The sequence below is a fragment of the Pseudomonas sp. NPDC087612 genome (assembly GCF_044743505.1).
Classification (GTDB): domain Bacteria; phylum Pseudomonadota; class Gammaproteobacteria; order Pseudomonadales; family Pseudomonadaceae; genus Aquipseudomonas.
Window position 1 is genome coordinate 178,115 of record NZ_JBIUWO010000007.1, and the last position, 111,207, is coordinate 289,321.

Below are 111,207 nucleotides of genomic sequence, written 5' to 3' on the forward strand. Positions count from 1 at the left end.
CGGCGGGTGGGGGCGGGGGGGGTTGCCTTTTTGGTGTAGCTGTGTTTTTTCTAACACCCCGGGGGGGGGGGGGGGGCGGCCCCCCCCCCCCCCCCCCCCGGGGGGGGGGGGGGGGCGGCCCCCCCGCCTCGACTTGACCCGCGATGGCGTCACCGCCCAACCCGAAACCTGTCCACTTCCTGCCGCAACTGCCCCGCCAACCCCTCAAGCTCACGCGCGGTAGCCGCCAGGTTAGTCGCCACCTCATGCTGCTCGCTGTTGGCCAGGGCAATGCTCTGCAGGTTGCGGCTGAGCACGTTCGCCGTGCTGCTCTGCTCCTGGGTAGCGGTGGTAATGGCGGCAAACTGCTCCCCCGCCGAGCGGCTGCGCTCATCGATCTGCGCCAGCGCTGCGGCAACCTTGGCATTGCGCTCCAGGCCTTCCTGCATCAGGCGGTTGCCCTGCTCCATGGTGCTGATGGCATTGCCGGTTTCCTGCTGGATGCTGCCGATCATCGCCGAGATTTCATCGGTGGCCTGACGGGTGCGCGAGGCCAGGTTGCGTACCTCGTCGGCAACCACGGCAAAGCCCCGGCCCTGCTCACCGGCCCGCGCCGCTTCGATGGCAGCGTTCAAGGCCAGCAGGTTGGTCTGCTCGGCAATCGAGGTGATCACGCCGACGATGCCGCCAATTTCTTCGGAGCGCAGGCCCAGGGTGTCGATCACCGTGGCGGTGCCGGCCAGGGCGCTGGCGATCTGCTCCAGGGACGATGACGCCTGGTCCATCGAGGCACGGCCAATGCGGGTTTGCTGGACGTTGTCCTGGGCCATGCGTTCGGTGCTGCCCATGTTCTCGGCGATGTTCATCGAGGTGGCGCTGAACTGCTCGACAGCGCCGGCCATGCTGGTGATTTCGCCAGACTGCTGCTCCATGCCCTCACAGGCCCCGGAGGACATGCCCGACAAGGCCTGGGCGCGGCTGCTGACTTGCTCCGCTGCTGCGCGAATGTGCTCGACCATGCTCGCCAGGGCTTCGCCCATCTGGTTGAAACTGTGCGCCAACTGGCCGATTTCGTCATCGCTCGATACCCGCAAGCGCGCCTGCAGGTCACCGGCGCCAAGGGCCTGCGCCTGCTGCAAGAGGTCAGCCAAGGGGCGCAGACGGCGGCGCAACAGCCACAGGGTGGCGGCGACCGCCAGCAACATCGCCAGCAAACTGCCGATGGCCAGGCGCGTGCCGACGCTCCAGGTCACTGCGCGGATTTCCGCCTTCGGCATGCTTGCCACCACCGTCCACGGCCCGCCGGCAAACGCCACGGTCACGCTGAACAGCTCTTCGACGCCGTCATGCCAGAAACGCCCTTCGCCTGCAGTGAACCCGGCAAGCGCCTGCGCCGCCTGACTGTCCGCACGCACACCTGCTGGCGGCACCAACCAGTGCTGCTTGTCGTCGAGCAAGGCCAGTGAACCGGTCTGGCCGATACGAAAACGTCCGAGGTTGGCAAACTGAGCCTTCTGCGCGTCGGTGTAGTCGAAACCGACAAACAGCACCGCAATCACCCGCCCGCTGCCGTCACGCACCGGGGTGTACTGGGTCATGTAGTCGCGCTCGAACAGGTTGGCCCGGCCAACGTAGGCTTGACCGGCTAGCAAGCGCGCGTAGGCCGGATGCTGGCGATCCAGCAGGGTGCCAATGGCGCGGCTGCCGTCCTGCTTGGTCAGCGAGGTGCTGATGCGAATGAAGTCGTCGCCGCTGCGCACGAACAAGGTGGCAACGCCTGCGGTCATCTGGCGAAAATCATCCACCTGGCGAAAGTCGTTGTTGAGCAGTTGCTCGCCCAGGTACAGCGCGGGCGTGGAAACCCCGGCAACCGTCACCGACTCCCCTGGATGCAGCTGCAAACCGGCAGCAAAGCGCTTCTCGAACAGCCCGCTGAGGCGCTGGGTGCTTTCGCGCAGGGTACTGTGGAAAGTGTCGAGCTGATCGGCGAGCAGGCGCGCTTCACTGGCCAGGTGTTCCTGGCGGGTATTCAGGTTGGCGTTGTCCAGCGAACGCAGGGCAAACAGGGTGCTACCGGTAATCACCACAGCCAGCACGATGGCAAGGGCGATACCGAGTTGCGAGGCAATCCGGGCACGGGGTTGAGACATGGAAGCTCCTGGCAAGAGGGGCCGGGATCGTCCTGATCACGCTGACCGTCCGCATCGATACGGGAATCGAACCATCTAGGCGTGGCTCTGATGCCTCTGCTTCGGCGGCCTGACGCAATACTTGAGCGTGCAACAGGGTTATCCTGCGCAAACGGTCAACTCGCTCCGATTGCCGCTGATGTCCCCAGAATTTGAACCTTGGGCAAGTCCATCGAATCCGCCTCGCCCTGCAGGAAGTCGCTCAGACGCCGCAGCCGCTCGCCACCGGGGCGGGTTCGCGGCCAGACCAGGTAGTAATCCAGGCCGCTGGCAACCGCTGTCGGCCACGGCAGGCTCAGGCGGCCCTGGGCGACGTCTTCGGCAACCATCAGCAGGTCGCCCATGGACACTCCATAACCGCGAGCGGCGGCGATCATGCCCAGCTCCAGGGTATCGAATACCTGGCCGCCCTTGAGCGACACCTTGTCGGTGAGGTCCATGCGCGCCAGCCAGCTGCGCCAGTCGCGCTTGTCGGGGGTTGGATGCAGCAGCTCGACACCGGCCAGGCGCCGCTCGTCCCACGGCCCTTCCTTGAGCAGCTCGGGCGCGCCTACCGGGATCAGCAGCTCGGAAAACAGCCGCTTGACCTCCCAGTCCGGCGGAAAGTGACCGTCGCTGAGCAACACCGCGCAGTCGAAAGGCTCATGGTTGAAATCGACATGATCGACATCCATCCAGGCGCTGGTCAGTTGCACTTCGTTGCCCGGCTGCAGGTGGCGAAAGCGACTGAGGCGCGCCAGCAGCCAGCGCATGGTCAGGGTCGAAGGGGCTTTCATGCGCAGGATGTCGTCTTCACTGCGCAGGGTGTTGCAGGCCCGCTCCAGCGCGGCAAAGCCTTCGCGCACCCCTGGCAACAGCAAACGCGCCGCTTCGCTGAGTTGCAAGCTGCGGCCATTGCGCACGAACAAACGGCAGGCAAAGTGCTCTTCAAGGGTGCGGATGTGCCGGCTGACGGCACTCTGGGTTATCGATAACTCATCTGCGGCGCGGGTGAACGAGCTATGCCGGGCCGCCGCTTCGAAGGCCCGCAGTGCATACAGAGGCGGTAAACGGCGAGACATGGCGGCGGGCTCCGGGTTATCCACAGGCAATCGACTGGATCATACTCCCATGAGTTTTAATCATGCCAACCATCGCTATTATCCTTTTGTGGATAACCGCACCAAGCCTCAGACTTTCACGCTTTGAATCTATCGCGTAAGAAAAGGACGACTCCATGCAGGCTGCGCCTACCCAAGAACTCAAGGCTTTGCTGCGCCTGGCCGGGCCGCTGATTGCCTCGCAGTTGGCGCACATGCTGATGGTGCTCACCGACACACTGATGATGGCCCGCATCAGCCCGCAGGCCCTGGCCGGTGGCGGCCTGGGCGCGGCGAGCTATTCGTTCGTGTCGATCTTTTGCCTGGGCGTGATCGCCGCCGTCGGTACCCTGGTGGCGATTCGCAAGGGTGCTGGCGACATCGCCGGCGCCACCCGCCTGACCCAGGCCGGGTTGTGGCTGGCCTGGGTCATGGCCCTGGTGGCGGCTTTGGCGCTGTGGAACCTGGAGCCGGTACTGCTATTGCTCGGCCAGAGCCCGAACAACGTCGAGGCGGCCGCGCAGTTCCTGCTGCTGCTGCCCTTCGCCCTGCCCGGCTACCTGAGTTTCATGGCCCTGCGCGGCTTTACCAGCGCCATTGGCCGCTCGACGCCGGTGATGGTCATCAGCCTGATCGGCACGGTGGCCAACTTCCTGCTCAACTATGCGCTGATCGAAGGCATGTTCGGCCTGCCGAAGCTGGGCCTGGTGGGCATCGGCCTGGTGACCGCAATCGTTGCCAACTGCATGGCCGTGGCCATGGCGCTGTATATCCGCTGGCACCCGGCCTATGCACCCTACCCGATTCGCCAGGGCCTGAGCCGCCCGTCGTGGCCAGCCCTGTGTGAGCTGTGGCGCCTGGGCCTGCCGATTGGCGGCACCTACACCGTCGAGGTCGGCCTGTTCGCCTTCGCCGCGCTGTGCATGGGCGTGCTCGGCAGCACCGAGCTTGCCGCGCACCAGATCGCCCTGCAGATCGTCTCTACCGCATTCATGATTCCGGCCGGCCTGTCGTACGCCGTGACCATGCGTGTAGGGCTCTATTACGGCGCCGACAACCTGTTGGGGGCACGCCATGCCGGCCGCGTGGGTATCGGTTTTGGCGCGGCGATGATGCTGATGTTCGCCATCCTCTTCTGGCTGCTGCCAGACCCGCTGGTGGGGCTGTTCCTCGACCACGGTGACCCGGCCTTTGCCGACATCATCCAGCTGGCGGTAAGCCTGTTGATGGTCGCCGCCTGGTTCGAGCTGTTCGACGGCGTGCAGACCATTGCCATGGGCTCGATCCGAGGCCTCAAGGATGCCAAGACCACCTTCCTGGTCGGGCTGTTCTGTTACTGGGTGATCGGTGCGCCGGCGGCCTGGCTGCTGGCCTTCAACCTCGGCCTGGGCGCGGTAGGCGTGTGGTGGGGGCTGGCGCTGGGCCTGGCGTGTGCGGCGGTGAGCCTGACCCTGGCATTCGAATGGCGGATGAAGCGCTTGCTGGGCAGTGCCGCTGGGGTGAACAAGGTGACTGCTTCAGTGGTTTGAAGGGCCCTGTGGGAGCTGGACTTGCCAGCGATGGGCTGCAAAGCAGCCCCGGAATCTACAACGCCACCGCCTGCTGCGCCGGCCCGCGCAGCAAATACTCCATCAACTCATCAATCGGCAACGGCCGGCTGATCAGAAACCCCTGCACCTGATCGCAATCGAAACTGCGCAGCAGGTCCATTTGCTCCGGGGTTTCCACGCCCTCGGCCACCACCTCGAGGTTGAGGTTGTGCGCCAGGTTGATCATCGCGTGCACCAGCTTGCGGTTTTCTTCACGCTGCTCCATGCCGCCGACAAAGCTGCGATCGACCTTGAGCAAGGTGATCGGCAGGCTGTTGAGGTGCACGAACGACGAAAAGCCGGTGCCGAAATCGTCCAGCGAGAAGCGCACGCCCAGGCGCCCAAGGGCGTCCATGGTCTGTTTGACCAGGTCGTTGCGGCGCATCACGGCGGTTTCGGTCAGCTCGAACTCCAGCCAGCGGGCATCGACGCCGTGTTCGATGATCAGCCGGCTCAGGGTCGCCAACAGCTGGCTGTCCTGGAACTGGCGAAACGACAGGTTCACCGCCATGTGCAACGGCGCCAGGCCCTGCTCGCGCAGCGCCTGCATGTCGCGCAGGGCCCGGGAGATGACCCAGTAGCCCAAAGGCACGATCAGCCCACTCTGCTCGGCCAGCGGTACGAACTCGCTGGGCGGCAGCAGCCCGCGTTCGGCATGGCGCCAGCGCACCAGGGCTTCGAGGCCGACAATGCGCCCGTCGGCCAGGTTCAGTCGCGGCTGGTAATGCAGCTCCAGCTCGTCGCGGCGCAGCGCCCGGCGCAGCTCGCTTTCCAGGTCGGCAAGGCTGCGGGCGTTGCGGTTGATGCGTTCGTTGAAGACGTGAAAGGTACAGCCCTGGGTGCTCTTGGCCTGCTGCATGGCGATGTGCGCATGCCACATCAGCGGGTCGGCGCCACCCTGGGCGCGGGCGTGGGCAACCCCCAGGCTACAGCCGAGCAACAGGCTTTCGCCGTCGATCCAGTAAGGTTCGGCCAGGGCTTCGGTGATGCGTTCGGCCATCCATTCGGCGCGCTGCGGCTCGCGGCGGGTATCGATCAACAGGGCGAATTCGTCGCTGCCCAGACGTGCAACCTGGTCGCCGGCTTCAAGCTGGCTCTTCAGCCGGCCCACCACCTGCAGGATCAACCGGTCGCCGGCCTGGTGGCCGAGGGCGTCGTTGGCATGGCGAAAGTTGTCCAGGTCCAGGTGCCCGAGGGCGACGCCGCGCCCTTCGTTGTCGGCCAGGCGCGCAGCCAGCAGGGTCTGGAAACCCTGGCGGTTGGCGATGCCAGTCAGCGGGTCCTGTTCGGCCAGGCGTTGCAGGGTCGCTTCGAGGACGCCGCGCTCGCGGACGTGGCGCAGGCTGCGGCGCAGGATATTGCTGGTCAGCTGGTCGCGAATCAGCCAGTCGCTGACACCCGGCGGCGGCACCTGCGGTTCGTGCTCGAGCAGCAGCACCATCGGCAGCACGCAACGCCCGGGCGCCGGCTGCAGTTGCGGGGTCGCCAGCACCAGCGCATTGCGGTCATTGGCAAACAGGCTGTCGACCGCCTCCCAGTTCGGAGCGGTCAGCAATACCGCCTGGCCCGCCATCGGCAGCAGACACTCGCGCAACACAATGGCCCATTCCGGCTCATCGGCCAGCAGGAGCAAACGCAAGGGTTCGACGGGCGTAGACAAGCTGGCTCCTTAGGACGTAGACACAGTCAAATGACGATGGGCAGCGAGAATGCGTATCCTAAACCATTAATGAAAATGATTTTCACTTAAAGTCATGCCATTCCATTGCCGACATCCCGCAGGTTTCGCCACGCATCCTGCGGGAAAGTATCAAATGCGGCAAATTTAGATCGCGTGGTACGTCACACTGTCAGACGGTCGCGGCAGAAACTTTCTACCCCTGCTAAAATGCCCGGCTATTTTTCTAGCGTCCCCGGTTTTCGTCATGTCCCGACTCAACCCCCGGCAACAAGAAGCCGTGAACTACGTCGGCGGCCCTCTTTTGGTGCTCGCCGGTGCAGGCTCCGGCAAAACCAGCGTGATCACCCGCAAGATCGCGCACCTGATCCAGAACTGCGGCATCCGTGCCCAGTACATCGTGGCCATGACCTTCACCAACAAGGCCGCGCGGGAGATGAAAGAGCGGGTCGGCACCCTGCTGCGCAAGGGCGAAGGCCGCGGCCTGACCGTGTCGACCTTCCACAACCTGGGCCTGAACATCATCCGCAAGGAGCATGAACGGCTGGGCTTCAAACCGGGCTTCTCGATTTTCGACGAGACCGATGTCAAAGCCCTGATGACCGACATCATGCAGAAGGAATACTCGGGCGACGACGGTGTCGACGAGATCAAGAACATGATCGGCGCCTGGAAGAACGACCTGATCCTGCCACCCGAAGCCCTGGAAAACGCCCGCAACCCCAAGGAGCAGACCGCCGCGGTGGTCTATGCGCACTACCAGCGCACCCTGCGGGCGTTCAACGCGGTGGACTTCGACGACCTGATCCTGCTGCCGGTCAAGCTGTTCCAGGACAACCCCGATGTCCTCGAAAAGTGGCAGAACAAGGTCCGTTACCTGCTGGTCGACGAATACCAGGACACCAACGCCAGCCAGTACCTGCTGGTGAAGATGCTGATCGGCACGCGCAACCAGTTCACCGTGGTTGGCGACGACGACCAGTCGATCTACGCCTGGCGCGGCGCGCGGCCCGAGAACCTGATGCTGCTCAAGGACGACTACCCGTCGCTGAAAGTGGTGATGCTCGAGCAGAACTACCGCTCCACCAGCCGCATTTTGCGCTGCGCCAACGTGCTCATCTCGAACAACCCGCATGCCTTCGAAAAGCAGCTGTGGAGCGAGATGGGCCACGGCGACGAGATCCGCGTGATCCGCTGCAAGAACGAGGAAGCCGAGGCCGAACGGGTAGCCATGGAAATCCTCAGCCTGCACCTGCGCACCGACCGGCCCTACAGTGACTTCGCCATTCTTTACCGGGGCAACTACCAGGCCAAGCTGATCGAGCTGAAGCTGCAGCACCACCAGGTGCCGTATCGCCTGTCCGGCGGCAACAGCTTCTTCGGACGCCAGGAAGTTAAAGACCTGATGGCCTACTTCCGCCTGCTGGTGAATCCGGACGATGACAACGCCTACCTGCGGGTGATCAACGTACCGCGCCGGGAAATCGGCTCGACCACCCTGGAAAAACTCGGTAACTACGCCACCGAGCGCAAGGTTTCGATGTATGCCGCCAGCGAGGAGCTGGGCCTTGGCGAGCACCTGGACAGCCGTTATACCGACCGCCTGCAGCGCTTCAAGCGCTGGATGGACAAGGTCCGCGAACAGGTTGCCCTGGAAGACCCGATCGCAGCCCTGCGCAGCATGATCATGGACATCGACTACGAAAACTGGATTCGCACCAACAGCTCCAGCGACAAGGCTGCGGATTTTCGCATGAGCAACGTCTGGTTCCTGATCGAGGCGCTGAAGAACACCCTCGAGAAAGACGAAGACGGCGGCATGACCATCGAAGAGGCCATCGGCAAGCTGGTTTTGCGCGACATGCTCGAGCGCCAGCAAGAAGAGGAAGACGGCGCCGAAGGCGTGCAGATGATGACCCTGCACGCCTCCAAGGGCCTGGAGTTCCCCTACGTGTTCATTATGGGCATGGAGGAGGAAATCCTCCCGCACCGTTCCAGCATCGAAGCCGACACCATCGAAGAAGAACGGCGCCTGGCCTACGTCGGGATTACCCGCGCACGTCAGACCCTGGCCTTCACCTTTGCTGCCAAGCGCAAGCAGTACGGCGAAATCATCGATTGCTCGCCGAGCCGCTTCCTGGACGAGTTGCCCGACGACGACCTGGCCTGGGAGGGCCTGGACGACGCGCCAACCGAAGTGAAGGCCGCTCGCGGCAACAACGCACTGGCCGATATCCGTGCCATGCTCAAACGTTAGATAATCAACCTTTGCTGCGGCGTATTGCCGTGGCCACTCTTGCTACATCGAGGAAATACCACAGTGGAAGCACTGCACCAGAAGATTCGCGAAGAAGGCATCGTGCTTTCCGATCAGGTTCTCAAAGTCGATGCGTTTCTCAACCATCAGATCGACCCTGCGCTGATGCAACTGATTGGCGACGAGTTCGCCCGCCGGTTTGCCGATTCGGGCATCACCAAGATCGTCACCATCGAAGCCTCGGGCATTGCCCCGGCGGTGATGACCGGCCTGAAACTGGGCGTCCCGGTGATTTTCGCGCGCAAGCACCAGTCGCTGACCCTGACCGAAAACCTGCTGGTGGCTTCGGTGTATTCCTTCACCAAGCAGACTGAGAACACCGTGGCGATCTCCCCGCGCCACCTCAACAGCAGCGACCGCGTGCTGGTAATCGACGACTTCCTGGCCAACGGCAAAGCCTCCCAGGCGCTGATCTCGATCATCAAGCAAGCCGGCGCCACTGTTGCCGGCCTGGGTATCGTCATCGAGAAATCGTTCCAGGGCGGTCGCGCCGAGCTGGACAGCCAGGGCTACCGCGTTGAATCGCTGGCCCGGGTCAAGTCGCTGAAAGATGGCGTGGTTACTTTCATCGAGTAATTTGCGCTGGCCTCATCGCTGGCAAGCCAGCTCCCACAGGTACTGCATACCGCGGACCTTGTGGGAGCTGGCTTGCCAGCGACAGCGTCCTCAACGGAACGCTGTTGCCTGCAACCCCGCCAGCACCAAGCGCTGATACAAGTCCTCCTTCAGCCCCTGGGGCTGCGCCAACCCCATCCGCGCCAACTGCGCAGGAAACGCCTCGGGCGCCGGTGCATCCAGCGCCGCCTTGCCCAGCTCCAGCACCTCGCTCAACTTGAACTTGCTCTTGAGCCAGTTCAGCGCCCGCAGCAAATCGCGCTCCTCGGCGGTGAAATCACTGCCCAGCGGATACTCGGGGAACAACCGTGCGTGGCGGTCACGCAGCGCCTGCAAACGCTGCGGGGTGTTGTCGCTGAAGCGCGGGGCCAGGCAAAAGTCCTTGGGCAACTTGCCAGCTTTCTGCGCCCGCTCGATCAGTTCGGGCTGAAAGCGCGAGTCCGTGATCGCCAGCAAACGGGCAATCACCTCAGCATCGGTCTGCCCGCGCAAGTCGGCGATTCCGTATTCGGTGACGACGATATCGCGCAGGTGGCGGGGAATGGTGCAATGACCGTATTCCCAGACCAGGTTGGAACTGACCTCCCCGCCTGACTCACGCCAGCTGCGCAGCAGCAGGATCGAACGCGCGCCTTCCAGGGCATGGCCCTGGGCAACGAAGTTGTACTGCCCGCCGACCCCGCTGAGCACCCGGCCGTCTTCCAGCTGGTCGGCGACCCCGGCGCCCATCAAGGTCATGGTGAACACTGTATTGATAAAGCGCGCATCCCGGCGCTGCAGGCGCTTGAGCGACTCCTGGCCATACAGCTCGTTGATGTAGCTAATGGCGCTCATGGCGAAGCGTTTGCGCTGGCTTGGCGGCATTTCCCGCAGGCGCTGGTAAAACGCCTGAGGGCCAAGAAAGAAGCCGCCATGCACCAGCACACCCTGGTCATCCAGCTCGCCGTTGTTGGCCGCCTGCTGGCGCGACTCGTCCGGGTACACCGGGCGGCGGATGATTCCAGCTTCGACCAGTGCCAGCAGGCCGTTGACGAACATTTCGCTGCAGCCGTACAGGCCGCGGGAAAAGGGCTGGAGGCCGCCTTCGCGTTCGATCAGGCTATGCCAGGGCGTCAGGTTGATATCTGCCAGCAATGCCTGGTACGCCTCGCTGTCAGCCTGTCGCGCCAGCAACCCTGCGGTCAGCGCATCGCCCATGGCACCAATGCCGATCTGCAGGGTGCCGCCATCGCGTACCAGGGTGCTGGCATGCAGGCCGATGAAATGGTCCTGGGTGGTCACCGGCATGTTCGGCGTGGAGAACAACCGGGTGTTTTCCGGGCGGTCGATCAGCAGGTCGAAGTCATTGCGGGGCAGCTCGGACGCGCCCGGCATGTACGGCAGTTCGGCATGCACCTGGCCGAGCATGAGGATGGTTTCGCCGGCTGCCCGGCGGCGGGCAATCATTGGCAGCAGGTCGAGGGTGATGTCCGGGTTGCAGCTCAGGCTCAACTGGCCGGGATGTGCCGGATCTTCGGCTACCAGCTGCGCCACCAGGTTCAAGCCCTTGGCGTTGATATCGCGGGCGGCGTGGCTGTAGTTGCTGCTGACGTAGTCCTGCTGGGCCATGGAGCTGTGCAACAGGCTGCCGGGTTGCATGAAGAACTGCTCGACACGGATGTTGGCCGGCAACTGGTCGCGGCGCAGGTCGTGCAGGTAGTCCAGCTCAAGGTAGTCGGCGAACACCCGCTCGATGAAGGGCTCAAGAAAGCGCCGCTGCAAGCCGTCGCCCAGGTCCGGGCGGCCCAGGCTCAAAGCGGTGTAAATGGTCAGTTGCCGCTCGGGCAACTGGCGGATTTGCGCATACAGGGCGTTGACGAAGCGGTTGGGCTTGCCCAGCCCCAGCGGCAGGCCCATGTGGATATGCGCGGGCAGGCGCGCCAGCACCTGGTCTACGGCATCGTCGATCGAACAGCTGTACGCCATCGCGGCCTCCTGTGGCATTCCTTGAACAGGTTGCACCGAGCATGCCGCCAGATTGCTGCGCTGGCCAGCGCTAAAAAGCACAAAGCCCGCACGTGGCGGGCTTTGTTGGGCAAGCGCTGGGCTTACAGGCCGGACATCTTCTTGATGGCGCCCATCAGGTCGTCATCCGAGCAGTCGGCGCAGGTGCCTTTCGGCGGCATGGCGTTGATGCCGGTAATGGCCTTGGCGAGGATGCCGTCCAGACCACCCTGGTGGTCGGAGCGCTCTTTCCAGGCGGCGGTATCGCCGATTTTCGGCGCGCCGAGCAGGCCACTGCCATGGCAAGCATTGCAGTGCTTGGCGATGATTTCATCCGGGGTCTTGGCACCGCCGCCAGCAGCAGAGGCTGCGACTTCCATTCCCTTGCATTCCTGCCCCTGAACACACACCTGGCCGACCGGTTCCAGTCGCTTGGCGATGTCGTCGTTGGTCGCAGCTTGAGCGCTGACTGCCCAAAGGGCCAATACGGCAGCTGGTACGGCCAGCATTTTCTTGATTAGATTCACGCGTACACCCTCATGGTGGCTAGTCACGCCCGCGGCCACGGTTTCGCAGGCGGCGCAAGTATAACGGGAACCCTGCCTCACCGAAACAACCCTAGTGTCCAAAGGGTCTTAGCCGCGACAATCCGCCGCGCAATACCCGCTAGAAGTTGGCCGGAGTCGCCGCGCTGATCAGCCGGGCCGGCTCATCGTAAGGATTGCGGAAACGGTGCGGCTTGGTACTTTCAAAATAGTAGCTGTCGCCCGCTTCGAGGATGAAAGTTTCCAGGCCTACTACCAGTTCGAGACGACCTTCAAGAAGGATGCCGGTCTCTTCGCCGTCGTGGGTGAGCATTTCTTCGCCGGTGTCGGCACCCGGTGGGTAAACCTCGTTGAGAAAGGCAATGGCCCGGCTCGGGTGCGCCTTGCCGACCAGTTTCATGGTCACCGCGCCGTCCGAAATGTCGATCAGCTCGTGAGCCTTGTAGACGATCTGGGTGGGGTTTTCCGGTTGCAGCTCTTCGGAAAAGAACTCGACCATGGACATCGGAATACCGCTCAACACCTTGCGCAACGAGCTGATGGAAGGGCTGACGCTGTTCTTCTCGATCATCGAGATGGTGCTGTTGGTGACGCCCGCACGTTTGGCGAGTTCACGCTGTGACAGGCCCTTGAGCTTGCGTATGGCTTGCAGTCGTTCACCGACGTCCAAAGCTGGAGCCCTCCTAAACGAACGAGTGGGGTCGAAATTGAACGTTATCATCGCAACAGCGTTCAGTATTTACAACACTTCGACCCGCAGCCTGTCCGCTTTGGCGCCTTAATCGCCGCTGTAGTCCAGCGGTACGCGCTTGAGGTTGCAGAAAATCTGGTAAGGGATGTTGCCAGCGTGCATGGCCACTTCGCTGGCCAGCACGTTTTTGCCCCACAGTTCCACCGGGCTGCCGAGGCCCGCTTCAGGCACGTCGGTGAGATCAATGCAGAGCATGTCCATCGATACCCGGCCAATCAGCTGGGTACGTTTGCCGGCCACCAGCACCGGCGTACCGTTTGGCGCCTGGCGCGGGTAGCCATCGGCGTAACCCATGGCCACCACACCAACCCGAGTCGGCCGCGGGCTGACAAACTTGGCACCGTAGCCTACCGGCTCGCCGGCTGGCAGCTCACGCACGCTGATCACCCGTGATTGCACGGTCATCACCGGCTGCAGGCGCGCCGCTTGAGCCTGGGGCACTTCGAACGGCGTGGCGCCGTACAGCATCAGGCCCGGGCGCACCCAGTCGCTGGGCATGTTCGGCCAACCGAGCACGGCCGGCGAGTTGCGCAGGCTGACCTCGGCGCTCAAGCCCTGGCGTGCGGCCTGGAACACCGCCAGTTGTTCGTTGCTGGCCTCGCTGTCGAGCTCATCGGCACGGGCGAAGTGGCTCATCAGCACGATGCGCGCAACCTTGCCGCTGGCCAGCAGGCGCTGGTACGCGGCCTGGTAGTCCTTGGCATGCAGGCCAACCCGGTGCATGCCCGAGTCGAGCTTGAGCCAGACTGTAATCGGCTTGCTCAGGTGCGCTTGTTCGATAGCCTCCAGTTGCCACAGCGAATGCACCACGCACCACAGGTCATGCTCGGCGATCAGTTGCAGTTCGCTGGCTTCAAAGAAGCCTTCGAGCAACAGCACCGGCGGCTTGATCCCGGCTGCGCGCAGCTCCAGCGCCTCTTCGATGCAGGCCACGGCAAAACCATCGGCGTGCTGCTCCAGGGCCAGGGCGCAACGCACGGCACCGTGACCATAGGCATCGGCCTTGATCACGGCCAGGGCTTTGGCTCCGGTCAGTTCGCGGGCAAGTTGATAGTTGTGACGCAGGGCTTGAAGATCGATCAGGGCACGGGCGGGACGCATGACGGCAGCCTTCTGGGCAGTCTGGTTAGAAGTAAAAAGCCCGGTGCTCGAAGGCAGCTGGTCGGCCGCCGGCGGCACCGGGTGAGGGATCGGGTATTACGGCAGTGCGGCGACCACCGACAGCTCGATAAGGATTTCCGGCTCGCACAGCTTGGCTTCAACGGTGGCACGGGCCGGGGCGACGCCTTTTGGCAGCCACTTGTCCCACACCGCGTTCATGCCCTGAAAATGCGCGTCGATGTCCTTGAGATAGATGGTCACCGAAAGCAGGCGGCTCTTGTCGGTGCCGGCCAGGTCCAGCAGGCGCTCGATGTTGGCCAGGGTCTCGCGGGTTTGCTGCTCGATCCCGGCGTTCATGTCGTCACCGACCTGGCCCGCGAGGTACACGGTGCCGTTGTGGGTAACGATCTGGCTCATGCGCTCATTGGTGAGCTGGCGCTGGACTGACATGCTTGGCAGGCTCCTGGTGTTTTCCGTAGCGAGAGATATCGAGGCCTTCAGCGCTGATTTGCGGCTTCTTGCGCGCAATCAGGTCGGCCAGCAGGCGACCGGAACCGCAGGCCATGGTCCAACCCAGGGTACCGTGACCGGTGTTGAGGAACAGGTTACGGAACGGGGTAGCACCGACGATCGGCGTACCGTCCGGGGTGGTCGGGCGCAGGCCGGTCCAGAAACTGGCCTGGCTCAGGTCGCCGCCACGAGGATAAAGGTCGTTGACGATCATCTCCAGGGTTTCGCGCCGACGCGGGTTCAGCGACAGGTCGAAACCGGCGATTTCAGCCATGCCGCCGACGCGGATGCGGTTGTCGAAACGGGTGATCGCGACCTTGTAGGTTTCGTCGAGAATGGTCGAGGTCGGGGCCATGGCCGGATCGGTGATCGGCACGGTCAGCGAGTAGCCTTTGAGCGGGTAGACCGGGGCCTTGATGCCCAACGGCTTGAGCAACTGCGGCGAGTAGCTGCCCAGGGCCAGCACGTAGCGGTCGGCGGTTTCCAGCTTGCCGTCGATCCATACACCGTTGATGCGGTCACCGGCGTAGTCCAGGCGCTGAATGTCCTGGCCGAAGCGGAACTCGACACCCAGTTTGATCGCCATTTCCGCCAGGCGGGTGGTGAACAGCTGGCAGTCGCCGGTCTGGTCGTTGGGCAGGCGCAGGGCACCGGCAAGGATATCGGTCACGTTGGCCAGGGCCGGCTCGACGCGGGCAATGCCTTCGCGGTCGAGGACTTCGTACGGCACGCCGGACTGCTCGAGGACGGCGATGTCCTTGGCGGCGTTATCCAGTTGCGCCTGGGTGCGGAACAGCTGGGTAGTACCCAGGGTGCGGCCTTCGTAGGCAATGCCGGTTTCAGCGCGCAGCTCGTCGAGGCAGTCACGGCTGTATTCGGACAGGCGCACCATGCGCTCCTTGTTCACCGCGTAACGGTTGGCGGTGCAGTTGCGCAGCATTTGCGCCATCCACAGGTACTGGTCGATGTCGGCGGTGGCCTTGATGGCCAGGGGCGCGTGGCGCTCCAGCAGCCACTTGATGGCCTTGAGCGGCACGCCCGGGGCAGCCCAGGGCGAAGCGTAACCAGGCGAGACCTGGCCGGCGTTGGCAAAGCTGGTTTCCATGGCGACTGCCGGTTGACGGTCGACCACGACGACTTCGAACCCTTGCCGTGCCAGATAGTAGGCACTGGCGGTTCCAATCACACCGCTACCAAGTACCAGAACTCGCATGTTTATTACCCTCGACGCAGCGTACCGCTGACATTTGTTGTTAATGGCGTAGATGCGCGCAGTATAGGAAGGTATGACCAGTGCTTTTCACTATATAAAAGCCTATATTTGGCGAGAATTCTCGGCAAGGTTGGCTTTTACGGAGGGGCATCCACTATGAGAACCCAGCACCAAAGCAAGCGTGAACTGGACAAGATCGACCGCAATATCCTGCGCATCCTGCAGGCCGATGGACGCATCTCGTTTACTGAACTGGGCGAAAAGGTCGGCCTGTCGACCACCCCCTGCACCGAGCGGGTCCGGCGCCTGGAGCGCGAAGGGATCATCATGGGCTACAACGCCCGGCTCAATCCGCAGCATTTGAAGGGCAGCCTGCTGGTGTTCGTCGAGATCAGCCTCGACTACAAGTCGGGCGACACTTTCGAAGAGTTCCGACGTGCCGTGCTGAAGTTGCCGCACGTGCTCGAGTGCCACCTGGTCTCGGGCGATTTCGATTACCTGGTCAAGGCGCGGATTTCCGAGATGGCCTCGTACCGCAAGCTGCTTGGCGACATCCTGCTCAAGCTGCCGCATGTGCGCGAGTCGAAGAGCTACATCGTCATGGAAGAGGTGAAGGAAAGCCTCAACCTGCCGATTCCGGACTGAGGTTCAGACCAGCACCTGGCGGGTGCTGGCGATGTACTGGTGGACCAGCTTCTCGGCCTGCGGATCGATCATCTCGGCCGGGCCGCGGCCATTGGGGCATGGCAGCTTCGGCGTGGTACCGAACAGGCGGCAGATCAGCGGCCGCTCTTCGTACACGGTGCAACCGTTGGGGCCCAGGTGCACGCAGTTCAGTTCCGCCAGCGCGGCTTCCTGCTCGGCGGCGCTCTTACGCGGCAGGCGGGCCATTTCTTCTGACGAAGTGGTGACCGGCCCGCAACAGTCGTGACAGCCCGGCACACATTCAAACGACGGGATCTGCTCGCGCAGGAAGCGGATCTTGTGGCTGTTGCAACTCATGGCGGCCTGCGGCAAAGAAGTCTGGCGCTCTATTTTGCCCTACGGTTGCCCACCCCTGAAAGCGCAGCTTATCCTGCGTAAAATTTTCCAAACACTCAGAACCAGGACATCGCCATGAACGCCGGCGTTCAGCAGCCCGCCTCGCACACCGCTTCCTACTACGCTGCCAGCAGCGCCCCACAAGCGGATTATCCACAGCTGCAGGGCGAACTGAGTTGCGACGTCTGTATTGTCGGCGGTGGTTTTTCGGGGCTGAACACGGCGATCGAACTGGCCGAGCGCGGCCTCAATGTGATCCTGCTGGAAGCGCGCAAAATCGGCTGGGGCGCCAGTGGGCGTAACGGCGGGCAGCTTATTCGTGGCGTCGGCCACGGCCTTGAGCAGTTCACGTCGATCCTTGGTTGCGACGGCGTGCGCGAGCTCAAGCTGATGGGCCTGGAAGCGGTAGACATCGTCCGCGAGCGTATCGAGCGGCACAGCATAGAGTGCGGCCTGACCTGGGGTTACTGCGACCTGGCCAACAAACCGCGCGACCTGCAAGGTTTCGCCGAGGATGCCGAAGAACTGCGCAACCTCGGTTACCGCCACGAGCTACGCCTGGTAGCGCCGGAGCAGATGCACAGCGTGGTCGGCTCGGACCGCTACGTTGGCGGCTTGATCGACATGGGCTCCGGGCATTTGCACCCGCTCAACCTGGCCCTGGGCGAGGCCGTGGTGGCTGGCAAGCTGGGCGTACGCCTGTTCGAGCAGTCTGCGGTGACGCGCATCGACTATGGCCAACAGGTGCGCGTGCACACCGCGCAAGGTTCGGTATTGGCCAGCACCCTGGTGCTCGGTTGCAACGCCTACCTTAACGACCTGAACCCCGAACTCGGTGGCAAGGTGCTGCCCGCCGGCAGCTACATCATCGCCACCGAGCCTCTGAGCGAAGCCCAGGCCAGCCAGTTGCTGCCGCAAAACATGGCCGTCTGCGACCAGCGCGTGGCCCTCGATTACTACCGTCTGTCGGCCGATCGCCGGCTGCTGTTTGGCGGTGCCTGTCATTACTCCGGACGCGATCCGCACGACATCGCCGCCTACATGCGGCCGAAAATGCTCAAGGTGTTCCCGCAGCTCGCCGATGTGCGCATCGACTATCAATGGGGCGGAATGATCGGTATTGGTGCCAATCGCCTGCCACAGATCGGCCGCCTGCCCAACCAACCCAACGTGTACTTCGCCCAGGCGTATTCCGGCCACGGCCTGAATGCCACGCACCTGGCCGGCAGGCTGCTCGGTGAAGCCATCAGTGGCCAGCACAGTGGGCGCTTCGACTTGTTCGCACGGGTGCCGCACATCACCTTCCCGGGCGGCAAGCACCTGCGCTCGCCGCTGCTGGCCCTGGGCATGCTCTGGCACCGGATGAAAGAGCTGGTCTAAGACCGCCAGAATGGCTTCAAGCCTTCCTCGCGGGCCTGCTCAGAAGTCAGGCCGACGTCGCGCAGTTGCGCTGCGTCCAGCGCCAGCAGTGCCCTGCGGGTATGCCAACGATGCGCCATCAGGCCCCAGCGACCGAGGCCGGTGGGCGCACTGAACAGCTGGGTACGCTGCTCGCGGCTCAGTTCTTCGGCATACAGTTTCAGGCGCACATCGCTCATACCGCTCATTGCTTGTTACCTCCAGGGTGTGTGAACCGTGGAGAAAGCATGCGCGCCAAGGCAAAACCATTACAGATCCAAAGACCGACTATTATTTCCATACAGAATTGGCAGATTTCCTACTGAATGCTGTATTTTTTCGTCATCTGTATTGGTCTGTTGCTGTAGTCGTTTTCCGGAGTATGCCATGACGTTGTACATCAACCTCGCCGAGCTGCTCGGTGCCCGCATCGAACAAGGTTTATACCGCCCCGGCGATCGCTTGCCTTCGGTACGCGCCCTGAGCATCGAACATGGTGTCAGCCTGAGCACGGTGCAGCAGGCCTATCGCCTGCTGGAAGACAACGGCCTGGCCGCACCCCGACCGAAGTCCGGATACTTCGTGCCCAATAGTCGTAGCCTGCCCGCCCTCCCCGATGTCAGCCGCCCGGCCCAACGCCCGGTGGATATTTCCCAATGGGAGCAGGTCATCGAGCTGATCCGCAGCGAGCCGAATAAAAACGTGGTGCAACTGGGCCGCGGCATGCCCGATATCGACAGCCCGACCCTCAAGCCGCTGCTGCGCAGCCTGGCCCAGCTCAGCCGACGCCAGGACATGCCCGGCCTGTATTACGACACCATCTCTGGCACCCGCGCCCTGCGCGAGCAGATCGCCCGGCTGATGCTCGACTCCGGCTGCACTGTCAGCCCGGCCGACCTGGTGGTGACTACCGGCTGCCACGAGGCGCTGTCGAGCAGCATCCGCGCGGTGTGCCAGCCTGGCGATATCGTCGCGGTGGATTCGCCCAGCTTTCATGGCGCCATGCAAACCCTCAAGGGCCTGGGCATGAAGGCCCTGGAGATCCCCACCGACCCGCTCACCGGGATCAGCCTCGAAGCCCTGGAACTGGCCCTGGAGCAATGGCCGATCAAGCTCATCCAGATCACCCCGAACTGCAACAACCCGCTCGGCTACATCATGCCCGAGGCGCGCAAGAAGGCCTTGCTGACCCTGGCGCAACGCTTCGACGTAGCGATCCTGGAAGACGATGTGTATGGCGACCTTGCCTACACCTATCCCAGACCGCGGACCATCAAGTCGTTCGACGAGGACGGTCGAGTGCTGCTCTGCAGCTCGTTCTCCAAGACCCTGGCGCCAGGCCTGCGCATTGGCTGGGCGGCCCCGGGACGGTATCTGGAGCGGGTGCTGCACATGAAGTACATCAGCACCGGCTGCACCGCCACCCAGCCGCAACTGGCAATTGCCGACTTCATCGAAGGCGGCCACTACCAGCCGCACCTGCGGCGCATGCGCAGCCAGTACCAGCGCGGGCGCGACCAGATGAGCGACTGGGTTACCCGCTACTTTCCACCGGGCACCCGCGCCAGCCGGCCCCAGGGTGGTTTCATGCTGTGGGTGGAATTGCCGGAAAGTTTCGACACGCTGCGCCTGAACCGGGCTTTACTTGGGCAGGGCGTGCAGATTGCCGTCGGCAGTATTTTCTCGGCCTCGGGCAAGTACCGTAACTGCCTGCGGATGAACTTCGCCGCACGCCCCAGTGCCGAAATCGAAGCGGCAGTGCGCAAGGTTGGCGAAACCGCCATTCGTCTACTGGCCCAGGAGCACGGCGCCGGGTAACTTTGCGCCGCCGCTCGCGGTCCATATTCTTACGCCTCAGTTGTAACAGGACGATCTTTTTGAAAAGCCAGCGGGTGCTGCCACTACTGCTGTCGCTACTGCTCGGCCTGGGCGGCTGCGCCAGCGTCAGCCAGCCACGGGAAGTCAGCCAGGCGCTGCCGGCCAGTGACTCGGCCTTTGGCCGTTCAGTGCAGCGCCAGGCCTCGGCCTATGACGGGCGTTCCGGCTTTCGCCTGCTGCCCAACAGCAACGAAGCCTTCCGCGCCCGCGCCGAGCTGATTCGCAACGCCCAGTCGAGCATCGACCTGCAGTACTACATCGTCCACGACGGCCTCAGCACCCGCGCGCTGGTGCACGAGCTGCTGCAGGCCGCCGACCGCGGGGTGCGCGTGCGCATCCTGCTCGACGACACCACCAGCGATGGCCTCGACGAAATGATCGGCACTCTGGCCGCGCATCCGAACATTCACATCCGCGTGTTCAACCCCTTGCACCTGGGCCGCAGCACTGGCGTAACCCGGGCCATGGGCCGGCTGTTCAACCTGTCGTTGCAGCACCGGCGAATGCACAACAAGCTGTGGCTGGTGGACAACAGCATGGCCATTGTCGGGGGGCGCAACCTGGGCGATGAGTATTTCGATGCCGAACCCAACCTCAACTTTACTGACATCGACCTGCTCGGCGTCGGCCCGGTGGCCGAACAGCTGGGGCACAGTTTCGACCAGTACTGGAACAGCGCGCTGAGCAGGCCGATTGGCGATTTTCTGTTCACCCAACCCGATGCCGACGACCTGCGCAACAGCCGCCAGCGCCTTGAGGCGTCACTGGCCGATGCGCGGGTCAAGCGCAAGGCTCTGTATGACCGGCTGATGGCCTATCAAGCCCGGCCGCGCCTCGACGTGTGGCGCAACGAGCTGATCTGGGCCCATAACCAGGCGCTCTGGGACGCGCCGAGCAAGGTACTGGCCCGTGATGAGCCGGACCCGCAACTGCTGATGACCCAACAGCTGGCACCTGACCTGAACAACGTCCAGCACGAGCTGATCCTGATCTCGGCCTATTTCGTGCCCCGCGAGTCCGGCCTGCTCTACCTGACCAGCCATGCCGACAAAGGCGTATCGGTAAAATTGCTGACCAATTCACTGGAAGCCACCGATGTGCCGGCGGTGCATGGCGGCTATGCACCCTATCGCAAGGCGCTGCTCGAGCACGGCGTGCACCTGTATGAACTACGCCGCCAGCCAGGCGATCCGGGCTCGCGCCGCGGCTTGCGCTTTCATGGCAGCTCGGACTCGAGCCTGCACAGCAAGGCGATCGTCTTCGACCGCAAGAAGACCTTCATTGGCTCGTTCAACTTCGACCCACGCTCGGTGCTGTGGAACACCGAGGTCGGGGTGTTGGTCGACAGCCCGGAACTGGCCGAATACACCCGCGAGCTGGCCGCCCAGGGTATGGCCCCGGCGCTCAGCTACCAACCACAATTGGTCGATGGCCAGCTGGTCTGGGTGACCGAGGACAACCACCGCCTGCACACCCTGACCACCGAGCCCGGCGGTCTGTGGCGGCGCTTCAACGCCTGGATCAGCAAGGCTGTGGGCCTGGAGAAGATGCTCTAGACCGGCGCCGGCTCAAAAGCATTGGGCCGCCGCGCGAGCAGCACCAGGCCAAAGGCCCCGACCGCCATGAACAGCGGCAGCGCATGCCCGCTGACCCATTGGCTGCCCGCCCCTGCCGCCAGCGGTCCGATCAGGCAACCGATGCCCCACAGCTGCGCAACATGAGCATTGGCGCGCACCAGTGCGTCGTCGCGGTAGCGTTCGCCAATCAGCACCAGCGACAAGGTGAACAGGCCGCCGGCACTGGCGCCGAACAACACCCACAAAGGCCAGATCAGCGGCGTTTGCAGCGCCAGCGGGATTGCCAGGCTCGAAGCCAGCAGCGTCAAGGCACAGCCACTGAACAGCGTGCGCCGCGACATGCGGTCGGCCAGTGCGCCGATCGGCAGTTGCAGCAGCGCATCACCGACCACCACGGTACTGACCATGAACAGCGCGATTTCGGTAGTGAACCCCTGCTGCAGGCAATAAACCGGCAGCAAGGTCAGGATCATCGCCTCGAAGGCAGCAAACAGGGCAATAGCCCAGGCGATCACCGGCAATCGCCGGCAGAAACCGAACAGGTCGGTGAAGGTCACGCTGCAGGCTTCGGCACTCGGTGCACCGTCGCGCCCGAGCAGCACCAATGGCGCGGCAATCAGCAGACCGGCACCGATCCAGAAGCCCAGGTCATCCTCCGAACCCACCACGCCAAGCAACAATGGCCCGGCCAACTGGCTCAAGGCATAACTGCTGCCATACAGCGCCACCAGACGCCCGCGCCATTGCTCGACCACCAGCTGGTTGATCCAGCTTTCGCCGAGGATGAACACGATAGTCAGGATGATCCCGATCAACAGGCGCAAGGCCAGCCACAACGGATAGCTCGGCAGCAACGCCAGCAAGCCGATAGACAACGCCCCTGCCCACAGGCACAGGCGCATCAGCCCCGGCGTACCAAAACGCGCGGCCAGACGGCTGGACAGGCTGGCACCGACCAGCACGCCAATGGCCGGCATCGCCGCCATCACACCAATGGCAAAGCTGCCGTAGCCCCAACCCTCCAGGCGCAACGACACCAGCGGCATACTGACGCCCAGGGCTAGGCCGACACTGAGCACGGCCGCCAGCACGGCGAAATAGGTTCCCCAACGCATCGGCGTCTTCCTCGCAAAAAAATCGCGGGGCAAGCCCGCTCCCACGCTGTGGAAGAGGGCTTGCCCCGCGACAGGTCCGTCTGGATTTACAGCTTGATCCAGGTCGCCTTCAGCTCGGTGTACTTGTCCAGCGCGTGCAGCGACTTGTCACGGCCGTTGCCCGACTGCTTGAAGCCGCCGAACGGTGCGGTCATGTCGCCGCCATCGTACTGGTTGACCCACACGCTACCGGCACGCAGGGCCTTGGCGGTCAGGTGCGCCTTGGAGATGTCGGCGGTCCACACACCGGCAGCCAGGCCGTACGGGGTGTCGTTGGCGATGTTGATCGCCTCGATGGTGGTGTCGAAGGTGATCACCGACAGGACCGGGCCGAAGATCTCTTCCTGGGCGATCTTCATGGCGTTGGTCACGCCGTCGAAGATGGTCGGTTCGACATAGGTGCCGCCGGTTTCTTCGAGAATGCGCTTGCCGCCCACCAGCAGCTTGGCACCATCGCTGTGGCCAGCGTCAATGTAGGACAGCACGGTGTTCATCTGCTGGGTATCGACCAGAGCACCGACGGTGGTAGCTGGGTCAAGCGGGTTGCCCGGCTTCCAGGCCTTGAGTGCTTCGAGCACCAGCGGCAGGAACTTGTCCTTGATCGAGCGCTCGACCAGCAGGCGCGAACCTGCGGTGCAGACTTCGCCCTGGTTGAAGGCGATGGCGCTGGCGGCAGCTTCGGCGGCGGCGTTGAGGTCGGGGGCGTCAGCGAAGACGATGTTCGGGCTCTTGCCGCCGGCTTCCAGCCAGACGCGCTTCATGTTCGACTCACCCGCGTAAATCATCAGCTGCTTGGCGATCTTGGTCGAACCGGTGAACACCAGGGTATCGACGTCCATGTGCAGGGCCAGGGCCTTGCCAACGGTGTGGCCATAGCCTGGCAGCACGTTGAGTACGCCCGCCGGGATACCGGCTTCGATTGCCAGTTGGGCGATACGGATGGCAGTCAGCGGTGATTTTTCCGAAGGCTTGAGCACCACCGAGTTACCGGTGGCCAGGGCCGGGCCGAGTTTCCAGCTGGCCATCAGCAGCGGGAAGTTCCACGGCACGATGGCGGCAACCACGCCCACCGGCTCGCGGGTCACCAGGCCGAGCTGGTCGTGCGGGGTAGCGGCGACTTCGTCGTAAATCTTGTCGATCGCTTCACCGTTCCAGCTCAGGGCCTGGGCGGCGCCTGGCACGTCGATGTTCAGCGAGTCGCTGATCGGCTTGCCCATGTCCAGGGTTTCCAGCAGGGCCAGCTCTTCGACGTTCTGCTTGAGCAGCGCGGCGAAACGAATCATGGTGGCCTTACGCTTGGCCGGGGCCAGGCGCGACCAGACGCCGGAGGCGAAGGTGGCACGGGCGTTTTCAACGGCGCGGTTGGCATCGGCCTCGTCGCAGCTGGCGATCTGCGCCAGGAGGCGTCCGTCGACCGGGCTGAGGCACTCGAATGTGGCGCCGGAAACGGCAGCGGTGTATTCACCATTGATGAAAGCACGGCCTTCGATCTTCAGTTGCTGGGCACGCTGTTCCCAGTCCGCACGAGTCAGGGTGGTCATACGAAACTCCTCCTCTTGTTAAGGTGCAGTGCCGCGCGAGGGCTTGGGGGCACTGTCGAAAATTCTGGCTGGGCGACACAGGCGCACAGGCACCTGCCACCCTAAACCACCGGCGCCCTAATTTTCAATATATTTGACATAATCACACCAAACACCTACTGATGTTCATTTTATTAAACAACAAAAAGGGGACCCAATCATGCGCATTGACCAGATCATCGACTTCGCCCAAGTGCTGACCGAGGCTGAACGCTACCGTCCTGCCGCGGAAAAGATACTCAAGGGTGAACCGGATCAAGCCGTCTATAACCACTATGCCAGCCCTTGCGGACAATTCGCCGCCGGCGTCTGGGAAGGCGAAGTCGGTCAATGGACCGTCAATTACACCGAACACGAGTATTGCGAGATCGTTCAAGGCGTCTCGGTGCTTCGCGACGAGGCAGGCGGGGCAAAAACCCTGCGCGCGGGCGACCGCTTCGTGATCCCGGCGGGCTTCAAGGGCACCTGGGAAGTGCTGGAGCCGTGCCGCAAGATCTATGTGATGTTCGAGCAAAAATAGATAACTACCGCTCGAGCAGGGCTTGCCCAACAGAGCATGGCGTTGCCCAACCGGGCATTCAATCACGAAGGAAGCAACGTCATGACCAATGAAGAAGCCCTGCAACAGATCGATCACCTTATCGGTAGCCGCTATGTGACCAGCGTCAAAGCCTACGTCAGCGAGCTGACCGGTCGTGACCGCGTCGTCGGCATCGATGAAAGCTCGACTCGCGAGTATGATCCAGAGCGGATTCAGATCGAGGGAGATGCGGACGGCAGGATTAAAGCGTTCGCCTTCAACTGATCGACGGCCGGGTTTAGGCCCAGGTGCAGAAAAAGCAGCATAAAAAAAGGGCCCGTATCCAGAGATACGGGCCCTTTTTTCGTCAGCCGGATCAATTACTTGATCTTGGCTTCCTTGTAGATCACGTGCTTGCGAACAACCGGATCGAATTTTTTGATTTCGATTTTGTCCGGAGTGGTGCGCTTGTTCTTGTCGGTGGTGTAGAAGTGGCCGGTATTAGCGGTCGACACCAGACGGATCAATTCACGCATGATTCTCTCCCTTAGACCTTAGCGCCGTTACGGCGAATGTCGACCAGAACGGCATCAATGCCGCGCTTGTCGATGATACGCATGCCTTTGGCAGATACGCGCAGACGCACGAAACGCTTCTCGGACTCGACCCAGAAGCGATGATGCTGCAGGTTCGGCAGGAAACGACGACGGGTTTTGTTGTTTGCGTGGGAAATGTTATTCCCGGTTACCGGACCCTTACCGGTAACTTGACAGACTCTCGACATGCCTCAGCCCTCTAAAACCACATGCCCAACCCGGCATGGGTTGGCCGCTTAATCTCTCAGTCTTTGGCGCCAGGCGCCGTGTTTCTTCAGGGTCTTATCGACTCGGTCAGCAGATGCGACAAGCCGAGCCCCTAGAAAAGAGCGCTGCTTTATACCAGAAAGACCAGAGCACAACAACAGAAGATGTGCTTTGACTTGCTGTTCGACACGCCGGACCAGCATAACCACTGGCCCGGCCGGCTGTCGACCGCCCGTCGCTCGATCGGCAAAAAAGGATATGGTCATTTGTCTCACGGCACACTAGGGTAGGACTTTTCCAGACTGCACTGGCAGATGGGCCATCGATCAGCCAAGGAATCCCCATGCGTGCTGCCGCTCTACCCCTGTTGTTCGCCACCTTGCTCGGCCCGGCTTTCGCCCAGGCGGCTGCGCTGAGTGTGTGCACCGAAGCCAGCCCCGAAGGCTTCGACGTGGTCCAGTACAACTCGCTGACCACCACCAATGCCTCGGCCGACGTACTGATGAACCGCCTGGTCGAGTTCGATGCGCGCCAGGGTCAGGTGGTGCCGAGCCTGGCCGAAAGCTGGACGGTTTCGCCAGACGGCCTGATCTATGAGTTCAAGTTACGCCCGGGGGTAAAGTTCCATAGCACTGGCTACTTCAAGCCCGGGCGCACGCTGGATGCCGACGACGTGCTGTTCAGTTTTCAGCGCATGCTCTACCCCGCCCATTCCTGGCACAAGATCGCCCAGAGCGGCTATCCGCACGCCCAGTCGCTGCAGCTACCCAGCCTGATCAAGCAGATCGAGGCCGTCGACCCGCTGACCGTGCGCTTTACCCTCGACCATCCCGACGCCACGTTCCTGGCCACCCTGAGCATGGGCTTTGCCTCGATCTACTCTGCCGAGTACGCCGACCAGTTGCTCAAGGCCGGCACCCCGGAGAAGCTCAACAGCCAGCCGATCGGCACCGGGCCGTTTGTGTTCAATCGTTTCCAGAAGGACGCGGTGATCCGCTACCGCGCCAACCCGGACTACTTTGCCGGCAAGCCGGGTGTCGACCCGCTGATCTTCGCCATCACCCCCGATGCCAACGTGCGCCTGCAAAAACTCAAGCGCAATGAATGCCAGATCGCCCTGTCGCCGAAACCGCTGGATATCGCCGCGGCCAGCGAGGATCCGACCCTCAAGGTGGAAAAGACCGAAGCCTTCATGACCGCTTTCGTCGCCCTCAATAGCCAGCACGCACCGCTGGACAAGCCGGAAGTACGCCAGGCCATCAACCTCGCCTTCGACAAGGCCAGCTACCTCAAGGCCGTGTTCGAAGGCACCGCCGTCGCCGCCAATGGCCCGTATCCGCCCAACACCTGGAGCTACGCCAAGGACCTGCCAGGCTATCCGGCCAACCTCGACAAGGCCCGCGCCCTGCTGGCCAAGGCCGGCCTCAAGGACGGCTTCAGCACCACCATCTGGACCCGCCCGCAAGGCAGCCTGCTCAACCCCAACCCCAGCCTCGGCGCACAATTGCTGCAGGCCGACCTGGGCAAGATCGGCATCAAGGCTGAAATCCGCGTGATCGAATGGGGCGAGCTGATCCGCCGGGCCAAGGCTGGCGAGCACGACCTGCTGTTCATGGGCTGGGCCGGTGACAACGGCGATCCGGACAACTTCCTCAGCCCGCAGTTTTCCTGCGCGGCGGTCAAGTCCGGGACCAACTTCGCCCGTTACTGCGATCAGCGCCTCGACCAGTTGATCAGCGCCGGCAAGACCACCAATGACCAGAGCGTGCGCAGCCGTCTGTACCAACAGGCGCAGACGCTGATTCAGCAGCAGGCCTTGTGGCTGCCCCTGGCCCACCCGACCGCCGCCGTACTGGCGCGCAAGGATGTCCAGGGTTACCAGGTCAGCCCGTTCGGTCGCCAGGACTTCGCCGGGGTCAGCACCTCGCGCTAGAGCCAGCCGTGCTCGGCCATCGACAGTGGCTCGCCGTCGCCGATGACGAAGTGGTCGAGCACGCGCACTTCGATCATGTCCAGCGCCTTGGTCAGGCGCCGGGTCAGGACCAGGTCGGCATCGCTGGGCTCGCTCACGCCTGAAGGATGGTTGTGGCAGAGGATCAACGCCGCGGCGTTATGGGCCAGGGCGCGCTTGATCACCTGCCGCGGATAGACGCTGGCGCTGTTGATCGAGCCCTGGAACAGCGCCTCGAAGGCCAGCACCCGGTGCTTGCTGTCGAGAAACAGGCAACCGAAGACCTCATGCGGCTCGTGGCGCAGGCGCGCCTTGAGGTAGTCCTTGACCGCCTGCGGGCTCTGCAGGGCTGAATCGCGCCGCAGGCCCTCGGCCAGGTGGCGCCGGGACATTTCCAGCACGGCCTGCAACTGGGCGAACTTTGCCGGGCCCAGGCCGAGCTCGCCATTGAAGCTGCGGCTGTCTGCCTCCAGCAGCCCGCGCAGGCTGCCGAAGCGCCCGAGCAGATGCCTGGCCAGGTCGACCGCGCTACGCCCACGCACCCCGGTGCGCAAAAAAATCGCCAGCAGCTCGGCATCCGACAGGTTACCCGCCCCCGACTCCAGCAGTTTTTCCCGCGGGCGCTCCGCCGCAGGCCAATCCCTGATACTCATGACAATTCCCTCTGTCTTTCGGTTACTGCTCCCGGTTTGAGCCCTGTGCTACATTAGCCGCTCATTTTTACGCGACGAACCGGCCTGGGGAGGCGTCGTCGCCGCGTGCAATCACTGAGCAAAAGGCAAGCCTATGCAGCGGCTGTATCGGAAGCGCATCGTTCTCGGCGTCGGCGGCGGCATTGCCGCCTACAAGAGTGCCGAGCTGGTTCGCCGACTCCTGGAACACGGCGCCCAAGTGCGCGTCGTCATGACCCGTGGCGGGGCCGAATTCATCACCCCGCTGACCATGCAGGCCCTGTCCGGCCACCCGGTGCACATGGACCTATTGGACCCTGCTGCCGAAGCGGCGATGGGCCATATCGAGCTGGCCAAGTGGGCCGACCTGGTACTGATTGCCCCAGCCACCGCCGACTTGCTCGCGCGCCTGGCCCAGGGTGTCGCCGATGACCTGCTGACCACCCTGGTGCTGGCCACCGATGCCACCGTGGCCGTGGCCCCGGCGATGAACCAGGCAATGTGGCGCGACCCGGCCACCCAGGCCAATCTGGAGTTGCTGCAAAGCCGTGATATCCAGGTGTTCGGCCCCGCCTCCGGCAGCCAGGCCTGTGGCGACGTCGGCCTGGGCCGCATGCTCGAAGCCACCGACCTGGCCTGGTGCGCCGCCGAGACTTTCAAGCGCGAGTCGCTGACCGGCAAGCACGTGTTGATCACTGCCGGCCCGACCCAGGAAAACATCGACCCGGTGCGCTACATCACCAACCACAGCTCGGGGAAAATGGGCTTTGCCCTGGCTGAAGCCGCCGTGGAAGCTGGCGCCAAGGTGACCCTGGTGACCGGCCCGGTGAATCTGCCGACACCCGACCGCGTCACCCGCATCGACGTGGTCAGCGCCCGCGACATGCTTGCCGCCTGTGAAGCCGCCATCCCCTGCGATGTGTTCATCGCCTCGGCAGCAGTCGCAGACTACCGCCCAGAAGTGGTAGCCCCGCAAAAACTCAAGAAAGACCCTACGACAGGTGACGGCCTGCTGCTGCAGATGGTCCGCAACCCGGACATTCTTGCCAGCATCTCCACCCGTCCTGACCGCCCGTTCAGCGTCGGCTTTGCCGCCGAGACCGAACACTTGCTCGATTACGCCGCGCGCAAGCTCAAGGACAAGAACCTCGACCTGATTGTCGCCAACGATGTGGCCAACCCCAGCATCGGCTTCAACAGCGAGGAGAACGCCTGCAGCGTCATCGACCGTCAACTTCACGCAACAGTTTTCGCGCAGACCAGCAAGGGCAAGATCGCCCGCCAGCTGGTAGCCTTCATTGCCGAACGTCTCAACCAGGTTTAATTTCGCATGCACGCTCTACAAGCCAAGATTCTCGATCCACGCATCGGCAGCGAGTTCCCGCTGCCGCAGTACGCCACCCCGGGTTCGGCCGGCCTTGACCTGCGCGCCATGCTCAAGCAAGACACCGTCCTCGAGCCAGGCCAGACCCTGCTGATCCCTACCGGCCTGTCGGTGTACATCGGCGATCCGGGCCTGGCGGCGCTGATCCTGCCGCGCTCGGGCCTTGGCCATAAACATGGCATCGTCCTCGGCAACCTGGTCGGCCTGATCGACTCCGACTACCAGGGCGAGCTGATGGTCTCGTGCTGGAACCGCGGCCAGACCCCATTCACCATCGCCATCGGCGAGCGCATTGCGCAGCTGGTGCTGGTACCCGTGGTACAGGCGCACTTCGATATCGTCGAAACCTTCGACGAAAGCCAGCGTGGCGCTGGCGGCTTCGGTCATTCCGGTAGCCATTGAGGCGCTTCCAGCAGGTGCTGCCGGGGCTATTGATAGCCCTGGCTGGCCTGCTTGCGGGCGTACTACTGACTTGGTTCACCGCAGTACTGCCTGGCCAGCGTGAGCACCGCAACAACCTGGCTTACGCCCAGGCCGGTGCACTCGTATCGCGCCTGGACGCCTCGATCATTGCCGTCAGCAGCGAAGTGAACGCCCTGGCGAGAAGCCCGGCGGTACTGGCATTGGTTCAATCACCTGACCCAAAAAAGCTGCTTGGCGCATTCGCCCACCTCGACGGCCTGGTGGCGGCACAGTTGCTCAAACCTGGACAGGCCGCCTCGAGCCCACCCATGAGCGAGCCCGTGCTCGACATGATCCGGCGCGCCGAGCGCGGCGTTCCACCTGCCCTTGAAGCCTATCCTGAGGCTGGACAGCAACGGGTTTTCAGCGTCACCGCACTGCGTGACTCTGCTGACGCCCCCGTACAGGCCATTCTGGTGCTCACATTCGCGCTCTCACGCTTCACTGACCCACTGCAGCGCGATGCGGGTACGATTGGTCAGATGCGACTGACACAATTGGTGTTCAACGACCCGCCCGTCGAGCTTTTCAACCACGGCCACAGCCAGGCGCCGGCATTGCACCAGTTGGGCACTGCCAACGCCACCTGGGCCTTGGGGTTTCAGCCCGGCCCCTTGATCGAGAACGCCTCGGCATACAGGTTCAACCCCTGGCTGCTGCTCGCCGCCTTTCTAGCGTTGTCCGGCCTGTTCGGCGGCTTTTGGTTAACCGCCAGACGCTCCCAGAATGGGGCCGTAAACATCAGCTGAATGTAGACAGAACAGACTTTACCGGCGAACTCTGTCGCGAAAATGCCGTCAAAGGCGGACATATTGACTCGCGCAGTGGCTGCCGCTGACGCTCTCAGCAACCCTTTTAGATTGGAGTTTCCCAGGTGACCAGCATGGAACGAGTGACCCCGAACCTTCCCGCGAGCATCTTCCGCGCCTACGATATCCGTGGCGTGGTCGGTGACACCCTGACCGCCGAAACCGCTTATTGGATCGGCCGCGCCATCGGCGCCCAGACGCTGGCCCAGGGTGAGCCGAACATCTCGGTCGGCCGCGACGGGCGCCTGTCGGGGCCAATGCTGGTCGAGCAACTGATCAAGGGCCTGGTCGAAGCCGGCTGCAAGGTCAGTGACGTCGGCCTGGTGCCGACCCCAGCCCTCTACTACGCCGCCAACGTACTGGCCGGCAAGTCCGGAGTGATGCTCACCGGCAGCCACAACCCGCCGAACTACAACGGCTTCAAGATCGTCATCGCCGGCGACACCCTGGCCAACGAGCAGATCCAGGCGCTGTTGATCCGCCTGCAAACCAACGACCTGAGCCGCGGCGAAGGCAGCGTCGAGAAAGTCGAAATCCTCGAGCGCTATTTCAAACAGATCACCGGCGATATCAAGCTGGCGAAGAAGCTCAAGGTGGTGGTGGACTGCGGCAACGGTGCGGCTGGCGTGATTGCCCCGCAGCTGATCGAAGCCCTGGGCTGCGAAATGATCCCGCTGTTCTGCGAGGTCGATGGCAACTTCCCCAACCACCACCCGGACCCGGGCAAGCCTGAGAACCTGGTCGACCTGATCGCCAAGGTCAAGGAAACCGGCGCCGACCTGGGCCTGGCCTTCGATGGCGATGGCGACCGCGTCGGCGTGGTCACCAACACCGGCAACATCGTCTACCCCGACCGCCTGCTGATGCTGTTCGCCCAGGACGTGCTGGAGCGCAATCCGGGCGCCGAGATCATCTTCGACGTCAAATGCACCCGCCGCCTGACCCCGCTGATCGAGCAGTACGGCGGCCGCGCGCTAATGTGGAAAACCGGTCACTCGTTGATCAAGAAGAAGATGAAACAGACCGGCGCCCTGCTCGCCGGTGAAATGAGCGGCCATATTTTCATCAAGGAACGCTGGTACGGTTTTGACGATGGTATTTACAGTGCCGCGCGCCTGCTGGAGATCCTCAGCAAGGCCAAAACCGATGCCGAACAGCTGTTCGCGGCGTTCCCGAACGATATTTCCACGCCGGAAATCAACATTGATGTGACCGACGAGGGTAAATTCAGCATCATTGATGCACTGCAACGCAACGCCGACTGGGGCAACGACGCCAACCTGACCACCATCGATGGTGTGCGGGTCGACTACCCACAAGGCTGGGGCCTGGTTCGCGCCTCCAACACCACGCCGGTGCTGGTATTGCGCTTCGAGGCCGACACTGACGCCGAACTGCAGCGTATCCAAGAGGTATTCCGCGCCCAGCTAAAGCGCGTTGCCCCTGACCTGCAACCCGAGTTCTGACCGACTATCTGTTCCAACTGGAGCCCTGCATGACCCTCGATCGCGATGCCGCCACCCATGTCGCCCAGGTTTTGTCCGAAGCGCTGCCTTATATCCGCCGCTTTGTCGGCAAGACCCTGGTGATCAAATACGGCGGCAACGCGATGGAGAGCGAAGAGCTCAAAACCGGTTTTGCCCGCGACGTGGTACTGATGAAAGCGGTCGGCATCAACCCGGTGGTCGTGCACGGTGGCGGCCCGCAGATCGGTGACCTGCTCAAGCGCCTGTCGATCGAAAGCCACTTCATCGACGGCATGCGCGTTACCGACGCGCAAACCATGGACGTGGTGGAGATGGTCCTCGGCGGCCAGGTCAACAAGGACATCGTCAACCTGATCAACCGTCATGGCGGCAGCGCCATCGGCCTGACCGGCAAGGATGCCGAGCTGATTCGCGCGAAGAAGCTCACCGTCAGCCGCCAGACGCCAGAGATGACCACTCCGGAAATCATCGACATCGGTCATGTGGGCGAAGTGGTCGGAGTGAACACCGACCTGCTCAACATGCTGGTCAAAGGTGACTTCATTCCGGTGATCGCGCCGATCGGCGTGGGCGCCAACGGCGAGTCGTACAACATCAACGCCGACCTGGTGGCCGGTAAGGTTGCCGAAGCACTGAAAGCTGAAAAGCTGATGCTGCTGACCAACATCGCCGGCCTGATGGACAAGCAAGGCACCGTGCTCACCGGCCTGACCACCGAGCAGGTCAACGAACTGATCGCCGACGGCACCATTTACGGCGGCATGCTGCCGAAGATCCGCTGCGCCCTTGAAGCGGTGCAAGGCGGGGTCAACAGCTCGCACATCATCGATGGCCGGGTGCCGAACGCGGTACTGCTGGAGATCTTCACCGACAGCGGCGTAGGCACCCTGATTACCAACCACAAGCCGCGCTAAGGCACAAAAAAGGCGACCCTCGGGTCGCCTTTTTTTTGCCTCAGATACCGTACTGGGCCCGGTAGGCCTCGACGGCCGGCAAGTGCTGCTTGAGCGCCGGGTCGTCGGCGAGGAACTCCAGCACCTGGGTCAGCGAGACGATGCTCACCACCGGAATGCCGAAGTCGCGCTCCACTTCCTGGATCGCCGACAGCTCGCCGTTGCCGCGCTCCTGGCGGTTCAGCGCGATCAACACGCCAGCAGCCTTGGCTTGCTGGGCCTGGATGATCTGCATGACTTCGCGGATGGCGGTACCGGCAGTGATCACGTCGTCGATGATCAGCACATCGCCGGTCAGCGGTGCGCCGACCAGGCTGCCGCCTTCACCGTGGGCCTTGGCCTCTTTGCGGTTGAAGCACCACGGCAGGTCGAGGTCATGGTGCTCGGCCAGGGCCACGGCAGTGGCTGCCGCCAGGGGGATACCCTTGTAGGCCGGGCCGAACAGCACGTCGAACGGGATCTTGCTGTCGACGATTGCCGCAGCATAGAAACGCCCGAGCTGAGCCAGGGCCGAACCGCTGTTGAACAGGCCGGCGTTGAAGAAGTACGGGCTGGTGCGCCCGGACTTGAGGGTGAACTCACCGAAGCGCAGAACCCCGCGGTCGATGGCAAAACGAATGAAGTCGCGCTGATACGGCTGCATGAAGAGTCCCGGATACCACGGATTTAGCTAATTGAGTACAGCTCGGGTATCATACACGCACGAGATTTTTGGGGCCATTTATGCGGATCATCAGTGTGAACGTTAATGGCATTCAGGCTGCCGTTGAGCGTGGTTTGCTCAGCTGGCTACAAGCCCAGAATGCTGACGTCATCTGCCTTCAGGATACCCGCGCCTCGGCCTTTGAACTCGACGACCCAGCTTTCCAGCTCGATGGCTACTTCCTTTATGCCTGCGACGCAGAAGTTCCCGCCCAAGGCGGCGTGGCACTTTATTCGCGGTTGCAGCCCAAGGCAGTCATCAGCGGCCTGGGCTTCGAGACAGCCGACCGCTACGGACGTTACCTGCAGGCCGATTTCGACAAGGTAAGTATTGCAACCCTGTTGCTACCTTCGGGAATGAACGGCGATGAAGACTTGAACCAGAAGTTCAAGTTGATGGACGACTTCGCCAAGTACCTGGACAAGCAGCGGCGCAAGCGTCGCGAGTACATCTATTGCGGCTCGTTGTACGTGGCGCAGCAGAAGCTCGACGTCAAGAACTGGCGCGATGGCCAGCAGTCTCCGGGCTTCCTGGCGCCAGAGCGCGCCTGGATGGACGAGATTGTCGGCAACATGGGCTATGTCGATGCCCTGCGCGAAGTCAGCCGTGAAGGCGACCAGTACAGCTGGTGGCCAGACAACGAGCAGGCCGAGATGCTCAACCTGGGCTGGCGCTTCGACTACCAACTGCTGACCCCGGGCCTGCGCCGCTTCGTGCGCAGCGCACGCCTGCCACGCCAGCCGCGCTTCTCCCAGCACGCGCCGCTGATCGTGGATTACGACTGGACGCTGACCATCTAAGTCGTGCAGCCACAAAAAAACCGACTTCATGTCGGTTTTTTTGTGGCTTCAGCTTTTATCAGATCATTATTTGATCGGCCGCCAGGTCAGCGGGTAGCGATAGGGCTGACCTTCGTTGGCCTTGACCCCGGCAATGATGGTCAGGATCAGCACGGCGATCATCAGCATGCCAAACAGCACAATGCCGATCAGGACGAACATCAGCAGCCCACAGATGATTCCGGCGATGAATACGGTGATCTGGAAGTTCAGCGCCTCCTTGCCCTGGGCATCGACGAACGGGTCGACGTCCTTTTTCCAGATCCACATCACCAGCGGCCCCAACAGGCTACCGAAGGGGAAGACCAGGCCGAGCAAAGCAGCCAGGTGACAGAACATCGCCCATTGCCGGACTTCGGCGTTGGGAGTGGGCAACTGCAAGGGCTGCTCGGTCATGCTCTGCTCCTGGGCTTGGGTGTATCAGTCAGCCAGCGAGGCCTGCTGCAGTTCGAACAGGTCAACCATGCCTTTTTGCGCCAGTGCCAACATGGCGTTGAGCTCTTGCGGCTGGAATGGCGCGCCTTCGGCAGTGCCTTGTACTTCGATGAAGCCGCCTGCGCTGGTCATCACCACGTTCAGGTCGGTCTCGGCGGCCGAGTCTTCGAGGTAGTCCAGGTCGAGCACCGGCTCACCCTGGTACATGCCTACCGAGACGGCTGCGATCATGTGCTTGAGCGGGTCACCGCCCTTCAGGCCGCCGCGCTTCTTGACCACGCGCAGGGCATCAACCAGGGCAACCATGGCGCCGGTGATCGAAGCGGTGCGGGTGCCGCCGTCGGCCTGAATCACGTCGCAGTCGACGTACAGGGTGATGTCGCCCAGCTTGCTCATGTCCAGCGCAGCGCGCAGGGAGCGGCCAATCAGGCGCTGGATTTCGAGGGTGCGACCGCCTTGCTTGCCACGGCTGGCTTCGCGCTGGTTACGCTCGCCGGTAGAACGCGGCAGCATGCCGTATTCGGCCGTCAGCCAGCCCTGGCCCTGGCCTTTGAGGAAGCGCGGGACACCGTTCTCGACACTGACGGTACAGATGACTTTGGTGTCACCGAACTCGACCAGTACTGACCCCTCGGCGTGTTTGGTGTAGTTGCGGGTGATGCGGATCGAGCGGAGCTGATCGGCAGCGCGACCACTTGGACGTTTCATTTGGGATACCTGTACTGGACTTGAATCTGCCCAGCATTATAGAGCGCGCCGGGCGATGAGGACACGCCTATTGTCGCAGGCCCCGAAACAGACGGCCCAGGGCCGCAGGTCGGGTTTTTCCGGGAACCGCGTGAGGGTTTGTAACATCAGTTGATTGGGAGCCAGCGCCGCACTGCGCTACAATCCTGCGCCTTCAGCCGCTTGGCTTTCCTTCATCTTTTGCGCGAGGTACTTCCCATGGTGCACAGCATGACCGCTTTTGCTCGAGTCGAGCGCGCCGGTAGCCAGGGCACCCTGATCTGGGAACTGCGCTCAGTCAATCATCGTTACCTGGAGCCGCACCTGCGCCTGCCAGAAGCCTTCCGCGACCTCGAGGGCGCCGTGCGCGAAAGCCTGCGCCAGGGCCTGTCGCGCGGCAAGGTCGAATGCACCCTGCGCTTCAACGAAGAGAACAACGGCAAGGCCCTGCAGGTTGATCGCGAGCGCGCCGCGCAACTGGTTGCCGCCGCCGAGACAGTCGCCAGCCTGATCAAGCAGCCGGCGCCGCTCAACCCGCTCGAGGTTCTGGCCTGGCCCGGCGTGCTGGTGGCCGATGCCGCCGACCCGCAGGCGCTCAACAGCGAGGCCATGGCCCTGTTCGAAGAGGCCCTGAACGAGCTGAAGAACGGCCGCAACCGCGAAGGCGCAGAACTCGCGCGACTGATCAACGAGCGCCTGGACAACATGGCCAGCGAGGTCACCACCTTGCGCGCCCTGGTGCCGCAGATGCTCGCGGCGCAACGGCAGAAGATCCTCGACCGCTTCAGCGACATGCAGGCCGAGCTCGACCCGCAGCGCCTGGAGCAAGAGATGGTCATGCTCGCGCAAAAGAGCGACGTCGCCGAAGAGCTCGACCGCTTGAGCACCCACGTCACCGAAGTGCGCCGCGTGCTCAAGTCCGGCGGTGCCGCCGGCCGGCGCCTGGACTTCCTGATGCAGGAGCTCAACCGCGAAGCCAATACCCTGGGCTCCAAAGCCTTCGACCCACGCAGCACCCAGTCCGCGGTCAACCTCAAGGTACTGATCGAGCAGATGCGTGAACAAGTACAGAACATTGAGTAAGGCCACCCCGACCATGAATCACAGCAGCGGCACCCTTTACATCGTTTCGGCCCCCTCCGGCGCCGGCAAGACCAGCCTGGTCAAAGCCCTGATCGATGCTGACAACAGCATCCAGGTGTCGGTCTCGCACACCACCCGGGCCATGCGCCCGGGCGAAGTGCACGGCGTGAACTATCACTTCGTCGAACACACCGAGTTCAAGCTGATGATCGAGCAAGGCGACTTCCTCGAACAGGCCGAAGTCTTCGGTAACTTCTACGGGACTTCGCGCAGCGCGCTGCAACAGGCGCTCGACCAGGGCCAGGACCTGATCCTCGAGATCGACTGGCAAGGCGCCCAGCAGGTGCGCACGCTGATGCCCGAGGCGCGCTCGATCTTCATCCTGCCGCCGACCCAGGAAGCCCTGCGCCAGCGCCTGACCAACCGCGGCCAGGACAGCGACGAGATCATCGAAGGACGGATGCGTGAAGCAGTGAGCGAGATGAGTCACTACGACGAGTATGACTTTGTCATCATCAACGATGACTTCGCCACGGCACTGGAAGACCTCAAGGCGGTGTTCCGCGCCAATCGCCTGCTGCAAGCCAACCAGCAGCAGCGTCATGGCCAGCTGCTCAAGCAATTGCTTGCCTGAGCAACCTGCCGCTCCAGCCGCTTAGCGGCGGCTGGAGACCGTGGCGTGACGATGCAGGGTCATGCCCAGGAAGAACGCCGGCGCACGCAGACGCGACAGCATCATCAGCACCAGGCCGAGTACGGTGATGATCATTGCGATCACGAACACCAGGCCCAACCCGCCCACATGAGAACCGCTGCCGAACGACGGCGAAGCGCTGTCGATGGCTGTCTGCAGGAAAATCACCGAAAGGATGCCACCGCCAAGCAGCGGGCACAGGCCGCGCATCAGGAAATGCCGCACGCTGTCGAACAGGCTGTGGCGGAAGTACCAGACGCAAGCATAGGCAGTCAGCGAATAGTAGAAGCAGATCATCATGCCCAGGGCGGTGATGGTGTCTGCCAGGACGTTTTCGCTCAAGGTACGCATGGTCACGTAGAACACACCTGCCGCCATTCCGGCGCAGATGGTGGCGTAGCGCGGGGTTTTCGAGCGCGGGCAGATGCTGGCGAAACGCTCGGGCACAGCGCCGTAGTAACCCATGGCCAGCAACGTGCGCGCCGGCGATACGAAAGTGGACTGCAGCGAGGCGGCAGTGCTGGCCAGCACCGCGATCGACATCAGGATAGCCAGCGGCCCCATGACCGGGCCGGCCAGGTGAGCGAAGACGTTTTCCTGGATGCGCGGGTTGTTCAGGCCCAAGCCAATGTCACCGATACCGGCGAATTGCAGGGTAGCGATTGCTGTGACCAGGTACAGGCCAAGAATCAGCAGCACCGTCAGGGTCGCCGCACGGCCAGGGGTATCACCGCTGCCGACCGATTCTTCACTGATGCTCAGGCACACGTCCCAGCCCCAGAAAATGAAAATCGACAGCGACAGGCCGGCGGTAAAGGCCGAGAACGACTCAACGCCGAAGGGGTTGAACCAGTCCAGGTCGAACGCCAGCGGTGGCGTCGCCGACGACTCGCCAAACGCAGCCATGGCAAAGCCCACCAGCACCACCAGCTGCAAGGCCACCAGGCCGTACTGCACGGTCATGGTCGTGGCGATGCCGCGACAGCAGATCCACACCGCCATGGCGATGAACACGCAACAGGTGACGACATTGACCAACAGGTTGTCGCTGAGCGCAGCCACCTCGTGGCTGCCGGTGATCTGCCCAAGGAATAGATAGAAGAAGTCGACGGCCACCCCGGCCAGGTTGGACAGCACGATGGTGGTTGCGGTAACCAGCCCCCAGCCGCCAATCCAGCCGATCATCGGGCCGAACGCCCGTGCCGACCAGGTAAAGGAAGTACCGCTGTCCGGCTCGGCCGCATTCAGTTCGCGGTAACCCAGGGCCACCAGCAGCATCGGCAGGAAGCCAACGATGAATACCGCCGGCAGATGAGCCCCGACTTCACGCACGGTCGGGCCCAACGCACCAGTCAGGGTGTAGACCGGAGCGATGGTGGAAATGCCCAGCACGATGCTGGCCAGCAGTCCGAGCCGGCCCTTGGCCAGCCCCTTGGATCGCCCGCCCTCACCTGGGGACAGGCCTGCTTTGTGTTCACTCATGAGTAGTTGCCGCCAATATTGGTATTGTTTTTCAGGACGCCCCGCGGGGTGTCCGCTTTCACTCATTGAAACCTGTTGCGTGGTACTTCAAGCCCGGATCAACCGGCTGACCTCATAGGATCTTCTCCCGGATCCGCTCGCCCATGGCACGGGTCAGGCATGCCTCACGAAATGCCTGGAACAGGCGCAGCGAGACCGGGTTGTCGGCAAAACGGTACTCGGGGTGCCATTGCACGCCGACCACAAAGCCCGGGGCGTCTTGCATCGACACCGCTTCGATCAGCCCGTCGGGGGCCAATGCCTCGGCGCGCAAGCCGCCAGCCAGGCGATCGATACCCTGGCTGTGCAGCGAATTGACCATGAAGCTGTGCTCCATCCCCAGGCGTTCGAACAACCCGCCGGGCTGGACAGTGACCAGGTGACGGGGGCTGTACTGTTCTTCCAGCGGGGCGTCCTGCGGCTCACGATGATCCAGGTAACCCGGCAGTTCCTGCACCCGCTGGTGCAGGGTGCCACCGAGGGCCACGTTGAGTTCCTGGAAACCACGGCAGATGCAGAACACCGGCACGCCGTCGGCAATCGCCGCCTGCAGCAGCGGCAGGGTCAGTCGATCGCGAAACACGTCGTGCTGGGTCCCTTCCACGCTGGGGGCGCCATTGTAATGATGCGGCTCGACATTTGAAGGCGAACCGGTAAAAAGAATGCCATCGAGCCGCTCCAGTACGCGGCGCGGGTCGCTGGGCTCGGCCCTGGCCGGGAGGATCAGGGGGATCCCGGCAAAGCCTGCGGCCTCGACATATTTGTCGCCCACGGTGTGCGACGAGTTCTTGCCCAGTTGCTGGCGGCAAGCGGAAACGCCAATCAAAGGCGGCATTGCTGCGGTAGTTTGCATGGGTTCACCCTCCCTTACAGCTTGATCCAGGTCGCCTTGAGTTCGGTGTATTTGTCGAAAGCGTGCAACGATTTGTCCCGGCCATTACCCGACTGCTTGAAGCCGCCAAACGGTGCGGTCATGTCGCCGCCGTCGTACTGGTTGACCCAGACACTGCCAGCACGCAGGGCGCGAGCGGTGTTGTGGGCACGGGAAATGTTGCTGGTCCACACCGCCGCCGCCAGGCCGAAGGGCGAGTCGTTGGCAATGTCGATGGCTTGTTCGGCGCTATCGAAGGTGATCACCGACAGCACCGGGCCGAAGATTTCTTCGCGGGCGATACGCATGGCATTGGTCACGCCATCGAAGATCGCTGGCTGCACGTAAACACCGCAGGTGTCTTCCAGCACCCGCTCGCCACCGGTGACCAGGGTGGCACCGTCAGCCTTGCCGGCTTCGATGTAACCGAGCACGGTGTCCAGTTGGGTGGTGTCGACCAGGGCGCCGACGCGGGTGTCCGGGTCCAGCGCATGGCCGGGCTTCCAGGCCTTGAGGGCCTCGACCACCATCGGCAGGAACTGGTCCTTGATCGAGCGTTCAACCAACAGGCGCGAACCGGCAATGCACACTTCGCCCTGGTTGAAGGCGATAGCGCTGGCCGCAGCTTCGGCGGCGGCCTGCAGGTCCGGGGCGTCGGCGAAGACGATGTTCGGGCTCTTGCCACCGGCTTCGAGCCAGACGCGCTTCATGTTCGACTCGCCGGCGTAGACCATCAGCTGCTTGGCGATGCGGGTGGAGCCGGTGAACACCAGGGTATCGACGTCCATGTGCAGGGCCAGGGCCTTGCCGACGGTGTGGCCGTAACCTGGCAGCACGTTGAGGACACCGGCCGGCAAACCGGCTTCGATCGCCAGTTGGGCGATACGAATGGCGGTCAGCGGCGATTTTTCGGACGGCTTGAGGATCACCGAGTTACCGGTGGCCAGGGCCGGGCCGAGTTTCCAGCAGGCCATCATCAGTGGAAAGTTCCACGGAACAATGGCCGCGACCACGCCGACCGGCGAGCGGGTGACCAAACCCAGCTGGTCGGACGGGGTCGCAGCAACTTCGTCGTAAATCTTGTCGATGGCTTCAGCGTTCCAGCGGATGGCATTGGCCGCCGCCGGAATGTCGATGCTCAGGGCATCGGCAATCGGCTTGCCCATGTCCAGGGTCTCGAGCAATGCCAGTTCTTCGGCATTGGCCAGAAGCAAATCTGCAAAAGCAATCAGCACCCGCTTGCGCTGGGCCGGCGCCTGGTTGGCCCAGACGCCACTGTCGAAACTGCGCCGGGCCGCAGCGACGGCGCGTTCGGCATCGGCGCTGTCACAGCTGGCGATCTGCGCCAGCTGGCGGCCGTCGACCGGGCTTGAACACTCGAAAGTCTCGGCGGACACACTGGCGCAGTACTGGCCGTCGATGAAGGCGCGGCCTTCGATGTTCAGGCCCTGGAAAAGCTGTTCCCAGTGTTGGCGTGGTGCTGTTGTCATTGTTGTTTTCTCCGGCGTCACACCGTGTGCAGGTACCAGTTGTATTCGAGGTCGGAAATCGACACCTCGAACTCGGCCATCTCGCTTTCCTTGCAGGCGACAAAAATATCGATGTAGTCGGGGCTGATGTACTTGTTCAGCACTTCACTGTCATCGAGCTCACGCAGCGCATCGCGCAGGTTGTTCGGCAGGCTCTGCTCCAACTGCTCGTAGGAGTTGCCCTCGATAGGCGCTCCCGGCTCGATCTGGTTGGTCAGGCCGTGGTGGATGCCGGCGAGAATGGCCGCCATCATCAGGTACGGGTTGGCATCGGCGCCGGCAACCCGGTGCTCGATACGCACGGCATCGCTGCTGCCGGTCGGCACGCGGACCGCTACGGTGCGGTTGTCCAGCCCCCAGCTCGGCGCGTTGGGCACGTAGAACTGGGCACCGAAACGCCGGTAGGAGTTGATGTTCGGGCAGAGGAAGGCCATTGACGCCGGCATGGTCTCGAGCACGCCACCAATGGCGTGGCGCAGGGTTTCGCTTTGCTCGGGGTCTTCGCTGGTGAAGATGTTCTTGCCGGTTTTTTTGTCCAGCAACGAGATGTGCACGTGCAGGCCGTTACCGGCCTGGCCCGGATAGGGCTTGGCCATGAAAGTGGAGTCCATTTCATGGTCGTAGGCGATGTTCTTGATCAGGCGCTTGAGCAACACCGCGTAGTCGCAGGCCTTCATCGGGTCGGCAACGTGGTGCAGGTTGACCTCGAACTGCGCCGGGGCGCTTTCCTTGACGATCGCATCCGCCGGGATGCCCTGCTCCTTGGCGGCTTCAAGCATGTCCTGCAGGCAATCGACGTATTCGTCGAGATCGTCGATCAGGTACACCTGGGTCGACTGCGGGCGCTTGCCGGAGATCGGCGAACGCGGCGGTTGCGGGCGGCCGTTGAGGTTGTCCTGGTCGATCAGGTAGAACTCAAGCTCAAACGCCGCGCAAATATCCAGGCCCAGCGCATCGAACTTCTCCACCACGCTGCGCAGCACTTCCCGCGGGTCGGCGAAGAATGGCGTACCGTCCAGTTCGTGCATGGTCATCAGCAATTGCGCGGTCGGACGCTTCTGCCACGGCTCGTAGGCCAAGGTACCGGGGATCGGGAAGCAGATGCGGTCGGCGTCGCCGATGTCCAGGCCCAGGCCGGTGCTTTCGACGGTCGAGCCGTTGATGTCCAGGGCAAACAGCGAAGCCGGCAGGTTGATGCCTTTTTCGTAGACTTTAACCAGGCTTGCACGCTCGATGCGCTTGCCACGCACCACGCCGTTCATGTCTGCAATCAGCAGATCGACAAATTGCACCTCAGGGTGGGCCTGGAGAAATTCGCCCATCTCATCGAGAGGGATGGCGCACGGGGAGACCGACGTCATGGCTAGGCATCCTTTGATTTTTTATCGAACGACATGGAGGAGGTACTACTGCGCTATCGAGAGCGGCGATGGTTTCATTTGTTCTTTTTAAGTGGTCCCATCGTGGGGAACAGCTGAACGCCGTGGGTTCGCACGGACGTTCCAGATTTTTCTGACAACGTCGCGACTTGATTCACGACTGCCGCCTCACTATAGAATGGCCCCCACGCAACAGACATTGGCATTTAGGCAAGTAAAGAGTGCATCCATGCAATATCAGATCAGCCACGCCGACCTTTCCCTGGTGCTTGCACTGGTCCGCGGCCGTTCCCTGGCCAAGGCCGCCGAGCTGCTGAAGGTCGATGTATCGACTGTTTTTCGTTCGATCCGCCGCATGGAAGCCGCCCTGGGTACCGCGTTGTTCGTCAAAAGCCGCAAAGGCTACATCCCCACCGGTACCGCCCAGGCCCTGGCCGAGCAGGCCGAACGCGCCGAGCAGGCACTGGATGCCGCGCGGGTGGCGCTGGAACTCGGTGAGCAGGTAGTCAGCGGCACGGTGCGCCTGACCTGCACCGACGCCGTGCTGCACAGCCTGTTGCTGCCAGCGCTGGCCGAGTTCATGCCGGCGTATCCGGCGCTGTCGCTGGAGCTGGCGACCTCCAACACCTTTGCCAACCTCAGCCGGCGCGATGCCGACCTGGCCCTGCGCCTGACCAACACCCCGCCGGAGCACCTGGTCGGGCGCTGCCTGGGATCGGCGTCCTATGTGGTGTGCGGCCGCGAAGAGTTTCGCGACAAGCTCAAGGACGCGCCGGCGGCGCTGCCGTGGATAGCCCCGGACGACACCATGCAGGACCACCCCACCGTGGTCTGGCGCAGCGAACACCTGCCCGGGGTCATGCCGCGCTACCGTTGCAGCAGCATCTCGGCGATTGCCCAGCTGGTAACCGCCGGTCTGGGCGTGGCGGCCCTGCCAGACTACATGGCCCATACCCTGCCCGGCGTCGAATCGCTGAGCGCTGCCCTGCCCGGCTGCGACACCGAAGTCTGGCTGCTGACCCGCCCCGATTGCCGCGCCTTGCGTTCAGTGCAGACGCTGTTCGACGAATTGACCCCGCGCCTGCGCGATGCCTTGGGTCGCCAGTGAAATCGTCCTCGCGGGGCAAGCCCGCTCCCACAGAACCTCTGTAGGAGCGGGCTTGCCCCGCGATGCTATTGAATTGAGCACGCATACAAGACAGTTGTGCTAGAGCCCTGCAAGTAGGTATCGTCGAGGTATCAAGGGCTCGAAATGAAATCAGCGCTTCCCTAAAGGCTGGTGATTTTTTAAACTATCGAGTCCGCTCGCCCTTTCGGGCTGAACTCCGCATTTGCTACTTGAGGAAGACCATGGCCCGCGTAACCGTTGAAGACTGCCTAGAACACGTGGCTAACCGTTTTGAGCTGGTCATGCTCTCCACCAAACGTGCCCGTCAACTGGCCACCGGCGGCAAAGAGCCGAAGCTGCCATGGGAAAACGACAAACCTACCGTCATGGCCCTGCGCGAAATCGCTGAAGGCATCTGCACTGATGAGTTCATGGCTGCAGAGTCGATCCAGACTCAAGTTGAGCCAATGTTCGCGTTCGGCGAGGGTGACGAGACCAACGAGGCGGTCTAAGCCCATGCCTGGTCGACGTAGTACGGCACCGGTCATCGTCCCTTGGCAAGAGGTAATCCCATGCCGAGCATAGACGCCCTCGCCGATCGCTTGTCGACCTACCTCGGCGCCGACCAGGTCAACCTGGTGCGCCGGGCGTATTTCTACGCCGAACAAGCCCACGACGGCCAGCGCCGTCGCAGCGGCGAAGCCTACGTCACGCACCCGCTGGCGGTGGCAAGCATCCTTGCCGACATGCACATGGACCATCAGAGCCTGATGGCCGCCATGCTTCATGACGTGATCGAAGACACCGGCATCGCCAAGGAAGCACTCAGCTCGCAATTTGGCGAAACCGTGGCCGAACTGGTCGACGGCGTCAGCAAGCTGACCCAGATGAACTTCGAGACCAAGGCCGAAGCCCAGGCGGAAAACTTCCAGAAAATGGCCATGGCCATGGCCCGGGATATCCGTGTGATCCTGGTCAAGCTGGCCGACCGCCTGCACAACATGCGCACCCTCGAAGTGCTGTCCGGCGAAAAGCGCCGGCGCATCGCCAAAGAAACCCTGGAAATCTACGCCCCCATCGCCAACCGCCTGGGCATGCACAGTGTGCGCGTAGAGTTCGAAGACCTCGGCTTCAAGGCCATGCACCCGATGCGCTCGGCGCGCATCTACCAGGCGGTCAAGCGCGCCCGCGGCAACCGCAAGGAAATCGTCAACAAGATCGAAGAGTCGCTGGCCCACTGCCTGGCGGTCGACGGTATCGAAGGCGAAGTCAGCGGCCGGCAGAAGCACCTCTATGGCATCTACAAGAAGATGCGCGGCAAACGCCGGGCCTTCAACGAGATCATGGACGTCTACGCGTTCCGCATCATCGTCGACAAGGTCGACACCTGCTACCGCGTGCTGGGCGCCGTGCACAACCTGTACAAGCCGCTGCCGGGGCGCTTCAAGGATTACATCGCGATCCCCAAGGCCAACGGCTACCAGTCGCTGCATACCACGCTGTTCGGCATGCACGGGGTCCCGATCGAGATCCAGATCCGCACCCGCGAAATGGAAGAGATGGCCAACAACGGCATCGCCGCCCACTGGCTGTACAAGTCCAGTGACGACGAGCAGCCCAAGGGCACCCATGCCCGGGCGCGCCAATGGGTCAAAGGCGTGCTGGAAATGCAGCAACGCGCGGGCAACTCCCTCGAATTCATCGAGAGCGTGAAGATCGACCTGTTCCCGGACGAGGTCTATGTGTTCACGCCCAAGGGCCGGATCATGGAGCTGCCCAAAGGCTCCACGGCGGTCGACTTCGCCTACGCGGTGCACACCGACGTCGGCAACAGCTGCATTGCCTGCCGCATCAACCGCCGCCTGGCGCCGCTGTCCGAACCGCTGCAGAGCGGCTCGACGGTCGAGATCGTCAGCGCCCCGGGGGCGCGACCGAACCCGGCCTGGCTCAACTTCGTGGTGACTGGCAAGGCCCGTACGCACATCCGCCATGCGCTCAAGCTGCAGCGCCGCTCGGAATCCATCAGCCTTGGCGAACGCCTGCTGAACAAGGTTCTCAACGGCTTCGACAGCGCCCTGGACAAGATCCCCCAGGAGCGCATCCAGGCCATGCTCGGCGAATACCGCCTGGAGCTGATCGAAGACTTGCTCGAAGACATCGGCCTGGGCAACCGCATGGCCTACGTAGTGGCCCGACGCCTGCTGTCCACCGAGGGCGAGCAGCTGCCAAGCCCGGAAGGCCCGCTGGCCATTCGCGGCACCGAAGGCCTGGTGTTGAGCTACGCCAAATGCTGCACGCCGATCCCGGGCGACCCGATTGTCGGTCACCTGTCGGCGGGCAAAGGCATGGTGGTGCACCTGGAAAACTGCCGCAACATCAGCGAAATCCGCCACAACCCGGAAAAATGCATCCAGCTGTCCTGGGCCAAGGATGTCACCGGCGAATTCAACGTCGAGCTGCGCGTCGAGCTTGAGCACCAGCGCGGCCTGATCGCGCTGCTGGCCAGCAGCGTCAACGCCGCCGACGGCAATATCGAGAAAATCAGCATGGATGAACGCGATGGTCGCATCAGCGTGGTCCAACTGGTGGTCAGCGTGCACGACCGTGTGCACCTGGCACGCGTGATCAAGAAACTGCGCGCCCTGACCGGGGTGATCCGAATCACCCGCATGCGTGCGTAGCCCAATAACAGCAAGGAGTCATCATGACCAAGACCGTCATCACCAGTGACAAGGCCCCAGCCGCCATCGGCACCTATTCCCAGGCGATCAAGGCCGGCAACACGGTGTACATGTCCGGGCAGATCCCGCTGGACCCGAAAACCATGGAACTGGTCGAAGGCTTCGAAGCCCAGACCGTCCAGGTCTTCGAAAACCTCAAGGCCGTTGCTGAAGCCGCTGGCGGTTCGTTCAAGGACATCGTCAAGCTGAACATCTTCCTCACCGACCTCAGCCACTTCGCCAAGGTCAACGAGATCATGGGCAAGTACTTCGACCAGCCGTACCCGGCCCGCGCCGCCATTGGCGTTGCTGCCCTGCCGAAAGGCGCGCAGGTTGAAATGGATGCCATCCTGGTCATCGAGTAACACCCCCGAGGGCGCGCCGCCCGGTGCGCCCTCATCCCCCGCCCCTGCAAGGACCCCCGCCATGCGCTACGCGCTCGCCCTGTCGCTGCTCGCCACCCTGTTGAGCGGCTGCGCCAGCCACAGCCCGGAAGACCTCAACGGTACCTGGATCAACCAGAACGCCATCGACGCTGCCGCCAAAGGCTCCAACCTGCGCCAGGCCCTGCTCGCCAACGGCCCGAACCTTGAGTGGAAGGTCAACGTTGCCGCCAGCCAGGCCACCTTCAGCAATGGCTTTGAAGCGGGCGACGGCAAGCTCAAGGCGCTCAAAGATGGCCAGTGGGAAGTCGATTTCTACGGTAACTACGCCGAGACGCTGAGCCTGGACGGCGACGAACTGGTTCAAGCGGCCAGTGACGCCAACCCGCAGCAGAGCTTCCAGCGCGCCGAAACCCCGGCACCCATTGATGCGCCAGCTGGCACCACCTTTGAAACCGAGCTGTACAAGGCTTACATGGGTGGCGACTGGAAGATTGTCGAGGGCCCGGGACAGGGTGCAGTGGCGCATTTTCGCGCCAACGGCAGCCTCGACGGCCTGCCCGGCCTGGATCGCTACGCGCTGTGCCTGGCTGGTGATTGCGCGGCCATGAGCGGCGAGCACGACAGCCTGTGGCTGGAACGCAACCAGCAGGGCAACCCGTGGATCTTCAAGCGTGACGGCAAACAGCTGGAAATCTTCCAGGCCGTCAACAAGGCCCAGGCCGACGAGATGCCCGATCTGCAACCTGGCCCTCGTCGCTGGCTGCTTGAGCGTCAGTAAGGGTTAATTGCTTCCGGCAAGGATGGCCGCATAGCCTTCCTTGTAGCTTGGGTACTGTGGCGCCCAGCCCAGTGCCCGGGCCCGGGCGTTGCTGCAGCGCTTGCTGCCGGCACGGCGCACCCGCTCCTGTTCCGACCACTGGGTAACGCCCATGTACTCGCGCAGCCAGGCAACCACGTCAAACAGCGGCGCCGGTGCGTCATCGACACCGATGTAGCAGTCGTCCACAGCCTTGCCTTGCTGATCGCTCTTGAGCAAGAACGCCAGCAGCCCGGCAGCATCTTCAGCGTGAATGCGGTTGCCGTACAGCGGCGGCTCTTCGGTTACTCGATAACCCTGGCGGACCTGGCTGAGCAGCCATTCGCGACCCGGGCCGTAGATGCCCGTAAGGCGCACGATGGTCACCGGGATGCCGCTGGCCAGGGCCAGTTGCTCGGCTTCGAGCATGACCTTGCCCGAATAGCCTTCAGGCGCCACGGCAGCAGTTTCGTCAATCCACTCGCCGTCCTTCTGCGCATACACGCTGCTGCTCGAGACAAACAGCAGGCGCCGCGGCTTTTGCCCGCGCTCGGCCAGCCAGGCCAGCACGTTGCGCAGGCCCTCGACATAAGCGGCCTGATAACCGGCTTCGTCATGCTGGCTGGCGGCAACGCTGTAGACCAGGTAATCCGGAGCGTCAACCGGCCAGTCGGCCGGGCAACGCGAGTCATTCAAGTCGGCAGCGATCGCCGTCACCCCCTCTGGCAATTGGCCAACACTGCGGCGCAAGCCGCTCACCGGCCAGCCAGAGGCCAGCAATTGCTTGGCCAGACGGCCACCGACATCGCCACAACCGACGATCAGAACTGAGGGCGCAGACATCCTGAAACTCCGCAAATCAAAGGCCCAGCCTATCCAAATAAATCGATAGGCGGCTAGCTATGATGGAAAAAAAGTAACTTTATTACTTCTGCTAACAAGAATTACTTGCAATAATGGCCACCCAATTTTGTTCTCGGCCTGTCTCGAGGCCTGGAAGGACAACCACCTCTTTCTTCTTCATCAGGTCAGGCCAGCATGACACGTATCCAACCTTCCGCTTCGCCAACCACGTCGCGCGCATGGCGCGCCGTTGCCGCGCTGATGCTCAGCCTGGTGATGGCACCCGCCGCCCTGGCCGATGAGCCGACCACCGCACCCGCCACTCCAGCCGCCGCCGTTGCACCGGCCGCACCGGGTGCCGAACAGGCTGCTGCGCCGACCGATCCGGCTGCCGCGCCTGCTGTTGCTCCGGTTGATGGCCAGGCCGCCAGCCCTGCTGACGAAAGCGTTGAAGCACTGGTTGAAGATACCAGCCTGGGCATGGCCCACGACCTGTCGCCATGGGGCATGTACAAGAACGCCGACATCGTGGTGAAGATCGTCATGATCGGCCTGGCCATCGCCTCGATCATTACCTGGACCATCTGGATCGCCAAAGGCTTCGAGCTGCTGGGCGCCAAGCGTCGCCTGCGTGGCGAGATCGCCGCCCTCAAGCGTGCCACCACCCTCAAGGAAGCCAGCGACAGCGCCAACAAAGAAGGCACCCTGGCCCACATCCTGGTCCACGATGCCCTGGATGAAATGCGCCTGTCGGCCAATACCCGCGAGAAAGAAGGCATCAAGGAGCGCGTCAGCTTCCGCCTTGAGCGCCTGGTAGCTGCCAGCGGCCGCAACATGAGCAGCGGCACCGGCGTCCTCGCCACCATCGGTTCCACCGCGCCGTTCGTCGGTCTGTTCGGTACCGTCTGGGGCATCATGAACAGCTTCATCGGCATCGCCAAGACCCAGACCACCAACCTCGCCGTGGTTGCCCCGGGTATCGCCGAAGCCCTGCTGGCCACCGCCCTGGGCCTGGTCGCAGCGATCCCTGCGGTGGTCATTTACAACGTCTTCGCCCGCTCCATTGCCGGTTACAAGGCGCAGGTGTCCGATGCCTCGGCCGAAGTCCTGCTGCTGGTCAGCCGCGACCTGGACCATCAGCCAGGCGATCGCGCCGCGGCACCTCACATGGTTAAAGTGGGCTAAGCCATGGGCCTGCATCTTAACGAAGGTGGCGACGACCTCGCCGAAAACCACGAAATCAACGTCACGCCGTTCATCGACGTCATGTTGGTCCTGCTGATCATCTTCATGGTGGCAGCGCCGCTGGCAACCGTCGACATCAAGGTCGACCTGCCAGCCTCGACCGCAAAACCGGCGCCGAGGCCCGAGAAGCCGGTGTTCCTCAGCGTCAAGGCTGACCAGAACCTGTACGTCGGTGACGAGCAGGTCCAGCGTGACCAGCTCGGCGCGATTCTCGACGCCAAGACCAAGGGCGACAAGGACACCACGATCTTCTTCCAGGCCGATAAAGGTGTCGATTACGGCGATCTGATGGAAGTCATGAACACGCTGCGCGCGGCCGGTTACCTGAAAGTCGGTCTGGTCGGCCTTGAGACGGCAGCCAAGAAATGATCAAGACGCGGCATAAGCTGGCGCGTTACAGCAGTAGTCTGGCGATTGTGCTGGGTATCCATGCCGTTGCCGTTTTGCTGACGCTCAATTGGTCGGTGCCCCAAGCGATCGAGTTGCCGCCTGCGGCAATGATGATCGAAATGGCCCCGATGCCCGAACCGGCCCCGCCACCTCCACCCAAGGTGGTCACCCCGCCACAGCCGCCAGCGCCGGTCGAAGAACCGCCGCTGCCGAAACTGGCCGAGGCGCCGAAACCGAAAATCGCCATTGCCAAGCAGGTCAAGCCAAAGGCCAAACCGCAGCCGCCCAAGCCCGAGAAAAAGCCTGAGCCGCCGCAGGAAAAGCCGGCCGACGAGGAAGTGGTCGATACACCGCCAACCACCGCACCGTCGCAAAAATCGGCGGCTCCGGCGCCGAGCATCGCCACCAACAGCAATGCCCTGCCGACCTGGCAGAGCGATCTGCTGCGACACCTGGCGAAGTACAAGCGCTACCCGGAAAACGCCCGGCGCATGCGTATGGAAGGCATCAACCGCCTGCGCTTCGTGGTCGATGGCGAGGGCAAGATCCTTTCCTACGCCCTGGCTGGTGGATCGGGCAGCGCGGCACTGGATCGGGCGACCCTGGAGATGATCCGTCGCGCGCAACCGGTGCCACCGCCGCCTAAAGAACTGCTCAACAACGGCAGCATTGAAGTGATCGCGCCTTTCGTCTACTCGCTGGACAAACGCTAACGCTTTGTTTCTGTCACAAACGAGCAAGTCTGATAACGTGCGTCTATCGATTGCAGCCGCTATGCTGGGGCCGCAACTTCATGGACGCACGTTATGACCCTCACAGAATTGCGCTACATCGTCACCCTCGCCCAGGAGCAGCACTTCGGCCACGCCGCCGAACGCTGCCACGTCAGCCAGCCGACCCTGTCGGTCGGCGTCAAGAAGCTTGAGGACGAGCTGGGTGTACTGATCTTCGAGCGCAGCAAAAGCGCGGTACGCCTGACCCCGGTCGGCGAAGGCATCGTTGCCCAGGCGCAAAAGGTACTCGAGCAGGCCCAGGGCATTCGCGAGCTGGCCCAGGCCGGCAAGAACCAGCTGACCGCCCCGCTGAAAGTCGGCGCGATCTACACCGTCGGCCCCTACCTGTTCCCGCACCTGATCCCGCAACTGCACCGGGTCGCCCCGCAGATGCCGTTGTACATCGAAGAGAACTTCACCCACATCCTGCGCGACAAGCTGCGCAATGGCGAGCTGGACGCAGTGATCATCGCCCTGCCGTTCAACGAAGCCGACGTACTGACCCTGCCGCTGTACGACGAGCCGTTCTACGTGCTGATGCCCAGCGAGCATCCATGGACCCAGAAAGAAACCATCGACGCCAGCCTGCTCAACGACAAGAGCCTGCTGCTGCTCGGTGAAGGCCACTGCTTCCGTGACCAGGTGCTTGAGGCGTGCCCGACCCTGGCCAAAGGCAGCGACGGCGCCAAGCACACCACGGTCGAGTCCAGCTCGCTGGAAACCATTCGCCACATGGTCGCTTCGGGCCTGGGCGTATCTATCCTGCCGCTGTCGGCAGTGCACAGCCACCATTACGCCCCGGGCGTGATCGAAGTGCGCCCGCTGAGCCCACCGGCGCCGTTTCGCACCGTGGCCATCGCCTGGCGCGCCAGCTTCCCGCGGCCCAAGGCCATCGAGATCCTCGCAGACTCGATCCGCCTGTGCTCGGTCGCCAAACCCGCCGCGAGCCAGTAGGAAAGCACCATGCCGGAGTTGTCCCAGGTCTCGGTGACCGCGCTCAAGGGAGTCGGCGAGGCCATGGCCGAAAAACTCGCCAAGGTCGGCCTGGAGAACCTCCAGGACGTGCTGTTCCACCTGCCGCTGCGCTATCAGGACCGCACCCGCGTGGTGCCCATCGGCGCCCTGCGCCCGGGCCAGGATGCAGTGATCGAAGGCGTGGTCAGTGGCACCGACGTGGTCATGGGCAAGCGCCGCAGCCTGCTGGTGCGCCTGGGCGACGGCAGCGGCGTTCTGAGCCTGCGCTTTTACCACTTCAGCAACGCGCAGAAGGAAGGCCTCAAGCGCGGCACCCACCTGCGCTGCTACGGTGAAGCGCGCCCGGGTGCTTCCGGGCTGGAAATCTACCACCCGGAATACCGCGCGCTGACCGGCGACGAGCCGGCCCCGGTGGAGCAGACCCTGACCCCGATCTACCCGACCACCGAAGGCCTGACCCAGCAGCGCCTGCGCCAGCTGTGCCAGCAGAGCCTGGCCCTGCTCGGCCCGCGCAGCCTGCCGGACTGGCTACCGGACGAACTGGCCCGGGATTACCAACTGGCGCCGCTGGACGATGCGATCCGCTACCTGCACCACCCACCGGCCGATGCCGACGTCGATGAGCTCGCCGAAGGCCACCATTGGGCCCAGCACCGCCTGGCGTTCGAAGAGCTGCTGACCCACCAGCTGTCCCAGCAGCGCCTGCGCGAAAGCCTGCGCGCCCAGCGTGCGCCGGTATTGCCCAAGGCCAGCCGCTTGCCCCGGCAGTACCTGGCCAACCTCGGCTTTGCACCAACCGGTGCCCAGCAACGCGTGGGCAACGAGATTGCCTACGACCTCAGCCAGCCGGAGCCGATGCTGCGCCTGGTGCAAGGCGATGTCGGCGCCGGCAAGACCGTGGTCGCTGCCCTCGCTGCCCTGCAAGCGCTGGAAGCCGGTTACCAGGTGGCGCTGATGGCACCCACTGAGATCCTCGCCGAGCAGCATTTCATCACCTTCAAGCGCTGGCTGGAGCCGCTGGGCATCGAAGTCGCCTGGCTGGCCGGCAAGCTCAAGGGCAAGGTACGCAGCAGCGCCCTGGAACAGATCGCCGCCGGCGCCCCGATGGTGGTTGGCACCCATGCCCTGTTCCAGGAAGAAGTGAAGTTCAAGAACCTGGCCCTGGCGATCATCGACGAACAGCACCGCTTCGGCGTGCAGCAGCGCCTGGCCCTGCGCCAGAAAGGCGTGGGCGGTCAACTGTGCCCGCACCAGCTGATCATGACCGCCACGCCGATCCCGCGCACCCTGGCCATGAGCGCCTATGCCGACCTGGACACCTCGATCCTCGACGAATTGCCGCCAGGCCGCACCCCGGTCAACACCGTGCTGGTAACCGACAGCCGGCGCTTCGAAGTGGTCGAGCGGGTGCGCGCGGCCTGCGCCGAAGGGCGCCAGACCTACTGGGTCTGCACCCTGATCGAAGAATCTGAAGAGCTCACCTGCCAGGCCGCCGAAACCACTTACGAGGAACTTAGCAGCGCCTTGGGCGAGTTGCGTGTCGGCCTGATTCACGGGCGCATGAAACCTGCGGAGAAAGCCGCGGTGATGGCCGAATTCAAGCAGGGCAATTTGCAGCTGCTGGTGGCAACCACGGTGATCGAGGTGGGTGTCGACGTGCCCAATGCCAGCCTGATGATCATCGAGAACCCCGAGCGTCTGGGCCTGGCCCAATTGCACCAGCTGCGCGGCCGGGTTGGCCGGGGCAGCGCGGTGAGCCATTGCGTGCTGCTGTATCACCCGCCGCTGTCGCAGATCGGCCGCGAACGCTTGGGGATCATGCGCGAGACCAACGACGGCTTCATCATCGCCGAGAAAGACCTGGAGCTGCGCGGCCCGGGTGAAATGCTCGGCACCCGCCAGACCGGCCTGCTGCAATTCAAGGTCGCCGACCTGATGCGCGACGCTGACCTGCTGCCCGCCGTGCGCGACGCCGCCCAGGCCCTGCTAGCCCGCTGGCCGTCACACGTCAGCCCCTTGCTGGAACGCTGGCTGCGCCACGGCCAGCAATACGGCCAAGTGTGACGCCCGTCCCAGATTGCGGCCAGCCCGGGGTTCAAGCTGGTTATACTCATGCGATTGAAAAAATTTTGGATACAGACCATGACTGAAGTTGCTCTGGACACCGCAACCCCCCACGCTCCGTCTGTTATCCGGTTGCTGCTCGACAAGCTCGGCATCGCCTACCGCGAAGTGACCGACCATCCGCAGCTGCCGGCCGCCGCCAAAGTGCAGGCCGTACTGCTGGACGACGAAGTCGGCGCGTTGATGGTGCTGTTCCCGCAAAACCAGTTGCTCGACCTCAGCCGCCTGACCGAGCTGACCGGCCGCAAGCTGGCTGCGGTACCGCTGGAACGCCTGCGCCACATGCTGGAAAAGCACGGCCTGAAGATCCTCCCGGGGATTCCGGCGCTGACCAGCTCACCGTGCCTGTACGAAGAAAGCCTGCTGCGTCCCGAGCGCCTGCTGATTCACTCCGGTGAAGCCGGGTTGTTGCTGGAGATCGAGCGCGACGACTTCAAGAAGATGCTCAGCAAGGCCAGCGCCGGCAACTTCGGCGAACTGCTGACCAGCATCCGCCCAAATCTCGACCGCCCCCACGACGACCGCGAAGAAATTTCCCAGGCCGTCCAGGCATTCACCGCCCGGCGCATCCAGCAGCGCCTGGAAAGCACCATCGAGATCCCGCCGCTGGCGGAAACCGCGCAAAAAATCATCAAGCTGCGGGTCGACCCCAACGCTACCATCGACGATATCACCGGCGTGGTCGAAACCGACCCGGCCCTTGCTGCGCAAGTGGTCAGCTGGGCGGCTTCGCCCTACTACGCCTCACCGGGCAAGATTCGCTCGGTAGAAGACGCCATCGTTCGCGTGCTCGGCTTTGACCTGGTGATCAACCTGGCCCTGGGCCTGGCGCTGGGCAAAACCCTGAGCCTGCCCAAGGACCACCCGCAACAGACCACGCCGTACTGGCAGCAATCGATCTACACCGCTGCGGTGATCGAGGGCCTGACCCGGGCCATGCCACGGGCCGAGCGCCCGGAATCGGGCCTGACCTACCTGGCCGGGCTGCTGCACAACTTCGGTTACCTGTTGCTGGCGCATGTGTTCCCGCCGCATTTCTCGCTGATCTGCCGGCACCTGGAGGTCAACCCGCACCTGTGCCACAGCTATGTCGAGCAACACCTGCTGGGCATTAGCCGCGAGCAGATCGGCGCCTGGCTGATGCGCTACTGGGACATGCCGGATGAGCTGTCCACCGCCCTGCGCTTCCAGCACGACCCGACCTATGCCGGCGACTGCGCCGCCTTCCCCAACCTGGTGTGCCTGGCGGTACGCCTGCTGCGCTCGCGCGGAATCGGCTCGGGGCCGCAGGAAAGCATCCCCGACGAGCTGCTCGAGCGTCTGAACCTGACCCGCGAAAAAGCCGAGGACGTGGTCAACAAGGTGCTGGAAGCCGAAGCCATGCTGCGTGAGCTGGCCTCGCAATTCAGCCAGCATTGAGGCGTAAGCCTGACCTTGGCGGTCAGGCCTTCTTTTTCGGCTTCAGGTACTTCATCAGGCCCTGGAACCAGATCACCAGCGCCGGGTTGCCCTTGATCTGGATGCTTTTGTCCTGAATCCCCTGCATGAAGGCCAGTTGCTTGTTCTTGGCCTGCAGGGTGGCAAAACCGAACGCGGCATCCTTGAAGGCGATAGCGAAAGCTGGCGCAGGGTGAGTGCCGGATTTGCTGCTGATCCGCAGGTCCTTGACGATGAAATGGCGCGCCGCCTTGCCATCGAGGGTCTGCAGCTGGAACACCAGGTCCTTGTCGGCCAGTTGCTGCTGAAAGGCAGGGTTGTTGCGGCTGGCTTTGGCCATCAGCAGGCCCATGGCCCAAAGGAGAAAGCGAAACTTCATGTGCACGCCTCGGCTAAAAAGTGACTGGCGAAGCAGTTTATAGTCTCGCTACAAAAACGCCATAGTTCTCTGCGCTTTACCCGATGATAGCCGCCGTTGGCCTTGTAACCGGGTTATTCACTGACGCCTGAACCTGCTCAACGCGTACAGAATCAACTGGTTCGCGCCGACAGCCGCCAGTGCCGTAGACAACCCCAGCACGCTGCAAAACATTGCGCGCAGCGGATGCTGGGGCAACAGGTAGAGCAGGATTGCGGCAGGAATGGCCGCCGCCAGCAGCAACCGCCACTTGAGCCGCGGCACCAGCGCGATCGCCAGGTTCATCAACACCACGAAGTAGAAGATCAGGTACATGCCCATGCCGATCGCGACGCCGCGTGACATCAGCCCGCCGGCCATCTGCCGGTACATTGTCATGCCAGTGTTGTGCAGCCACAGGTAAGTGACAATGGCCAACAGGTGCACAACCAGGGCGATTGCCAGGCGGTAAGGGCGAGTTACAAGCATTTCTGTGTCTCGTCTTCGACCACGCCTTTGTCGCTCAGGCGCTTGATACCGTCCACGGCGCTGTCGCGGTAACCGCTGGCCTCCAGTGCCGCTTGCTGGTAGCACGCCATGGCGCGGTCATTGTCCTGCTGGCCAAGCTTGCCTGCCTCGTAGGCAAAGCCAAGCTCCACCAGCCCCCGCGGCGACTCCAGCTTCGCCGATTGGCGCAAGGCTTGAATCGCTTTGCCCGGGTCCTGGCAGACCCGGTCCTCGGCATACTCTTCGCCGTAGCAAACGAAGTGCGCCAGCATGGCCCCGGCGTCCCGTTCAGTGACCATCGCCGCCTCCAGGAGCTGCACGATGGTCGAGTCCGGCAGCCGTTCGGCATCCCCTGAAAAAATCAGGATGACCGCCTGGACCGCGGCCTCGTTGTTGCCCTTGGCAGCGGCACTGAGCAGGCTGTTGAGGGCGGCGTTCATCAGTTGCCCAGGGTTGTCGTAGAGCCCTGCCCTGCCCAGATTCTCATAGAGCCTGGCGCGCTCGACATCCAGCTCGCCGGCAACCTTCTCCTGGCGCCCGGTAAAGAAGCCCGCCAGCGACCAGTCATCGATCCGCTGTAACACCCAGCATTGGCCGCGGGTAAAGGTATAGACCTTGAGCAGTTCGCCCTTGGTGTCGTGCAACACCACTTGCCGGCTACCCTCCTGCTCGACCACCAGCCCCAGCGCGGCACGCTTGGCCGGCTGTAGCAAGGCCAGCGACGGGCGCTGCTCCGGGGCCAGCTTGCGGATCGCCACACGCGGTTGCTTGCGACCGGGGTAGATCCGCTGCTCGATCAGCGGGTCAGCCACCAGCGACTGCTGCAGCGCTTCGCTCTGGGCAAAAGCGGCGAAAAAGGCGCCAAAATCGTTGTCGGAGCAGTCCGGCATGTCCGCCGGGGCACCAGCGCAGGTTGTCGCCCCGGCCAGCAGCAGGAACGAGCAGAACCACTGCCGCCACGTCGTCGCAAAGCCTTTCATGGTTTGCCTCTGTCGATCAGCTGTTGAGTGGGAGTACACCAGTAGTCACTGAAACCCAGCCAGTAACCCAGCACATCGCGGATAAAGCGCAGGACGTTTTCCGGCTTGCGGCAATCGGCTTGCTCGTCGGCCACGTCATAGGGCGTATTGCTGATGAAGTAGTTGAGCCAATGGGGATTCCAGTTGGGTATGGCGATCTCGATATGCCCATCAGCCTTGTACAAGCTGATCCAGACGATGCCGACAGTGCCGTTGTCTTCGTAATCGCGCATATCCAAAGAGGTCTGCGAGAACAGCGGCGTGCGGTAAACCTGCTTTTGATTGCTGCGGTCAATGAAACGCAGGTAGGCCAGGTCATCGAAAGGCACCAGCCAGCCACCAACCGGCACATTCTCCATGAGATAACGGCCCGATTCGCTGACCACCCTGACTTCGCCTGGCCGGTCGATCAATACCTGGATGTTGTGTCCCACCCAAAGTACCAATGCCCCAACCATCGCCAGGGCAAAATAGTGCCTACGTTTCAAGACCGATCCTTGTTGAATACATTCAGCCGGCCCAACCAGTGGGCAATCATTATCGCCAGGAAAGTCAGACCACCGGCCAGCGGGCTGAAAAACATCGTACGCACCGGGTGATCCGGCATCAGCCAGTAGATGATCAACGCCACCAGCGCGCCATTGATCATGAGTTTGTGTTTGAGCCTCGGCACGAAAACGATCACCAGGCTGAAGATCACCATCACATCGAACACCAGCCAGAAAATCGCGCCAGACGCCACGCCGCGGGCGGTGAAGCCGCCGTAGATCTGCTTGTAGTAATGAACCCCGATGTCGTTGAGCACCAGGAACAGGAAGCAAGCCAGCGCATGCACGGCCAGGGCGATCAGCCAGCGTTTGATCATCGGGAGTTTCCTTGCAAAGCCTGGCACCAGCTGCGCACATCGTTCCTGTCGAAGCCCGGGCAGTTGTTGTCGCGGGGGATATAGCGATAGGGGTGCGCGGCTTCGTAGGTGAAGTGGTAGTAGTTGTGCTTGTCCTGGCCGTACAGCCAGTAGGACGAGGAGCCCTGGGAAATCTGGTAGGGCTCGAAGGTCAGCATTGAGGATTCGGCGGGGATGAAGTTGTCAGGCTCCATCCACAGCAGCAGCGCGTTCGAATACAACGGCGTGGTCACGCCTGGCAGCAGCAGGAGTACCAGCAACGCCAGGGCCAACCCTTTGCCTTTGCTCATGCCGGCGGCAGGTTCGCATAGTAGGAACCCACCAGTTCCATGACCACCACGGTGGTCAGGCAAATGAACGTCAGCAGGCGATGCCAGAGCTGGTCACGCCAGCGTCGGTGCAGGCTGGTGAGTATCAATATCAGGCAGACAAAGGCCAGGCTGCCGAACAGGTCGCTGTCGGCAACGCCCGCCAGGTAGTTGGGCAAGGTCAAGCCGTCATACATGGCGTTGCCCTGCGCTAGCGGTTAGTGCGAATCCTTCGGTCTTCATCACGGCCCTCCCTGGACACTTCCCCGTCCTTGCGACGGCGGCCGCGTATGCTAGCCAGATGCCAGGGCGGCGGCAATAAAAAACGGGCACCTTGTGCGGTGCCCGTTTTTCACTGCAATCGATCTGTGCGAGGCATCACGGATTGACGCTGTCCTTCAGGGATTTGCCTGGTTTGAAAGCAACGGTGTTGCTGGCCTTGATCTTGACCGGCTCGCCGGTTTGCGGGTTTTTGCCCGTGCGGGCACCGCGGTGGCGCTGCAGGAAGGTACCGAAGCCGACCAGGGTCACGCTGTCCTTGCGGTGCAGGGCGCCGGTGATTTCTTCGAGCACGGCGTTGAGCACGCGGTTGGCTTGCTCTTTGGTGAGATCAGCCTTTTCCGCAATGGCGGCGGCGAGTTCTGGTTTACGCATAGTGAAGCCTCTTTGACGGTTTTTTTGTTGTTATGCCGTGCTGCTCTTGAAGAACAGCGCCCAAGGCACCGCAGGCTCTAAACTGCGGCAGACGGAGTGAGAATGGCATGCCCTCAGGGGCCGCGCCAGTCTCTGGGCGGCCATTGTTGGGGCAAAGGCAGGGGAAATCCGACAGAACGCCGGTTATTTACGCCATCAGCGCCGGAAGTTGCCGATTTAGAGCCAGCTTGTCCATGACGGCGGTGCCGGTCAGGGCATAGCCCAGCAGTTGGCCGTCTGCGTCATGGCAGAGCACCTTGAGGTCGGCGCCCTGGCCTTCAACGCTCCACTGGCCCTCACGGCCATGGGGCACAGGCGACACCACCAGCGGGCAGGCCGGGGTTTTAACCGTAACCGGCATCGGCCCGTAGGCGACCGCTGTCGGGTTGCCGGCCAGGGTTTGCGCCAGCGCCCGGGCGCAACTCATCAACGGCATCACATACAGCAGATTGAGGCCATCGACTTCGGCGCAATCACCGAGGGCGAAGATGTTGGCGTGGGAGGTACGCAGCTGGCGATCAACCACTACGCCGCGATTGACCTGCAACCCCGCAGCCGAGGCCAGGTCGATGCGTGGGCGCAGGCCAACAGCCGAAACCACCAGGTCGCAAGCAATCACGCTGCCGTCGGACAAGTGCGCTTCCAGGCCCTGCTCCAGCCGCTGCAGGCGGGTCAGTACCGGGCCCAGGTGGAAACGCACGCCCAGCTCTTGAAGGCCGGCCTGAACCGCGGCTGCCGCCATCGGGTGCAGCAAGGTCGGCATGACCTGCTCGCACGGCGCCACCAGCTCGACCTGATAGCCACCCAGGCTCATGTCGTTGGCGAACTCACAGCCGATCAGGCCGGCGCCGAGGATCAGCACCCGTTGCTTGCCAGCGGCGGCGGCGCGAAAACGCGCGTAGTCCTCGAGGTCGTTGATCGGGAAGATCAGCTCGCCCGCATCGCCTTCGACCGGCACCCGCACGGTTTCAGCGCCCCAGGCCAGGATCAGGTCGCGGTAGTGAACCTGCTCTTCACCGATCCACAGGCGTTTGTGGCCCGGGTCGATGCCGCTGATGCGGGTGTGGGTGCGCACCTCGGCCTTGAGCTGCTCGGCCATGGCGCCGGGTGCGGCCATGCTCAGGCCGTCGGCGTCCTTGTTCTTGGCGAAACCGGTGGAAAGCATCGGCTTGGAGTAGGAACGGCCGTCGTCGGCGGTAATCAGCAACAACGGCGTATCGCCGTCGAGCTTGCGAAACTCGCGAGCCAGGTTGTAACCCGCCAGACCTGTACCGACAATCACCACTGGAGCCGTCATGCGCTGCCTTCCTTGAAATCTGATTGAAATGTGATCAGTTGATTTCGATCATCTCGAAATCCATCTTGCCGACACCGCAGTCCGGGCACAGCCAGTCTTCGGGTACGTCTTCCCACCGGGTGCCTGGAGCGATGCCGTCGTCCGGCCAACCGTCAGCTTCGTTGTAGACCAGGCCACAGACAATACATTGCCACTTTTTCATAACGCACTTCCTCGAAAGACTCAGGCATTGGAGTGGCCGCTCTCGTGAAGATTACAGTGGCGGCCATCAAAGAAAGGGCTTTGTACTGGAGCCAGGTGCCAGCATGCAAGCCGGATCGGGCAATCATGCTAAGCTCGGCGTCTCTCTGGCCTGTTATTCGATACCGCCGTGCCGTACGAAACATTGCAAGCGCCCGCTGCACTCTGGCTGCAGCACCCTGACCTGGCAGACAGCACATCGCCCACAACTCGCGACTGGTTGTACGACCAGGGCTCCCTGACCCGCCGCCTGATTCAATTATCCGCCGATCACTTTTGCGTGACACCCCTTTGCGAGGGCTGGCAACGCCTGCGCGAAGACGAATGCCAGGCCCTTGACCTGCCGTTGGGCAGCGAAGGCTGGGTGCGCGAAGTGTACTTGCGCGGCCATGGCCAGCCCTGGGTGTTTGCCCGCAGCGTGGCCGCGCGCAGCTCGCTGGAAAGTGGCGGCCTGGACATGGAAGCGCTGGGCAGCCGCTCATTGGGCGAACTGCTGTTCTGCGAACAGGGCTTTGTCCGCCGGCCCATCGAGGTCTGCCACTATCCGCAGGCCTGGCTGCCGCTGGAGCAGTGCCATGCCGGCTTGTGGGGGCGCCGTTCGCGCTTTGATCGCGACGCCTTGAGCGTGCTGGTGGCCGAGGTGTTCTTGCCTACACTGTGGATTGCCGCCGACACCCCATCGGAGACCCGCTGATGTACCTGCAGTTGCTCAAGTCGTTCAATCGCCTGCACCCCCGGGCCTGGGACTTCATCCAGCTGAGCCGGATGGACCGTCCGATTGGCATCTACCTGCTGCTGTGGCCGACCCTTTCGGCCGTCTGGATTGCCGCCAAGGGCGCGCCGACCCTGGCCAACGTGCTGATATTCACCCTCGGCGTGGTGCTGATGCGCGCTGCCGGCTGCGCCATCAACGATTTCGCCGACCGCAAGGTCGATGGCCACGTCAAACGCACTGCCGACCGCCCGCTGGCCGCCGGACGGATCAACGCCCGCGAGGCGCTGACCCTGTTTGCGGTATTGGTCGGGGTGAGTTTCTTGCTGGTGCTGTGCACCAATGCCACCACGGTGTGGCTGTCGTTCGGCGCGGTGGCGCTGGCGGCCTGTTACCCGTTCATGAAGCGCTACACCTACTACCCGCAGGTGGTGCTGGGGGCGGCCTACTCCTGGGGCATCCCCATGGCCTTCACCGCCGCCACCGGCGAGCTGCCGGCCATCGCCTGGCTGCTGTACATCGCCAACCTGCTGTGGACCGTGGGCTACGACACGTACTACGCCATGGTCGACCGCGATGACGACCTGAAAATCGGGGTCAAATCCACCGCCATCCTGTTCGGTGAAGCCGATCGGGTGATCATCCTCACCTTGCAGGTATTGTCCCTTGGCTGCCTGTTACTGGCCGGCAACCGCTTCGAGCTGGGCGGCTGGTTCCACCTGGGACTGGTGGCAGCCTTGCTGTGCTTTGCCTGGGAGTTCTGGTCGACGCGCAAGCTGGACCGCGAATCGTGCTTCAAGGCCTTTCTGCACAATCACTGGGCGGGGCTGCTGATCTTTATCGGCATCGTGCTGGATTACAGTTTCTGATTTTTTCGCGGGGCAAGCCCGCTCCTACATGTAGGAGCGGGCTTGCCCCGCGAAAAAGCCACTACGGTTTGGCGACGTGCCACACGTCCTTCATGCCATCCCCCGTGGTTTCCCCCGCCTTCTTGTCCTTGACGAAGGTGTACAGCGGCTTGCCGTCATAGGCCCACTGCATGCTGCCGTCATCACGCTTGATCTGTGTCCACTTGCCTTCGGCCTTCTCGCCATCCTTGACCATCAACGGCGGCCAGTTACTGGCACAATCACCGTTACACATGGATTTGCCACCAGCGTCCTTATCAAAGGTGTACAAGGTCATACCGTTATGGTCGACCCACATGCCATCTTTCTCCATGGCATGATGAGCCGAGGCCACTCCCGGCAGCGCCAGGGCTACTGCAGCGAATAGACCCATCCAGTTCAGCGTATGTCGTGTCATTGGATTCACCGTAATTCTCGGGAGAGGGAATTTAAGCCTAGCCCAGTAACAGAATGTTGCTGCAATGGCCCACGAGCTGTCACACGACTGCAATAATTCCGTTATCTAATGCGGGCCAAGACACCTTTAATGGAAGAGGTTTAAGCATGGTTGGCAGAAACATTCTGATCGTTGACGACGAAGCGCCAATTCGCGAGATGATCGCCGTTGCATTGGAAATGGCCGGCTATGACTGCCTGGAAGCCGAAAACTCCCAGCAGGCCCACGCCATCATCGTCGACCGCAAGCCGGACCTGATCCTGCTCGACTGGATGCTCCCGGGCACCTCCGGTATCGAACTGGCCCGCCGCCTCAAGCGCGACGAGCTGACCGGCGACATCCCGATCATCATGCTCACCGCCAAGGGTGAGGAAGACAACAAGATCCAGGGCCTGGAAGTCGGCGCCGACGACTACATCACCAAGCCTTTCTCGCCGCGCGAGCTGGTGGCCCGGCTCAAGGCCGTGCTGCGCCGCGCCGGCCCGAGCGATGGCGAAGCGCCGATCGAAGTCGGCGGCCTGCTGCTCGATCCAATCAGCCACCGGGTGACCATCGACGGCAAGCCGGCCGAAATGGGCCCGACCGAATACCGCCTGCTGCAATTCTTCATGACCCACCAGGAGCGCGCCTACACCCGTGGCCAGCTGCTCGACCAGGTCTGGGGCGGCAACGTCTATGTCGAGGAACGCACCGTCGACGTGCATATCCGCCGCCTGCGCAAGGCGTTGGGCGATGCCTACGAAAATCTGGTACAAACCGTCCGCGGCACCGGTTACCGGTTCTCAACTAAAAGTTGAGAAAGCTGCAAGCTGTAAGCCCCAAGCTGCAAGAAAGAGCAAAAGCACACGCAGATCCGCTTCAACCTTGCAGCTTGTAGCTTGCAACGTGCAGCTGATCCGCTAAGGATCCCAATTGAACCAGAACTGGCATGGCACCCTGATTCGCCACATGCTGTTGCTGATCACCGTCTGCCTGCTGGCCGGCCTGATCAGCGGCTACTATGGCTGGAGCCTGGCCCTGGGCCTGGCGATCTACCTGGGCTGGACCCTCAAGCAACTGCTGCGCCTGCACGAATGGTTGCGCCTGCACAAACCCGATGAAGCACCGCCCGATGGCTATGGCCTGTGGGGCGAGGTGTTCGACAGCATCTACCATCTGCAACGCCGCGACCAGCGCGTGCGCGGGCGTCTGCAGGCGGTGATCGACCGGGTGCAGGAGTCCACCGCCGCCCTCAAGGATGCGGTGATCATGCTCGACAGCGATGGCAACCTGGAGTGGTGGAACCGCGCCGCGGAAACCCTGCTCGGCCTCAAGACCCCGCAGGACAGCGGCCAGCCAGTAACCAACCTGGTACGTCATCCACGCTTCAAGGAGTACTTCGAGCAGGAGAACTACCTCGAACCGCTGGAGATCCCCTCGCCGATCAACGACCGCATGCGCGTGCAACTGCACATCACCCGTTACGGCAACAACGAGCACCTGATGCTGGTACGCGATGTCACCCGCATCCATCAGCTGGAGCAGATGCGCAAGGATTTCGTCGCCAATGTCTCCCACGAACTGCGCACGCCGCTGACGGTGATCGCCGGCTACCTGGAAACCCTGCTCGATAACGTCGAAGAGGTGAACCCGCGCTGGGTTCGTGCCCTGCAGCAGATGCAGCAGCAAGGCGGGCGCATGCAAACGCTGCTCAACGACCTGCTGTTGCTGGCCAAGCTGGAAGCCACCGACTACCCCTCGGACAACCAGCCAGTAGCGGTCGAGACCCTGCTGCAATCGATCAAGGGCGACGCCCAGGCATTGTCCGGGCAGCGTAACCAGCGCATCAGCCTGGAGGCGCAGCCGGGCATTCGCCTCAAGGGTAGCGAGGCGGAGCTGCGCAGCGCCTTCTCCAACCTGGTGTTCAATGCAGTCAAATACACCCAGGACGAAGGCCAGATCCGCATCCGCTGGTGGGCCGACGAGCAAGGCGCACACCTGAGCGTGCAGGACTCGGGCATCGGCATCGACCCCAAGCATCTGCCACGCCTGACCGAGCGCTTCTACCGCGTCGACTCCAGCCGTGCCTCCAATACCGGTGGCACCGGCCTGGGCCTGGCGATCGTCAAGCACGTGCTGCTGCGCCATCGCGCGCGCCTGGAAATCAGCAGCGTGCCAGGCCATGGCAGCACCTTTACCTGCCATTTCGCCCCGGTGCAGATAGCCTCGCGCCAGGCATCCTGAGCCGCCGCCCTTTAAATTTGCGCAGTCAGCCGCTACATTGGCTGACTCGCGCCAGCTAATGCTGGCATTGCTGTACTCCCTTTCTTAAAAGACGGACCCCGTAAAACTCCATCATGGACCCTTCCCCTGGTTTCAACCTCGCTGCACTTTTCGCCGATTTCGGCATGATTCTTTTTGCTCTGCTGCTGGTTCTGCTCAACGGCTTCTTTGTTGCCGCCGAGTTCGCCATGGTCAAATTGCGCTCGACCCGGGTCGAGTCGATTGCCGAGCAGCATGGCTGGCGCGGGCAGATCCTGCGCACCGTACACAGCCAGCTGGACGCCTACCTGTCCGCTTGCCAACTGGGCATCACCCTGGCCTCGCTGGGCCTGGGCTGGGTCGGTGAGCCGGCCTTCGCGCACCTGCTCGAACCCCTGCTGGCCGCCGTCGGCGTTGAATCGCCGGAAGTCATCAAGGGCATCTCGTTCTTCAGCGCCTTCTTCGTCATCTCCTACCTGCACATCGTTGTCGGTGAGCTGGCGCCCAAGTCCTGGGCGATCCGCAAGCCCGAGCTGCTGTCGCTGTGGACGGCGGTGCCGCTGTACCTGTTCTACTGGCTGATGTACCCGGCCATCTACCTGCTCAACGCCAGCGCCAACGCCATCTTGCGTATTGCCGGCCAGGGCGAGCCCGGGCCGCACCACGAACACCACTACAGCCGTGAAGAACTCAAGCTGATCCTGCACTCCAGCCGTGGCCAGGACCCTAGCGACCAAGGCATGCGGGTACTGGCCTCGGCGGTGGAAATGGGCGAGCTGGAAGTGGTCGACTGGGCTAACTCGCGGGAAGACATGGTCTGCCTCGATGCCAACGCGCCGCTCAAGGAAATCCTCGCGATGTTCCGTCGGCACAAGTTCAGTCGCTACCCGGTACTCGATGCCGAGCGCGGCGAATTCATCGGCCTGCTGCACATCAAGGACCTGCTGCTGGAGCTGGCCGATCTCGACCATATCCCCGAGTCGTTCAACCTGGCCGAGCTGACCCGGCCGCTGGAGCGCGTGTCGCGGCACATGCCGCTGGCGCACCTGCTCGAGCAGTTCCGCAAAGGCGGTGCGCACTTTGCGCTGGTCGAGGAAGCCGACGGCAAAGTCATCGGCTACCTGACCATGGAGGACGTGCTGGAAGTGCTGGTTGGCGACATCCAGGACGAACACCGCAAGGCCGAGCGCGGCATCCTCGCCTACCAGCCGGGCAAGCTGCTGGTACGCGGCGACACCCCGCTGTTCAAGGTCGAGCGCCTGCTTGGCGTGGACCTGGACCACATCGAGGCCGAAACCCTCGCCGGCCTGGTCTACGAGACCCTCAAGCGGGTTCCGGAAGAGGAAGAGCTACTGGAAGTCGAAGGCCTGCGCATCATCATCAAAAAGATGAAGGGGCCGAAGATCGTCCTGGCCAAGGTGCTCAAGCTCGATTGAGCCGCCTCAGGGGTTGCCGGCGGTAAAGTTCGGCAGCCCGCCGACGGGCTGGTTGAACTGGTAGGGTATCGACTCCAGCGCCAGCCCGACGTTGCGCTGCACCACAAAGTGCAAGTGCGGGCCGCTGCTGTTGCCGGTATTGCCGGATTTTGCCAGCGGCGTGCCGTACACCACCCGCTGCCCTTCCCTGACCACCACTGAGCCGCGCATCAGGTGCAGGTACACGCCCATGGTGCCGTCTTCGTGAAGGATGCGCACAAAGTTGCCTGACGGATGACTGCCACGGCCGCTCTGGCTGTTTTCGGTCTTGATCACCACCCCTGCCCGTGCGGCGATGATCGGCGTGCCTTCAGGCATGGCGATGTCCATGGCATAACGGCCCTTGGGCCCGAAGTGGCTGTAGCGGCCATTGGGCCCCTGGGTCAGGCGAAAGGGCCCGCCGCGCCAGGGCAATGGGTAACGGAACGCCTGTTGACGCTGGCCTGGGTTGCCCAGGGCAAAATCGAACGTGCTCTTGTAGCTCACCGGCTTGCCGGGCTGGCGGGCACTGAGCAGCGTCAGCGCCACCGTGCTGCGCGCCGGCACCACCCGCCGCACCAAACGCGACGCCCCACCCTGGACATTGCCCAGGCGCTCCAGGCGCAGCTCTACCTCGACCGGCGCGTAGGTGTCGTTACGCGCACTGAAGCGCACGCCTGCGGCAAAGCGGTTGGCCTGCAACTGCACTTGGGTTTCCAGTTGCTCAACCATCCTGTCGCCAAAGACAAACGCCCGGCCGCCGGGAATCGGTCGATCGGAATAGGACACCACGCCGTAGGCGTCGGTACTTTTGTATAGGGTCATGGCCAGCACAGGGCCGCAGGCCATGAGCAAGGCGCAGAACAGCAGCGTGCGTGCAGGCATGAGTAGTGGCTTTTTGACAGTGAGTGGTCTGTCGAAGCCTAGCAGCGGATTTTGGCGGGGGTATGGCGAGAGTGTTTCAGGGGTGTACCAGGAGACGAACGGTGCATTGATCGCCGGCAAGGCCGGCTCCTGTAGGCGCCGGCTTGCCCCGCGAAGAGGCCAGCCCAGTCAATACATCAGGTGTTGTCTGGATTGCGACCGCTGCGCGCTCGATCGCGGGCAAGGCCCGCTCCTACAGGGCCTTCAGGCCCCTGGCACGAAGTGCTTCTGCGCCGAACCGCGGGCGATCAGACGCGACAGGTAGTCGAGCTTCTGCGCATCCTGGTCAACGAACTTGAAGGTCAGTTGCAACCAGTCGCTGTCGGGTTTCGGCTCCAGCGCGGCAACCGCATGCAGGTAGCCGTTGAGGCGGGCGATCTCGGCGTTCTCGCCCTGCTCCAGGTCGAGTACCGCGCCTTCCAGAACCTGTGGCAGGGTTTCGCCACGACGCACCACCAGCAGCGCTTCCTTGAGGCTCAAGGCCTTGATCACACACGGCTGCACGCCGCTTGGCAGGCGCAGTTGGCCCTGGCCACGCCCTGCCGGCGCCGCAGCTGCAGGCTTGGGAGCGCTCACCAGGGGTTTGGCCGCGGCCACCGGGGCCACCGGGGCTGTCGGCTTGACCGTTTCGGCACGGCCGCCAGTCAGGGCGCTCAGCGAGTCGTTGGCAAACGCCGACGTCGCGCGGGTCGGCGCACTGGCCAGCAAGGTGTCGAGCTTGCCGACCTTGGTCAGGGCTTTTTTCACCTTGGTCAGCAGTTGCTCGTTGGTGAACGGCTTGCCGACGAAATCCGAGACCCCGGCCTGAATCGCCTGGACCACGTTCTCCTTGTCGCCACGGCTGGTCACCATGATGAACGGCAGGGTCTTCATCGACTCTTGCTGACGGCACCAGGTCAGCAGCTCAAGGCCGGACATTTCCGGCATTTCCCAGTCGCACAGGACCAGGTCGAAAGCCTCACGGCTTAGCAAGGTCTGGGCCTTGCGGCCGTTGACCGCATCTTCGATGACAATACCGGGGAAGTAGTTACGCAGGCACTTCTTGACCAGGTCGCGAATGAACGGCGCATCATCCACAACCAACACACTGACTTTACTCATCGCCACTCCTATTGAATCCCGACTAGCATAACGCTGACTGATGGCCATTTGCCAAACATTGGGTCACGCCGGGACTCGTTGTTTCGTTCGCGGCTGCCTCACCCGCAAACGAAAACGCCCGGCCAAGGCCGGGCGTTCATTCTCGGGCAGTCTTAGTTATCGTCAGATTTGCCCGGAACATTAGCCTTTTCGCCGCTGCGCTGAACCTCTTCCTGCATACGCTTGAGGCCCAGGTGACGGACGTCGGTACCGCGCACCAGGTAGATCACCAGCTCGGAGATGTTGCGCGCGTGGTCGCCGATACGCTCCAGCGAACGCAGCGCCCAGATCACGCTGAGAACGCGCGAGATCGAGCGTGGATCTTCCATCATGTAGGTGACCAGCTCGCGCAGCGCGGTCTTGTACTCGCGGTCGATGGTCTTGTCGTACTGGGCCACCGACAGCGCCAGGTCGGCGTCGAAACGGGCAAAGGCATCCAGGGCATCACGGACCATGTTGCGCACCTGGTCGCCGATGTGACGCACTTCAACGTAACCGCGAGGCGATTCGCCTTCTTCGCACAGCTGGATGGCGCGACGGGCAATCTTGGTCGACTCGTCGCCGATGCGCTCCAGGTCAATTACCGACTTGGAAATGCTGATGATCAGGCGCAGGTCAGACGCCGCCGGCTGACGTCGGGCCAGAATGCGCACGCACTCTTCGTCGATGTTGCGCTCCATCTGGTTGATCTGCTCGTCGACTTCGCGCACCTGCTGGGCCAGGCCCGAGTCGGCCTCGATCAGCGCGGTAACCGCATCGTTGACCTGCTTCTCGACCAGGCCGCCCATCGCCAGGAGGTGGCTGCGAACCTCTTCGAGTTCGGCGTTGAACTGCTGGGAGATATGGTGGGTAAGGCTGTCTTTATCGATCATGCTTTCGCTCCGCGAAAAAGCTTCAAGTAGCAAGCTTCAAGCTTCAAGTTTGTTCGTGTCGTTCCCGGGCTTCACGCTCGCCACTTTCTTGCAGCTTGCGGCTTGAAGCTTGCAACTGCCGCTAGCCATACCGGCCGGTGATGTAGTCTTCGGTCTGCTTCTTCGCCGGGTTGGTGAACAGCGTGTCGGTATCACCGAACTCCACCAGCTTGCCCATGTACATGAATGCGGTGTAGTCGGAGACCCGCGCCGCCTGCTGCATGTTATGGGTAACGATGACGATGGTGTACTTGGACTTGAGCTCGTAGATCAGCTCTTCGACCTTCAGCGTCGAGATCGGGTCGAGTGCCGAGCACGGCTCATCGAGCAGCAGTACTTCCGGCTCCACGGCAATGGTACGGGCAATCACCAGGCGCTGCTGCTGACCACCGGACAGGCCCAGCGCCGACTCGTGCAGGCGGTCCTTGACCTCCTCCCACAGCGCCGCACCCTTGAGCGCCCACTCCACGGCTTCGTCGAGCACGCGCTTCTTGTTGATGCCCTGGATACGCAGGCCGTAGACCACGTTCTCGTAAATGGTCTTGGGGAACGGGTTGGGCTTCTGGAACACCATGCCAACCCGGCGGCGCAGTTCGGCGACGTCTTCGCCCTTGCGGTAGATGTTGTTGCCGTAAAGGTTGATCGCGCCGTCCACGCGGCAGCCGTCAACCAGGTCGTTCATGCGGTTGAAGGTGCGCAGCAAGGTCGATTTACCGCAGCCGGACGGACCGATGAAAGCGGTCACACGCTGCTTGGGGATGTTCATGCTGACATCGAACAGCGCTTGCTTGTCGCCGTAGTACAGGCTCAGGCCAGGCACTTCGATGGCTACGGTTTCTTCAGCCAGGCGCAGGCTCTGTTTGTCGCGACCCAGGGCCGACATGTCGATACCGTGAGAATGGGTTTCATGTTGCATGATTTCACTCCGTTTGTAGCTGCATGCTTCTAGCTGCAAGCTGCAAGTTTGAGCAAAAGCGGCGTGTAGCTTGCCGCTTATGGCTAATAGCTTTCAGTCAACTGTCCAGCGCCTTGTACTTCTCGCGCAGGTGGTTACGAATCCATACCGCCGAGAGGTTCAGGGTGGCGATTACCAGCACCAGCAGCAATGCCGTGGCGTACACCAGCGGCCGCGCGGCCTCGACGTTCGGGCTCTGGAAGCCGACGTCATAGATGTGGAAGCCCAGGTGCATGATCTTCTGGTCCAGGTGCAGGTACGGGTAATTGCCGTCCACCGGCAGCGACGGCGCCAGCTTCACCACACCTACCAGCATCAGCGGCGCCACTTCACCGGCGGCGCGGGCCACGGCGAGGATCATGCCGGTCATCATTGCCGGGCTGGCCATGGGCAGGACGATCTTCCACAGGGTCTCGGCCTTGGTGGCACCGAGCGCCAGCGAGCCTTCACGGACCGTACGCGGAATCCGCGCCAGGCCTTCTTCAGTGGCCACGATCACCACCGGCACCGCCAGCAGCGCCAGGGTCAGCGAAGCCCAAAGCAGCCCCGGGGTACCCAGGGTCGGCGCCGGCAGCGCTTCGGGGAAGAACAGCCGGTCGAGCGAGCCACCCAGCACATAGACGAAGAAGCCCAGGCCGAACACGCCGTAGACGATCGCCGGAACACCGGCGAGGTTGTTCACCGCAATACGGATCAGGCGGGTCACCGGGCCCTGACGCGCATATTCACGCAGGTACACCGCCGCCAGCACGCCGAACGGGGTGACGATCACGGCCATGATCAGGGTCATCATCACGGTACCGAAGATCGCCGGGAAGATCCCGCCTTCGGTGTTGGCTTCACGCGGGTCGTCGCTGAGGAATTCCCAGACCTTGGCAAAATACACGCCCAGCTTGGTGAAGATACCCATGCCGTTCGGCTGGTAGGCATGCACCACCTTGCTCAGGTTGATTTCCACCTCACGACCATTACCGTCCTTGGCCACCAGGCTGTCGCGGCCGAAGTCCTGGTGCAGGCCTCCCAGACGCTCTTCGATGGCCTTGTAGCGGTTGTTCAGCTCGGCGCGCTCGGCTTCGATATCGGCCTGGGCAGCGGCGTCCAGCTTGCCGTCCAGCTCCAGCTTGCGGGTCTGCAGGCGCAGACGCTCAAGACCGTAGTTGATCGCACCGATGTCCTTCTTCTCGAGCTTCTGCAGCTCGCCGGCCAGCTTGTCGGCACGCTTGAGGCGATCTTGCAGCTCGCGCCAGGCCGCCTGGCCTTCGGCGACGACCTTGCCGTTTTCCTTGACGCTGACCAGGTAGCCATAGAAGTTGCCCCACTCGCGGCGCTCCAGGGCGATCAGGTCGACCGGCTTGTGCTGGTCGGTCAGCCATTCGCCGACCACCCAGGTGAAGTCGCTTCCGTTGAGGTCGCGGTTACCGACCTTGATCAGCTCGCGGGTCATGAACTCCGGGCCTTCATCAGGCACCGGCAGGCCGGCACCTTTCAAACGGGCACGGGGTACCTCTTCCTTCTGCACCACTTCGCCAACGACGATGTGGTTGGCCTGGCCAGGCACGTTGTAGCTGGCTTGCAGCAGGTCGGCCGGCCAGAAATGGCCCAGGCCGCGCACGGCGATCACGGCGAGCAGACCGATGGTCATGATCACCGCGATGGCGACCGCGCCACCGCTCATCCAGACGCCGGGGGCGCCGCTCTTGAACCAGCTTTTGAGGGAATCCTTTTTCACGGATCGCTACCTTTCTATCAAAGCGACGAGTATTTCTTGCGCAGACGCTGGCGAATCAGCTCGGCCAAGGTGTTCATCACGAAGGTGAACATCAGCAGCACCAGCGCGGCGAGGAACAGCACGCGGTAGTGACTGCCACCGACTTCCGACTCGGGCATCTCCACCGCAACGTTGGCCGCCAGGGTGCGCATACCTTCGAACAGGTTCATTTCCATGACCGGGGTGTTGCCGGTGGCCATCAGCACGATCATGGTTTCACCCACCGCGCGGCCCATGCCGATCATCAGCGCCGAGAAGATCCCCGGGCTTGCGGTCAGGATGACCACGCGGGTCAGGGTCTGCCATGGCGTGGCACCGAGTGCCAGCGAACCCAGGGTCAGGCTGCGCGGCACGCTGAACACGGCGTCTTCGGCGATCGAGTAGATGTTCGGGATCACCGCAAAACCCATGGCGATACCGACCACCAGGGCGTTGCGCTGGTCGTAGGTGATACCCAGGTCGTTGGTAATCCACAGGCGCATGTCACCGTCGAAGAACCAGGTCTCGATGAACGGGCTCATGTACAGGGCGAACCAGCCGGTGAAGAGGATCACCGGGATCAGGATCGCCGCTTCCCAGCCATCCGGAACCCGCAGGCGCAGCGACTCGGGCAGGCGGCTCCAGGCGAAGCCGGCGACCAGAATGCCCAGCGGCATCAACAGGAACAGGCTGAACACACCCGGCAGGTGGCCTTCAAGGAACGGCGCCAGGAACAGGCCGGCGAAGAAGCCGAGAATCACCGTCGGCATCGCCTCCATCAGTTCGATCACCGGCTTGACCTTGCGGCGCATGCCCGGGGCCATGAAGTAGGCGGTGTAGATGGCGGCGGCAATGGCCAGCGGCGCAGCGAGGATCATCGCGTAGAACGCGGCCTTCAAGGTACCGAAGGTCAGCGGGGACAGGCTCAGCTTGGGTTCGAAGTCGGTGTTCGAGGCGGTCGACTGCCAGACATACTTGGGCTCGTCGTAGTTCTCGTACCAGACCTTGCTCCACAGCGCGCTCCAGGACACTTCCGGGTGCGGGTTCTTCAGGGTCAGCGGCAGCAGCTTGCCGCCTTCTTCGATGATGATGCGGTTGGCCCGTGGCGACAGCGCCAGAATGCCCGCGCCTTCAGCAGCCGGCTCGACCAGCAGGGTACGGTGCGCGGTGCTGTGGAACACACCGAGCTCGCCGTCAGCGTCGAGGGCAACGAAGCCCTTGCGGCGCTCTTCGGCATCGATCTGCACCACCGGCGCCTTGCCCATCTGGAACTCGCGAATGCGCTTGAAGCGCTGCTCGCCATCCGGGTCGCGGGCCATGAACCACTGGGCCAGGCCACCTTTGGAGTCACCGATGATCAGCGAGATACCGCCCACCAACTGAGTGCTGGCGGTGACTTCGGCATTGCCGTCGTCGAGCAACTTGTAGCGGCCGTTGAGGCTCTTGTCGCGCAGGCTGAAAACATCAGCCTGGGCACGACCGTTGATTACATACAGCCACTGCTGGCGCGGGTCGATGAAAATGGCTTTGACCGCTTCGGTCATCTGCGGCAGCTCGATACGGCTCTGCTCGCTGGTGACTTCGCCGGTCATCATGTTCTCTTCGCGGCTCAGCGACACCACCTGCAGGTGCGCACCGGTGGAACCGGCCACCACCAGGGTCTCGCCATTGACGTTGAGGCTGACATGCTCCAGCGCCCGGCCCTGGTCATCCAGGGCGAAGGACTCCTGGCCATAGGGGAAGTCGATGGCCGGAGTGATGGTTTTCTTGTTGTCCGGGTAGGTGATCTTGTAGCTGTGGCTGAACACCAGCGCCTGGCCATTGGACAGGCCCAGCACCACCAGCGGGTTACCCGGCTGATCGGCACCGATCGAGGTCACCTGGGTGCCAGCCGGCACCGGCAGTTCGACGCGCTTGAGCTCGGCACCGCTCTTGGTGTCGAAGAACAGTGCCTGGCCCTTGTCGGAAACCCGCATGCCGACCAGGTTCTGCTCTTCCAGGGCGATCATCAGCGGCTTGCCGGCGTCCTGCTGCAGCCAGGTCGGCTCCAGGGCCTTCTTGCTGGTCAGGGTAGCGCCCTGGAACAGCGGTACGACCACATAGGCCAGGTAGAAGAAGATCAGGGTAATGGCTGCCAGCACGGCAAGCCCGCCCACCAGTACATACCAGCGGGTCAGGCGATCCTTGAGCGCACGCATGCGCCGCTTGCGTTGCAGTTCGGGCGTATTGAAGTCAATCCGCACGGGGGGAGAATTTTGGGTCATGGTGGAGTTGGCCAGATCATTCATGCGCACACCCTAGCGGTCCCGTATGACAAAAACATGACAATGCAGTGACGCAAAAAAGCCCGCCGCGCAGATACCCCTGGCAGCGGACTCGCAATGAGTGGCGAGACCGGGACAAAACCCGCCCCCGCCGGTCCTTCAGTTACTTCTTCGCAACGTTGCCGTTGTGATTCAGGCCCAGGTCAGCCAGGGCTTTATCAACCACTTTGGCTGGCAGCGGGATGTAACCATCCTTCACCACCACTTGCTGGCCGGCTTGCGACAGCACCAGCTTGACGAACTCGGCTTCCAGCGGGGCCAGAGGCTTGTTCGGCGCCTTGTTGACGTAGACGTAGAGGAAGCGCGACAGCGGGTAGGTGCCGTTCAGGGCGTTGGCTTCGTTGTCTTCAACGAAGGCACCGCCTTCTTTCTTGGCCAGGGCTACAGTCTTGACGCTGGCGGTTTTGTAGCCGATGCCCGAGTAACCGATGCCGTTCAGCGAGCTGCTGATCGACTGCACGACCGAAGCCGAGCCAGGTTGTTCGTTGACGTTAGGCTTGAAGTCGCCTTTGCACAGGGCTTCTTCCTTGAAGTAGCCGTAGGTGCCGGACACCGAGTTACGGCCGAACAGCTGCACTGGCTTGTTGGCCAGGTCGCCGGTCACGCCCAGGTCACCCCAGGTTTTCACGTCGGCCTTGGCGCCGCACAGGCGGGTCGAAGAGAAGATTGCATCGACCTGGGCCATGGTCAGGCCTTTGATCGGGTTGTCCTTGTGTACGAATACGGCCAGGGCGTCGACGGCAACCGGGATGGCGGTTGGCTTGTAGCCGTACTTCTGTTCGAAGGCCTGCAGCTCGACGTCCTTCATCTTGCGGCTCATCGGGCCGAGGTTGGCGGTGCCTTCAGTCAGCGCGGGTGGCGCGGTGGAGGAGCCGGCAGCCTGAATCTGGATGTTGACGTTCGGATATTCCTTTTTGTAGGCCTCGGCCCACAGGGTCATGAGGTTGGCCAGGGTATCGGAACCGACGCTGGAGAGGTTGCCCGACACACCGGTGGTCTTGGTGTAGGTCGGAATAGCAGGGTCAACAGCGGCAACCGCATTGGCGGTGGCAACGCCAGCGGCGACGAAAGTCAGGGCCGCCATCAAACGCTTCAGTTTCATGCCTTGCTCCTAGCAGGAATTGGGGTGAGATGGATCGGGCCCAAGTATCTGCAGGCCGTATGACTACTCTATGAATCGAATGTGACAATTAGATGAAAGGCCATCACCGGCGAGCGGTGATGGCCTTTTCAAAATGTTGCGAGGTTTGATTTAGAGCGGTTTCAGCGCTTTTTCGCGGTCAGATAAATACCCACCAGCAGACCAATGGTGCAGATACCAGCAACGTAATAAGCCGGCGCCATCGGGCTGAACTTGAGCATCGCGGTGACGGCCATCGGCGTCAGGCCGCCGAAGATCGCGTAGGCCAGGTTGTAGGAAAACGACAGGCCACTGAACCGAACTACAGGCGGGAAGGCTTTAACCATGACATACGGCACGGCGCCGACGATGCCGACACACAAGCCGGTCAAGGCATACAACGGGAACAGCCACTCGGGGTGGGTAGGCAGCGTGTGATAGAAGGTCCAGGAGGTCGCCAGCAGCGCCAGGCTGCCAACAATGAACACCCGCCCGGCGCCAAAACGGTCGGCCAGCGCGCCGGTGCCGATGCAACCGAGGCTGAGCAGGACGATGGCCAGGCTGTTGGCCTTCAGCGAATCGGTCGGACTGACCTGATAAAGGCTCTGCAGCAGCGCCGGGGTCATCAGGATCACCACGACAATGCCGGCCGACAGCAGCCAGGTCAGCAGCATCGACAGCACGATGGCGCCACGGTGGTCGCGCAATACCGCGCGCAGCGGCACTTCTTCGGCCAGCGCCTTGCGCGCCTGCATCTCGGCAAACACCGGGGTTTCGTGCAGCCAGCGGCGCAGATAGACCGCGAACAAGCCAAACACGCCGCCGAGCAGGAACGGAATACGCCAGGCGTAATCGGCCACTTCCTGCTGGCTGTAAACCGTGTTGATCAGCGTCGCCACCAGCGAACCGAGCAGAATCCCGGCAGTCAGCCCCGCCGTCAGCGTGCCGCAAGCGTACCCGGTGTTGCGCGCCGGCACGTGCTCGGAGACGAACACCCAGGCGCCCGGCACTTCACCGCCAATCGCTGCGCCCTGGATCACCCGCATCACAAGCAACAGGATCGGAGCCCACAGGCCGATCTGCGCGTAGGTCGGCAGCAAGCCCATGATCAGGGTCGGCACCGCCATCATGAAGATGCTCAGGGTGAACATCTTCTTGCGCCCCAGCAGGTCGCCGAAGTGGGCCATGACGATGCCGCCCAGCGGCCGCGCCAGGTAGCCGGCGGCAAAGATGCCAAACGTTTGCATCAAACGCAGCCATTCAGGCATTTCGGCGGGAAAGAACAGCTTGCCGACCACCGTGGCGAAGAACACGAAGATGATGAAATCGTAGAACTCCAGCGCACCGCCCAGGGCGGAAAGCGACAAGGTCTTGTAGTCACTGCGGGTCAGCGGCCTCGAAGGCTGCGCGATACTGCCGGGCACGGAGGTCATAGGTCTCTCTTGTTTGGCATTTCTTATTGGGGGTGCAGGCCGCCTGGCACGCGGGTTTGGGCCTGGGCAGCCTGGAAAGATAGCAAATTGGCAGAAAAAGCACATAGCAGTACAAATTCAATACAAGTATTCATGACTGCATGGTCGTCGCTGCGCTTTCGGCTCTATATACTGGCCGCTTGTAGGAAAGGGTTGCGCCTTCTGAAGGATGTTGTGCGAAAACGCCGCTAGGTATGCTTAGTCGGTTTCGCAGAGTTTCCCTTCGCCGCCTGGCAAAGCGAAAGCAGCGTAGAATAGTTGTGCTGAATCGTTTTTCGAGGCGTCTGTCATAGCGCCAACCAACGAAGCGTCATGGGTCAGAGGCACCCCCGGCATGATTGAACTCGAACAAGAAGATCCTATCCCGCAAGGCGACCTGGCCTTGCAGATCACCGCATTGCCCCGTGAAACCAACGGTTTCGGCGATATCTTCGGCGGCTGGCTGGTCGCCCAGATGGACCTGGCCGGTACCGCCATGGCCAGTCGCGTTGCCGGTGGCCGGGTAGCTACCGTGGCCATCGATCGCATGGCATTCCTGGTGCCGGTGGCAGTCGGCGCGCAATTGTCCTTCTATACCCAGACCCTGGAAATCGGCCGCAGCTCAATCCAGATGATGGTCGAGGTGTGGAGCGACGACCCGCTGTCCAGCGAGTGGCGCAAGGTGACCGAAGCGGTATTCGTGTTCGTCGCCATCGACGGCAGCGGGCGCACCCGCTCGGTTCCTCCTCGTCGCTGAGACCGCTGCGCGGTAAACTCGAAGGTATGCAAGCGGTCCAAGGCCGTACGGCAAACCTACGAGATAAAGCGCATGTCCACACCCAAGGTCGAATCCGAAAAGCACGGCGAGCTCAATTGCTGGCGCATCACCAGCGACACGGCTGAATTGCTGGTCGCCCAGCAAGGCGCGCAGGTGCTCAGCTATCAGCGGCTCGGCGAGCCACCTTTGCTGTGGCTCAGCGAACAGGCCATCTTCAGGCAGGGCAAGTCCGTGCGCGCCGGGGTTCCGGTGTGCTGGCCCTGGTTTGGCATTTTCAAGCGCAACCCCGATGCCGTGCAGGCCATGTATCGCGCTGAAGACGGCCCGGCCCATGGCCTGGTGCGCGGTCGTGACTGGCAATTGCTGGGCATCGCCGTGAAGGACGGCAATGTAACAGTCGAATTCACCCTGCCAGAGGCCAAAGGCGACCTACCCGGCTGGCCACACATCGTTGAGCTCAAGCTGACCATCGTCATGGGCGAACAGCTGAGCATCACCCTCTCCAGCTATAACCTCGACAACGTCCCGGTCACCCTCAGCCAGGCGCTGCACAGCTACTTCGCGGTCAGCGATGTGCGCGAGGTCCAGGTCGAAGGTGTCGATGGTCTGAACTACATCGAAACCCTGGCCAACTGGGAGCAGCGCCAGCAGCAAGGCGCGCTGAGCTTTGCCGGTGAAACCGACCGCATTTATCTGCAGGCGCCCGAGCAACTGAGCATCGTCGACCCGGCCTGGAACCGTCGCGTGGTGATAACGGCCCAGGGTTCGCGTACGGCAGTGATCTGGAACCCCTGGACCGAGCGTGCCGCTGAGTTGCCGGACATGGCCGACGATGGCTGGCAGCGCATGCTCTGCATCGAGACCGCGAACGTGTGGGACGATGTGGTGACACTGGCGCCTGGGGCAACCCATTCGCTGAGTCTGAAAATCGATAGCGAACAGCTGTAGATCACTATCGCGGGGCAAGTCCGCTCCCACAGTATCCGGTGGGAGCAAGCTTGCCCCGCGATCATTCAAAGATCGGCGTCTTCCACCACCCGCACCTTGGCTGCATCCATTGCATAGGCCGCATCCGCCAGGTCATTGCTGACCGTCTCCACCTTCAACGTACCGTTGACCCACAGCGGCGTGTAGATATCGTCGAGCTTCAAGCCCTTGGGATAGCGCACCAGCACCAGCTGGTTCGGTGGTGGCGGCGGCACGTGGATGCAGGCGCCGGGGTAAGGCACCAGGAAAAACAGCGTACTGTTGCCCTTGGCGTCGGTTTCCAGCGGCACCGGATACCCGCCCAGGCGGATGTGCTTGCCATTCATGGCGGCCACGGTCTTGGTCGAATACATCACCGCCGGCAGGCCCTTGCTCTGCTTGAGGCCACCTTTTTCGCTGAAGGTGCCCATGGCTTCCGGGGAGTTGTGGTCGATTTCGGGCATCTGCTCGAGGGCTTTCTGGTCCGACTTGGGCATCAGCTCCAGCCAGTCGGTTTCCGGCAACTCAGCGCGGGCCAGGCCGCTCAGCAGTAATAGAGAAAGCAGTAATACACGGCGCATGAAAAAGCTCGGCAACGAAGGAATTCGGTGCCGAGCATTCTAGCCTGCCGTCAGCTCTTTTTGACGACCAGCCCGTAGATCACCAACAGGATAATCGCGCCCACCAGCGCGCCGAGGAAACCTGCACCCTCTCCAGCCTGATAGATGCCCAGCGCCTGGCCGCCGTAGGTCGCGGCGAGCGAACCGGCAATGCCCAGCAGAATGGTCATGATCCAGCCCATGCTGTCGTCGCCAGGCTTTAGAAAGCGTGCCAGCAGACCGACGATCAGGCCGATGAAGATGGTTCCGATGATACCCATGGCAATCCCTCTGAGTTGAATGGCGCATGCCAAAGCCTAGTCAGCGCTTTGGCATCCTGCCATCAGAGGGACAGCGGGGCGGGAAGGTTCCCTTCAGCCCTTGATCAGGGCTTCGACTTGCTGGATTTTTTGCTCCAGGGTCGTCAGGTCGTCGCAGCGCAGAGTGGCGTGGCCAACCTTGCGACCGACCTTGAAGGCCTTGCCGTAGTGGTGCAGGTGGCATTCGTCGATGGCGATCACCTGGTCGACTGCCGGCACTTCGCCGATGAAGTTGAGCATGGCGCTTTCGCCGACCTTGGCGGTCGAACCCAGCGGCAGGCCGGCAACGGCGCGCAGGTGGTTCTCGAACTGGCTGCACTCGGCGCCTTCGATGGTCCAGTGCCCGGAATTGTGCACCCGCGGGGCGATCTCGTTGGCTTTAAGGCCGCCATCGACTTCGAAGAACTCGAAGGCCAGCACACCGACGTAGTCGAGCTGCTTGAGCACGCGGCTGGCGTAGTCTTCGGCCAGGCCCTGCAGCAGGTGGTCTTCGCTGGCTACCGAGAGGCGCAGGATTCCGTTCTCGTGGGTGTTGTGCACCAGCGGGTAGAAGCGGGTTTCGCCATCGCGTGCACGCACGGCGATCAGCGACACTTCGCCGGTGAACGGCACGAAGCCTTCGAGCAGGCACGGCACGCTGCCCAGTTCGGCGAAAGTACCCACAACATCTGCGGCAGTTCGCAGCACTTTCTGACCTTTGCCGTCATAACCCAGGGTGCGGGTCTTGAGCACGGCAGGCAGGCCGATGCTGGCAACGGCGGCCTCCAGGTCGGCTTGCGACTGGATATCGGCGAAGGCCGGGGTGGGAATGCCCAGGTCCTTGAACATGCTCTTTTCGAACCAGCGATCGCGGGCGATACGCAGCGACTCGGCGCTCGGGTAGACCGGCACGAACTGCGAAAGGAAGGCCACGGTTTCTGCCGGGACGCTTTCGAACTCGAAGGTCACCAGGTCAACTTCGTCGGCCAACTGCCGCAGGTGGTCCTGGTCACCGTAATCGGCGCGCAGGTGCTCGCCCAGGGGCGCCGCGCAGGCGTCCGGAGCCGGGTCGAGGAAAGCGAAGTTCATGCCCAGCGGAGTACCTGCCAGGGCCAACATGCGGCCCAGCTGGCCGCCACCGATTACACCGATTTTCATGCTTTTGACCTCAAGCCTGGCGCGGATCTGGATTGTCCAGAACGTTGTCTGTCTGCTCAGCGCGGAACTGTTTGAGCACAGTGTGGAACTGCGGGTGCTTGGCGCCGAGGATGCTCGCCGAGAGCAGCGCGGCGTTGATCGCGCCAGCCTTGCCGATCGCCAGGGTGGCAACCGGAATGCCGGCCGGCATCTGCACGATCGACAGCAGCGAATCGACACCCGAGAGCATCGACGACTGCACCGGTACGCCCAGCACCGGCAGGTGGGTCTTGGCCGCGCACATGCCTGGCAGGTGGGCAGCGCCACCGGCGCCGGCGATGATCACCTCGATGCCACGGCCTTCGGCCTCTTCGGCATACTGGAACAGCAGGTCCGGGGTACGGTGGGCAGAGACCACCTTGACCTCGTAGGGAATGCCGAGTTTTTCCAGCATATCGGCGGTGTGGCTAAGGGTGGACCAATCGGACTTGGAGCCCATGATCACGCCAACCAGTGCACTCATCGTCGAGCCTCTTCTCTTGGGCGCCCGCAGGCGCGTCAAAAAACAACAAGCCACGCGGGGACAACCGGCGTGGCTTGTTATACGAATTAGGGCCGGGTGAAACCGACCGAAGGCCGCGCAGTATATCGCAAAGCGGTGCGCTTAATGCACTCCAACGACCAACTGTCGGCCTTATTTTTCGGGGCTTTGGCTGACTTTCGGGTCAAGCCGGCGTCGCCGGCCCACCCTCCAGCTTGCGCCACAGCAGGCGCACGTTGGCCTTGCGCACCAGGGCGCAGCGATACAGGCGGATTTCCAGCGGTACGTGCCACTGGCTACCGCCGCAAATCACCAGCTCACCGCGTTCAAGTTCGGCCCGCGCCGACAGCCTCGGCACCCAGGCGATGCCCAGGCCTTCGAGGGCCATGCTCTTGAGGCTGTCGGCCATCGCCGTTTCATAGACAGTGGTAAAGCGCAGGTTGCGCTGGCGCAGCAGCAGATTGACCGAACGCCCAAGGAACGCCCCGGCGCTGTAAGCCAGCAATGGCACACTGCCCTCGCCTTCCAGGTCGAACAGCGGCTTGCCGTCGGCATCGGCGGCGCACACGGGCAGCATTTCAGTGTGGCCCAGGTGCAACGAGGGGAAGATCTCCGCATCCATCTGCAAGGCGGCATCGGGGTCGTAGAACGCCAGCATCAGATCACAACCGCCTTCGCGCAGGGCATGCACAGCGTCGCCGACGTTGGTCGCGACCAAACGCGTGGCGATGTTCAGGCCGTCGTTGCGCAACTGCGCGATCCAGCGCGGAAAGAACCCCAGCGCCAGCGAGTGTGCCGCCGACACCTGGATCACCTCGCCCTGCCCGCCTTCCAGGTGATGCAGATGGCGCAGCACCTCGCCCAGCTGATCGACCACCGTACGCGCCGTCACCAAAAACAATTGCCCCGCCGCCGTCAGCTCGATCGGCGTGCGCGAGCGGTTGACCAGGGTCAGCCCCAATGCCGCTTCCAGGCTGCGAATACGTCGGCTGAAGGCCGGCTGGGTGACAAAGCGGCGCTCGGCGGCCTGGGAAAAGCTGCGGGTGGCGGCCAGGGCACTGAAATCTTCCAGCCATTTGCTCTCAAGGTTCATGGGCTCTCCAGGCATGCACCAAAATTGAACACGCTCGATCGGCAGTTGGCGTCACATCAACCCGTATGCCGTTTGTGCATAGGTTAGCGTGCAACAGCATTGGCCGCAAAATCGGCGCGGGCCTAGGATTGGCGCCATTCCGGCATGTGCCGGGTCAAAATCGAGATGATATCCATCATGTCCGCTGCTGCATCGTTCCGTGTCGAAAAAGATCTGCTTGGCACCCTCGAAGTTCCTGCCGATGCCTACTACGGTATCCAGACTCTGCGTGCTGCCAACAACTTCCACCTCTCCGGCGTTCCGCTGTCGCACTACCCTAAACTGGTTGTGGCCCTGGCCATGGTCAAACAGGCTGCTGCTGACGCCAACCGCGAGCTGGGTCACCTGAGCGATGCCAAGCACGCTGCCATCAGCGAGGCTTGCGCCCGTCTGATCCGCGGCGACTACCACGAGCAGTTCGTGGTCGACATGATTCAAGGCGGTGCTGGTACTTCTACCAACATGAACGCCAACGAAGTCATCGCCAACATCGCGCTGGAGGCCATGGGCCACCAGAAGGGCGAGTACAAGTACCTGCACCCGAACAACGACGTGAACATGGCGCAGTCGACCAACGACGCCTACCCGACTGCGATCCGCCTGGGTCTGCTGCTGGGTCACGACGCCCTGCTGGCCAGCCTCGACAGCCTGATCCAGGCCTTCGCTGCCAAAGGCCAGGAATTCGACCACGTACTGAAGATGGGCCGTACCCAGCTGCAGGACGCCGTGCCGATGACCCTGGGCCAGGAATTCCGCGCCTTCGCCACCACCATGACCGAAGACCTCAACCGTCTGCGTTCGCTGGCGCCAGAGCTGCTGACTGAAATCAACCTGGGTGGTACCGCCATCGGTACCGGCATCAACGCCGACCCTGGCTACCAGCTCCTGGCCGTTCAGCGCCTGGCCACTATCAGCGGCCAGCCGCTGGTCCCGGCTGCCGACCTGATCGAAGCCACCTCGGACATGGGCGCCTTCGTCCTGTTCTCGGGCATGCTCAAGCGCACCGCGGTCAAGCTGTCGAAGATCTGCAACGACCTGCGCCTGCTGTCCAGCGGCCCACGTACCGGCATCAACGAAATCAACCTGCCAGCGCGTCAGCCAGGCAGCTCGATCATGCCAGGCAAGGTCAACCCGGTAATCCCGGAAGCGGTCAACCAGGTGGCCTTCGCCATCATGGGTAACGACCTGGCCCTGACCGTCGCCGCCGAAGGTGGCCAGCTGCAGCTGAACGTCATGGAGCCGCTGATCGCCTACAAGATCTTCGACTCGATCCGCCTGCTGCAACGCGCCATGGACATGCTGCGCGAGCACTGCATCGTCGGCATCACCGCCAACGAACAGCGCTGCCGTGAACTGGTCGAGCACTCGATCGGCCTGGTCACCGCCCTGAACCCGTACATCGGCTACGAAAACGCCACCCGTATCGCTGCCATCGCCCTGGAAAGTGGCCGTGGCGTGCTGGAGCTGGTCCGCGAGGAAGGCCTGCTGGACGAAGAGATGCTCAACGACATCCTGCGTCCGGAAAACATGATTGCTCCGCGTCTGGTGCCGCTCAAGGCGTAACCGATGCTGTAACACGCTCACCAGGTCGAGGGACTAGACACCTCTCACCTTTTGAGGGCCCAGGGATCATTCCCCGGGCCCTTTTTTTATGCCCTTTCAGAGGGCATATCCGCCACGCCAAGGCAGACGCGCGGCGCTCGCATCGGTATAGTGCCCGCCCTCTTGCGTGCCAGCCCCCTGGCGCTACACGCAGCAAAGTCATCAAAAGCGAGGAACACTCCATGCTTGAAGTCATCAACGACTTCCTCTCGGGCAAGGTACTGATCGTGCTCATTGTCGGTCTGGGCAGTTACTTCACGATCCGCTCGCGTTTCGTTCAGTTGCGGTACTTCATCCACATGTTCGCGGTGTTTCGCGACAGCCTGCGCAGCAGCAGCGAGCAACTGAGCTCGTTCCAGGCGCTGATGCTCAGCCTGGCCGGCCGGGTCGGTGCCGGTAACATTGCCGGGGTCGGTATCGCCGTGACCCTTGGCGGCCCCGGTGCGGTGTTCTGGATGTGGGTGACCGCGCTGGTCGGCATGTCCAGCAGCTTCATCGAATGCACCCTCGGCCAGCTGTACAAGCGTTGCGACAGCGAAGGCCAGTACCGCGGCGGCCCGTCGTATTACATCGAGCACGGCCTGGGCAAACGCTGGCTGGGCATGGTCATGGCCTTCCTGCTGCTGGTGACCTTCGGTTTCGCCTTCAACGGCCTGCAAGCCCACGCCGTGACCCACTCGCTGAACAACGCCTTCCAGTTCGACACCACCTACACCGGCATCGCCCTCGCGGTGCTGCTGGGCCTGGTGTTCATCGGCGGCATCAAGCGCATCGCCGCCGTCGCCGACCTGCTGGTACCGGTCAAGACCCTGGCCTACATCGCCGTGACCCTGTACGTGATCGTGCTGCAGTTCGACCAGGTGCCGGACATGCTGATGACCATCGTCAAGAGCGCCTTCGGCCTCGATCAGGCCTTCGGTGGCCTGGTTGGCAGCGCCATCATCATGGGCGTCAAACGTGGCGTGTTCGCCAACGAAGCCGGCCTTGGCAGCGCACCCAACGTCGCCGCCGTGGCCGAAGTCGACCACCCGATTGCCCAGGGCGTGGTCCAGGCGTTCTCGGTGTTCCTCGACACCTTCATTATCTGCACCTGCACCGCCTTGCTGATCCTGCTGTCGGGGTTCTACACCCCGGGTTTCGAAGGCGACGGCATTGCCCTGACCCAGAACTCGCTGGCAGCGGTGGTCGGTGACTGGGGACGGATCTTCATCAGCGTCGCCCTGGCGCTGTTTGTGTTCACCTCGATCCTCTACAACTACTACCTGGGCGAGAGCAACCTGCGCTTTCTGGTCGGTGACAACCGCAAAGCCCTGATCGGCTACCGCGCCCTGGTGTTGCTGCTGATCTTCTGGGGCGCGGTGCAGAACCTGGGCACGGTGTTCGCCTTCGCCGACATCACCATGACCTGCCTGGCCTTCGTCAACCTGATCGCCCTGGCCCTGCTGTTCAAGGTGGCCATGCGCGTACTGCGCGATTACGACGACCAGCGCGCAGCCGGGATAAAAACGCCGGTGTTCGATTCGGCCAAGTTCGCCGACCTCGACCTGGATACCAAAGCCTGGCCTGCCAAGGTCGAAGACACCAAGCGCTGACAGCCAGCCCGGTGTTCGCGTACTGTGGTCGGCTTAACCCAAGCCGACCACGGAGACAGGCGAATGGCAATTGCGCAACCGGCCCGCAACATCATGGTGCTGTACACCGGCGGCACCATCGGCATGCAAGCCAGCGCCAACGGCCTGGCTCCGGCGTCCGGCTTCGAACAGCGGATGCGCGCGCAACTGGCCGGCCAGGCCGGCATTCCCACCTGGCAGTTCCGTGAACTGCTGCCGCTGATCGACAGCGCCAACATGACCCCGCAGTACTGGCAGCGCCTGCGTGCGGCGATCATCGACGCCGTCGACAGCCAAGGTTGCGATGCCGTGCTGGTATTGCATGGCACCGATACCCTGGCCTACAGCGCCGCCGCCATGAGCTTCCAGCTGCTGGGCTTGCAGGCCCCAGTGCTGTTCACCGGCTCGATGCTGCCGGCCGGGGTCGCCGACAGCGATGCCTGGGAGAACCTCACCGGCGCATTGCAGGCCTTGGCCACCGGCGTCGCGCCGGGTGTGCAGCTGTATTTTCACGGAGAGTTGCTAGCCCCGCACCGTACCGCCAAGGTCCGCAGCTTTGGCCGGCATCCGTTCGTTACCCTCAAACGCTTTGCCGGCGCTGGCGCAACGATGCCCGGGCCTGCAGCGCTCGATTATCGCCAGCCCAAGCAAGTCGCCAATGTCGCCGTGCTGCCTCTGGTGCCGGGGATCGGCGCGCCAATGGTGCAGGCCGCGCTCGCCAGCGGTGCCCAGGGCTTGATCCTGGAATGCTTTGGCAGTGGCACCGGCCCTTCCGACAACCCCGACTTTCTCGCCGCCCTGGCCGAGGCTCAGGCAAGCGGTGTGGTCGTGGTCGCCATCACCCAGTGCCATGAAGGCGGGGTCGAACTGGATGTCTATGAGGCCGGCAGCCGCTTGCGTCAGGCCGGCGTGCTGTCGGGTGGCGGCATGACCCGCGAAGCGTTGCTTGGCAAGTTGCAGTTGCTGCTGGGCAGCGGCTTGCCGGTTGGCGAGGTAAGGCACCTGGTGGAGCAGGACCTTTGCGGGGAATTGCTGTAAGCGGCTCAAGGCATACAAATTGCTCGATTTGCTCGGCCAACCTGTCGAAAGAAGCCGAGCATGCTCCATTCACACCTCACCACCCTCAACGCTGTATCGCTGGTTCTGCAAGCCTTTCAAGGCCAGGGCCCCGGCGCTGAAACGCTGCTCGCCGGCAGCGGCATCAGCCCGGCAGACCTGGGCCGCGCCGACTCGCGCATCACCACCCGCCAGGAGATGCTGGTGTGTGCCAATGCGGTGGCCCGGCGCCGCGAAGTAGGCCTGGAGTTGGGCCGGCGCATGCATGTTTCCTGCTACGGCATGCTCGGTTACGCCCTGCTCTCCAGTGCCACCTTAGGTGACGCTTTGCGCCTGGCGATGCAGTACCCGGCGCTACTGGGAACACTTTTTCATCTGCGTCTGGTCGAGGATGGCGAGCGGGTCTGGTTCAGCGCCAGCGATTATCGCGAAGACCCGCAATTGGCTGCATTCAACGCCGAGTTCTGCCTGACCTCGCTGAAAGTCATCTGCGACGACCTGCTGGGCCAGCCATTGCCGCTGACGGCTGCACGCTTCGCCCACCCAATGCCGGATTACCATGCACTGTACGGCGACAGCTTTGCCTGCCCATTGCGATTCGAGGCCACCGACAATGCCTTCGCCTTCGCCCGCACATGGCTGGACCAGCCCCTGCCGCTGGCCGACCAGATCACTCACCAGGCCATGAGCGAGCGCTGCCGGCGGCTTAACCTGGAGTTCACCGGCCGCCAGGCCTGGCTCGGGCGGATCCGCCAACTGCTGCTCGAACAACTCGATGCGGCGCCCGGCCTCGAGGGCCTGGCGCGGCAAATGAACTGCTCGTCGCGCACCTTGCGCCGGCACCTGCAGGAGCTGGGCAGCAGTTATCAACAGCTGCTCGATGAACTGCGTTTCGAGCGCGCCAAGCAACTGTTGGCCGAAGATCAGTTGCCCATCTACCGCATCGCCGAACTACTCGGCTTCAGCGAGACCGCCAGCTTTCGCCACGCCTTCATGCGCTGGAGCGGGGTGGCGCCGAGTCACTTCCGCGCCTGAACATCGCGCTTGCACCGCCGGGGGGCGAAATCCGGACAGTCAGGTTGGCCATATCGATCCCCTTTTGGCCGTTTCCGTCGTTCTGCAGCAGGCCCGTGCCACCAACAATGGAGCGACGCCAGTGACCCGGAGAACAACAACATGCTGACGATCTATTCCGATGACCACCGCCTGCACCACGGCCGCTGCGAGCTGATCGACGGGCAACTGATGCCCTGCTTCGAAATGCCCTCGCGCGCCGACCATGTCCTGGATCGGGTAAAGACCCGTGAACTGGGGGCCATCAAGGGCCCTGCCGATTTTGGCCGCGCGCCCTTGCTGCGGGTGCACAGCGCCGATTACCTGAATTTCTTCGAAGGCGCCTGGCAGCGCTGGACCCAACTGGGTCACGAAGGCGACCTGCTGCCCTTCACCTGGCCGGCGCGCACCCTGCGCAGCGTCAAACCCAGCGGCCTGCATGGCGAGCTTGGCTACTACAGCTTCGACGCCGGCGCGCCCATCACCGCGGGTACCTGGCAAGCGGCCTACAGCGCCGCACAAGTAGCCCTTACCGCCCAGGCGGCAATCCAGACCGGCGCCCACAGCGCCTTCGCCCTCTGCCGGCCACCCGGGCACCACGCCGCCAGCGACGTCATGGGGGGTTATTGCTACCTGAACAACGCCGCCATCGCCGCCCAGGCGTTCCTCGACCAGGGCCGGCGCAAGGTGGCTATCCTCGATGTCGACTACCACCACGGCAACGGCACCCAGGAAATCTTCTACCAGCGCAGCGATGTGTTCTTCGCCTCGATCCATGGTGATCCGCAGGCCGAATTCCCGTTCTTTCTCGGCTATGCCGACGAGCGCGGCGAAGGCGAGGGGCTGGGCTACAACGTCAACTACCCGCTGCCAGCCGGGAGTGACTGGCCGACCTGGAGCAAGGCCCTGGACGAGGCCTGTGAGCGCATCGCCGCCTACGACCCGAACGTGCTGGTAATTTCCCTGGGCGTGGATACCTTCAAGGACGATCCGATTTCCCAGTTCAAGCTCGACAGCCCCGACTACCTGCAGATGGGCGAACGCATTGCCCGCCTCGGCAAGCCGACGCTGTTCGTCATGGAAGGCGGTTATGCGGTCGAGGAAATCGGCATCAACGCGGTGAACGTACTCGAAGGTTTCGAACGCGCCCAACAGGAAGCTCAAGCATGACCCGACTCCAGCGCCTGCTCGCCCCGCTGCTGTGCAGCACCCTGCTCGCCGGTAGCCTGCAAGCTGCCGAACAACGCACCCTGCGGGTCTACAACTGGTTCGACTACATCACCCCGCAAACCCTGGTGGACTTCCAGAAAGACAGCCAGGTCAAACTCATCTACGACATCTTCGACACCAACGAAGCCCTGGAAGCCAAGCTGTTGACCGGCAACTCCGGCTACGACGTGGTGGTGCCGTCCAACGTGTTCCTGGCCAAGCAGATCGAAGCCGGGGTGTTCCAGCCCCTGGACCGCAGCAAGTTGCCGAACTGGCAGCACCTGGACCCGAAACTGATGAAGCTGATCGAGGCCAACGACCCCGGCAACCAGTTCGCCGTGCCCTACATGTACGGCACCGTGCTGATCGGCTTCAACCCGGCCAAGGTCAAGGCGGCGCTGGGCGACAACGCCCCGGTCGACAGCTGGGACCTGATCTTCAAGGAGGAGAACATCGCCAAGCTCAAGCAGTGCGGCGTGGCCTTGCTTGATTCACCCTCTGAAATCCTGCCACTGGCCCTGCAGTACCTCGGCCTGCCACCGAACAGCACGAAACCTGCGGATTACAAAAAGGCCGAAGAGCTACTGCTGAAAATCCGCCCGCACGTCACCTACTTCCATTCCTCCAAATACATGGCGGATATTGCCAATGGCGACATCTGCGTAGCGGTCGGCTACTCCGGCAGCTTCTCCCAGGCCGCCAACCGCGCCAGCGAGGCGAAGAACGGCGTGGTCGTCGACATGCGTCTGCCCAAGGAAGGTGCGCCAATCTGGTTCGACATGCTTGCAATCCCCAAAGGCGCGGCCAACCCGGAAGATGCCTACACCTTCATCAACTACCTGCTGCAGCCAAAGGTGATCGCGCCCATCAGCGACTTTGTCGGTTACCCCAACCCGAACAAGGACGCCACCGAACGGGTTGCCCCGGCCATCCGCAATAACCCCAACCTGTACCCCACCGAAGAAGCCATGGCCAAGCTTTATACCCTGCAACCGCTGCCGCGGGATGCCGAGCGCGCACGCACCCGCGCCTGGAGCAAGATAAAGTCAGGCAAATAACCGCAATACCTCCCGCCAACAATGGCGGGAGGTATGTCGAACCTATCCGTCAGGACAATTCGACAGTTTGACCTACCTTGAAACAGGCTTCGGTAATCGCCTTGTACGGCGAACTTTCGACCAGTGTTGCATTGAACTTCCCGGAAAACTCGGTATTTGCCGCACTCGACATTTTGATACGGCCCGTCTCTGCGGAGTATTCGTTATTACCCTCAGGGTTCTCGACGACATAACCGATGGTAACTTCTCCTTCAAGCGTTACATCATATTCGCCGGCCGCCAGGTAATCATCGGCTGCCACCGTGATGTAGCGGCGCTCACTACCTCCATCAATCAACCCGACGACAATTCTTACACCGAAGCTGTGGAAGCCACGGACGTCTGTTGCAACGAAGGGCTCACCATCGATCAACGCAGTGAAACTATCACCTGCAGGTAACGAAAAATTTCGTTTTCCAGGCTTGCTGAATTCCTTCAAGGCCGCTTTCATGCAGTGTTTATGGGATTCTTTCATTATTGGCCCTATATACCGAGCAAAAACCATCAGGCGAGCTAACACGCCGCGCCACCAATAAAAGTGTGACTAATGATTTTCGAATTAAATGACGTAACAATCTTGAACTGAAATAGCACGGGCTTACCCTGAGCACATGAAAGTTCTACCACGTGAGAAGGCAACGTCAATCAAGTTAAAAATTTAACTTGTAACCTAAAAATTTAGCCCAACGGGCATGTAACACATGCCCAGCGAATGAACTCACTGTAAATCCCTTCAGCTCTTTGAGTGGCCCCAAACTTCAGCCAAATGCCGCACTGCGACCTCAATCGCAGCTTCCGGAACAGCGGCAAACCCCAAGACCAGTCCAGCACGCTCATCCTCCGGCGTATCCGAGTCTGGCAGCCAGAAATCACTCAAGCCGTTAATCTCGACGCCAACACTTTCGGCTTGCCCGATCAACGTACGTTCGCGCGCAAGCGAATCAACCCGCACTGCCACATGTAGACCTGCAGCTACATGTGGCAGCGGGCCGATGCCGCTGATGCCCTGTGGCCATCCTGCCATCAACGTATTTCTTCGGCTGAGCGCCGCTTTGCGCATGCGCCGGATATGCCGTTGAAAATGCCCCTGGGCCATGAACTGGGCCATCACTGCCTGAGTGCCTATTTCAGAGTGGCGTACGGCCAGCGCCCGGCAGCGGGAAAACACCTGCACCAACTGCCTGGGCAGCACCAGGTAACCCAGGCGCAGCGCCGGAAAGGCTATCTTGCCGAAGGTGCCGACATACAACACCCGCCCACTGCGATCCAGCGCTGCCAGAGGCGCTAGCGGGTCGCCGCTGTAGCGGTACTCACCGTCGTAGTCATCTTCGATGATCCAGCCGTCCTTGCGCTCGGCCCAGGCCAGCAACTGCAGACGACGGGCCAGGCTCATGGTGACGCCGGTCGGATACTGGTGCGATGGCGTCACATAGCTGAGGCGACAATGTTCCACGGCATTGAGCGCAGCGCAGTCCAGGCCCTCATCGTCGACCGCCACGCCTTGCACTTTTGCCCCGGTCAAGGCGAAGGCGTTTCCAGCAGCGCGGTAACCGGGGTTTTCCACAGCCACCACTTCGCCAGGCTCCAATAACAGCTGTGCACAAAGGCTGATGGCCTGCTGTGCGCCACTGGTGATCACAATTTGTTCAGCCGTGCAGGAAAGTCCACGAGATCGACGCAAATAGGTCGCGATCAATTGACGAAGTTGCGGCTCTCCAGCCGGGTCGCCATAGCCCAAAGCAGCGCGATCGGGGTTGCGCCAGAAACCCGCCTGAAGCTTGGCCCAGACGTCGAAAGGGAACAAATCGAACGCCGGCAAACCGACGCGAAAAGCCCGTGGCGGACCACTTTTCGGTGGCGGTAAATGGTGGCTTTCCAGGCGGTTGCAAGGACCATTGTGGATAAGTTTGCTGGATGAATCCACAGTGCTATTTGCTGTTTTTGTGGATAACCCTGTGGAAAAACCCAGGGATAACCCTGTGGATACTTTTGTGGATAGTTTTGGCAGCTGGCTGACATAGGTGCCATCGCCGACCCGGCTTTCGATATAGCCTTCGGCGTACAACTGGTCGTAGGCCCGCACCACGCTGTTGCGCGACACCGACAGCGCCGCAGCCATATCACGGCTGGCCGGCAAGCGCGTGCCACTGCTCAGGCGACCGTCCAGCACGCGCATGCGAAGCGCCTGGTAAAGCTGGCGGCTGAGCCCCTGGCGGCGATCAAGGACGATACCAGTCGGGTCGAACGGCAAGGTGAAGGGGCGCTCGCTCATGACAATGGACCTATAAAATTAGCTGGAAATGGCTCTTACCTTAGTCCAATAGCCTGCCTAGGATTGAGCCATTCGCCAAGGACAATCCACATGTTCACACCTTCGAGCTACAAGGAAACCGACCTCGAGCGTCTGCACCAGCAGATCGAGCAAACGCGCCTGGCCGTATTGGTCACCCACGGTGAACAGGGCTTGCAGGCCAGTCACCTGCCGCTGCTGCTGGATCGCAAACAGGGCAGCAACGGCACCCTGTACGGCCACTTCGCCCGCGCCAACAAGCAATGGCAGGAGTTGGCCAACGGCGCCGAGGCGCTGCTGGTGTTTGCCGGGCCCGATGCGTATGTCAGCGCCGGCTACTACCCCAGCAAGGTCGACGACCCGCGCACGGTTCCGACCTGGAACTACGTGGCTGTGCACGCCTGGGGCAAGGCTGAGGTTTTCCATGACGCCGAGCGTCTGCTGGAGATCGTCCGCCGCCTGAGTGATCACCACGAACAACGCCAGGCCAAACCCTGGTCGGTGGACGAAGCGCCCGCCGACTACATGGCCGGCATGCTCAAGGCAATCGTCGGCTTCGCCCTGCCCATCGAGCGCCTGCAAGGCACACGCAAACTCAGCCAGAACCGTTCGGCCATCGACATCGAAGGCGTGCGCACCGGCCTGGCCAACAGCAACGACCCCCTGGACAACCAATTGGCCGCCCTGATGGGCCAACCTTGAAGGAACACACCTATGCCTAACGTCACCATCCGCCCTGTCACCGCCGACGATCACAGCGCCTGGCTACCGCTGTGGCAGGCCTATCAACAATTCTACGAAACCCGTATCGATGACGAGGTCAGCGCCGTGGCCTGGGCGCGCATGCTCGACCCGGCCGAGCCGACCAACGCCGCCCTGGCCTGGGTCGACGGCAAGGCACTGGGCATGGTCCACTGGATCTATCACCGCTCCAACTGGAGCATCGAGAACTCCTGCTACCTGCAGGACCTCTACGTGCAAAGTGAGCAACGCGGCCTGGGTATCGGCCGCCAGCTGATCGAATACGTCTACGCTACGGCAAAGGCGGCAGGTTGCGCCAAGGTGCACTGGTTGACCCACGAAACCAACGCCACGGCCATCAGCCTGTACGAGCAGGTCGCCGAGCGGCCCGGCTTCATCCAGTTTCGCAAACCGCTGTAAGCCAGAGGAGCCACCCCATGAGCAGCCCATTGCACTGGCATCCGGCCAAGCGCCCGCAACCTGCAACATTGACCGGGCGCTTCGTGCGCCTGGAAAAACTCGACCCCAAGCGCGACACCGAAGACCTCTGGGAAGTGTTCCAGGGCTCCCAGGCCGACCGCACACTGTGGGACTACCTGGCCTACGGTCCGTTCACCGAGCGCGAAGACTTCGATCACTGGCTCGACACCAATGCCGCCAGCAGCGATCCGCTGTTCTACAGCGTCATTGACCTGGCCAGCGGCCAGACCCAGGGCATCCTCAGCCTGATGTCGATCGTGCCCGAACAGGGCCGCATCGAGATTGGCCATATCGCCTTTGGTGCTGCCATGCAGCGCACACCTAAAGGCACCGAAGCGGTGTACCTGCTTGGCAAACTGGCGTTCGAGCTGGGCAACCGCCGCCTGGAATGGAAATGCAACAACGACAACGCCCGCTCCAAGCGCGCCGCGCTGCGCTTTGGCTTCACCTTCGAGGGGGTGTTTCGCAAGCACATGGTGATCAAGGACCGAAACCGCGACACCGCCTGGTTCTCGATTACCGATGATGAATGGCCGGCGATTGCGGCGGGGTTCGAACGTTGGTTGGCGGCAGATAACCAGCGGCCCGAGGGACAGGTACAGACCTTGGAGGCGTGCCGGTAGGAGCAGGCAAAAAAAGGGAGGCATACGCCCCCCAGAGGTTAACCGCTTGTAGATGAGGGCCTGAAAATCAGCCCTCGATCTCGATCAGGATCTCGCCCGGGTTGACCCGGTCGCCCTTGGCCACGTGAATGGCGGTGACCTTGCCGGCGATTGCCGCCTGCACCTCGGTCTCCATCTTCATCGCCTCGGTGATCAGCACCGGCTGGCCGGCCTTGACCGTATCGCCTTCCTTGACCAGCACATCGACGATATTGCCCGGCATGGTGGTACTGACATGGCCAGGGGCGCTGGCCTGCTTGCGTTTGCTGCTGCCACCGCCGACAAATTCGTTGAGCGGCTCGAACACTACTTCTTCCGGCATGCCGTCGATGGACAGGTAGAAGTGACGCTTGCCTTCGGCCTTGACGCCGACACCGGTGATATCCACCCGGTAGGTCTCGCCGTGCACGTCGATGACGAATTCGGTCGGCACGCCTTCGCCGCCGGCCGAGGCCACGGCGCCGGCTTCCGGAATCGGCAGCAGCACTTCAGGGGTCAGGGTGCCGGCCTCACGCTCTTCGAGGAACTTGCGCCCGATGTCCGGGAACATGGCGTAGGTCAGTACGTCTTCTTCCGACTTGGCCAGGGCGCCGATGTCGTTGCGCAGCTTGGCCATTTCCGGCTTGAGCAAATCGGCCGGGCGCACGTCGATGACTTCTTCGCTACCAATGGCCTGGCGCCGCAGATTTTCGTCGACCACACCCGGAGCCTTGCCGTAACCGCCTTGCAGGTACAGCTTCACCTCGTTGGTGATGGTCTTGTAGCGCTCGCCGGCGAGCACGTTGAAGAACGCCTGGGTACCGACAATCTGCGAGGTCGGGGTCACCAGTGGCGGGAAGCCGAGGTCTTCGCGCACCCGCGGGATTTCCGCCAGCACTTCGTTCATGCGGTTGAGCGCGCCCTGCTCCTTGAGCTGGTTGGCCAGGTTGGAAATCATCCCGCCCGGTACCTGGTTGACTTGCACACGGGTGTCGACGGCGGTGAATTCGCTTTCGAACTGGTGGTACTTCTTGCGCACGGCATAGAAGTACAGGCCGATTTCCTGCAGCAATTCCAGGCTCAGGCCGGTGTCGAACTCGCTGCCCTTGAGGGCCGCGACCATCGACTCGGTGCCCGGGTGGCTAGTGCCCCAGGCGAAGCTGGAGATGGCGGTGTCGATATGGTCGGCGCCGTTCTCGATCGCCTTGAGCTGGCACATGGCAGCCAGGCCGGCGGTGTCGTGGGAATGGACGAACACCGGCAGCGACTGCTCGGCCTTCAGCGCCTTGACCAGCTCGCCGGTGGCGAAGGGAGTCAGCAGGCCGGCCATGTCCTTGATGGCCACCGAGTCGCAACCCATGGCTTCCATCTGCTTGGCCTGGGCGACGAAGGCGTCGATGGTGTGTACCGGGCTGGTGGTGTAGGCAATAGTGCCCTGGGCGTGCTTGCCAGCGGCCTTGACCGCTTCGATGGCCACGCGCAGGTTACGCACATCGTTCATGGCGTCGAAGATGCGGAACACGTCAATGCCGTTGACCGCCGCCTTGGCGACGAAGGCTTTGACCACGTCATCGCTGTAGTGGCGGTAGCCCAGCAGGTTCTGCCCGCGCAGGAGCATCTGCAGGCGGGTGTTGGGCAGTGCCGCGCGCAGTTTGCGCAAACGCTCCCACGGGTCTTCCTTGAGGAAGCGTACGCAGGCGTCGAAGGTCGCCCCGCCCCAGACTTCCAGCGACCAGTAGCCGACCTTGTCGAGCTTGTCGCAGATCGGCAGCATGTCTTCGGTACGCATGCGGGTGGCCAGCAGGGACTGGTGGGCGTCGCGCAGGATTGTGTCAGTGACAAAGATCTTCTTGGACATTCTTATCTCCTCATAGCGGCAAGCTTCAAGCTACAAGCCGCAAGAAAAAGCCGATCGGCTCTGACTTGTCGCTTGCAGCTAACAACTTGCAGCTGGCTTATTCATAAGCCCGCATGTGCGGCGATGGCGGCGGCGATGGCCAGGGCCAGCTCTTCGGGTTTGCGCTTGATCGAGTAGTTGGTCAGTTCCGGATGGCTTTCAACGAAGCTGGTATTGAACTGACCACTGCGAAATTCCGGATTGCGCAGGATTTCCTGGTAATAGGCAGCCGTGGTCTTCACCCCCTGCACACGCATGTCGTCCAGGGCCCGCAGACCGCGGTCCATGGCTTCTTCCCAGGTCAGCGCCCAGACCACCAGTTTCAGGCACATCGAGTCGTAGAACGGTGGAATGGTGTAGCCGGTATAGATCGCCGTGTCGGTGCGCACGCCGGGGCCGCCGGGGGCGTAGTAACGGGTGATCTTGCCGAAGCTGGGCAGGAAGTTGTTCTTCGGGTCTTCGGCGTTGATCCGGAACTGCAGGGCAAAGCCGCGGTGCTGGATGTCTTCCTGCTTGACCGACAGCGGCAGGCCGGAGGCAATACGGATCTGCTCGCGAACAATGTCGATACCGGTGATTTCTTCGGTGATGGTGTGTTCCACCTGCACCCGGGTGTTCATCTCCATGAAGTACACTTCGCCATCGGCGAGCAGGAACTCCACGGTACCGGCGTTCTCGTAGCCCACGGCCTTGGCCGCGCGCACCGACAGGTCGCCGATATAGGCGCGCTGTTCGGGGGTCAGTTGCGGGCTCGGGGCAATTTCAATGAGTTTCTGGTTACGGCGCTGGATCGAGCAGTCGCGCTCGAACAGGTGGACGACGTTACCGAAGCTGTCACCGAGGATTTGCGCCTCGATGTGTTTCGGGTTGACGATGCATTTTTCCAGGAACACTTCCGCAGAACCGAAGGCCTTGGTCGCTTCGGAGATTACCCGCGGGAAGGCTTGCTCCAGCTCTTCACGGCTGTTGCAGCGGCGAATACCGCGGCCGCCACCACCGGAAGTGGCCTTGAGCATCACCGGGTAACCGATGCGGTCGCCTTCGAGCAGCGCTTCGTGGATATCGGCGACGTTGCCTTCAGTGCCCGGGGTCACCGGCACACCGGCCTTGATCATGCTGCGGCGGGCTTCGGTCTTGTCACCCATGCGGCGAATGACTTCAGCCGCCGGGCCTATGAATTTGATACCGCGTTCGGCGCAGATGTCAGCAAGTTCAGCGTTCTCAGACAGAAAACCATAACCGGGATGCAGCGCATCACAACCGGTTTCCACGGCCAAGTTCACCAGCTTGCGCGGGTTCAGGTAGCCGGCCAGGGGCTCGGCACCAATGCTGTGGGCCTCGTCGGCACGTTTGACGTGCAAGGCATGGCGGTCGGCGTCGGAGTAGATCGCCACGGAACGGATGCCCATCTCGGCGCAGGCACGCACGATCCGAACAGCAATTTCACCGCGGTTGGCGATCAGGATCTTTTTTATCACTGGAGTATTCCCAAGGCCGCTAGAACAAACGAGCCGGCAACGCCGGTCGGCGCGTGACCAATCATCGCTGGCCAGTCGCATCTTTACCCTAGCGCTGTCTCTGGATAAACAAAAATCAATATTTATTAGGGTGTGCATAAGCAAAAGCTTATAGTGCTGTTACAAGGTTTTGCCGGGGCTTGAGAGAAATGCGTAAGTCATTGATGCGTATGACATTGCGTCAACTTCAGATCTTCAATGAGGTCTGTGATTTGCGTTCCTACAGCCGGGCAGCCGAGGAGATGAACCTGACGCAACCCGCCGTTAGTCTACAGATCCGCCAATTGGAAGAACTGGTCGGCCAGCCGCTGTTCGAGTATGTCGGCAAGAAGCTCTACCTGACCGAAGCCGCTGAAGCGCTGCAACGCGCCAGCCGCGATATCTTCGGGCGCCTGGAGAGCCTCGACATGCAGCTCTCCGACATGCAGGGCTCGCTGCAGGGGCAATTGAAGCTGGCGGTCGAATCCAGCGCCAAGTACTTCGTCCCGCATCTGTTCGCGGCCTTCAAGCGTTTGCACCCCGAGGTCAATCTTACCCTCACGGTGGTCAACCGCGCCCAGGCCATACGTCGCCTCTCGGACAACCGTGATGACCTGATCATTATGTCCATGGTGCCCCAGGACATGGGCCTGGAGTTCCTGCCGTTCCTCAACAATCCGATCGTTGCCGTGGCGCCGCCCGATCATCCGCTGTGCAAGCTCGACAGCCTGCGTTTGCAAGACCTTGAGCCGCACACGCTATTGGTACGCGAACAGGGCTCGGGCACACGCAAGGCTTGCGAAGAGTACTTCAAGGAAAAGCGCGTGCACTTCACTCAGACGCTGGAAGTGGCCTCGGCCGATGCCCAGCGCGAGTGCGTGATTGCCGGCCTGGGCATCGCCCTGCTGACCCGCCATGCATTGAACCTGGAACTGGCCACCGGCGTGCTGCGCGAGCTGCCGGTCGAAGAGCTGCCGCTGTACCGCAGCTGGTGTGTGGTGCAGTCCAAGGCCAAGCGGCAATCGCCGGTGGCCCTGGCCTTTCTAGCGTTCATTCGCAGCGAACGTGCACAGATCAGCGGGCTTGTTGAGCGTTTCTCGGGGATTCTGCCGCCGATACCTGCCACACGCTGACGGCCTGCAAGTCGGGGTAGTCGGTGATGTCCTGCAGCAGACGGCGCTGCTCGGAGTAGCTTTCGATCGCGCGGCGAAACTCCATGCGGCGCTGGTCTTTTTCCTGCTGTTTGCGGGATTTGGCGTTGGGTTGGTACGAGCCATCGAATTCACGAGCCATTGCATATCTCCCTTATCGAGTGCGGGAGCTTCAGCCTGACGTCGTGGCATTACGGTTTGGCGGCGGGCCAATGACAAATCAATGAACCCGCGCCTACAGGTCTCAGTCGTCCATCGCCTTGATCGACTTGGGCGACAGGCGCAGGCTGCGCAAGCTGCGCTTGACGCTCTTGAGGTGGTTGACCAGGCTCGGCCCGCGGGCCATGGCCACGCCCATGGCCAGCACGTCGATCACCACCAGGTGGGCAATGCGCGAGGTCAGCGGGGTGTAGATTTCGGTGTCTTCGTGCACATCGATGGCCAGGTTGACGGTCGACAGCTCCGCCAACGGCGTCTGGCTCGGGCACAGGGTGATCAGCGTGGCGCCGCTTTCACGCACCAGGTTGGCGGTGATCAGCAGGTCTTTGGAGCGCCCCGACTGGGAAATGCAGATGGCCACATCGCCCGGCTTGAGGGTGACCGCAGACATCGCCTGCATGTGCGGGTCGGAATACGCCGCCGCCGTCAGCAACAGGCGGAAGAACTTGTGCTGGGCATCGGCCGCTACCGCGCCGGAGGCACCAAAACCGTAGAACTCGACACGCTGGGCCTGGGCCATGGCGGATACCGCACGCTGCAAAGCCTGTGGATCGAGGTGCTCGCGCACTTCCATCAGGGTATGCAGGGTGGTGTCGAAGATCTTCAGGCTGTAGTCGGCAACCGAGTCGTCTTCATGAATGGCGAACTGGCCGAAACTCGCGCCCGCCGCCAGGCTCTGCGCCAGCTTGAGCTTGAGGTCCTGGAAACCGGAACAACCGATCGCACGGCAAAAACGCACGATGGTCGGCTCGCTGATGCCGACGCTGTGGGCAAGGTCGGCCATGGAGCTATGCATGACGGCCGCTGGATCAAGCAGCACGTGATCGGCAACCTTGAGTTCCGATTTGCGTAGCAGATGGCGCGACTGGGCGATGTGTTGCAACAGATTCAAGGGCAGGACTCGGTTATGATCGACTGACCGGGTTGTAGCTTTCTTGTAGTTATACTACATGACCGGCGACCCGCCCAGCTAAACGAACTAGGAGAGTGGTGGTATTGACTATCCCTTGCGACATCATGGTGTTCGGCGGCACCGGTGACCTGGCCCTGCATAAACTGCTTCCGGCGCTCTACCACCTGTATCGCGAGGCTCGCCTGCACCCCGCCGTGCGCATCATCGCCCTGGCCCGCAGCAATCTGCCACGTAATCAATTCCTCAAACTCGCCGAACGCCGTTGCCGGGCACAGATTGCCCGTGCCGACTTCGACGAGGATGTCTGGGCGCGGTTCTCGGCGCGCCTGGACTACTTCCCCATGGACGCCTCGCAAAGCGCCGATTTCGTCCGCCTGGCGCGCTTTCTCGGTGAAGCCGGCGGCCTGACCCGGATCTACTACCTGGCCACCGCACCGAACCTGTTCGTGCCGATTGCCAACCACCTGAAAATCGCCGGGCTTGCCGATCACGATGCGCGCATCGTCCTGGAAAAACCCATCGGCCACTCGCTGGAGTCAGCCACGGCGATCAACGAGGCCTTCGGCGCGGTGTTCGCCGAGTCGCAGGTGTTTCGTATCGATCACTACCTGGGCAAGGAAACGGTGCAGAACCTCATGGCCCTGCGCTTTGCCAATGCCTTGCTCGAGCCGGTGTGGCGCAACAACCAGGTCGATCATGTGCAGATCAGCGTCTGTGAAACCCTCGGCATCGAAAACCGTGGCGCCTACTACGACCGCGCCGGCGCCACCCGCGACATGCTGCAGAACCACCTGCTGCAGCTGCTGTGCCTGGTGGCCATGGAGCCGCCGGCACAATTCGAGGCTGAAGCGGTTCGTGACGAAAAGGTGAAGATCCTCAAGGCCCTGCAACCGATCACCGGCCAGGACGTGCAGGACAAGACCGTGCGCGGCCAGTATAGCGCCGGCAAGATCGGCGGCCAGGAAGTACCGGCTTACTACTTCGAAAAAGATGTCGACAACGACAGCGATACCGAGACCTTTGTCGCCGTAGAAGCCCACATCAACAACTGGCGCTGGGCCGGCGTGCCCTTCTACTTGCGCACTGGCAAACGCCTGGCCAAGCGCTCGTCGCAGATCGTCATTCAGTTCAAGCCGGTGCCCCACCGCCTGTTCGACGGCGATCAGGCCAACCAGCTGCTGATCCAGCTACAACCCGACGAGCGCATCAGCCTGCAAATGATGACCAAGACCCCCGGCAAGGGCATGCGCCTGGAGCCGGTGGAACTCAACCTCAACCTGGCCCAGGTATTCGGCCAGACCCGTCGCTGGGACGCCTATGAGCGGCTATTGCTGGATGTGCTCGAAGGCGACTCGACGCTGTTCATGCGCCGTGACGAGGTCGAGGCGGCGTGGGCCTGGATCGACCCGATCCTTAACGGCTGGCAGGAACACTTCCAGGCCCCTCGCCCCTACCACGCCGGTAGTAACGGCCCGGACCAGGCCCACAGCCTGCTGGCCCACCAGGGCCGCGCCTGGCACCTTTAAAAGCTGTAGCGGCTGGCCAGTAAACCGGCCAGTTCCTGCGCCGGCACCGGCCGGCTGATCAGGTAGCCCTGCACTTCGTTGCAGCCTTGCTTGCGCAGGAAGTCCAGCTGTTCAGCGGTCTCGACGCCCTCGGCAACCACCTGCAGGTCCAGGCTCTGGGCCATGGCGATGATTGCCCGGGTGATGGCCGCGTCCTCGCTGCCCTCGCGCAGGCCCCGGATAAAGGCCTGATCGATCTTCACGTAGTCCACCGGGAAACGCTTGAGGTAGCTGAGCGATGAATAGCCGGTGCCAAAGTCGTCGATCGCAAGCTTCACCCCCAGCTCATGCAATTGGCGGAAGGTGGCGATGATGTGCTCGACGCTGTCGAGCAACTGGCTCTCGGTCAGTTCCAGTTCCAGCAAGTGCGGGGCCAGGCCGCTTTCTTCCAAAACCTGGCGCACCAGGCTGACCAGCTTGCCCTGGCGCAACTGATACACCGACAGGTTCACCGACACGCGAATCGGCGCAAGGCCCATGCGCTGCCACTCGCAAGCCTGCCAGCAGGCCTGGCGCAGGACGAATTCGCCCATCGGTGCAATCAGCCCGGTTTCTTCGGCCAGGCCGATGAAGTCCGACGGCGGCACCATGCCCCACTGCGGATGCTGCCAGCGCACCAGCGCCTCGGCCGCATGCAGACGGCCAGTGGCCAGGCACAGCTTGGGTTGGTAGTAGACCTGCAGTTGCCGCTCTTCGATGGCCTTGCGCAGGTGGTTTTCCAGCTGCAGGCGCTGCAGGGTGCTGGCCTGCAGGCTCTCGGTGTAGAACTGGAAGTTGTCGCCACCCAGGTGCTTGGCGTGCTGCATGGCGGTATTGGCCTGGCTGACCAGCACCGTAACATCCCGCGAGGTGTCGGCCAGCAGGCTAATGCCCACCGAAGCGCTGATCACCAGCTCGTGACCATCGACCCGCAGGGGCACGCGTAGCTTGTCGAGCAGGCGGCTGGCGACCCGTACCAGGCTCGACAGGTTGCTGTAGGCATCGAACAGCACGGCAAACTCGTCGCCGGAAAGCCGCGCCACGGTGTCGGCCTCGGGCATGGCATTGCTGATGCGCTGGGCCATCTGCTTGAGCAAATGGTCGGCAACTTCATGGCCAAGGCTGTCGTTGAGCAGCTTGAAGCGGTCCAGGTCGATGTGCAGCAGGGCCAGGCCGCGACCGCTCTGGCGCAGGCGCTCGCCGGCCTCGTGCAGGCGCAGGCGGAACAAGGCGCGGTTGGCCAGGCCCGTCAGTTCATCATAGTGGGCCAGGTAGCGCAGGCGCTCTTCAGACTCACGGCGCGCCGACAGGTCGGTAAAGAAGCCGACGATGCTGGTCAGGTTGCCGCGGGCATCACGTACGCCGTTAAGCTGCAGCCACTGAGGATAAAGCTCACCGTTCTTGCGCGCCTCGACCAGTTCGCCTTGCCAGCTGCCCTGTTGCTCCAGGGCCAGTTCGATAGCCTGTGAATGTCGACGAGCATCAAGGCTGCACGCCAGCTCCAGCAACCGCCCTTGCAATAGTTCTTCGCGGCTGTAGCCGGTAACCCGGCAGAAGGCCTGATTGACGGCCAGCAGTACATAGTCAGGGTCAAGAATCACAATGCCTTCACTGGCGGCTTCAAACACCGTGGCGGCCAGACGCTGCTGTTCCTCCTGGGCTTTTTGCGCGCTGATTTCCCGGCGGGTGCCGAGCATGCGCAGCACCCGCCCGCTGGCATCACGTTCCACCGCCCGGCCACGGTCCTCAATCCAGCACCAATGGCCCTGGCGGTGACGCACCCGGTAGTCGATGCGGTAGTCCTCGCTGCGGCCCTTGAGGTGTTCGACCAGGGTACGCTTGAGCAGCGGCACGTCATCGGGATGCAAACGTGGCTTGAGGTGCGCGAGCATTTCCTGGACTTGTTCAGGCTCCAGGCCAAACAGCTCGCGCAATTGCGTGTGGTGGATCTCGTCGGTGTCCAGGTTCCAGTCCCAAAGCCCCAGCTCGCTGGCCTCTAGCGCCAGGGCCAGGCGCTGCTCGCTTTTGCTCAGGGCCTGGTTGGCGACATCGAGTTCCTGGCTGCGCTGGGCCACCCGCGACTCCAGCCCAACCTGCGCCTCACGCAGCTGTTCCTCGATCAACCGGCGCTGTTCGACCTCCTCGGCCAATGCCTGGTTGAGGCTCTCGCTGCGGCTTTGCGCCGCTTGCAGGTGTTCGATCAGCTCCTGATTCTGAAAGCGTCGCAGCAATCCGCGTTCGATCAGCCGGTTGACCTGCCAGGCCACCACCGACAGCGCAATCAACAGAATCAGCCCAAGCCAGCCCCAGCCGCGCTGCTGTTCGTCGCCACTCCAGAACAGGAAAGCAATCGGCGGCAGCAGGCAGGGCAAGGTAAAACTGAGAAACGCTGGCAGGCTGACGGCATAAGCAACGCTGGCCGAAAGCGTCGCCGCCCCCAGCAGGCCAAACACCCAGGCCTGCTGGACGAAGTTGTCCACCGGCACCAGGGCAATCGCCGCGCTGGCCAGGGTCAGGCCGCTGAAGGCCGAACCGAGCAAAAACATCCGCCACCAGGTCGGCTGGGCTTGCCGGTCGGGCATGGCAGCATCGAAAGCGGCCACCTGGATCACCCGCAACGCCACCAGCGCCATCAGCCAGACCACCCAGACGCTGACCAGCAGGTAACGCGCCGGGTTCCATAGCAGCCAGGCACAGACAAGGCCGTTGAGCAGCATGAACAGGGTCGGCAGCAACGAGCCTTGATACAGCAGGCGGGTGCGCTCGACAGCCAGTTTCGGTGCGAAGTGTTTGCGAATACTCCGGCGCGCTTGGGCTGGGGCGCTCAGGGAGTCGGAACCGAGTGTCATAGGCGGTGTTCTTGTAATGGTTAGCCTTAAACGTGCACGGAGCATACACAAGCAAGCCCCTGGGCCAAACTGCTCTGGATCATAATTATTTCATCGCATTTCCCGACGGCAGGTGCTCAAGCACGCAGGCCTTGGGCTGCAGCCGGTGACCGGCCGGTCGTCAGCGCCAAGTTTTTCTACTGTATATTTGCCCAAGGGTCGCCTGCGCCCCTAAAATGGCCGGATGCGCGATGATCTCTCTCTCCTGTTGAACTCTCTCAACGACGCCCAACGCCAGGCTGTAGCTGCGCCGGTCGGTCGTCAGTTGGTCCTGGCCGGTGCCGGCTCCGGCAAAACCCGTGTGCTGGTGCACCGCATCGCCTGGTTGATCCAGGTGGTGCAGGCCTCGCCGCACTCGATCCTGTCGGTTACCTTCACCAACAAGGCCGCTGCCGAGATGCGCCAGCGTATCGAACAGCTGATGGGCATCAACCCGGCCGGCATGTGGGTCGGCACCTTCCACGGCCTGGCGCACCGCCTGTTGCGCGCGCACTGGCAAGAGGCCGGGCTGAACCAGAACTTCCAGATCCTCGACAGCGACGACCAGCAGCGTCTGGTCAAACGCGTAATCCGCGAGCTGGGCCTGGATGAACAGCGCTGGCCGGCGCGCCAGGCACAGTGGTTCATCAACGGCCAGAAAGACGAAGGCCTGCGCCCGCAACATATCCAAGCCAGCGGCGACCTGTTCCTCGGCACCATGCGCAGCATCTATGAAGCTTACGAGGCAGCCTGCCAGCGCGCCGGCGTCATCGACTTCTCCGAGCTGCTGCTGCGCGCCCTGGACCTGTGGCGCGATCACCCGGGCCTGCTCGAGCACTACCAGCGGCGCTTCCGCCATGTGCTGGTCGACGAATTCCAGGATACCAACGCCGTGCAGTACGCCTGGCTGCGGCTGCTGGCCAAGGGCGGCGACAGCCTGATGGTGGTCGGCGATGACGACCAGTCGATTTACGGCTGGCGCGGTGCCAAGATCGAGAACATCCACCAGTACACCGCCGACTTCCCCGACGCCGAGCTGATCCGCCTGGAGCAGAACTACCGTTCCACCGCCGGCATCCTCAAGGCGGCCAACGCCCTGATCGCCAACAACAGCGGGCGCCTGGGCAAAGAGCTGTGGACCGACGGCGGCGATGGCGAACCGTTGAGCCTGTACGCCGCCTTCAATGAACACGACGAAGCCCGCTACGTGGTCGAGAGCATCGAAAGCGCACTCAAGACCGGCCTGGCACGCAGCGACATCGCCATCCTCTATCGCTCCAACGCCCAGTCGCGGGTGCTTGAAGAAGCACTGCTGCGCGAACGCATTCCTTATCGCATCTATGGCGGCCAGCGCTTCTTCGAACGCGCCGAGATCAAGAACGCCATGGCCTACTTGCGCCTGCTCGAAGGCCGCGGCAATGACGCCGCCCTTGAGCGGGTGATCAACGTGCCGCCGCGCGGTATCGGCGAGAAAACCGTCGAAGCGATTCGCGAGCACGCGCGCCACGCCCAGGTTTCGATGTGGGAGTCGATGAGCCTGCTGATCGCCAACAAGGCGCTCAAAGGCCGCGCTGCCAGTGCCTTGGGCGCGTTCATGGAAATGATCGAGAACCTTGCCGCCAAAGTCCTCGAGATGCCCCTGCACCTGATGACCCAGACGGTTATCGAGCAGTCCGGGCTGATCGTCTATCACCAGGAAGAGAAAGGCGAAAAAGGCCAGGCCCGGGTAGAAAACCTTGAGGAACTGGTCAGCGCCGCGCGCAACTTCGAAAACAGCGAAGAAGACGCCGAATTGTCGCCACTGGCGGCCTTCCTCGGCCATGCCTCGCTGGAAGCCGGCGACGCCCAGGCCGACGAGCACGAAGACAGCATCCAGCTGATGACCCTGCACAGCGCCAAGGGCCTGGAATTCCCTCACGTCTTCCTGGTCGGCATGGAAGAAGGCCTGTTCCCACACAAGATGAGCCTGGAAGAGCCCGGCCGTCTTGAAGAAGAACGCCGCCTGGCCTATGTCGGCATCACCCGCGCCATGCAGCAGCTGGTGATGACCTACGCCGAAACCCGCAGGCTGTACGGCAGCGAGACCTACAACAAGGTCTCGCGCTTCGTACGCGAAATTCCGGCCGGCCTGGTGCAGGAAGTGCGCTTGTCCAACAGCGTCAGCCGCCCGTTCGGCTCCGGTCAGCAGCAGAACTCGAGCAGCCTGTTCGCCAACGCCAACATCCCGCAGACCGCCTTCAACCTTGGCCAGCGGGTGCAGCATGCGGTATTTGGCGAAGGTGTGATCCTCAACTTCGAAGGCTCCGGCGCCCAGGCCCGGGTCCAGGTCAACTTTGCCGAAGGCAGCAAGTGGCTGATGCTCGGTTACGCCAAGCTCGAAGCGCTGTAACGCAGAAAATCCTGTAGGAGCGGGCTTGCCCCGCGATGCAATGTGACTTGCACGCCGCAATCGCGGGGCAAGCCCGCTCCTACAGCGTATTCAGATCATTCAGGCAAAAGCTGGAAACATTATGGCGCTGGTCATGTGTCCTACAACCTGTGCACCATGACGCGCGTGCAATCCACAAAACGGGAATACCCTTCTATGCAACGTTTTCTTAGCATCGCTTTGGCGCTGTGCATCGGCCTGACGATGAGTCTCGACGCCAACGCCAAACGCTTCGGCGGCGGCAAGAGCTCGGGCGCCGCGCCGACCCACCAGACCCGCCAGGCAGCCCCAGCTACCCCGGCTGCCTCGCCAACCGCGCCAGGTCGCGCACCTGCCGCCGCCAGCGGTGCTTCGCGCTGGCTCGGCCCGCTGGCCGGCCTCGCCGCCGGTGGCCTGCTGGCCTCCATGTTCATGGGCGACGGCTTCCAGGGCATGCAGATCTTCGACATCCTGATCATGGCGCTGATTGCCTTCCTGGCGTTCCGCTTCATCGCCGCCCGTCGCCGCAAGCAGCAGCCACAAATGGCCGCCGCCGGCCACGCGCCTTTCCAGCGTGAAGCGCACCAGCCTGCGCAGCCGTCGATCTTCGGTGGATCGGCTGCACCTGCCGCCGCCCGTCCGGTAATCAACGCCCCGGCCTGGTTCAACGAGCAGAGCTTCCTGGCGGCTGCCCGCAACCACTTCCAGTCGCTGCAGCAGCACTGGGACGCCAACGAAATGGACAAGATTGCCGAGTTCGTCACCCCGCAGATGCTGCAGTTCCTCAAGCAGGAGCGTGCTGATCTGGGTGATGCCTTCCAGTCCACTTACATCGACGACCTAAATGTGCAGCTTGAAGGTGTCGACGACCGCGCCGACAAGACCATCGCCACCCTGACCTTCAGCGGTGTATCGAAGACTTCGCGCTTCGACCAGGGCGAACCGTTCAGCGAAAGCTGGAACATGGAACGCGCGCCGGGCGAGAACCAGCCTTGGCTGGTTGCCGGGATCCGTCAGAACGGCTGATCTTGAGGCATTGCACAAAAAACCCCGGGCTTGTCCCGGGGTTTTGCTTTTAGCGCAGCAGGCTACTAGGGTATAACGCGCAGCGTGTCGTAAAGGTTAGAGGATAGAACCGTGGAAGAAGTCATCGAACAGCTCCGAGAAGCCAATGAACCGGTACCGGTGCCGCTGGAGTTGCCGGACGAAGACCAACTGGTCGAAATCGAAGAAGAGTTGTTCATCAACATTCCGTTCGTCTTCAAGGAATTCCTGCTGACGGTCAGCGACGTGGTCTACGGCAGCCTGGAGCCGGTCACCGTCACCGACCCGCAGTCGCATACCTACTTGCCGGACGTGGCAGCCAATGCCTGGGACGCCGGCGTGCCGCGCGACCTGATCCCGATCTGCCAGGACGGCGACGATTACTACTGCGTCGAAGAGGACGGCACCGTGGTGCTGTGGTCCGGCGAAGAAGAGATCGTTACCGAGGACAGCTGGGAATCGGTGTGGCACTGGGCGCGGGATGTCTGGCTGGAAAGCTGAATGAGAAATACCCGCATAAAATAATGGCTCTTGGCTATTAATGCTCGTAGAATCGCCACGCCTTCCCGCGCGTGGCGCTTCGCTACCGCTCCATCCCCTCGGACATTCGAACCGCCCCGCGCAGGAAGCGCCTCTTAGTGGTGGTTTTCCTGGTTGTTTTCCAGGGTCTCCAGCAAAGCGATCTGCATGCGTGTATGCACACGGATGAACCAGCGCCACAGCACCGCCACCACCACTGCCGCGACTATCACGATCAGCAACAGCAGCTCGTTGGTGGGCAGAATGCTGGCCGACAGCGCCGACAGCAGCAAAAAGATCACCAACAGCGACAGCAACGGAATGACCTCGGCAATTACCCGTCGAACCCGCTGGGTGTGGCGCCCGGCCATCTCCGGCTTGACCCCCATCTCCGCCAGCAGCATCGACAGCGCCTTGAGCTTGCGGTACGCAGCGATCAGGAAAGGCAGCGACAGCATCAGCGCCGCGCCCCAGATCAAGGCCTTCTGCTGGCCGACATCGCTGACCCATTCGCTCAGGTAGTCACCGATGCGCGCGGCAAAATAACCACCGCTGAAGAAGATCGCCACCACCAGCGCCAGGTTCACCCCCACCTGCAGCAGAATCCGTCGGATCATCGACGCCAACAATGCCCCTTGGCCATGGGGCTGGATGCTGCGCAGCCATTCGCCGTACAGCGACAGCACCCGCGACAGGCGCCCCGGCACGACCTTGGCGAGCTTCAGCGACAGCGGGTCGGCGGCGCGAATCAGATACGGGGTAAGCAGCGTGGTGATGGCCGAAACGGCTACCGCCACCGGGTAAAGGAAGTCGCTGGTGACCTGCAGGGTCATGCCCAGTGCGGCGATGATGAACGAGAACTCGCCAATTTGTGAAAGCCCCATCCCGACCCGCAGTGAGGTACGTCCGTCGTTGCCGGCGATAAAGGCGCCCATGCCGCAGGACAGCATCTTGCCCAGCACCACGGCAATGGTGATGACCACGATCGGCCAGGCATACTCGACCAGGATCGACGGATCGATCATCAAGCCGATGGCGACAAAGAAGATGGCGCTGAACAGGTCGCGTACCGGTTCGATCAGGCGCTCGATCTTCAGCAATTGGCGCGACTCGGCCATGATCGCGCCAATCAGAAAGGCGCCCAGGACCATGCTGTATTCAAGCTTGACCACCAGCAGGCAGAAGCCGAAACACAGGCCCAAAACGGTAATCAGCAGCATCTCGTTGCTTTCGAAGCGGGCCACGTAAGCAAGCAGGCGCGGCACCAGCAAAATGCCGATGACCAAGGCAACGATCATGAACAGCGACAACTTGCCGACCGTGGAAAACACCTCACCCGAGCTCACCGTGCCACTCACGGCAATACCCGAGAGCAAGGCGATGATGCCGATGCCAAGGATGTCTTCGACGATCAGCACGCCGAAGATCAGTTGGGCAAAACGCTCGTTCTTCATCTTCAGGTCGTTGAGCGCCTTGACGATGATGGTGGTCGAGGAAATCGCCAGGATGGCGCCGAGGAACAGTGAATCCATGGTGTTCCAGCCGAACCAGCGGCCGATCTCGAAGCCGATCCAGATCATCAGCACGATTTCCAGGAACGCGGCGATGAACGCCGTGGCCCCGACCTTGAACAACTTGCGCAGGCTGAACTCCAGGCCCAGGCAGAACATCAGGAAGATCACGCCGAGCTCGGCCAGGGTCTTGATCGTCTCTTCGTCGTGAATCAGGCCGAACGGCGGGGTGTGCGGGCCGATGATGAAGCCGGCAACAATGTAGCCAAGCACTACCGGCTGTTTGAAACGGTGGAAGAGGATAGTGACCACCCCGGCAACCAGCATGATCACTGCCAAATCCTGGATAAAGCTGATGGCATGCACGGCGTGGGACTCCTTACCTGGTATCCAGAGACAAGCCGCAACTCACCCGATGAATTGTCTGATTGAGTTGCGGGTACATAGCGTTTTAAATGTAGGAATGCCCACCTTGCATGGGCTTCTTCAGGTTAACACCGCCGCTTGTCGCGAAAAGCCGGTGCAATATGAAGAAACAGATCGACCAAAGCATCGCCGCAAATGGCACAAATAGCGTGACGGCAAGGCCGCTGTCAGCGTCCCGTCTACTTAGATGGGAATCGTATTGGGGGAAAGAAGCGTGAACAGCAATCGCCACCCCGCCTCAGCGCAACCTTACCGTGAGCACACTATGGAACCTGGAAACGCCCAGCTGTCGATGACCGTCCTGATGACCCCGGACATGGCCAACTTTTCTGGCAACGTCCACGGCGGCACGCTGCTCAAATACCTCGACGAAGTGGCCTATGCCTGCGCCAGCCGCTACGCCGGTCGTTATGTGGTGACCCTGTCGGTCGACCAGGTGGTCTTTCGCGAGCCGGTGCATGTCGGCGAGCTGGTGACCTTCCTCGCTTCGGTCAACTACA

106 protein-coding genes and 1 pseudogene (1 of these 107 running past the window's edge) are annotated in these 111,207 nt (G+C 62.5%); 51 read left to right on the forward strand and 56 right to left on the reverse strand.

Going from position 1 to position 111,207, the window contains the following annotated elements; translation table 11 throughout:
* Window positions 1-149 precede the first annotated feature (149 nt).
* Window positions 150-2,129, reverse strand: coding sequence for a methyl-accepting chemotaxis protein (locus ACIOVF_RS16350; protein WP_093378075.1), 1,980 nt, complete (start codon window positions 2,127-2,129; stop codon window positions 150-152).
* A 155-nt stretch (window positions 2,130-2,284) separates the two neighbouring features.
* On the reverse strand, window positions 2,285-3,229 hold the full coding sequence (locus tag ACIOVF_RS16355) for a LysR substrate-binding domain-containing protein (RefSeq protein ID WP_045199635.1): 945 nt from the start codon (window positions 3,227-3,229) through the stop codon (window positions 2,285-2,287).
* A gap of 155 nt (window positions 3,230-3,384) precedes the next feature.
* Here ACIOVF_RS16355 and ACIOVF_RS16360 point away from each other — a divergent pair, with 155 nt between their 5' ends.
* Window positions 3,385-4,776, forward strand: a complete 1,392-nt coding sequence (locus ACIOVF_RS16360) for a NorM family multidrug efflux MATE transporter (protein ID WP_401290795.1) — start codon at window positions 3,385-3,387, stop codon at window positions 4,774-4,776.
* Window positions 4,777-4,831: 55 nt separating this feature from the next.
* Here the strand turns inward: ACIOVF_RS16360 and ACIOVF_RS16365 are convergent, their stop codons facing one another.
* Complete coding sequence (locus tag ACIOVF_RS16365; protein WP_401290798.1) at window positions 4,832-6,496, reverse strand: putative bifunctional diguanylate cyclase/phosphodiesterase; 1,665 nt, start codon at window positions 6,494-6,496, stop codon at window positions 4,832-4,834.
* Window positions 6,497-6,761: 265 nt separating this feature from the next.
* On the opposite strand from ACIOVF_RS16365, the gene rep reads away from it, so the two are divergent.
* On the forward strand, window positions 6,762-8,771 hold the full coding sequence (rep, locus tag ACIOVF_RS16370; RefSeq protein ID WP_038998055.1) for a DNA helicase Rep: 2,010 nt from the start codon (window positions 6,762-6,764) through the stop codon (window positions 8,769-8,771).
* 63 nt (window positions 8,772-8,834) lie between these two features.
* Window positions 8,835-9,407: a xanthine phosphoribosyltransferase gene (locus tag ACIOVF_RS16375; RefSeq protein WP_045199628.1), complete on the forward strand. Its 573-nt coding sequence runs from the start codon at window positions 8,835-8,837 to the stop codon at window positions 9,405-9,407.
* A gap of 90 nt (window positions 9,408-9,497) precedes the next feature.
* Here ACIOVF_RS16375 and ACIOVF_RS16380 read toward each other — a convergent pair whose 3' ends face one another.
* The 6 genes from ACIOVF_RS16380 to dadA form a co-directional block, all read right to left on the reverse strand.
* Window positions 9,498-11,411, reverse strand: coding sequence for an acetyl-CoA hydrolase/transferase C-terminal domain-containing protein (locus tag ACIOVF_RS16380; RefSeq protein WP_045199627.1), 1,914 nt, complete (start codon window positions 11,409-11,411; stop codon window positions 9,498-9,500).
* A gap of 122 nt (window positions 11,412-11,533) precedes the next feature.
* Complete coding sequence (locus tag ACIOVF_RS16385) at window positions 11,534-11,938, reverse strand: cytochrome c5 family protein (protein ID WP_045199625.1); 405 nt, start codon at window positions 11,936-11,938, stop codon at window positions 11,534-11,536.
* A 157-nt stretch (window positions 11,939-12,095) separates the two neighbouring features.
* Entirely contained in the window at window positions 12,096-12,644 is a 549-nt protein-coding gene (locus ACIOVF_RS16390; protein WP_010225839.1) for a cupin domain-containing protein, read from the reverse strand.
* A gap of 108 nt (window positions 12,645-12,752) precedes the next feature.
* Complete coding sequence (alr, locus tag ACIOVF_RS16395) at window positions 12,753-13,826, reverse strand: alanine racemase (protein WP_093378051.1); 1,074 nt, start codon at window positions 13,824-13,826, stop codon at window positions 12,753-12,755.
* 96 nt (window positions 13,827-13,922) lie between these two features.
* On the reverse strand, window positions 13,923-14,276 hold the full coding sequence (locus tag ACIOVF_RS16400) for a RidA family protein (protein WP_010225843.1): 354 nt from the start codon (window positions 14,274-14,276) through the stop codon (window positions 13,923-13,925).
* The gene (dadA, locus tag ACIOVF_RS16405; RefSeq protein WP_045199621.1) at window positions 14,248-15,549 is read right to left on the reverse strand and encodes a D-amino acid dehydrogenase; all 1,302 of its coding nucleotides are present in this window, start codon (window positions 15,547-15,549) and stop codon (window positions 14,248-14,250) included. The genes ACIOVF_RS16400 and dadA overlap by 29 nt, the downstream gene beginning before the upstream one ends.
* Window positions 15,550-15,705: 156 nt before the next feature.
* Here dadA and dadR point away from each other — a divergent pair, with 156 nt between their 5' ends.
* Entirely contained in the window at window positions 15,706-16,194 is a 489-nt protein-coding gene (gene dadR / locus ACIOVF_RS16410; protein WP_008366790.1) for a transcriptional regulator DadR, read from the forward strand.
* Window positions 16,195-16,197: 3 nt separating this feature from the next.
* Here dadR and ACIOVF_RS16415 read toward each other — a convergent pair whose 3' ends face one another.
* Window positions 16,198-16,551: a YkgJ family cysteine cluster protein gene (locus tag ACIOVF_RS16415; protein WP_038998046.1), complete on the reverse strand. Its 354-nt coding sequence runs from the start codon at window positions 16,549-16,551 to the stop codon at window positions 16,198-16,200.
* 114 nt (window positions 16,552-16,665) lie between these two features.
* Between ACIOVF_RS16415 and ACIOVF_RS16420 the strand changes: the two genes are divergently transcribed.
* On the forward strand, window positions 16,666-17,970 hold the full coding sequence (locus ACIOVF_RS16420; RefSeq protein WP_401290806.1) for an NAD(P)/FAD-dependent oxidoreductase: 1,305 nt from the start codon (window positions 16,666-16,668) through the stop codon (window positions 17,968-17,970).
* On the opposite strand, the gene ACIOVF_RS16425 is transcribed toward ACIOVF_RS16420, so the two are convergent.
* Window positions 17,967-18,197 carry a DUF1127 domain-containing protein gene (locus tag ACIOVF_RS16425; protein WP_401290809.1) on the reverse strand — a complete coding sequence of 77 codons (231 nt, stop codon included), beginning with the start codon at window positions 18,195-18,197 and terminating at the stop codon, window positions 17,967-17,969. The genes ACIOVF_RS16420 and ACIOVF_RS16425 overlap by 4 nt on opposite strands.
* Window positions 18,198-18,375: 178 nt before the next feature.
* Between ACIOVF_RS16425 and ACIOVF_RS16430 the strand changes: the two genes are divergently transcribed.
* Window positions 18,376-19,806, forward strand: a complete 1,431-nt coding sequence (locus ACIOVF_RS16430) for a PLP-dependent aminotransferase family protein (RefSeq protein ID WP_401290812.1) — start codon at window positions 18,376-18,378, stop codon at window positions 19,804-19,806.
* A gap of 59 nt (window positions 19,807-19,865) precedes the next feature.
* On the forward strand, window positions 19,866-21,422 hold the full coding sequence (locus tag ACIOVF_RS16435; protein WP_401290815.1) for a phospholipase D family protein: 1,557 nt from the start codon (window positions 19,866-19,868) through the stop codon (window positions 21,420-21,422).
* Here ACIOVF_RS16435 and ACIOVF_RS16440 read toward each other — a convergent pair.
* The gene (locus ACIOVF_RS16440; RefSeq protein ID WP_045199607.1) at window positions 21,419-22,558 is read right to left on the reverse strand and encodes an MFS transporter; all 1,140 of its coding nucleotides are present in this window, start codon (window positions 22,556-22,558) and stop codon (window positions 21,419-21,421) included. The genes ACIOVF_RS16435 and ACIOVF_RS16440 overlap by 4 nt on opposite strands.
* 86 nt (window positions 22,559-22,644) lie before the next feature.
* Entirely contained in the window at window positions 22,645-24,138 is a 1,494-nt protein-coding gene (locus ACIOVF_RS16445; RefSeq protein ID WP_045199605.1) for an aldehyde dehydrogenase, read from the reverse strand.
* Window positions 24,139-24,337: 199 nt separating this feature from the next.
* Between ACIOVF_RS16445 and ACIOVF_RS16450 the strand changes: the two genes are divergently transcribed.
* Complete coding sequence (locus ACIOVF_RS16450) at window positions 24,338-24,697, forward strand: cupin domain-containing protein (RefSeq protein WP_045199603.1); 360 nt, start codon at window positions 24,338-24,340, stop codon at window positions 24,695-24,697.
* 81 nt (window positions 24,698-24,778) lie between these two features.
* Window positions 24,779-24,982 carry a hypothetical protein gene (locus tag ACIOVF_RS16455; protein ID WP_045199601.1) on the forward strand — a complete coding sequence of 68 codons (204 nt, stop codon included), beginning with the start codon at window positions 24,779-24,781 and terminating at the stop codon, window positions 24,980-24,982.
* A 95-nt stretch (window positions 24,983-25,077) separates the two neighbouring features.
* Here the strand turns inward: ACIOVF_RS16455 and rpmG are convergent, their stop codons facing one another.
* Window positions 25,078-25,233 carry a 50S ribosomal protein L33 gene (gene rpmG, locus ACIOVF_RS16460; RefSeq protein ID WP_010225867.1) on the reverse strand — a complete coding sequence of 52 codons (156 nt, stop codon included), beginning with the start codon at window positions 25,231-25,233 and terminating at the stop codon, window positions 25,078-25,080.
* A gap of 11 nt (window positions 25,234-25,244) precedes the next feature.
* Window positions 25,245-25,481, reverse strand: coding sequence for a 50S ribosomal protein L28 (gene rpmB / locus ACIOVF_RS16465; RefSeq protein WP_010225868.1), 237 nt, complete (start codon window positions 25,479-25,481; stop codon window positions 25,245-25,247).
* 362 nt (window positions 25,482-25,843) lie between these two features.
* On the opposite strand from rpmB, the gene ACIOVF_RS16470 reads away from it, so the two are divergent.
* A complete protein-coding gene (locus ACIOVF_RS16470) occupies window positions 25,844-27,433 on the forward strand; it encodes an ABC transporter substrate-binding protein (protein ID WP_401290822.1) in 1,590 nt (529 codons plus the stop codon).
* On the opposite strand, the gene radC is transcribed toward ACIOVF_RS16470, so the two are convergent.
* Window positions 27,430-28,104, reverse strand: a complete 675-nt coding sequence (gene radC / locus ACIOVF_RS16475) for a DNA repair protein RadC (RefSeq protein ID WP_010225870.1) — start codon at window positions 28,102-28,104, stop codon at window positions 27,430-27,432. The two genes, ACIOVF_RS16470 and radC, sit on opposite strands and share 4 nt — an antisense overlap.
* A 133-nt stretch (window positions 28,105-28,237) precedes the next feature.
* Here radC and coaBC point away from each other — a divergent pair, with 133 nt between their 5' ends.
* From coaBC to argB, 5 genes and pseudogenes are all read left to right on the forward strand, one after another.
* Window positions 28,238-29,446 (forward strand): bifunctional phosphopantothenoylcysteine decarboxylase/phosphopantothenate--cysteine ligase CoaBC, encoded by a 1,209-nt coding sequence (gene coaBC, locus ACIOVF_RS16480; protein WP_010225871.1) that lies wholly within the window; start codon window positions 28,238-28,240, stop codon window positions 29,444-29,446.
* 6 nt (window positions 29,447-29,452) lie between these two features.
* Window positions 29,453-29,908, forward strand: a complete 456-nt coding sequence (dut, locus tag ACIOVF_RS16485; RefSeq protein WP_010225872.1) for a dUTP diphosphatase — start codon at window positions 29,453-29,455, stop codon at window positions 29,906-29,908.
* The gene (locus ACIOVF_RS16490) at window positions 29,905-30,717 is read left to right on the forward strand and encodes a hypothetical protein (RefSeq protein ID WP_401290827.1); all 813 of its coding nucleotides are present in this window, start codon (window positions 29,905-29,907) and stop codon (window positions 30,715-30,717) included. Before dut ends, ACIOVF_RS16490 begins: the two co-directional genes overlap by 4 nt.
* A 149-nt stretch (window positions 30,718-30,866) precedes the next feature.
* A pseudogene (locus ACIOVF_RS16495) lies at window positions 30,867-32,243 on the forward strand (phosphomannomutase/phosphoglucomutase); the annotation flags it as partial.
* 29 nt (window positions 32,244-32,272) lie between these two features.
* A complete protein-coding gene (gene argB, locus ACIOVF_RS16500; RefSeq protein ID WP_045199591.1) occupies window positions 32,273-33,178 on the forward strand; it encodes an acetylglutamate kinase in 906 nt (301 codons plus the stop codon).
* 40 nt (window positions 33,179-33,218) lie between these two features.
* Here the strand turns inward: argB and pyrE are convergent, their stop codons facing one another.
* On the reverse strand, window positions 33,219-33,860 hold the full coding sequence (gene pyrE, locus ACIOVF_RS16505) for an orotate phosphoribosyltransferase (RefSeq protein ID WP_045199589.1): 642 nt from the start codon (window positions 33,858-33,860) through the stop codon (window positions 33,219-33,221).
* An 80-nt stretch (window positions 33,861-33,940) separates the two neighbouring features.
* Between pyrE and ACIOVF_RS16510 the strand changes: the two genes are divergently transcribed.
* Window positions 33,941-34,720 (forward strand): exodeoxyribonuclease III, encoded by a 780-nt coding sequence (locus ACIOVF_RS16510; RefSeq protein WP_010225880.1) that lies wholly within the window; start codon window positions 33,941-33,943, stop codon window positions 34,718-34,720.
* Window positions 34,721-34,786: 66 nt separating this feature from the next.
* Here the strand turns inward: ACIOVF_RS16510 and ACIOVF_RS16515 are convergent, their stop codons facing one another.
* Together ACIOVF_RS16515 and rph are read right to left on the reverse strand one after the other, a co-directional pair.
* A complete protein-coding gene (locus ACIOVF_RS16515; RefSeq protein WP_045199587.1) occupies window positions 34,787-35,155 on the reverse strand; it encodes a DUF4870 domain-containing protein in 369 nt (122 codons plus the stop codon).
* 24 nt (window positions 35,156-35,179) lie between these two features.
* A complete protein-coding gene (gene rph / locus ACIOVF_RS16520) occupies window positions 35,180-35,902 on the reverse strand; it encodes a ribonuclease PH (protein WP_045199585.1) in 723 nt (240 codons plus the stop codon).
* Window positions 35,903-36,139: 237 nt separating this feature from the next.
* Between rph and ACIOVF_RS16525 the strand changes: the two genes are divergently transcribed.
* On the forward strand, window positions 36,140-37,003 hold the full coding sequence (locus ACIOVF_RS16525; RefSeq protein WP_045199583.1) for a YicC/YloC family endoribonuclease: 864 nt from the start codon (window positions 36,140-36,142) through the stop codon (window positions 37,001-37,003).
* Window positions 37,004-37,016: 13 nt separating this feature from the next.
* Complete coding sequence (gmk, locus tag ACIOVF_RS16530) at window positions 37,017-37,637, forward strand: guanylate kinase (RefSeq protein ID WP_045199581.1); 621 nt, start codon at window positions 37,017-37,019, stop codon at window positions 37,635-37,637.
* 21 nt (window positions 37,638-37,658) lie between these two features.
* Here gmk and ACIOVF_RS16535 read toward each other — a convergent pair whose 3' ends face one another.
* From ACIOVF_RS16535 to ACIOVF_RS16550, 4 genes are all read right to left on the reverse strand, one after another.
* Window positions 37,659-39,179: an APC family permease gene (locus ACIOVF_RS16535; protein WP_045199579.1), complete on the reverse strand. Its 1,521-nt coding sequence runs from the start codon at window positions 39,177-39,179 to the stop codon at window positions 37,659-37,661.
* 112 nt (window positions 39,180-39,291) lie between these two features.
* Complete coding sequence (locus ACIOVF_RS16540; RefSeq protein WP_045199578.1) at window positions 39,292-40,071, reverse strand: gamma-glutamyl-gamma-aminobutyrate hydrolase family protein; 780 nt, start codon at window positions 40,069-40,071, stop codon at window positions 39,292-39,294.
* 14 nt (window positions 40,072-40,085) lie between these two features.
* Window positions 40,086-41,579: an aldehyde dehydrogenase gene (locus ACIOVF_RS16545; RefSeq protein WP_401290835.1), complete on the reverse strand. Its 1,494-nt coding sequence runs from the start codon at window positions 41,577-41,579 to the stop codon at window positions 40,086-40,088.
* A gap of 17 nt (window positions 41,580-41,596) precedes the next feature.
* Window positions 41,597-42,979, reverse strand: coding sequence for a glutamine synthetase family protein (locus ACIOVF_RS16550; protein WP_045199574.1), 1,383 nt, complete (start codon window positions 42,977-42,979; stop codon window positions 41,597-41,599).
* A gap of 247 nt (window positions 42,980-43,226) precedes the next feature.
* Between ACIOVF_RS16550 and ACIOVF_RS16555 the strand changes: the two genes are divergently transcribed.
* The 5 genes from ACIOVF_RS16555 to ACIOVF_RS16575 all read left to right on the forward strand — a co-directional run bounded on the left by ACIOVF_RS16555 (window position 43,227) and on the right by ACIOVF_RS16575 (window position 47,989).
* The gene (locus ACIOVF_RS16555) at window positions 43,227-44,105 is read left to right on the forward strand and encodes a LysR family transcriptional regulator (RefSeq protein WP_045199572.1); all 879 of its coding nucleotides are present in this window, start codon (window positions 43,227-43,229) and stop codon (window positions 44,103-44,105) included.
* A 242-nt stretch (window positions 44,106-44,347) separates the two neighbouring features.
* Window positions 44,348-44,617 (forward strand): DNA-directed RNA polymerase subunit omega, encoded by a 270-nt coding sequence (rpoZ, locus tag ACIOVF_RS16560; RefSeq protein WP_045199570.1) that lies wholly within the window; start codon window positions 44,348-44,350, stop codon window positions 44,615-44,617.
* A gap of 60 nt (window positions 44,618-44,677) precedes the next feature.
* Window positions 44,678-46,786: a bifunctional GTP diphosphokinase/guanosine-3',5'-bis pyrophosphate 3'-pyrophosphohydrolase gene (gene spoT / locus ACIOVF_RS16565; RefSeq protein ID WP_045199568.1), complete on the forward strand. Its 2,109-nt coding sequence runs from the start codon at window positions 44,678-44,680 to the stop codon at window positions 46,784-46,786.
* Between the two features lie 23 nt (window positions 46,787-46,809).
* Window positions 46,810-47,190, forward strand: a complete 381-nt coding sequence (locus ACIOVF_RS16570) for a RidA family protein (protein WP_014340863.1) — start codon at window positions 46,810-46,812, stop codon at window positions 47,188-47,190.
* A 61-nt stretch (window positions 47,191-47,251) separates the two neighbouring features.
* Entirely contained in the window at window positions 47,252-47,989 is a 738-nt protein-coding gene (locus ACIOVF_RS16575) for a hypothetical protein (protein WP_045199564.1), read from the forward strand.
* A 3-nt stretch (window positions 47,990-47,992) separates the two neighbouring features.
* Here ACIOVF_RS16575 and ACIOVF_RS16580 read toward each other — a convergent pair whose 3' ends face one another.
* Window positions 47,993-48,850: an SDR family oxidoreductase gene (locus tag ACIOVF_RS16580; protein ID WP_045199561.1), complete on the reverse strand. Its 858-nt coding sequence runs from the start codon at window positions 48,848-48,850 to the stop codon at window positions 47,993-47,995.
* Window positions 48,851-49,045: 195 nt separating this feature from the next.
* Here ACIOVF_RS16580 and exbB point away from each other — a divergent pair, with 195 nt between their 5' ends.
* The 6 genes from exbB (at window position 49,046) to ACIOVF_RS16610 (ending at window position 55,776) form a co-directional block, all read left to right on the forward strand.
* Complete coding sequence (gene exbB / locus ACIOVF_RS16585; RefSeq protein WP_093377992.1) at window positions 49,046-50,035, forward strand: tonB-system energizer ExbB; 990 nt, start codon at window positions 49,046-49,048, stop codon at window positions 50,033-50,035.
* Window positions 50,036-50,038: 3 nt separating this feature from the next.
* Entirely contained in the window at window positions 50,039-50,464 is a 426-nt protein-coding gene (exbD, locus tag ACIOVF_RS16590; RefSeq protein ID WP_045199557.1) for a TonB system transport protein ExbD, read from the forward strand.
* Entirely contained in the window at window positions 50,461-51,198 is a 738-nt protein-coding gene (locus ACIOVF_RS16595) for an energy transducer TonB (RefSeq protein ID WP_045199555.1), read from the forward strand. The genes exbD and ACIOVF_RS16595 overlap by 4 nt, the downstream gene beginning before the upstream one ends.
* 93 nt (window positions 51,199-51,291) lie before the next feature.
* Entirely contained in the window at window positions 51,292-52,212 is a 921-nt protein-coding gene (locus ACIOVF_RS16600) for a hydrogen peroxide-inducible genes activator (RefSeq protein ID WP_045199553.1), read from the forward strand.
* Window positions 52,213-52,221: 9 nt separating this feature from the next.
* Window positions 52,222-54,297 carry an ATP-dependent DNA helicase RecG gene (gene recG, locus ACIOVF_RS16605; protein ID WP_401290845.1) on the forward strand — a complete coding sequence of 692 codons (2,076 nt, stop codon included), beginning with the start codon at window positions 52,222-52,224 and terminating at the stop codon, window positions 54,295-54,297.
* Between the two features lie 78 nt (window positions 54,298-54,375).
* Window positions 54,376-55,776 (forward strand): aminoacyl-tRNA deacylase and HDOD domain-containing protein, encoded by a 1,401-nt coding sequence (locus ACIOVF_RS16610; protein ID WP_045199549.1) that lies wholly within the window; start codon window positions 54,376-54,378, stop codon window positions 55,774-55,776.
* Between the two features lie 22 nt (window positions 55,777-55,798).
* On the opposite strand, the gene ACIOVF_RS16615 is transcribed toward ACIOVF_RS16610, so the two are convergent.
* The 10 genes from ACIOVF_RS16615 to ACIOVF_RS16660 all read right to left on the reverse strand — a co-directional run bounded on the left by ACIOVF_RS16615 (window position 55,799) and on the right by ACIOVF_RS16660 (window position 61,121).
* Window positions 55,799-56,173, reverse strand: a complete 375-nt coding sequence (locus ACIOVF_RS16615; protein WP_045199547.1) for a helicase — start codon at window positions 56,171-56,173, stop codon at window positions 55,799-55,801.
* Between the two features lie 117 nt (window positions 56,174-56,290).
* Entirely contained in the window at window positions 56,291-56,680 is a 390-nt protein-coding gene (locus ACIOVF_RS16620; protein ID WP_045199545.1) for a hypothetical protein, read from the reverse strand.
* On the reverse strand, window positions 56,671-57,678 hold the full coding sequence (locus ACIOVF_RS16625) for a hypothetical protein (protein WP_401290850.1): 1,008 nt from the start codon (window positions 57,676-57,678) through the stop codon (window positions 56,671-56,673). The genes ACIOVF_RS16620 and ACIOVF_RS16625 overlap by 10 nt, the downstream gene beginning before the upstream one ends.
* Complete coding sequence (locus ACIOVF_RS16630; RefSeq protein WP_052676540.1) at window positions 57,675-58,205, reverse strand: hypothetical protein; 531 nt, start codon at window positions 58,203-58,205, stop codon at window positions 57,675-57,677. Before ACIOVF_RS16630 ends, ACIOVF_RS16625 begins: the two co-directional genes overlap by 4 nt.
* Window positions 58,202-58,582 (reverse strand): hypothetical protein, encoded by a 381-nt coding sequence (locus tag ACIOVF_RS16635; RefSeq protein WP_045199541.1) that lies wholly within the window; start codon window positions 58,580-58,582, stop codon window positions 58,202-58,204. The genes ACIOVF_RS16630 and ACIOVF_RS16635 overlap by 4 nt, the downstream gene beginning before the upstream one ends.
* Window positions 58,579-58,911, reverse strand: coding sequence for a hypothetical protein (locus ACIOVF_RS16640; RefSeq protein WP_045199539.1), 333 nt, complete (start codon window positions 58,909-58,911; stop codon window positions 58,579-58,581). Before ACIOVF_RS16640 ends, ACIOVF_RS16635 begins: the two co-directional genes overlap by 4 nt.
* A complete protein-coding gene (locus ACIOVF_RS16645; RefSeq protein ID WP_045199537.1) occupies window positions 58,908-59,126 on the reverse strand; it encodes a hypothetical protein in 219 nt (72 codons plus the stop codon). The genes ACIOVF_RS16640 and ACIOVF_RS16645 overlap by 4 nt, the downstream gene beginning before the upstream one ends.
* A 181-nt stretch (window positions 59,127-59,307) precedes the next feature.
* Window positions 59,308-59,583 (reverse strand): HU family DNA-binding protein, encoded by a 276-nt coding sequence (locus ACIOVF_RS16650; protein ID WP_003213368.1) that lies wholly within the window; start codon window positions 59,581-59,583, stop codon window positions 59,308-59,310.
* A gap of 187 nt (window positions 59,584-59,770) precedes the next feature.
* Window positions 59,771-60,919 carry an NAD(P)/FAD-dependent oxidoreductase gene (locus ACIOVF_RS16655; RefSeq protein WP_093377970.1) on the reverse strand — a complete coding sequence of 383 codons (1,149 nt, stop codon included), beginning with the start codon at window positions 60,917-60,919 and terminating at the stop codon, window positions 59,771-59,773.
* A 34-nt stretch (window positions 60,920-60,953) separates the two neighbouring features.
* The gene (locus ACIOVF_RS16660; protein ID WP_045199533.1) at window positions 60,954-61,121 is read right to left on the reverse strand and encodes a rubredoxin; all 168 of its coding nucleotides are present in this window, start codon (window positions 61,119-61,121) and stop codon (window positions 60,954-60,956) included.
* A gap of 168 nt (window positions 61,122-61,289) precedes the next feature.
* Here ACIOVF_RS16660 and ACIOVF_RS16665 point away from each other — a divergent pair, with 168 nt between their 5' ends.
* Both ACIOVF_RS16665 and ubiA read left to right on the forward strand, forming a co-directional pair.
* Window positions 61,290-61,853 (forward strand): chorismate lyase, encoded by a 564-nt coding sequence (locus tag ACIOVF_RS16665; RefSeq protein WP_045199531.1) that lies wholly within the window; start codon window positions 61,290-61,292, stop codon window positions 61,851-61,853.
* Window positions 61,853-62,740, forward strand: coding sequence for a 4-hydroxybenzoate octaprenyltransferase (gene ubiA, locus ACIOVF_RS16670; protein WP_045199529.1), 888 nt, complete (start codon window positions 61,853-61,855; stop codon window positions 62,738-62,740). The genes ACIOVF_RS16665 and ubiA overlap by 1 nt, the downstream gene beginning before the upstream one ends.
* Before the next feature lie 61 nt (window positions 62,741-62,801).
* Here ubiA and ACIOVF_RS16675 read toward each other — a convergent pair whose 3' ends face one another.
* Window positions 62,802-63,176: a hypothetical protein gene (locus ACIOVF_RS16675; RefSeq protein WP_045199527.1), complete on the reverse strand. Its 375-nt coding sequence runs from the start codon at window positions 63,174-63,176 to the stop codon at window positions 62,802-62,804.
* 146 nt (window positions 63,177-63,322) lie between these two features.
* On the opposite strand from ACIOVF_RS16675, the gene phoB reads away from it, so the two are divergent.
* The 3 genes from phoB (at window position 63,323) to ACIOVF_RS16690 (ending at window position 66,892) form a co-directional block, all read left to right on the forward strand.
* On the forward strand, window positions 63,323-64,012 hold the full coding sequence (gene phoB, locus ACIOVF_RS16680; protein ID WP_010225936.1) for a phosphate regulon transcriptional regulator PhoB: 690 nt from the start codon (window positions 63,323-63,325) through the stop codon (window positions 64,010-64,012).
* 115 nt (window positions 64,013-64,127) lie between these two features.
* A complete protein-coding gene (gene phoR, locus ACIOVF_RS16685; protein ID WP_093377956.1) occupies window positions 64,128-65,438 on the forward strand; it encodes a phosphate regulon sensor histidine kinase PhoR in 1,311 nt (436 codons plus the stop codon).
* A 113-nt stretch (window positions 65,439-65,551) separates the two neighbouring features.
* Window positions 65,552-66,892, forward strand: a complete 1,341-nt coding sequence (locus ACIOVF_RS16690) for a hemolysin family protein (RefSeq protein ID WP_045199523.1) — start codon at window positions 65,552-65,554, stop codon at window positions 66,890-66,892.
* A gap of 6 nt (window positions 66,893-66,898) precedes the next feature.
* Here the strand turns inward: ACIOVF_RS16690 and ACIOVF_RS16695 are convergent, their stop codons facing one another.
* The 8 genes from ACIOVF_RS16695 to ACIOVF_RS16730 form a co-directional block, all read right to left on the reverse strand.
* Complete coding sequence (locus ACIOVF_RS16695; RefSeq protein ID WP_045199521.1) at window positions 66,899-67,795, reverse strand: peptidoglycan DD-metalloendopeptidase family protein; 897 nt, start codon at window positions 67,793-67,795, stop codon at window positions 66,899-66,901.
* A 243-nt stretch (window positions 67,796-68,038) separates the two neighbouring features.
* Window positions 68,039-68,935 (reverse strand): response regulator, encoded by an 897-nt coding sequence (locus ACIOVF_RS16700; protein WP_045199519.1) that lies wholly within the window; start codon window positions 68,933-68,935, stop codon window positions 68,039-68,041.
* Between the two features lie 152 nt (window positions 68,936-69,087).
* Window positions 69,088-69,846, reverse strand: a complete 759-nt coding sequence (gene phoU / locus ACIOVF_RS16705; RefSeq protein ID WP_038997986.1) for a phosphate signaling complex protein PhoU — start codon at window positions 69,844-69,846, stop codon at window positions 69,088-69,090.
* Window positions 69,847-69,967: 121 nt separating this feature from the next.
* Window positions 69,968-70,801, reverse strand: coding sequence for a phosphate ABC transporter ATP-binding protein PstB (gene pstB, locus ACIOVF_RS16710; RefSeq protein WP_045199517.1), 834 nt, complete (start codon window positions 70,799-70,801; stop codon window positions 69,968-69,970).
* 97 nt (window positions 70,802-70,898) lie between these two features.
* Window positions 70,899-72,515 (reverse strand): phosphate ABC transporter permease PstA, encoded by a 1,617-nt coding sequence (gene pstA, locus ACIOVF_RS16715; protein WP_176794310.1) that lies wholly within the window; start codon window positions 72,513-72,515, stop codon window positions 70,899-70,901.
* A 71-nt stretch (window positions 72,516-72,586) separates the two neighbouring features.
* Window positions 72,587-74,875, reverse strand: a complete 2,289-nt coding sequence (locus ACIOVF_RS16720; RefSeq protein ID WP_401290862.1) for a phosphate ABC transporter permease — start codon at window positions 74,873-74,875, stop codon at window positions 72,587-72,589.
* 139 nt (window positions 74,876-75,014) lie between these two features.
* Window positions 75,015-76,013, reverse strand: a complete 999-nt coding sequence (locus ACIOVF_RS16725) for a phosphate ABC transporter substrate-binding protein PstS (protein WP_045199510.1) — start codon at window positions 76,011-76,013, stop codon at window positions 75,015-75,017.
* A gap of 161 nt (window positions 76,014-76,174) precedes the next feature.
* A complete protein-coding gene (locus tag ACIOVF_RS16730) occupies window positions 76,175-77,464 on the reverse strand; it encodes an MFS transporter (RefSeq protein ID WP_401290865.1) in 1,290 nt (429 codons plus the stop codon).
* A 373-nt stretch (window positions 77,465-77,837) separates the two neighbouring features.
* On the opposite strand from ACIOVF_RS16730, the gene ACIOVF_RS16735 reads away from it, so the two are divergent.
* Both ACIOVF_RS16735 and ACIOVF_RS16740 read left to right on the forward strand, forming a co-directional pair.
* Window positions 77,838-78,239 (forward strand): acyl-CoA thioesterase, encoded by a 402-nt coding sequence (locus tag ACIOVF_RS16735; protein WP_009402429.1) that lies wholly within the window; start codon window positions 77,838-77,840, stop codon window positions 78,237-78,239.
* A gap of 72 nt (window positions 78,240-78,311) precedes the next feature.
* Complete coding sequence (locus ACIOVF_RS16740) at window positions 78,312-79,208, forward strand: D-hexose-6-phosphate mutarotase (protein ID WP_401290868.1); 897 nt, start codon at window positions 78,312-78,314, stop codon at window positions 79,206-79,208.
* Window positions 79,209-79,273: 65 nt separating this feature from the next.
* Here ACIOVF_RS16740 and ACIOVF_RS16745 read toward each other — a convergent pair whose 3' ends face one another.
* The 5 genes from ACIOVF_RS16745 to ACIOVF_RS16765 all read right to left on the reverse strand — a co-directional run bounded on the left by ACIOVF_RS16745 (window position 79,274) and on the right by ACIOVF_RS16765 (window position 82,895).
* Complete coding sequence (locus ACIOVF_RS16745; protein WP_045199652.1) at window positions 79,274-79,807, reverse strand: DUF3299 domain-containing protein; 534 nt, start codon at window positions 79,805-79,807, stop codon at window positions 79,274-79,276.
* Between the two features lie 50 nt (window positions 79,808-79,857).
* Window positions 79,858-80,106 (reverse strand): GlsB/YeaQ/YmgE family stress response membrane protein, encoded by a 249-nt coding sequence (locus tag ACIOVF_RS16750; RefSeq protein ID WP_045199503.1) that lies wholly within the window; start codon window positions 80,104-80,106, stop codon window positions 79,858-79,860.
* A 93-nt stretch (window positions 80,107-80,199) separates the two neighbouring features.
* Window positions 80,200-81,282, reverse strand: a complete 1,083-nt coding sequence (locus ACIOVF_RS16755) for a 5-(carboxyamino)imidazole ribonucleotide synthase (RefSeq protein WP_401290872.1) — start codon at window positions 81,280-81,282, stop codon at window positions 80,200-80,202.
* A gap of 10 nt (window positions 81,283-81,292) precedes the next feature.
* Window positions 81,293-81,784 carry a 5-(carboxyamino)imidazole ribonucleotide mutase gene (gene purE / locus ACIOVF_RS16760; protein ID WP_038615995.1) on the reverse strand — a complete coding sequence of 164 codons (492 nt, stop codon included), beginning with the start codon at window positions 81,782-81,784 and terminating at the stop codon, window positions 81,293-81,295.
* A 202-nt stretch (window positions 81,785-81,986) separates the two neighbouring features.
* Entirely contained in the window at window positions 81,987-82,895 is a 909-nt protein-coding gene (locus ACIOVF_RS16765) for a LysR substrate-binding domain-containing protein (protein ID WP_045199499.1), read from the reverse strand.
* A gap of 177 nt (window positions 82,896-83,072) precedes the next feature.
* Between ACIOVF_RS16765 and aspA the strand changes: the two genes are divergently transcribed.
* From aspA to ACIOVF_RS16795, 6 genes are all read left to right on the forward strand, one after another.
* Window positions 83,073-84,497, forward strand: a complete 1,425-nt coding sequence (gene aspA, locus ACIOVF_RS16770) for an aspartate ammonia-lyase (RefSeq protein ID WP_045199650.1) — start codon at window positions 83,073-83,075, stop codon at window positions 84,495-84,497.
* Between the two features lie 221 nt (window positions 84,498-84,718).
* A complete protein-coding gene (locus ACIOVF_RS16775) occupies window positions 84,719-86,128 on the forward strand; it encodes an alanine/glycine:cation symporter family protein (protein ID WP_401290876.1) in 1,410 nt (469 codons plus the stop codon).
* A gap of 63 nt (window positions 86,129-86,191) precedes the next feature.
* Entirely contained in the window at window positions 86,192-87,184 is a 993-nt protein-coding gene (locus tag ACIOVF_RS16780; protein ID WP_401290879.1) for an asparaginase, read from the forward strand.
* 60 nt (window positions 87,185-87,244) lie between these two features.
* Window positions 87,245-88,237 (forward strand): AraC family transcriptional regulator, encoded by a 993-nt coding sequence (locus tag ACIOVF_RS16785; protein WP_401290882.1) that lies wholly within the window; start codon window positions 87,245-87,247, stop codon window positions 88,235-88,237.
* A gap of 141 nt (window positions 88,238-88,378) precedes the next feature.
* Window positions 88,379-89,425, forward strand: a complete 1,047-nt coding sequence (locus tag ACIOVF_RS16790; protein WP_401290884.1) for a histone deacetylase family protein — start codon at window positions 88,379-88,381, stop codon at window positions 89,423-89,425.
* On the forward strand, window positions 89,422-90,522 hold the full coding sequence (locus ACIOVF_RS16795; protein ID WP_093377915.1) for a polyamine ABC transporter substrate-binding protein: 1,101 nt from the start codon (window positions 89,422-89,424) through the stop codon (window positions 90,520-90,522). The genes ACIOVF_RS16790 and ACIOVF_RS16795 overlap by 4 nt, the downstream gene beginning before the upstream one ends.
* A gap of 49 nt (window positions 90,523-90,571) precedes the next feature.
* Here the strand turns inward: ACIOVF_RS16795 and ACIOVF_RS16800 are convergent, their stop codons facing one another.
* Both ACIOVF_RS16800 and ACIOVF_RS16805 read right to left on the reverse strand, forming a co-directional pair.
* Window positions 90,572-91,012, reverse strand: a complete 441-nt coding sequence (locus ACIOVF_RS16800) for a hypothetical protein (RefSeq protein WP_045199487.1) — start codon at window positions 91,010-91,012, stop codon at window positions 90,572-90,574.
* A 282-nt stretch (window positions 91,013-91,294) separates the two neighbouring features.
* Entirely contained in the window at window positions 91,295-92,833 is a 1,539-nt protein-coding gene (locus tag ACIOVF_RS16805; RefSeq protein ID WP_045199485.1) for a PLP-dependent aminotransferase family protein, read from the reverse strand.
* Window positions 92,834-92,923: 90 nt separating this feature from the next.
* On the opposite strand from ACIOVF_RS16805, the gene ACIOVF_RS16810 reads away from it, so the two are divergent.
* Genes ACIOVF_RS16810 through ACIOVF_RS16820 form a run of 3 tightly spaced genes read left to right on the forward strand, consistent with a single transcriptional unit; the run spans window position 92,924 to window position 94,695 of the window.
* The gene (locus tag ACIOVF_RS16810) at window positions 92,924-93,553 is read left to right on the forward strand and encodes an FMN-binding negative transcriptional regulator (RefSeq protein ID WP_401290889.1); all 630 of its coding nucleotides are present in this window, start codon (window positions 92,924-92,926) and stop codon (window positions 93,551-93,553) included.
* 12 nt (window positions 93,554-93,565) lie between these two features.
* Window positions 93,566-94,012: a GNAT family N-acetyltransferase gene (locus ACIOVF_RS16815; protein WP_093377901.1), complete on the forward strand. Its 447-nt coding sequence runs from the start codon at window positions 93,566-93,568 to the stop codon at window positions 94,010-94,012.
* A 17-nt stretch (window positions 94,013-94,029) separates the two neighbouring features.
* Complete coding sequence (locus ACIOVF_RS16820; RefSeq protein WP_213602854.1) at window positions 94,030-94,695, forward strand: GNAT family N-acetyltransferase; 666 nt, start codon at window positions 94,030-94,032, stop codon at window positions 94,693-94,695.
* A 67-nt stretch (window positions 94,696-94,762) separates the two neighbouring features.
* On the opposite strand, the gene oadA is transcribed toward ACIOVF_RS16820, so the two are convergent.
* Entirely contained in the window at window positions 94,763-96,571 is a 1,809-nt protein-coding gene (gene oadA, locus ACIOVF_RS16825) for a sodium-extruding oxaloacetate decarboxylase subunit alpha (RefSeq protein WP_045199477.1), read from the reverse strand.
* Between the two features lie 101 nt (window positions 96,572-96,672).
* Window positions 96,673-98,088, reverse strand: a complete 1,416-nt coding sequence (locus ACIOVF_RS16830; protein WP_045199475.1) for an acetyl-CoA carboxylase biotin carboxylase subunit — start codon at window positions 98,086-98,088, stop codon at window positions 96,673-96,675.
* Window positions 98,089-98,291: 203 nt separating this feature from the next.
* On the opposite strand from ACIOVF_RS16830, the gene ACIOVF_RS16835 reads away from it, so the two are divergent.
* Window positions 98,292-99,239, forward strand: a complete 948-nt coding sequence (locus ACIOVF_RS16835; protein ID WP_162195917.1) for a LysR family transcriptional regulator — start codon at window positions 98,292-98,294, stop codon at window positions 99,237-99,239.
* Here ACIOVF_RS16835 and ACIOVF_RS16840 read toward each other — a convergent pair.
* Complete coding sequence (locus ACIOVF_RS16840; RefSeq protein ID WP_045199472.1) at window positions 99,181-99,399, reverse strand: PA3496 family putative envelope integrity protein; 219 nt, start codon at window positions 99,397-99,399, stop codon at window positions 99,181-99,183. The two genes, ACIOVF_RS16835 and ACIOVF_RS16840, sit on opposite strands and share 59 nt — an antisense overlap.
* 102 nt (window positions 99,400-99,501) lie before the next feature.
* The gene (gene hexR, locus ACIOVF_RS16845; RefSeq protein ID WP_038616018.1) at window positions 99,502-100,368 is read right to left on the reverse strand and encodes a transcriptional regulator HexR; all 867 of its coding nucleotides are present in this window, start codon (window positions 100,366-100,368) and stop codon (window positions 99,502-99,504) included.
* 104 nt (window positions 100,369-100,472) lie between these two features.
* Between hexR and zwf the strand changes: the two genes are divergently transcribed.
* Window positions 100,473-101,915 (forward strand): glucose-6-phosphate dehydrogenase, encoded by a 1,443-nt coding sequence (gene zwf / locus ACIOVF_RS16850; RefSeq protein WP_401290896.1) that lies wholly within the window; start codon window positions 100,473-100,475, stop codon window positions 101,913-101,915.
* Here the strand turns inward: zwf and ACIOVF_RS16855 are convergent.
* A complete protein-coding gene (locus tag ACIOVF_RS16855) occupies window positions 101,912-104,782 on the reverse strand; it encodes an EAL domain-containing protein (protein WP_401290899.1) in 2,871 nt (956 codons plus the stop codon). The genes zwf and ACIOVF_RS16855 overlap by 4 nt on opposite strands.
* Window positions 104,783-105,005: 223 nt before the next feature.
* Between ACIOVF_RS16855 and uvrD the strand changes: the two genes are divergently transcribed.
* The 3 genes from uvrD to ACIOVF_RS16870 all read left to right on the forward strand — a co-directional run bounded on the left by uvrD (window position 105,006) and on the right by ACIOVF_RS16870 (window position 108,752).
* Complete coding sequence (gene uvrD, locus ACIOVF_RS16860) at window positions 105,006-107,189, forward strand: DNA helicase II (RefSeq protein WP_045199464.1); 2,184 nt, start codon at window positions 105,006-105,008, stop codon at window positions 107,187-107,189.
* 195 nt (window positions 107,190-107,384) lie between these two features.
* On the forward strand, window positions 107,385-108,233 hold the full coding sequence (locus tag ACIOVF_RS16865) for a Tim44 domain-containing protein (RefSeq protein ID WP_045199463.1): 849 nt from the start codon (window positions 107,385-107,387) through the stop codon (window positions 108,231-108,233).
* A 111-nt stretch (window positions 108,234-108,344) separates the two neighbouring features.
* Window positions 108,345-108,752, forward strand: a complete 408-nt coding sequence (locus ACIOVF_RS16870) for an SMI1/KNR4 family protein (RefSeq protein WP_010222784.1) — start codon at window positions 108,345-108,347, stop codon at window positions 108,750-108,752.
* A 134-nt stretch (window positions 108,753-108,886) separates the two neighbouring features.
* On the opposite strand, the gene ACIOVF_RS16875 is transcribed toward ACIOVF_RS16870, so the two are convergent.
* Entirely contained in the window at window positions 108,887-110,647 is a 1,761-nt protein-coding gene (locus ACIOVF_RS16875) for a cation:proton antiporter (protein WP_045199461.1), read from the reverse strand.
* 325 nt (window positions 110,648-110,972) lie between these two features.
* Between ACIOVF_RS16875 and ACIOVF_RS16880 the strand changes: the two genes are divergently transcribed.
* Window positions 110,973-111,207: the 5' portion of an acyl-CoA thioesterase gene (locus ACIOVF_RS16880; RefSeq protein ID WP_045186257.1), read on the forward strand. 251 nt of this gene lie beyond the right edge of the window; only the first 235 of its 486 coding nucleotides appear in the window; its start codon is at window positions 110,973-110,975; the stop codon falls past the right edge of the window.

What these genes read in the sequence shown, in the direction of transcription:
- ACIOVF_RS16350 (WP_093378075.1), bottom strand. Translation starts at nt 2,129, where the DNA reads ATGTCTCAACCCCGTGCCCGGATTGCCTCGCAACTCGGTATCGCCCTT.
- ACIOVF_RS16355 (WP_045199635.1), bottom strand. Translation starts at nt 3,229, where the DNA reads ATGTCTCGCCGTTTACCGCCTCTGTATGCACTGCGGGCCTTCGAAGCG.
- ACIOVF_RS16360 (WP_401290795.1), top strand. Translation starts at nt 3,385, where the DNA reads ATGCAGGCTGCGCCTACCCAAGAACTCAAGGCTTTGCTGCGCCTGGCC.
- rep (WP_038998055.1), top strand. Translation starts at nt 6,762, where the DNA reads ATGTCCCGACTCAACCCCCGGCAACAAGAAGCCGTGAACTACGTCGGC.
- ACIOVF_RS16380 (WP_045199627.1), bottom strand. Translation starts at nt 11,411, where the DNA reads ATGGCGTACAGCTGTTCGATCGACGATGCCGTAGACCAGGTGCTGGCG.
- ACIOVF_RS16385 (WP_045199625.1), bottom strand. Translation starts at nt 11,938, where the DNA reads ATGCTGGCCGTACCAGCTGCCGTATTGGCCCTTTGGGCAGTCAGCGCT.
- alr (WP_093378051.1), bottom strand. Translation starts at nt 13,826, where the DNA reads ATGCGTCCCGCCCGTGCCCTGATCGATCTTCAAGCCCTGCGTCACAAC.
- ACIOVF_RS16400 (WP_010225843.1), bottom strand. Translation starts at nt 14,276, where the DNA reads ATGTCAGTCCAGCGCCAGCTCACCAATGAGCGCATGAGCCAGATCGTT.
- dadA (WP_045199621.1), bottom strand. Translation starts at nt 15,549, where the DNA reads ATGCGAGTTCTGGTACTTGGTAGCGGTGTGATTGGAACCGCCAGTGCC.
- dadR (WP_008366790.1), top strand. Translation starts at nt 15,706, where the DNA reads ATGAGAACCCAGCACCAAAGCAAGCGTGAACTGGACAAGATCGACCGC.
- ACIOVF_RS16415 (WP_038998046.1), bottom strand. Translation starts at nt 16,551, where the DNA reads ATGAGTTGCAACAGCCACAAGATCCGCTTCCTGCGCGAGCAGATCCCG.
- ACIOVF_RS16420 (WP_401290806.1), top strand. Translation starts at nt 16,666, where the DNA reads ATGAACGCCGGCGTTCAGCAGCCCGCCTCGCACACCGCTTCCTACTAC.
- ACIOVF_RS16425 (WP_401290809.1), bottom strand. Translation starts at nt 18,197, where the DNA reads ATGAGCGGTATGAGCGATGTGCGCCTGAAACTGTATGCCGAAGAACTG.
- ACIOVF_RS16430 (WP_401290812.1), top strand. Translation starts at nt 18,376, where the DNA reads ATGACGTTGTACATCAACCTCGCCGAGCTGCTCGGTGCCCGCATCGAA.
- ACIOVF_RS16440 (WP_045199607.1), bottom strand. Translation starts at nt 22,558, where the DNA reads ATGCGTTGGGGAACCTATTTCGCCGTGCTGGCGGCCGTGCTCAGTGTC.
- ACIOVF_RS16445 (WP_045199605.1), bottom strand. Translation starts at nt 24,138, where the DNA reads ATGACCACCCTGACTCGTGCGGACTGGGAACAGCGTGCCCAGCAACTG.
- ACIOVF_RS16450 (WP_045199603.1), top strand. Translation starts at nt 24,338, where the DNA reads ATGCGCATTGACCAGATCATCGACTTCGCCCAAGTGCTGACCGAGGCT.
- ACIOVF_RS16455 (WP_045199601.1), top strand. Translation starts at nt 24,779, where the DNA reads ATGACCAATGAAGAAGCCCTGCAACAGATCGATCACCTTATCGGTAGC.
- rpmG (WP_010225867.1), bottom strand. Translation starts at nt 25,233, where the DNA reads ATGCGTGAATTGATCCGTCTGGTGTCGACCGCTAATACCGGCCACTTC.
- rpmB (WP_010225868.1), bottom strand. Translation starts at nt 25,481, where the DNA reads ATGTCGAGAGTCTGTCAAGTTACCGGTAAGGGTCCGGTAACCGGGAAT.
- ACIOVF_RS16470 (WP_401290822.1), top strand. Translation starts at nt 25,844, where the DNA reads ATGCGTGCTGCCGCTCTACCCCTGTTGTTCGCCACCTTGCTCGGCCCG.
- radC (WP_010225870.1), bottom strand. Translation starts at nt 28,104, where the DNA reads ATGAGTATCAGGGATTGGCCTGCGGCGGAGCGCCCGCGGGAAAAACTG.
- coaBC (WP_010225871.1), top strand. Translation starts at nt 28,238, where the DNA reads ATGCAGCGGCTGTATCGGAAGCGCATCGTTCTCGGCGTCGGCGGCGGC.
- dut (WP_010225872.1), top strand. Translation starts at nt 29,453, where the DNA reads ATGCACGCTCTACAAGCCAAGATTCTCGATCCACGCATCGGCAGCGAG.
- argB (WP_045199591.1), top strand. Translation starts at nt 32,273, where the DNA reads ATGACCCTCGATCGCGATGCCGCCACCCATGTCGCCCAGGTTTTGTCC.
- pyrE (WP_045199589.1), bottom strand. Translation starts at nt 33,860, where the DNA reads ATGCAGCCGTATCAGCGCGACTTCATTCGTTTTGCCATCGACCGCGGG.
- ACIOVF_RS16510 (WP_010225880.1), top strand. Translation starts at nt 33,941, where the DNA reads ATGCGGATCATCAGTGTGAACGTTAATGGCATTCAGGCTGCCGTTGAG.
- ACIOVF_RS16515 (WP_045199587.1), bottom strand. Translation starts at nt 35,155, where the DNA reads ATGACCGAGCAGCCCTTGCAGTTGCCCACTCCCAACGCCGAAGTCCGG.
- rph (WP_045199585.1), bottom strand. Translation starts at nt 35,902, where the DNA reads ATGAAACGTCCAAGTGGTCGCGCTGCCGATCAGCTCCGCTCGATCCGC.
- ACIOVF_RS16525 (WP_045199583.1), top strand. Translation starts at nt 36,140, where the DNA reads ATGGTGCACAGCATGACCGCTTTTGCTCGAGTCGAGCGCGCCGGTAGC.
- gmk (WP_045199581.1), top strand. Translation starts at nt 37,017, where the DNA reads ATGAATCACAGCAGCGGCACCCTTTACATCGTTTCGGCCCCCTCCGGC.
- ACIOVF_RS16535 (WP_045199579.1), bottom strand. Translation starts at nt 39,179, where the DNA reads ATGAGTGAACACAAAGCAGGCCTGTCCCCAGGTGAGGGCGGGCGATCC.
- ACIOVF_RS16540 (WP_045199578.1), bottom strand. Translation starts at nt 40,071, where the DNA reads ATGCAAACTACCGCAGCAATGCCGCCTTTGATTGGCGTTTCCGCTTGC.
- ACIOVF_RS16545 (WP_401290835.1), bottom strand. Translation starts at nt 41,579, where the DNA reads ATGACAACAGCACCACGCCAACACTGGGAACAGCTTTTCCAGGGCCTG.
- ACIOVF_RS16550 (WP_045199574.1), bottom strand. Translation starts at nt 42,979, where the DNA reads ATGACGTCGGTCTCCCCGTGCGCCATCCCTCTCGATGAGATGGGCGAA.
- ACIOVF_RS16555 (WP_045199572.1), top strand. Translation starts at nt 43,227, where the DNA reads ATGCAATATCAGATCAGCCACGCCGACCTTTCCCTGGTGCTTGCACTG.
- rpoZ (WP_045199570.1), top strand. Translation starts at nt 44,348, where the DNA reads ATGGCCCGCGTAACCGTTGAAGACTGCCTAGAACACGTGGCTAACCGT.
- spoT (WP_045199568.1), top strand. Translation starts at nt 44,678, where the DNA reads ATGCCGAGCATAGACGCCCTCGCCGATCGCTTGTCGACCTACCTCGGC.
- ACIOVF_RS16570 (WP_014340863.1), top strand. Translation starts at nt 46,810, where the DNA reads ATGACCAAGACCGTCATCACCAGTGACAAGGCCCCAGCCGCCATCGGC.
- ACIOVF_RS16575 (WP_045199564.1), top strand. Translation starts at nt 47,252, where the DNA reads ATGCGCTACGCGCTCGCCCTGTCGCTGCTCGCCACCCTGTTGAGCGGC.
- ACIOVF_RS16580 (WP_045199561.1), bottom strand. Translation starts at nt 48,850, where the DNA reads ATGTCTGCGCCCTCAGTTCTGATCGTCGGTTGTGGCGATGTCGGTGGC.
- exbB (WP_093377992.1), top strand. Translation starts at nt 49,046, where the DNA reads ATGACACGTATCCAACCTTCCGCTTCGCCAACCACGTCGCGCGCATGG.
- exbD (WP_045199557.1), top strand. Translation starts at nt 50,039, where the DNA reads ATGGGCCTGCATCTTAACGAAGGTGGCGACGACCTCGCCGAAAACCAC.
- ACIOVF_RS16595 (WP_045199555.1), top strand. Translation starts at nt 50,461, where the DNA reads ATGATCAAGACGCGGCATAAGCTGGCGCGTTACAGCAGTAGTCTGGCG.
- ACIOVF_RS16600 (WP_045199553.1), top strand. Translation starts at nt 51,292, where the DNA reads ATGACCCTCACAGAATTGCGCTACATCGTCACCCTCGCCCAGGAGCAG.
- recG (WP_401290845.1), top strand. Translation starts at nt 52,222, where the DNA reads ATGCCGGAGTTGTCCCAGGTCTCGGTGACCGCGCTCAAGGGAGTCGGC.
- ACIOVF_RS16610 (WP_045199549.1), top strand. Translation starts at nt 54,376, where the DNA reads ATGACTGAAGTTGCTCTGGACACCGCAACCCCCCACGCTCCGTCTGTT.
- ACIOVF_RS16615 (WP_045199547.1), bottom strand. Translation starts at nt 56,173, where the DNA reads ATGAAGTTTCGCTTTCTCCTTTGGGCCATGGGCCTGCTGATGGCCAAA.
- ACIOVF_RS16620 (WP_045199545.1), bottom strand. Translation starts at nt 56,680, where the DNA reads ATGCTTGTAACTCGCCCTTACCGCCTGGCAATCGCCCTGGTTGTGCAC.
- ACIOVF_RS16625 (WP_401290850.1), bottom strand. Translation starts at nt 57,678, where the DNA reads ATGAAAGGCTTTGCGACGACGTGGCGGCAGTGGTTCTGCTCGTTCCTG.
- ACIOVF_RS16635 (WP_045199541.1), bottom strand. Translation starts at nt 58,582, where the DNA reads ATGATCAAACGCTGGCTGATCGCCCTGGCCGTGCATGCGCTGGCTTGC.
- ACIOVF_RS16640 (WP_045199539.1), bottom strand. Translation starts at nt 58,911, where the DNA reads ATGAGCAAAGGCAAAGGGTTGGCCCTGGCGTTGCTGGTACTCCTGCTG.
- ACIOVF_RS16645 (WP_045199537.1), bottom strand. Translation starts at nt 59,126, where the DNA reads ATGTATGACGGCTTGACCTTGCCCAACTACCTGGCGGGCGTTGCCGAC.
- ACIOVF_RS16650 (WP_003213368.1), bottom strand. Translation starts at nt 59,583, where the DNA reads ATGCGTAAACCAGAACTCGCCGCCGCCATTGCGGAAAAGGCTGATCTC.
- ACIOVF_RS16655 (WP_093377970.1), bottom strand. Translation starts at nt 60,919, where the DNA reads ATGACGGCTCCAGTGGTGATTGTCGGTACAGGTCTGGCGGGTTACAAC.
- ACIOVF_RS16660 (WP_045199533.1), bottom strand. Translation starts at nt 61,121, where the DNA reads ATGAAAAAGTGGCAATGTATTGTCTGTGGCCTGGTCTACAACGAAGCT.
- ubiA (WP_045199529.1), top strand. Translation starts at nt 61,853, where the DNA reads ATGTACCTGCAGTTGCTCAAGTCGTTCAATCGCCTGCACCCCCGGGCC.
- ACIOVF_RS16675 (WP_045199527.1), bottom strand. Translation starts at nt 63,176, where the DNA reads ATGACACGACATACGCTGAACTGGATGGGTCTATTCGCTGCAGTAGCC.
- phoB (WP_010225936.1), top strand. Translation starts at nt 63,323, where the DNA reads ATGGTTGGCAGAAACATTCTGATCGTTGACGACGAAGCGCCAATTCGC.
- ACIOVF_RS16690 (WP_045199523.1), top strand. Translation starts at nt 65,552, where the DNA reads ATGGACCCTTCCCCTGGTTTCAACCTCGCTGCACTTTTCGCCGATTTC.
- ACIOVF_RS16695 (WP_045199521.1), bottom strand. Translation starts at nt 67,795, where the DNA reads ATGCCTGCACGCACGCTGCTGTTCTGCGCCTTGCTCATGGCCTGCGGC.
- ACIOVF_RS16700 (WP_045199519.1), bottom strand. Translation starts at nt 68,935, where the DNA reads ATGAGTAAAGTCAGTGTGTTGGTTGTGGATGATGCGCCGTTCATTCGC.
- phoU (WP_038997986.1), bottom strand. Translation starts at nt 69,846, where the DNA reads ATGATCGATAAAGACAGCCTTACCCACCATATCTCCCAGCAGTTCAAC.
- pstB (WP_045199517.1), bottom strand. Translation starts at nt 70,801, where the DNA reads ATGCAACATGAAACCCATTCTCACGGTATCGACATGTCGGCCCTGGGT.
- pstA (WP_176794310.1), bottom strand. Translation starts at nt 72,515, where the DNA reads ATGAGCGGTGGCGCGGTCGCCATCGCGGTGATCATGACCATCGGTCTG.
- ACIOVF_RS16720 (WP_401290862.1), bottom strand. Translation starts at nt 74,875, where the DNA reads ATGAATGATCTGGCCAACTCCACCATGACCCAAAATTCTCCCCCCGTG.
- ACIOVF_RS16725 (WP_045199510.1), bottom strand. Translation starts at nt 76,013, where the DNA reads ATGAAACTGAAGCGTTTGATGGCGGCCCTGACTTTCGTCGCCGCTGGC.
- ACIOVF_RS16730 (WP_401290865.1), bottom strand. Translation starts at nt 77,464, where the DNA reads ATGACCTCCGTGCCCGGCAGTATCGCGCAGCCTTCGAGGCCGCTGACC.
- ACIOVF_RS16735 (WP_009402429.1), top strand. Translation starts at nt 77,838, where the DNA reads ATGATTGAACTCGAACAAGAAGATCCTATCCCGCAAGGCGACCTGGCC.
- ACIOVF_RS16740 (WP_401290868.1), top strand. Translation starts at nt 78,312, where the DNA reads ATGTCCACACCCAAGGTCGAATCCGAAAAGCACGGCGAGCTCAATTGC.
- ACIOVF_RS16745 (WP_045199652.1), bottom strand. Translation starts at nt 79,807, where the DNA reads ATGCGCCGTGTATTACTGCTTTCTCTATTACTGCTGAGCGGCCTGGCC.
- ACIOVF_RS16750 (WP_045199503.1), bottom strand. Translation starts at nt 80,106, where the DNA reads ATGGGTATCATCGGAACCATCTTCATCGGCCTGATCGTCGGTCTGCTG.
- ACIOVF_RS16755 (WP_401290872.1), bottom strand. Translation starts at nt 81,282, where the DNA reads ATGAAAATCGGTGTAATCGGTGGCGGCCAGCTGGGCCGCATGTTGGCC.
- purE (WP_038615995.1), bottom strand. Translation starts at nt 81,784, where the DNA reads ATGAGTGCACTGGTTGGCGTGATCATGGGCTCCAAGTCCGATTGGTCC.
- ACIOVF_RS16765 (WP_045199499.1), bottom strand. Translation starts at nt 82,895, where the DNA reads ATGAACCTTGAGAGCAAATGGCTGGAAGATTTCAGTGCCCTGGCCGCC.
- aspA (WP_045199650.1), top strand. Translation starts at nt 83,073, where the DNA reads ATGTCCGCTGCTGCATCGTTCCGTGTCGAAAAAGATCTGCTTGGCACC.
- ACIOVF_RS16775 (WP_401290876.1), top strand. Translation starts at nt 84,719, where the DNA reads ATGCTTGAAGTCATCAACGACTTCCTCTCGGGCAAGGTACTGATCGTG.
- ACIOVF_RS16780 (WP_401290879.1), top strand. Translation starts at nt 86,192, where the DNA reads ATGGCAATTGCGCAACCGGCCCGCAACATCATGGTGCTGTACACCGGC.
- ACIOVF_RS16785 (WP_401290882.1), top strand. Translation starts at nt 87,245, where the DNA reads ATGCTCCATTCACACCTCACCACCCTCAACGCTGTATCGCTGGTTCTG.
- ACIOVF_RS16790 (WP_401290884.1), top strand. Translation starts at nt 88,379, where the DNA reads ATGCTGACGATCTATTCCGATGACCACCGCCTGCACCACGGCCGCTGC.
- ACIOVF_RS16795 (WP_093377915.1), top strand. Translation starts at nt 89,422, where the DNA reads ATGACCCGACTCCAGCGCCTGCTCGCCCCGCTGCTGTGCAGCACCCTG.
- ACIOVF_RS16800 (WP_045199487.1), bottom strand. Translation starts at nt 91,012, where the DNA reads ATGAAAGCGGCCTTGAAGGAATTCAGCAAGCCTGGAAAACGAAATTTT.
- ACIOVF_RS16805 (WP_045199485.1), bottom strand. Translation starts at nt 92,833, where the DNA reads ATGAGCGAGCGCCCCTTCACCTTGCCGTTCGACCCGACTGGTATCGTC.
- ACIOVF_RS16810 (WP_401290889.1), top strand. Translation starts at nt 92,924, where the DNA reads ATGTTCACACCTTCGAGCTACAAGGAAACCGACCTCGAGCGTCTGCAC.
- ACIOVF_RS16815 (WP_093377901.1), top strand. Translation starts at nt 93,566, where the DNA reads ATGCCTAACGTCACCATCCGCCCTGTCACCGCCGACGATCACAGCGCC.
- ACIOVF_RS16820 (WP_213602854.1), top strand. Translation starts at nt 94,030, where the DNA reads ATGAGCAGCCCATTGCACTGGCATCCGGCCAAGCGCCCGCAACCTGCA.
- oadA (WP_045199477.1), bottom strand. Translation starts at nt 96,571, where the DNA reads ATGTCCAAGAAGATCTTTGTCACTGACACAATCCTGCGCGACGCCCAC.
- ACIOVF_RS16835 (WP_162195917.1), top strand. Translation starts at nt 98,292, where the DNA reads ATGCGTATGACATTGCGTCAACTTCAGATCTTCAATGAGGTCTGTGAT.
- ACIOVF_RS16840 (WP_045199472.1), bottom strand. Translation starts at nt 99,399, where the DNA reads ATGGCTCGTGAATTCGATGGCTCGTACCAACCCAACGCCAAATCCCGC.
- ACIOVF_RS16855 (WP_401290899.1), bottom strand. Translation starts at nt 104,782, where the DNA reads ATGACACTCGGTTCCGACTCCCTGAGCGCCCCAGCCCAAGCGCGCCGG.
- uvrD (WP_045199464.1), top strand. Translation starts at nt 105,006, where the DNA reads ATGCGCGATGATCTCTCTCTCCTGTTGAACTCTCTCAACGACGCCCAA.
- ACIOVF_RS16865 (WP_045199463.1), top strand. Translation starts at nt 107,385, where the DNA reads ATGCAACGTTTTCTTAGCATCGCTTTGGCGCTGTGCATCGGCCTGACG.